The sequence below is a fragment of the Microbacterium oleivorans genome (genome assembly GCF_001691565.1).
Lineage (GTDB): Bacteria > Actinomycetota > Actinomycetes > Actinomycetales > Microbacteriaceae > Microbacterium > Microbacterium oleivorans_B.
Window position 1 is genome coordinate 1,321,974 of sequence record NZ_MAYO01000003.1, and the last position, 113,731, is coordinate 1,435,704.

The following is a 113,731-nucleotide window of genomic DNA, read 5'->3' on the forward strand; positions in this document are numbered from 1 at the left end:
TCGTCGAGGAGTACGACGTCATCGTCGTCCCCGCCGACTCCCCCTATGAGACGCTCGACGACCTCGTGGAAGGCTGGAAGAAGGACCCGAAGGCACTCCCGTGGACAGGCGGCGGCTCGTTCGACCAGCTCGTCGTCACCGACCTCGCCCTCGCTGCGGGGATCGAGCCGGTCGACACCACGTACATCTCTTCCGACGGCGGTGGCGAGGCGATCCAAGCGCTCCTCAACGGCACGGCGAAGGCCGCTGCCGGCGGATACCCCGACAACATCGACCAGATCGAGGCCGGTCGCCTCCGCGCCCTCGCCCTGGTCGCCAAGGAGCCGGTCGACGGCATCGACATCCCGACCGCCGCTGAGCAGGGGTACGACGTCTCGCTCACGAACTGGCGCTCGCTCTCCGCGCCGTCCGGTCTCGAGGACAGTGAGCGCGAGGCGCTCACGCAGCTCGTCCTCGACAGTGTCGCGACCCCCGAGTGGGCCGACGCGATGGACCGCTACTACTGGACCGAACGCATCATCACGGGCGACGAGCTCGACGCGTTCCTGAAGGACGAGGAGACGCGCATCCGCGCCCTGTACGAGGAGATGGGCCTGTGACCTTCCCCGCCAACCCCACCTCGGCATCCGCCGTCGTCGGCCAGCGCCTGCGGCTGGTCTCCGGCCCCGGTGCCGCGGCCCTGCTCAAGGGCCTCACCATGCCGGTGATCCTCGTCGCCTTCGCGACGTACCTCGTCGTCGGCATCGTCACGATGCGGGTCCCCGAGGGCACGGCGTTCCCCGGGCCGCAGTTCTTCCCCGGCATCATCGCGGCCGGCCTCTACATCTTCGCCGCCGTCCTCGCCGTCGGTGCGATCCGCGAGATCCGCGCGACGCCGGATGCGCTCACCGCCGAGATCGAAGCGGCACGCGCCGAGGCTGCGGGTGAGGAGCCCCCGGCGAAGCCCGTCCGCGTCGACATCCGCTCGTTCGCGTGGGTCGTCGTCTCGTTCCTCGCTTTCGCCTTCCTGCTCGAGTTCCTCGGGTGGATCATCGCGGCGGGCCTGCTGTTCTGGTGCGTCGCGAGGGCGTTCGGAGCCACGCGGTGGCTCATGAGCCTCGTCGTCGGGCTCACGCTGAGCTCGCTCGCCTACATCGGTTTCGACATGGCCCTCGGGATGCCCCTCCCGTCCGGCATCCTCGGAGGGTTCTGACATGGACGTCCTGACACTTCTCGGCGAAGGCTTCGCCGGCGCACTCACCCCCGCGAACCTGCTGTGGGTCCTGATCGGATGCCTCCTCGGCACCGCCGTGGGAGTCCTCCCCGGTCTGGGTTCCTCCATGGCCGTCGCACTCCTCCTGCCCGTCACCTTCTCACTCGACCCCACGGCCGCGTTCATCATGTTCGCGGGCGTGTACTTCGGCGGCCTGTTCGGCGATTCGACGATGGGCATCCTGATGAACACGCCGGGACAGGCATCCGCCATCGCCTCGACGTTCGAGGGACACAAGATGGCGCTGAACGGTCGCGCCGCGCAGGCGCTCGCCACCGCCGCCATCGGCGCCTTCATCGGGGGCATGGTCGCCTCGATCGTCGTCGTGTTCGTCGCCCCGGCCCTCGCCGACTTCTCGAGCCGGTTCGGCCCTGCGGAGTTCTTCGCCCTCGCCGTCTTCGCCTTCGCGGCCACCTCGTCGGTCGTCGCCGACAGCGCGATCAAGGGTCTGACGTCGCTGTTCATCGGCCTCGGCATCGCCGTCATCGGCATCGACGGCGTCTCGGGCGCCCCCCGGTTCACGCTCGACTCGCCGAACCTGTTCGACGGCATCTCGCTCGTGACCGTGACGGTCGCCATCCTGGCTCTCGGCGAGGTCATCTACGTCGCCTGCCTCGAACGTCATATGACGAACAAGGCGCTCATCAAGCCCACGGGTCGCCCCTGGCTCAGCCGTCGAGAGCTCAAGGAGGCCGCTCCCGCCTGGCTGCGCGGCACGGCCATCGGCCTGCCGTTCGGCGTGGTCCCGGCGGGCGGGTCGGAGATTCCGACCTTCCTGGCCTACGGCCTCGAGAAGCGCCTCGACAAGCGACGGAAGAACCCCATGTTCGGCAAGGGCGCGATTCGCGGACTGGCCGCGCCCGAGGCCGCCGGCAACTCGACCACCGGCATGGCGATGGGCGCCCTGCTGGCCCTCGGCCTCCCGATCTCGGCGACCGCCGCGATCATGCTCGCCGCCTTCCGGCAGTACGGTCTGCAGCCCGGACCCCTGCTGTTCGACCGCGCTCCCGACCTCGTCTGGGCGCTGCTGGCGAGCTTCTTCATCGCGATGGTCGTGCTCCTCATCCTGAACCTGCCCTTCGCGATGCTGTGGGCGAAGCTCCTGCTGATCCCCCGCCCGTACCTGTACGCCGGCATCACGGTCTTCTGCGGCCTCGGGATCTACGCCACCTCGGGCTCGACCTTCGACCTGGTGATGCTGCTGGGCATCGGTCTGCTCGGGTTCCTCATGCGGGCCCTCGACTTCCCGCTCGCTCCGCTCATCATCGGCATGGTCCTCGGGCCCCTGGCCGAGACGAGCCTGCGGGATGCCGCGATGAGCACCAACGGCGACTTCACCGTCCTCGTGCACGGCCCGATCTCGATCACCCTGTACGCACTGCTGGCGGCCGTCCTCGTGTTCTCGATCCGGAGCAAGATCGTCGCCGGGAAGCGCGCCGAGGCGGAGGACAAGGAGCTCGTCGACGCCTGACCCGAACACGACGAAGGCCCCGGCGCGCGATGCGCCGGGGCCTTCGTCATGGGGTCGTCAGGGCGTCGGCATCCCGCCGTTGACGTTGAGCGTCTCGCCGAGGACGTAGCTCGACTCGGGCGAGGCGAGGAACACGTACGCCGGAGCGAGCTCGGCCGGCTGGCCCATGCGCCCGAGCGGAGTGTCCTCGCCGAACTGCTCGAGCTTCTCGGGCGGCTGACCGTCGGTGACCTGCAGCGGCGTCCAGACGGGTCCCGGGGCGACCGCATTGACGCGGATGCCCTTCGGTGCCAACTGCTGCGCCAGCGCCTTCGTGAAGGCATTGATCGTGGCCTTCGTCGACGCGTAATCGACGAGGGTCTCCGACGGCGAGTAGGCCTGGATGGACGTGGTGTTGATGATCGTCGATCCCGCTGGGAGGTGGGGCACCGCCGCCTTCGTGATCCAGAACATCGCGTCGACGTTCGTGGTGAACGTGTCGTCGAACTGCTGGTCGTCGAGCTCGGTGATGTCCTTGCTGTAGATCTGCTTGCCGCCGTTGTTGACGAGGATGTCCAGGCCGCCGAGGCCCTCGACCGCCTGAGCGACGAGCCCCACGCAGTAGTCCTTGTCCTTCAGGTCGCCCGGCAGGGTGAGGACCTTCGCACCGGCCTCGCGGAGGATGCCGGCGATCCGCTGCGCGTCCTCCTCCTCGTCGGGCAGATACGACAGGGCGACGTCGGCTCCCTCGCGGGCGAAGGCAATCGCCGTCGCGGCGCCGATACCGGAGTCGCCGCCGGTGATGAGCGCCTTGCGTCCGGTCAGCCGGCCGGTGCCCCGGTAGGTGTCCTCACCGAGATCGGCCTGCGGAGCGAGGTCGGCGTCGAGGCCGGGCTCCTTCTGGTGGCCCTTCTGCGGTTCGATCTCCGCGTAGAGCTCCACCGGATTCGTGAACGTGTACTGGTCGCGTGCCATCGTGCTCTCCTTCTTCGTGGTGGTCCGGGGTGGTCGTCAGCGGCCGTCGGCGTCGTCGCCGACCAGCTCGCGGATCGTCAGGGCGGCGCGGATGAGCGCCAGGTGGCTGAGCGCCTGCGGCAGGTTCCCGAGGAAGGCGCCGTCCTCGGCATCGATCATCTCGGCGTACATGCCGACGTCGTTGCCCGCGGCGACGAGCTCGATCATCGCGGCGATGCCCTCGTCGTGGCGTCCGACGCACACGAGCGCGGCCGCGCGCCAGAAGCTGCAGGCCACGAAGGTCGCCTCCTCATCGCGCATGCCCGTGTAACGGAACAGGTGCGGCCCCTCGCCGAGCTCGCCCGTCAGCGCGTCGATCGTGCGCGACATCCGCTCCCCTCGGTCGAAGCCGCTGAGCGAGTGCAGCAGGACGGAGGCGTCGAGGTCGCGGCTGCCCTGCGCCATGACGTACGCACCGCGGGACTCCGACCACCCGTGCTCGTCGACCCAGTCGCGCACCAGCGCTGCCTCGGCCGCCCACCGCTCGCTGCTCCCGGGGATCTGACCGAGCTCCGCGAGTCGGACCGCGTCGTTGAGCGCCTGCCAGCATCCCATCTTGGACGAGGTGTAGTGCCGTTCCTCGGGGAGCTCCCACATGCCGGAATCGGGGTTCCGCCACGAGTCGCACACCTTGTCGGCGTACATCGAGAGCATCCGCCCCGTCTCGACGTCGAGCGCGTTCCCGGCTTCCACATACGCGCGGCAGATCGCGAAGAGGTCGCCGTAGACGCCGAGCTGGACCTGCTCCCGAGCCGGGTTCCCCGTGACGACCGGACCCACGCCGCGCCACCCGGGCACGTCGTACTCCGTGACGTGTCCGTCGAGCTCGCCGTCGAGGGTATACATGACGTGCAGTTCCGGACCGTGGCGGCGGATGGTCCGCAGCAGCCACGAGATCGCGGCATGGGTCTCCTCACGGAGCCCGAAGCCGATGAGCGCGTCGACCGTGTACGCGAGGTCGCGCACCCACGCGAGCCGGTAGTCCCAGTTCTTGCCGCCGGTGAGGTCCTCCGGGAGCGACGTGGTCGCTGCGGCGGCGATCGCGCCGGTCGGGCTGTGGATCAGCATCTTGAGCATGAGCGCACTGCGCTGGACGTCGTTCGCCCAGGGGCCGTCGTACGAGAACTCCCGGGACCACGCGCGCCACGCCTCGATCGTCCGATCGATGCCGCGATCGACGTTGTCGGGGTCGGGGAAGTGGATCGGCTCGTCGTGCGTACCGACGATGATCAGCAGGTGCCGGCTGCCCTGCGACGTCGTGAAGCCGCCCGCGAGTCCCGTCGCGATGCCGTCCGCCGAGGCGGCGGGCTCCGGGCCGTAGTCCCGGCCCGTGACGCCGATCGTCGTCAGTCCGGAACGGAGGATGCTGCGCTCGTTCGCGCGATCATGCCAGGGCGCAGCGGTCTTCAGCGAGGTCCCCGGCTGCACGCGCCACCGGAAGGCGACCTCGCCTTCGACGCCGTCGACACGACGCGCGAGCTCCGCCCACGGAAGCCGCCCGGCGACGCCCGTCACGAGCGCATCGGTCACGGTCGCTTTGCCCGACGCGGTCATGAACGTCGTGACGAGGACGTTCGTGCGCGGCAGGTACCGCCGCCGCACCTGGTACTCCTCCACCGGCTCGAGCTCGATGCAGCCGCCGGCGTCGTCGTCGAGCAGCCGCCCGAAGATCGGCAGGTCGTCGATGCCGGGAATCGGCATCCAGTCGATCTGCCCGCGGAGGCCGACCAGGGCGATCGTGCGCCCGTCGCCGATCGGCGCGTAGCTGCGCAGATCCTGACCGGGGGCGGTGTCGTCGAGGTGAGGCACCGCTCCACTCTCGCCGGGGCGGCGAGGGATCGGATGCCGGTTGACACCCCGCCGCCGATGTGTGACGAAACCGGCGGGTCAGGCTGCGGCCTCGGCGCGCTCGGCGACACCGTCGATCGCGCTGCGGTACTCCTCGAGCATGCGTTCCGCTCCCATGCGGGACCGCGCGGCGAGCGCGGCGGCGCGGTAGTCGGGCCGGCGCGAGATGACCCTCGCCCACGCGGATGCGACCGCCTCCGCATCACGGGGAGTCACGAGCCCGATTCCCGCGACCACCTGAGCCGAATCCCCCACCGCCGTCGTGACCGGGGTGGCCCCGCTCGCGGCGCCCTCGATGAGGCAGAGCGGCGACGCCTCGCCGAAGGCGCTCGTCAGCGCCACGATGTCGGCCGCCCGGTAGACGCGCGGCATGTCGTCCCGGATACCCAGCAGGTGGATGCGGTCGGCGGGCGCCCCCGCCTCCGCGATCGCCGCCACGAGCGCCCGGTTGCCGGCGGTCATCCCCGCGCCGCACATCACGTACTGCGCCCGCGCGTCGCGAGCGGCGTGCACGGCGACCGCGCGCAGGAAGAGCCCCGGATCCTTCATCGCGTCGAAACGGGCCGCGAAGAGGACCACGGGCACGTTCGGCGCGATGCCGAGACGGGTGCGCAGCGGCATCCGTTCGTGCGGTTTCGGACGGTAGCGCGCGAGATCGATGCCGTTGGCGATCACGAACCTGTCGACGGCGGGCGTGAGGAACCGCGAGTAGGCGTCGCTCGTCGATTCGGCGCACGAGATGGTCGAGGTGAGGCGACCGGATGCCGCCAACTCAGCCAGCCAGCGCACCGCGGCGCCCGAGTGCGTCGGGTCCGATCGGTGGAGGCACGCGGCGATGGGTACGTCGGGGAGGAGACCTCGCGCGTCGAGCGCGACCAGGAGGCCGAGCGGTTGCTCTTTCAGCGTCAGGATCGCGTCTGCGCGAGCGACGGCATCCGCGGCCACCTCGAGTTCCGCAGCCGTGAAGCTCTCGGGTGCGGCAGGGACGGCGCCCGCCTCACGGCCGAGATCGGACACCTCGATGCCGGCCTCGCGCAGCCACCGGTACCTCGTGTCGTCCACCATGTGCTGCACCGTGCCCTCACGCCGGGCCCGCGAGGCGACGGAGAGGACGGCGTGCTCGTGCGAACCGTCCACGTGCAGGCCTGTGATCACGTTCGTGTGCAGCACCCGGGCGCCACCGGCGAACAGGCCTTCGTAGAGCGAGAGGATGCGGGGACGACTCATCCCCCCATGCTCGGGCGACGGCGTCAGGGGACGATGAATCCCAGATGACCATCGCGTGAAGATCAACGAGCGGTGGTCACCGCGTTCCACGCCGCGTCGGAGAACACCGTCACCCAGACCGCGAAGACGACGAGGCCGAGCAGCGTCGCGGCGAGCCAGACCCAGAGGGGGGCGAGCCCTCGCCCCGTGCGGCGATGCACGACGACCGAGCGTCCGACGACGTAGACGCCCAGCGTGGCGACGAACGCCAGCGCTGCCCACCCCCAGGCGAACGGCTCATCGACCCCGCGGCGGCGGAGAGCGCGCCGGTCCAGCCACGCGAACACAATGGCGGACGCGACCAGCGCCAGATCGACGGCGAGGAGGAGAGCGACCCCCGCGGTGAGGCCTCCCGACGGCGTGAGTCCCTCGATCCGGGAGAGGGATGCGGCGTCGAAGAACACCCCCGTGTAGAGCGGGAGGACGGACGCGGCGATCGCGAGCCAGATCCAGACCGTGCCCCCGCGCACGCGCGAGGTCCTCGGCGAGGTAGGCGGCTGCGGAGCCGGTGCGGGCGTCGCGGCAGGGGCGGGCGCGGGGTCCTGCGGCGCTACCGTGTCGGTCGCCCAATCGGTGCCGTCCCACCAGCGCAGCTGGCCGGGCTCACCCGGATCCGCGTACCACCCTGCCGGCGCCTGGCGGGTCACGGGGTACCGTGGTGATCGTCGGTCGACACGGCGAGCTCCGCTCCGGCGTGGGCGAGCTCGGCGAGCGCGGCGTCACTGGGCGCGGGCGCGACGCCGGCGATGAGGTCGGTGAGGACGCGGACGCGGCGTCCGTGCGCGATCGCGTCGAGGGCCGACGCACGCACGCAGTGGTCGGTCGCGATCCCGGCGACATCGATCTCGACGACCCCGTGGGCGGTGAGGATGTCGGCCACTGTCCCACCGGCATCCGTCACCCCTTCGAACAGCGAGTAGGCAGGGACCCCCTGCCCTTTCTTCACGTGGTGGGTGACGGCACTCGTGTCGAGGCCCGGGTCGTAGTCGGCGCCGGGAGTGCCGGCTACGCAGTGCACGGGCCAGGAGTCGACGAAATCCGGCGTCGGTGAGAAGTGGCCGCCGTTGTCGCCCTCGCCGTCATGCCAGTCGCGCGAGGCCACGATCACGTCGTAGTCGGCGGCATGCGCGGCCAGATGCGCGGTGATCGCCGCCGCGACCGCGTCACCTCCGTCAACGCCCAGGGCGCCCCCCTCGGTGAAGTCGTTCTGCACATCGACGATGAACAGGGCTCGAGTCATGAGTCGAGAGTACGACGGGCGGGCCCGCGGTGCGCGCAGCCCACACGACTACCCTGACGGAATGGCCTCCCCCGAGCGCACCGCCCCCACGACCGGCAGGATCCTCGCGGCGTTCGGCATCGACGTCGCCCTCGTGGTGATCTTCGCCGCGATCGGACGGGCGAGCCATGACGAGGCGCCGATAGCCGGACTCGCGACGACGGCCGGCCCGTTCGTCGCGGCGCTCGTGGTCGGGTGGATCGCCTCCCTCGCGTGGCGGGCGCCGCGGGCGGTCGTCCGCACCGGCGTCCCCGTCTGGATCGTCACGGCCGCAGGCGGCATGGTCCTCCGCGCTGTGACGGGTCAGGGCGTGCAGCTCGCCTTCGTCATCGTCGCGGCATCCGTCCTGCTGCTCATGCTCGTCGGATGGCGCCTCGTCGCCGCGCTGATCGCACGGCGACGCGCCCGCTGATCAGTCGTCGACGCGCGCGAGCTTCGACGGCCACCAGATCCGCTTGCCGATGTCGTAGGCGAGGGCCGGCACGAGGAGCGAGCGCACGATGAACGTGTCGAGCAGGACGCCGAAGGCGACGATGAAGGCGAGCTGGACCAGGAACAGGATCTGGATGACGCCGAGCGCGGCGAACGTGGCCGCGAGCACCAGTCCGGCCGACGTGATGACCCCGCCCGTCGCGACCAGTCCGCGGAGGATGCCGCGACGCGTCCCGTGGTGGATCGACTCCTCCCGCACGCGAGACATGAGGAAGATGTTGTAGTCGATGCCGAGCGCGACGAGGAAGACGAACCCGTAGAGCGGGACCGCGGGGTCGCCGCCGGGGAACCCGAACACCTCTGTGAAGACGAGCGCGCTGACGCCGAGCGCCGCCGCGAACGACACGATCACGCTGAGGATCAGGAGAACCGGGGCGAGGATCGACCGCAGCAGCAGCATGAGGATGAGCAGCACGACCACGAGGATGACGGGGATGATGACCGTGCGGTCGCGGATCGACGTGTCGTTGGTGTCCAGATCGACGGCGGTCGTCCCGCCCACGACGGCATCGAGCGTCGTCCCGGAGATCGCCGCGCGCAGGTCTCGGACCGTGTCCTCGGCCGCGAGGGAGTCGGCGGCATCCGAGAGGGTCGCGACGAGCATGACGTCGCCGCCGTCGACCGTCGGTGCGGGTGCGGGCGTCCCGGGAGGACCCTGCGCGGTGAGCACCAGCGCACCGCCCTCGACGGCGACATCCGCCTGACCGGAGGGTGCATCGGCGGTCACGATGCCCACCGAGTCGATCCCCGCCTGGTCCGCCACGAGCTCAGCGGCCTCCGCTGCCTCATCCTCGGGCACGATCACGTAGAGCGGGCTTCCCGATCCGGCGGGGAAGTGCTCGGCGAGTACGGCCTGCCCGTCCCGGGCCTGCGAGGCACCGAGGACGAGTTCGCTCGCGGGAACACCGTCGGCCTTCAACTGGGTCACGCCGACGGATGCCGCGAGCAGCACCACCGTGGAGAGGATCCAGACGATCCGCGCGCGGCGCGCGACGAAACGCGCGAGTGTCGCCCACAGGCCGCGGGCGGGCTGCGTGAGGTCGGCGGGGAGCTCGGTCATGCCGGACTTGGGGATGAACGGCCAGAAGGCCGCGCGGCCGACGAGCGCGAGAAGCGCCGGGAGGAAGGTGAGAGCCGAGAGCATCGCGAACGCGATCCCGATCGAGGCGATGGGCCCGAGCGCGCGGTTGCTCGCGAGATCGCTGAGGAGCAGGCAGAGAAGCCCCGCGATGACCGTCCCGCCCGACGCGAGGATCGGTTCGACCGACCCCTTCCAGGCGTCCGTCGCGGCATCCCATCTCCGTCGTCCCGCGCCGATCGCCTCGCGGAACCGGGCGACGTACAGAAGGGCGTAGTCGGTCGCGGCGCCGATCACGAGGATGAAGAGGATGCCTTGCACCTGGCCGTTGAGGACGACGATCTCCGCCTTCGCGAGCCACCACACGCTCAGCAGCGCGACGCACAGGGCGAACACCGAGGTCAGCAGGACGAGGATCGGCAGCAGCGGCGATCGGTAGACGATCACGAGGATGACGAAGACGGCGCCGAGCGCCACGAGCAGCAGGAGGCCGTCGATGCCGGTGAACCCCGTCGCGAGGTCGGCGGTGAACCCCGCCGGTCCCGTCACCCAGGCGCTCAGCCCGTCGCGTGCATCGGCGGCGACGAGGTCCCTGACCTCGCCGACGACGTCGGTCACCTCGCCCGACGCGTCGATCGAGACGACGATCTGCGCCGCTTCACCGTCGTCGGACGGGATCGCGGGAGACACCTCCTGGACGCCCTCGAGGTCGCCGATCCTGTCGGCGACGGCCTGGACGTTCTCCAGCTGCGCGGTGTCGAGCGCGCGGTCCGCGTCGAAGACGACGAGCGCGGGGATCGCATCCCCGCCGAGGAAGTCGCCGAGACGCTCCTGCACCTGAGTCGATTCCGCGCTCTGCGGAAGGAAGCTCGATTGGTCGTTCGTCGAGACCTCGTCGACCTTGCCGAAGTACGGGCCGCCGAGGGAGCCACCGGCGAGCCAGATGACGACGAGGACGAGCGGCAGCGCGACGCGCAGCCAGCGGGAAGGCGTCGATGCGGGAGACATATGTCTAGATTATCTAGATATACGCTTTTTCAGCAATACGATCTTCAGGCGGATCCGACCCGGAGGAAGTACGCGACGAGCGAGAGCGCCGAGGCGAGGAGACCGAGGACCAGTCCGCCAACGGCCAACCCGGTGAGGAGCTTCAGCGCGGGGGGTCGGCGAGTGAACCGCATACGGTCGTGCCAGCCGTGCCGGTACCAGATGTGAGCCGTGTGCTCAGCGTTGACGCGATGGCGATCCTCGTCCGCGATCGGAGCCGAGTTCACCTCGCCGTCGCTGTCGATCCAGCGCACGGTGCGGCCGTCCTCGTCGAGGTATGCCTCTGCGGGAAGCCAGCTGCCGTCGGAGGCCCACACGATGACGGCAGCGACACCGACGGCGACTGCCGCGCCGAATCCGACCCACGTGAAGATCTCGAGAATCGCATCGAGGGCTTGTGTCACCCGTGTGTCCTCTGTTCTGGAGCCACCTAAGGGAATCGAACCCTTGACCTATTCATTACGAGTGAATCGCTCTGCCGTCTGAGCTAAGGTGGCGCGCTTCGCTCGCGCGTTGCACGATCATCGATCCTACAGGGTCCGGAGCCATGCTGCGAACGCGGGCCTCACGGCGCTTCGCATCGGAGGTCTCCCTCGGGCACCGTGTCGTGCTCGAAGTACGCCACGACGGCGTCGTCGATGCACGCGTTCCCCTTGTTGAAGCCCGTGTGCCCCTCCCCCACGCGGGTGAGCAGGATGCCCGAGCTCAGCTGTTCCGCGAGGGCCGCGGACCACTCGTACGGGGTCGCGGGGTCGTTGGTCGTTCCGATCACGAGGATCGGCGCAGCGCCCTCGGCGTGGATCTCGTCGCGGGTTCCCGTCGGCGGATACGGCCACGCGTCGCACAGGCTGACGTCGGAGGACCAGTACGGCGCGAAGGTCGGCGCCTTCTCCGCGACCTCGTCGTTCGCCCGGGTCACGACGTCCGCGGGGTCGGCGGGATAGTCCATGCAGTTGTACGCCGAGAACGCCTCGGTCGAGTTGTCGAGGTACGTCCCGTCGTATCGGTTGTAATACCGGTCGACGAGCTCGAACATCTCGTCCGGATCGCCCTCGAGGACGCCGGTGAGCGCCGATGACAGGACGGGCCAGTTGCCCTCGCTGTAGAGCGCCGAGACGACGCCGGTGACGAGGGAGTCGGCTCCCAGCATCCGACCGTCGCTCGCCGCGAGCGGGCTGGCGTCGACCGCTGCCAGCGCGTCACCCATCTGCTGCCGAGCGTTCGCGACCGTTCCGGTGAACGGACAGTCCGACCCCGTGAGGCAGCGAGCGAGGTAGGCGTCGAACGCCGATTGGAACCCCGCCGCCTGTCGGGCGCCGACGATCGCGCTCGGGATCGAGGGGTCGAGCCCGCCGTCGAGGACGACCCGACCGACGTTCTTCGGGAACAGGTCCGCGTACGTCGCGCCGAGGAACGAGCCGTAGGAGTACCCGAGGTAGGAGAGCTTCTCGTCGCCGAGGACCCCGCGCAGCAGGTCGAGGTCGCGCGCGGCGTTCTGCGTCGTGATGAACGGCAGCAGACCATCGCTGTTGACGTCGCAGGCGCGGGCGAAGGACTCCGCCGACGACTCCTGCTCGGACGTCCGCTCAGGCGTGCCCCGGGGCGCCGAGGGGATGTCGAACAGATACCGGTCCATCGCCGCGGGATCGAAGCATCGGACGGCCGTGGACCGCCCGACGCCCCGCGGGTCGAAGCCGACCACGTCGTAGCTGTCGAGGAGTTCGTTGCCGACGGCGAAGCTCGCCGCCTGCTGCACCATGTCGACACCGCTGGCGCCGGGGCCGCCGGGATTCACGAAGAGCGACCCTGTGGCCTCACCGCTCGAGGCGAGGCGGACGATGACCGACAGCCGGATGTCTTCCCCACCGGCATCCGACCAGTTCTCGGGGGCGGTGATGGACGCGCAGTAGTAGTCGCCGTCGTCGACGCCCCGGCAGCTCTTCCAGTCGACCTTCTGCCCGTAGTAGCGCTCGAAGCCGGCCGGAGCACCCTGGGTGACCGGGGTGCGGTGCGGCGACGGCGCCGGCGCCGGCGCGGACGACGTCGGCGTGCAGCCTGCGACGAGGGCGATGGCGGCGCCCGCGGCCATCACCGCGGCAGCGGCACGGCGCCACACCCCGCGGGTCACTGTGTTCGTCCCGTCGCGACGGTGATCAGCATGCCCTCGAGGGCGAGGGCCGGGGCCGCGTTGCCTTGGAGGTTGGTCCGGGTGAGCGCGATCGCGTCGAGCACCGTCAGTGTGTGCTGCGGCGTCCAGGCTGTCGCGAGCGAATCGATCTCGGCCGTGAGCTCGCGGTTGATGAGTTCGGTGTCGCGGCCGAACTGGCGCATGAGCGTGTCACGGTAGAGCGACTCGAGGTCGGTGAGCACGCGGTCGATCCCGTCGCGGAGGCTCCGCGTCGCTCGACGCTTCTGCTCGTCTTCGAGCGCACTGACCTGGCTTCGGACGGCGGGAGGCACCGCGCTTCCCGGCGAGACGCCGAGGGTCCGCAGCAACGCTTCGCGCTCGCTCTCGTCGCGCTCGGCCGTCAGCGCCTTGGCGTCCTCGGTCGCGGACTGCACGATCGCGGCCGCGATCTCGACCGCATCGCCGACGCCGCGGACACCCAGCACCCCTCGCAGGGTTCGTTCCCGGCGTTCTCGCGACGCGGCATCCGTCGCCAGTCGCTGCGCCATTCCGATGTGACGCTGGGCGAGCCTGGCCGACTGCTCGGCGACGGCCTCGTCGACTCCCGTGCGCTGCACGATGAGTCGCGCGACATCGGCGACATCGGGCTCACGCAGCCGGAGGATCCGCACACGAGAGCGGATCGTGGGCAGAAGATCGGCGTCGCTGGGTGCGCAGAGGATCCAGACCGTCTGCTCGGGGGGTTCTTCGAGAGCCTTCAGCAAGACGTTGCTCGTGCGCTCGACCATGCGGTCGGCGTCCTCCATCACCATGACGCGGTACCTGCCGAGGGACGGCGAGAAGTAGGAGCGCTCGACGAGCGAACGGGCGTCTTTGATCGAGATGATGACGCCCTCGGTGCGGAGGGCCGCCAGATCGGGATGGGTCCGGGCCATGACCTGGCGCATGGCGTTCTCATCGCCGGGTTCGGCGATGAGCGCCGCCGCGAAGGCGTACGCGAGGGTGGAGCGCCCCGATCCGGGCGGACCGGTGATGAGCCACGCGTGCGCCAGTTGCGAGGGGTCGGATGCCGCGGCCCGTAACTGCGCGACGGCCTCGTCCTGGCCCCAGACCTCGCCCCACGGGAGCGCGCCGACGGTGGTGGAGGTCATGCCGTTCAGCCTACGAGGTGACGGCGACGCTCAGGACGAGCGTGTGGACAGACACTCCGCCACTCGCTCGCGGATCGCCTCGGCTATGGCGTCGATCGGTTGCGTCGCGTCGACGACGAGGAAGCGGTCCGGTTCGGCGTCCGCCAGTGCGAGGAACGCGGAGCGGACCCGCTCGTGGAACGCGGTCTTCTCGGCTTCGAGCCGGTCGAAGGGCTTGTCGGCGGCATCCAGCCGCTCCCGCGCGGTCGCCGGGTCGACGTCGAGGAGCACCGTGACGTCGGGCAGAGCACCCTCGGCCGCCCACAGCGACAGGTCGCGGATCTCGCCGCCGTCGAGCACCCGCCCGGCACCCTGGTAGGCGACCGAGCTGTCGAGGTAGCGGTCCTGGATGACCACCTCGCCACGGGCGAGGGCCGGTCGCACGTGCATAGCGACGTGGTGCGCGCGGTCGGCGGCGTACAGGAGCGCCTCGGCGCGCGGGGCGATGTCGCCGCGGTGGTGCAGCACGATGTCGCGGATCAGCACGCCGACCTCGGTTCCGCCGGGTTCGCGCGTGCGGACGACGCTGCGACCCTGCTCACGGAGCCATTGCTCCAGCAGGGCCGCCTGCGTCGTCTTGCCCGAGCCGTCGCCACCCTCGAGGGTGATCCAGAGCCCGGAGGTCACTTCTTCTTCGCCGCCGGCTTGCGCGCGGCGGGCTTGCGGGTGGTGCGCTTGGGCGCCGGACCCTTCGCCCGTTTGTCCGCCAGCATCTGCACGGCGACCTCGAAGGTGATGTCGTCCGCCGTCTGTCCGCGCGGGATCGTGACGTTCGTCGTCCCGTCGGTGACGTAGGCGCCGAAGCGGCCGTCCTTGATGCGGATCGGCTTGCCGCTGACCGGATCGGCCTCGAACTCCTTGAGGGAGGTCGCGGCGCGGTTCGCGTACTTGGGCTGCGAGTAGATCTCGAGGGCCTGCTCGAGCGTGATGTCGAAGATCATGTCCTCGCTCGCGATACTCCGCGAGTCGGTGCCCTTTTTGATGTAGGGACCGTAGGGGCCGTTCTGAGCCGTGATGACGGCACCCGACTCGGGGTCGGTGCCGACTTCCCGGGGCAGCGACAGGAGCTTCAGCGCCGTCTCGAGATCGATGGTCTCGGGCGACATGCTCTTGAACAGGGACGCGCGCTTGGGCTTGGGCGCGACGGCCTTCTTCGCACCGCGCTTGGGCTTGACCTCCTCGGCGGGGGCCTCATGCTCGGGGAGCACCTCTTCGAGGTACGGACCGAAGCGGCCGTCCTTGATGACGACGTCGCGCCCGTTCTCGGGGTTCTGGCCGAGCACCCGATCGCCGCCGACAGGGGCGTCGATGAGCTCGCGCGCCTTCTCGGGGGTGAGCTCGTCGGGCGCGAGGTCCTCGGGGACGTTGATGCGACGCGGTGTCTCGGGGTCGTCGCCGGGCACCTCGAGGTACGGCCCGTAGCGGCCGAACCGGAGCACGGCGACGTCGCCGATCTTCGTCGAGTTGATCTCGCGCGCGTCGATGTCGCCGAGGTTGTCGACGATGTTGCGCAGGCCCACGTGGCCCTCGGAGCCGAAGTAGAACTCGCGCAGCCATGCGGCGCGGTTCTGCTCGCCGCGGGCGATCGCGTCGAGGTCGTCTTCGAGTGCGGCCGTGAAGTCGTAGTCGACGAGGTCGGCGAAGTGCTCCTCGAGGAGGCGCACGATGCTGAACGCGAGCCAGCTGGGCACCAGCGCCTGACCGCGCTTGGACACGTAGCCGCGGTCGAGGATCACGTCGATGATGCTCGCGAAGGTCGAGGGCCGGCCGATGCCGCGCTCCTCGAGCGCCTTGACGAGGGAGGCCTCGGTGTAGCGGGGCTTCGGGCTGGTTGCGTGGCCCTTCGGCTCGACGTCCGTCAGCGTCAGGGCGTCGCCGACGGCGAGCGCAGGGAGGGACTGATCGTCGGTGCGATCGTTGTCGTGACGCTTCTCGTCGCGCCCCTCCTCGTAGGCCTCGAGGAAGCCCTTGAAGGTGTAGACGGTTCCGGACGCCGTGAACGTCGCGGTCTTGCCTGCGGCATCCGCGTCGATCGTGACGGTCGTGGTCTCGTACTTGGCGTCGGCCATCTGGCTGGCGACGGTGCGCTTCCAGATGAGCTCGTACAGGCGCACCTCGTCGCGGTCGAGCCCGGAGGTGACCTCCTTGGGCGTGCGGAAGTGCTCGCCCGAGGGACGGATCGCCTCGTGGGCCTCCTGCGCGTTCTTCGCGTTGTTGCGGTAGCTGCGCGGGTTCGCGGGCACGGCCTTGTCGCCGTAGAGCGCGACCGCCTGCGTGCGCGCGGCGGTGACCGCCTGGGCCGACAGAGCGGTCGAGTCGGTGCGCATATAGGTGATGTAGCCCTTTTCGTAGAGCCGCTGCGCGACGCCCATGGCGTGCTTGGCGCTCATCGAGAGCTTGCGACCGGCCTCCTGCTGGAGGGTCGAGGTCGTGAACGGGGGCTTCGGGCTGCGCGTGCCGGGCTTGGCCTCGACGCTGACGACGGATGCCGTCGCGGACGCTTCGAGCGCTGCGGCCAGCTCGCGGGCCTGATCCTCGGTGAGGACGACGACGGCCTTCTTCAGCGCGCCGGTGTCGTCGAAATCGGTGCCTCGGGCCAGCGGTGCTCCGTCGAGGCGGGCGAGACGGATGGCGAAGGCATCCGATCCCTTCACCGCGGTGGAGTCGACGTCCCAGTACGAGGCGGAGACGAACGCCATGCGCTCGCGCTCACGCTCGACGACCATGCGGGTGGCGGCGGACTGGACGCGTCCGGCGCTCGTCCCCTGGCCGACCTTCCGGCGGGTGACGTCGGAGACGTCCCAGCCATAGAGGCGGTCGAGGATGCGTCGGGTCTCCTGCGCGTCGACGAGGGCGTGATCGAGTTCGCGGGTGTTCTTCACCGCGGCTTGGATGGCGTCCTTCGTGATCTCGTGGAAGACCATCCGCTTGACCGGGACCTTGGGTTTGAGAGTCTCGAGCAGGTGCCACGCGATGGCTTCGCCTTCGCGGTCCTCATCAGTGGCGAGCAGGAGTTCGTCGGCGTTCTTCAGGGCTCGCTTGAGCTCGGTGACCGTCTTCTTGCCGCGGTCGCTCTCCACATAAAGAGGAGTGAAGTCGTTCTCGATGTCGATGGAGTACTTCCCGACGGAGGTCTTCTTCAGATCCGCGGGGATGTCCTTCTTGTCGGCGAGGTCGCGGATGTGTCCGACCGAACTCATGACTTCGTAACCGTCACCTAGGTATCCCTGGATCGAGCGCATCTTCGTCGGAGACTCGACGATGACGAGCTTCTTGCCCTGTGCCACGTGGCGTCCTTTCTTCGTTGCACACCATACACACCGCATTGTCAAGAGTGCGCTGAGAGGGGTGGCCCCGCGCGTGCGCGGGCGCGCGCGTCCCACGCGGCGAAGGCGACCGAGACCTCGACGGTCGCGATCAGCCCGTCGAGCCGGCACGCGGTGAGGGATGCGCCCACGTGCGCCGCGACATCCGCCGCCTGCTCGCACGGCTCTCCGAGCACGAGACCCGATGCGGTGTCGGCTGCGGCGAGGGCTGCGGCGTCGGCAGCGCCGGCCGCACGGGCAGCCGTCGAGGCGGCCGCGCCCGCGGTGACGAAACCCACCGCGAGGGTCGCCGTCACCGCGAGGACACCGACCGTCGTCGCCGTCCCGGCCATCAGCCGTCCTCCGGCGCGGCGAGCGCGCACGACGTCGCCTGCAGATCCGGCAGCGGCAACGGCACCCCGACGCCGGCCGCCAGATCCGCACACACCAGATCTCCCTCTCGTCGGGTCCGCACCGAGGCACCCGAAGCCAGAGCGGATGCCGCGGCCCGCACCCGCTCGACGGGCTCCTCACGCGCCGCGAGGCGTGCAGCCTGCGCCGCTGCGTGCTCCAGACGCACCTGACGCGCACCCACGGAGAGCGCGGATACCGCCAGGACGATGACGAGGACGACGGCGGGGACCGTCACGGCGAACTCCGCCGCGACCGATCCCCGCTCGTCCCGTCTCATGAGACGGTGAGGGCGCGCCGGACCAGGTCGGTGAGGATGCCGCGCACCTCGTCCGAGCGCATGATGATCACCAGCAAACCCGCGAAGGCCACGGCGGCCATCGTGGCGATGGCGTACTCGGCGGTCGCCGCGCCGGACTCGTCGGCGAACAGCGCCGCCGCGCGGCGGCGGGTCAGGGTGGGCAGATCGTGGGTCGTCATGGTTCTCCTCCGTTGGGTTGCGAATGATGGGCACGTCGAGAGCTCACAGGGTGAGCGAGGTCGTGGTGAGCACGGAGAGCAGCATCGGTCCGACGCCGAGCAGCAAGAATGCGGGGAGCGTGCAGACCCCCAGTGGAAGCAGCAGCCGGCCCGAGAGCGTCGCGGCACGGAGTCGCCCCTCGGTGCGCGCCGCCTGACGGCGGGCCGCGGCATCCGCGCGCAGCAACTCGACTGCGGGGGCGCCGGCGGACCGCGACAGGGCGAGCACCGCCTCGGTGTCGGCCGAGGGCGCGAGACCGGACGCGGCCGTCGCCACTTCGACCGCCCGCGGGATGGACACGCCGCCCGAGAGCGCGATCGCGATCACCTCGGCATCGAGTCCCGGGATCTCCTCCCCCGGCTGCGCCCGCGCGACCAGGGCACGCGTCCACCGGTGGGTCACCAGCATGAGGAGTCCTCCCGCGACCAGGCAGACGGCACCGGCGGGGGTGGCGAGCACCGAGAACGGGTCGAACCCGAGGGCGGCGCCGAGGCCCAGCGCCACGAGGGGCAGCCACGCGATCAGACGCGCGGTCGTCTGAGGCTCGGCGAGCGCCGCCCGGACGTCGTCACGGGCCTGGTGCGCGTCGCGGAGCGCCTCGGCGAGTCCGCGCAAGCTCACCGCGAGCGGCGCCCCGACGACCGTCGCGACGCGCCAGGCTATGCCGATCTGCTGCCAGGCGCCCCCGCGCTCGGCGAGAGCAGACTCCGCCGAGCCACCGGCATCCCGGCGCTCGCACACGGCGATCGCGGCCGGATCTCCCCCGTCGGCGAGATGACGCCACGCGGCGTGGGGCGCGATCCCCGCCTGCAGAAGGACGGCGAGGCGCTGCACGACGGCGGCGACCTCCGCCGCGTCCGGCGACGGCGCTCGCACCTTTCGACGCATCACGACAGCTCCTCGATCTCGAGCCGGTCGGCTCTGACGACCGGTCGGGCGAGCCCGACGACGCGGCGCACGCCATCCGATCCGCGCTCCACATGGACGACGGCGCCGATCGCACTGGCCGTCTGCCGCGCAAGGGCACGATCGTCCATACCGGCGAGGGCTCCCAAGGCCTCGAGCCGTGCGGGCACGTCGGCGAGGCCGCTCGCGTGCACTGTCCCCGCTCCGCCGTCGTGTCCTGTGTTCAGAGCGGTGAGGAGCTCACGGATCTCCTCACCGCGGCACTCCCCCACCACCAGGCGGTCGGGACGCATGCGAAGCGCTTCCCGGAGCAGCCGTCCGAGCGGAATGGCACCGACGCCCTCGAGATTGGCCTGGCGCGCCTCGAGACGGACATGGTGAGGGTGGGAGATCCGGAGCTCCGCGACGTCTTCGATGGTGACGATCCGCTCCGAGACGGGTACACGCCCCAGCAGCGCGGCGAGCAACGTCGTCTTGCCTGCGCCTGTCGCACCCGTCACCAGGACGTTGCCGCGCCGGTCGACGAGCCTCTCCAACCGCGAACCGATCGCCGCGTCGAACGCGCCGCGTCGACCGAGGTCGTCGAGGTCCGGCATCCCCGTCGCCGGCAGCCGGATCGAGATCGTGGCCCCCGCGCAGGAGATCGGCGGCAGGACCGCGTGAACTCTGACACCGTGCTCCCACCGGACGTCGGCGCACGGAGTGGCGTCGTCGAGATGGCGCCCACCGAGCGCGATGAGGCCGACCGCGAGGTCACGAACGGCGTGCTCGTCGAGCCCCCAGTCCGGCACGCGCTCGGTTCCTCCTCCGCGATCGACGTAGAGACCGTCGCAGCCGTTGACGAAGACATCCGTGACGTCCGGGTCCGCAAGGTATCGCCGGAGCGGAGCGACCACGGGATGCCCCGGTACCGGTCGAGGCTGCGCGGCGGTGCCGGCACCTCGGCGGGCGACGATGAACGGATGCGGCATGTCGGCGACGCTAGGCGGCGGCATACCCCCACGGGCCCTGACGGCTCACCCACGTGCATGACGACCGCCGGAGCGGGCGTGTGCAGAAGACGGCGGGACCTCACGCCGAGAGAAAGAGGAGGGCGGCACCCAGTGGGGGGAAAGGGTGCCGCCCACGCGATCGCGCATCAGGGGGGATCAGTGCGATCGCGAAGCCGAATCGATGTTCGGGCGATAATGATCTTACGCTCATCCCGGACGCGACCGCGCCCCTGCATCTTGTGAATTCGCCCTCACCCACTATCGGCGGTAGTCGCGCGTCGGCGCCGAAAATTAGAGTGACCGCATCGCCGCACGAGGCCACGACGGCCGGGACGCAAAGGAGCGCCGCATGAGCAGCCAGATCGACCACCTCCTCACCGAGACCCGACGCTTCGCGCCGTCCGCGGAGTTCGCCGAGCAGGCCAACGCGCACGCCGATCTCTACGACGAGGCAACGGCCGACCGTGAGGCGTTCTGGGCCGAGCAGGCGCGCGCGCTCCACTGGGAGAAGCCGTTCACCAAGGCTCTCGACTGGTCGAACCCGCCATTCGCGACCTGGTTCGAGGACGGCGAGCTCAACGTCGCGTACAACTGCCTCGACCGCCACGTGGAGGCGGGTCACGGCGACCGCATCGCCCTCCTGTGGGAGGGTGAACCCGGCGATGAACGTCGCGTCACGTATGCCGAGCTCACCGACGAGGTGAAACGTCTCGCGAACGTCCTGACCGACCTCGGCGTCGAGTCCGGCGACCGCGTCGCGATCTACCTGCCGATGATCCCCGAGGCCGTCGCCTCGATGCTCGCCGTCGCCCGCATCGGCGCGATCCACTCCGTCGTCTTCGGCGGCTTCTCCGCCGACAGCCTGCGCTCCCGCATCGACGACGCCGGCGCGAAGCTCGTCATCACCAGCGACGGCGGCTACCGGAAGGGGAAGATCTCCCCCCTCAAGCCCGCCGTGGACCAGGCACTCGGCGACCGCGGACACGGCCCGCAGGAGACCGTGGAGCACGTCCTCGTCGTCAAGCGCACCGAGAACGAGGTCAGCTGGCAGGAGGAGCGTGACCTCTGGTGGCACGACCTCGTACCCGCGGCATCCGCGGATCACGTCGCGCAGCCCTTCCCCGCGGAGAACCCGCTGTTCATCCTCTACACCTCGGGAACGACGGGGAAGCCGAAGGGCATCCTGCACACGAGCGGCGGGTACCTCGCACAGGCGGCGTTCACGAACAAGGCCGTCCACGATCTCCACCCCGAGACCGATGTCTACTGGTGCACCGCCGACATCGGGTGGATCACGGGGCACACGTACGTCACCTACGGGCCGCTGGCCAACGGTGCGACCCAGGTGATCTACGAGGGCACACCCGACACCCCGCATCCCGGCCGGTGGTGGGAGATCGTCGCCAAGTACGGGGTGACGATCCTCTACACCGCGCCGACCGCCATCCGATCGTTCATGAAGCTCGGCCGCAGCATCCCCGAACAGCACGACCTATCGTCGCTGCGCCTGCTGGGCAGCGTCGGCGAGCCCATCAACCCGGAGGCGTGGATGTGGTACCGCCACGTCATCGGCGGCGATCGCGCACCCATCGTCGACACGTGGTGGCAGACGGAGACGGGCGCGATCATGGTGTCCGCACTGCCCGGCGTGACCGAGACGAAGCCCGGGAGCGCGCAGGTGCCCCTTCCGGGCATCAGCCTCGACGTCGTGGACGACCAGGGTCAGGAGGTCGGCAACGGCAACGGCGGTCTGCTCGTGCTGACGGAGCCGTGGCCGAGCATGTTGCGCGGCATCTGGGGCGACCCCGAGCGCTTCAAGGAGACCTACTGGGACAAGTTCGCCGATCAGGGCTTCTACTTCGCGGGCGACGGCGCACGCCTCGACGAAGAGGGCGACGTCTGGTTCCTCGGCCGCGTCGACGATGTCATGAACGTGTCCGGTCACCGCCTGTCGACGACGGAGATCGAATCGGCCCTCGTCGGTAACGAAGCCGTCGCCGAAGCGGCGGTCGTCGGTGCGTCCGACGAGACGACGGGTCAGGCGGTCGTGGCCTTCTGCGTCATCAAGGAGTCGTACATGAAGGCGAACTCGCTCGACGGGCTCGTCGACAAGCTGCGCGCGTGGGTCGGCGATCAGATCGGCCCGATCGCCCGCCCCCGCGATGTCTACATCGTGACCGAGCTCCCCAAGACCCGCAGCGGCAAGATCATGCGACGCCTGCTCCGCGACGTGGCCGAGGGACGCGAGGTCGGCGACACGACGACCCTCGCCGACACGATGGTCATGTCCACCATCAAGGGTCAGGTGACGCAGAAGAGCTGACCGGGTGCCCCGGCAGCCTCAGGAAAGGGAGAAGACGACCTCTACCTCGACGGGGCTGTCGATGGGCAGCGCCGCCACCCCGACGGCGGAGCGGGCGTGCCGTCCCGCGTCGCCGAAGATCTCGCCGAGCACGGTGCTCGCGCCGTTGATGACCGCGGGGTGTCCGGTGAACTCCGGCACGGATGCCACGAATCCCGTCACCTTCAGGACGCCGGTCAACCGGTCCACGCCTCCGACGGCGTCGGCCGCGGCCGCGACGGCGTTCAGGGCGCACTGGCGAGCGAGCGACGCGGCCTCGTCGGCGGACACGAGCCCCTCGCCGTCGCCGACCTTGCCCGTTGCCGGCATCGTGCCGTCGACCATGGGGAGCTGACCGGAGGTGTAGACGAGATCGCCGTGCACCTTCGCAGGGATGTAAGAGGCCAGCGGTGGGACGACCGAACCCAACTCGATACCGAGCTCGGCCAGCCGTGCGGTGACCGACATCAGCCCTGACCGAACTGTCGCGCGGCGACGGCCGCGGCATCGAGCCCGGCGTTCGCAGAACCCTCGCCGCCCGACGGACGCTTGAAGTAGCCGACGAGACCGCCCTCGGGGCCGGTGACGACCTGCACGAGCTCCCACCCCTGCTTGCCCCAGTTGTTGAGGATCGCGGCGGTGTTGTGGATCAGCAGCGGAGTGGTCATGTACTCCCACGTGGTCATTTCGGGTCTCCCGGAGGTCGTCGCGGCGCGGCCCTGGCGGGCTCGACATAGGGAGCGTCACCGAGGCATCCCCCAGCTATCTCCCTTACGATCAGCCTATGCCCCACTCGAAACGCACGGCCACCGGTGTGCTCGGAGGCCTCATGGGCCTCGTCGGCCTCAGCGCCGTCGCTGGCCTCCTCGTCTCGGCGACCATCACTCCCGCCATCGCGGTGTCCGGGTACGCCGCATCGAGCGCGATCCAGATGTTCGAGGACATGCCGAGCTATCTCAAGATCGAGAAGCTGATGCTCCCGACGACGATCTACGCCAAGAACGACGAGGGCAAGGACGTCAAACTCACCGAGTTCTACGACCAGAACCGCATCCCGGTCACCTTCGATCAGGTCGCACCGGTCATGTACGACGCCATCCTCTCGAGCGAGGACAAGAACTTCTACACCCACGGCGGCATCGACCTGATCGGCACGCTCGGTGCGCTCGCGCGCAACGCGACGTCGAACTCGAATCGCGGCGGGTCGTCGATCACGCAGCAGTACGTGAAGAACGTCCTGCAGCAGGCCTGTGAGGCGAAGGCCACCGATCAGGACCAGGTGTACGCCTGTTACAAGGAGACCACCGCCAACCAGGGCACATCGGGCTATCAGCGCAAGATCCAGGAGATGCGCTACGCGATCCAGCTCGAGAAGAAGTACTCCAAGGACGAGATCCTCATCGGGTACCTCAACATCGCCCACTTCGGCGGCTCGGTCTACGGCATCGGCGCGGCGGCCCGCCACTACTTCGACACGACGCCCGACAAGCTCACCATCGCGCAGGCCGCGGTGATCGCCGGCATGGTGCAGGAGCCGAACACCCTGCGCATCGACAAGCCCGGCGGCTCGGTCACCAACAAGGCGGGCGAGCTCATCAACAGCAAGGACGACGGCTACCGCCTGACCAAGGTTCGGCAGGACTACGTCCTCAACCGCCTGTTCGAAGACAAGAAGATCACCAAGGCAGAGCGGGACGAGGCGATCGAGGCTCCGATCGCTCCCAAGATCACTTCCCGCCCGCAGGGCTGCTCGGTGGCCAAGGGGTCGGAGTTCTTCTGCGCGTACGTCACGTCGATCATCCGGAAGGACGAGGCGTTCGGCAAGACCGAGAACGACCGACTGGCCACGCTGCGCCGCGGGGGTCTCAAGGTTTACACCACCCTGAACACCGGGTTGCAGGAGAAGGCGAACAAGGCGATCTCCGTCGTTCCGGCCAGCGTGAGCTACATGGACCTCGGCGCCTCGGGCGTGCAGGTCGAGGTGGGAACGGGACGCGTCCTCTCCATGGTGCAGAACCGCCCGTGGAGCGACCAGGTCGGCGAGAAGGGCACCACCCAGGTCAACTACAACGTCCCTGTGGCGAACGGCGGCGGCGGCCACTCGGCCGGGTCGACCTACAAGGTCTTCAGCCTCATCAACTGGATGCAGCAGGGCCACTCCGTCAACGAGATCTTGAACGGTCGCATCGGCAAGAAGTCGGTGGAGACCTGCGACGGCAACACTCAGACGGTGTGGACCGGCCCGGGCAAGGCGCCCGACGGCACCAACAAGATCGGCAACTTCGAACGGAATCCCGGATACAGCGGAACCGTGGCTCGCTTCACGAAGGACTCGCTGAACTCCGGCTTCCTGACCATGGCTGAGAAGATCTCGGTCTGCTCCACGAACCGGGTGGCGATGGATCTCGGAGTCACCACGGGCAACGGTGGACCGCTCGACGAGCAGAACCAGCCGTACGACGTGCTCGGCTCACAGGCCGTGGCCCCTGTCGACATGGCCAACGCGTACGCGACGATCGCGTCGAACGGCACCCTCTGCGCGGCGAAAGCCATCGATCGCGTCGTGGACGCGGACGGCAAGGATCAGCCCATCCCCGACACGAAGTGCGAGCGGAAGCTGAGCGAGGATGTGGCTGCCACGGCGGCGTACGTCCTGCAGAGCGTCATGTCCGCCAGCGGAACCGGTAGCGGCGCCCGGACGTTCGACGGCGTTCCCGTCTTCGGGAAGACCGGCATCCACGAGTTCATCCACACGTGGATGATCGGGTCGAGCTCGAAGGTCACGACCGCCGTCTGGGTCGGGAACGTCAACGCGAAGAAGAACAGCAAGGGCGAGTGGGTGAACGAACGCCTCGACGAGCACGTCGTGAGCGGCTACAAGCTCTCGCGCATCCGTAACTCCATCTGGCCCGCCATGCAGCGCGCAGCCAACGCGGAATTCGGCGGCTCCGCGTTCCCGAAGCCCTCCCAGGAGCTGACGAAGCGTTCGTACGCCCAGCTGCCCAACGTGGTCGGCTTGGACGTGGACGCCGCGACGAAGCGCATCGAGGAGGCCGGCTTCAGCGTCACCGTCGGCGACCCGGTGGCCTCGCCCGAGGCCGAGGGCACCGTCGTCGCGCAGAGCCCCGGCGCAGGTCGCGTCGTGTCCGGCACGACGGTCACGATCAGCCCCAGCGACGGCAAGGGAGTCGTGGTTCCCGGCGTGAGCGGAACCCCGCAACAGGCGGCTGCCGCGCTCACCGGGGCCGGGTTCACGAACCTGGAGCAGAGCTGCACCCAGGACGAGGGGGCTCCGCCCGAGGGCGTGGTGACCGGGACGGATCCCGCCGCCGGTCAGACCGTCGGCCGGGACGATGCCATCACGATCCAGTACCAGGCCAAGGACTGCGGCGGAAACGGCGGCGGTCCCGGGAACGGGAACGGGAACGGGAACGGCAACAACGGCGACGGCAACGGCCCGTGAGGCCTGCGTCACGGACCGCCCTCACCGCGTTCGGCGCGGTGGGGGCGGTCGGCGTCTCGGCGCTCGTGTGGGGCATGGGGATCGAGCGCTACCTCTTCACGGTGCGCCGCCACGAGCTCACCGTCCTCCCCGAGGGCAGCCCGTCGCTGACCGTCCTGCACCTGTCGGATGCCCACATGGCCCCGTGGCAGCACCGGAAACAGCGGTGGATCGCCGATCTCGCTGACGCCGTGCAGCCCGACCTCGTCGTCAACACGGGTGACAACCTCGGTCACGATGAGGGGATCCGCGGCATCCGAGCGGCCTTCGAACCCCTGCGCGGAGTGCCCGGCTTCTTCGTCCACGGCTCGAACGACAAGGTCGCCCCCAGTGGGCGGAACCCGCTCAAGTACTTCACCGGGCCGTCCGATCACCCCGTGCGCGGCCGCCGCCTCGACACCGACGCGCTGGACGCCTATCTGAGCGACCTCGGGCAGACAGCCCTCGACAACACGGCGGCGAGTGTCCGTGTCGCCGGCCTGCGCATCGATGCCCTCGGCGTCGACGACGCGCACCGGGAGTGGGACGACCTCGACGCTGCGACCACCGCCTTCGAGACGCTGCCCGACGACGGCGCCCCCCGCCTGCGCCTGGGTGTCACTCACGCGCCGTATCAGCGCGTCCTGAACGCCTTCACGGATGCCGGTTCCGATCTGCTGCTCGCCGGTCACACGCACGGCGGTCAGGTCCGCATCCCGTTCGCGAAGAAGGCGCTCGTCGCCAACTGCGACATCCCGCTCGATCAGGCCCGCGGGCGGAGCCAGTGGACCCACGGCGGGCGGACCGTGCCGCTGAACGTCAGCGCGGGACTCGGCCACTCCATCTACGCCCCCGTCCGCTTCGGGTGCCGGCCCGAGGCATCCGTCCTCGTCCTCCGCGCACGACGCGCCGACGATTCGCCCGTGGGGCGGTCGGCAGGGTAGGCTTGGAGGGTTGCCACGGGGTGTGGCGCAGCTTGGTAGCGCGCGTCGTTCGGGACGACGAGGCCGCAGGTTCAAATCCTGTCACCCCGACCGCAGAGAGGCTCCGCCGGATTCCGGCGGGGCCTTTCGCATCCCTCCTCGGAGGGGCCATCGCACCTTCCACGGAACCGGAGCACCATGACCTCTCCCCGCCTCGTCGCCTTCGATCTCGACGACACGCTCGCGCCCTCGAAGACCGCCATCGATCCGCGCATGGGCGACCTCCTCCTTCGCCTCGCCGAGCGTGTCGAGGTGGCGATCATCTCGGGCGGGCAGCTGCAGCAGTTCCGGACGCAGGTGGTGGAGAAGCTTCCCGAGACGGATGCCGCGACTCTCGCCCGCCTGCACCTGATGCCCACGTGCGGCACGCAGTACTACCGGCTCACCGCCGACGGGATCGACACGGTGTACGCCCTCTCCCTGACCGACGACGAGAAGTCACGGGCGCTGTCCGCCGTGGAGGAAGAGGCGAAGCGCCTCGGCCTCTGGGAGAGCGAGACCTGGGGCCCCATCCTCGAGGACCGCGGTTCCCAGATCACGTTCTCCGCACTCGGCCAGTCCGCTCCCCTGGATGCCAAGACGGCGTGGGATCCCACGGGCGAGAAGAAGAACGCGCTGCGGGACGCCGTGGCAGCCCGCATCCCCGATCTCGAGGTGCGCTCGGGCGGGTCGACGTCGGTGGACATCACGCACCGCGGCATCGACAAGGCCTACGGCATGCGCAAGCTCGCCGAGCAGACCGGCATCGCCCTCGACGACATGCTGTTCGTGGGCGATCGCCTCGACGAGCACGGCAACGACTATCCCGTGCTGGCCATGGGCGTCACCTGTCACGCCGTGGCGGGCTGGGAAGACACCGCCGAGTTCCTCGACGGGCTGATCCCGACCCTCTGAGCCCTCAGCGGAGCCGCTCGCCCGATTCGCGCAGGTAGCACCGCGCGCACATCGATTCGTAGGTGACGCGGTCGGGCGACAGCTCGTCGATCGCGACCTGATCGCCGTCGAAGACGAACCGTCCGCCGACGAGGCGCGCATTGAAGAGAGCTTTGCTGCCGCACCGGCAGATCGTCTTCAGCTCCTCGAGGCTGTGGGCGAGCTCCATGAGGCGAGCGGACCCGGGGAAGGCGCGCGTCTGGAAGTCCGTCCGGATACCGTATGCCAGGACCGGGATGCCGTCGCTCACCGCGATGCGCAGGAGGTCGTCGATCTGCTCAGGGGCGAGGAACTGCGCTTCGTCGACGAGGAGGCAGGCCACGTCGGTCCGCATGTCGGGAACGAGGGCGGCCTCCGCCTCGCGCTGGACGCGGCGGCGGTGCTCGGCGAACACCTCGCGCGCATCGTCGTCGGGGCCGATGAGGAAGTCGACCGTGCGTTCGACGCCGAGGCGGCTCGAGATCTGGTCGGCGCCCTTCGTGTCTATCTCGGGCTTGGCGAGCAGCACGCGTTGGCCGCGTTCCTCGTAGTTGAACGCCGCCTGCAGCAGGGCCGTCGACTTGCCCGAATTCATCGCGCCGTAGCGGAAGTACAGCTTCGCCACGGGCGCGTCTCAGACGTTGATCTGCAGCGCGGCCGCGGTCTTCTGCAGCACCTCGGAGGCCGTCTCGGGAGACGTGTTGAGCGTCTGACCGTACGTGGGGATGAGCGTCTTGAGGGTGGGCTCCCAGCCCGCCAGGCGGTCGGGGAAGCACGTCTTCAGCAGGCCGAGCATGATCGACGCACCCGTCGAGGCCCCCGGAGAGGCGCCCAGCAGGCCGGCGATCGACCCGTCGGCGGAGCTCACGACCTCGGTGCCGAACTGCAGCACGCCGCCTTTCTTCGGGTCCTTCTTCATGACCTGCGCACGCTGGCCGGCCTGCAGCAGCTCCCAGTCCTCGTCGCGCGCGCCCGGCATGAAGTCGCGGAGGGAATCGACCTTCTTGCCGTGGCCCTTCAGCAGTTCGCTGACGAGGTACTTGATGAGGCCCGGGTTGTCGACGGCGACCTTCAGCATCGGCAGGATGTTGCCGGGGCGCACCTGGGCGACGATGTCCGTCATCCGGCCGTTCTTCAGAAACTTCGGGCTGAACGTGGCGAACGGACCGAACAGCAGGGACGCCTCACCGTCGACGACACGCGTGTCGAGGTGCGGGACCGACATGGGGGGCGCACCGACGGACGCCTGCGAGTAGACCTTCGCCTTGTGCTGCGCGACGAGCTCGGGCTTCGAGGTCTTCAGCCACTGGCCGCCGATCGGGAACACGCCGTAGCCCGAGATCTCGGGGATGCCGGAGCGCTGCAGGAGCTTGATGGCCCAGCCGCCCGCACCCACGAAGACGAACCGCGCGCGCACCTTTCCGGGCGTGCGACCGACCGTATGACGGTAGGTGACCTCCCACGTGCCGTCCTTCTGGCGCTTCAGGTTCCGGACCTCGCGGTTGGTCTCGACGTCGACACCGGAAGCGGCGAGGTGCTCGAAGAGCTGGCGCGTGAGCGACCCGAAGTCGACGTCGGTGCCGGCGGGGACGCGGGTGGCTGCGAACGGCTCGCCCTTGCGGCGCTTCTGCATGAGCAGCGGCGCCCACTCGTTGATGACGCGGGAGTCCTCGGAGTACTCGATGCCGGCGAACAGCGGCTGCTCCCTGAGTACCTCGTAGCGCTTCTTGAGGAAGGCGACATCCTTCTCGCCGCGGACGAAGGTCATGTGCGGCGTCGCGTTGATGAAGGTGGACGGCTCATCGAGGACGCCGCGCTCGATGAGCGCGCTCCACAGCTGACGCGACTGCTGGAACTGCTCGTTGATGCCGATCGCCTTGGCCGGGTCGATCTTTCCGTCCGGACCCTCGGGCGTGTAGTTCAGCTCGCAGAGGGCGGCGTGACCCGTACCCGCGTTGTTCCACGCGTTGGAGGACTCCTGGGCGACCTCGGAGAGGCGTTCGAAGACGCCGATCTTCCAGTCCGGTTCGAGCTGCTGCAGGAGGGTGCCGAGCGTGGCGCTCATGATGCCGCCGCCGATGAGCAGGGCGTCGTAGGTGTCCGTCGGACTCACTGCGGCGGGGCCGGCTGCTGCGGCGTTCTCTGCGGCCTGATCGTCTGCTCCGGGATTGTCAGTCACGGTCATCCAGTCTACGTCGCCGCCACGGCGGGAGTCGCCGCCCGCCGCCGGTCGAGGCGGCAGGAAAGCGGGTTCTTTCCCCTGATGAAAGGCGGATGCCGGGTCTCATCACGCGGGGCGGGACCCGGCATCCGTCCTCAGACGCGGGCGGCCAGGTCGGCCGCGACGAGCTCGGCGATCTGGACGGCGTTGAGCGCCGCGCCCTTGCGGAGGTTGTCGTTGCTGATGAAGAGCACGAGCCCCTTGCCCTCGGGCGCGGACTGGTCGGCGCGGATGCGTCCGACGAGGCTCGGGTCAGCTCCGGCGGCAGCGAGCGGCGTGGGGACGTCGGCCAGGGCGACGCCTGCGGCGTCCGCGAGGATCTCACGGGCGCGGTCGGGCGAGATGTCCTGCGCGAACTCCGCGTGGATCGACAGCGAGTGGCCCGTGAAGACCGGAACGCGGACGCACGTGCCGGCGACGCGGAGGCCCGGGAGTTCGAGGATCTTGCGGCTCTCGTTGCGGAGCTTCTTCTCCTCGTCGGTCTCGTTGTCGCCGTCGTCGACGAGGCTGCCCGCGAAGGGGATGACGTTGAAGGCGATCGGCGCGACGTACTTCTGCGGCTCGGGGAAGTCCACCGCGGCACCGTCGTGCACGAGCCCGATGGCGCCGCCCTGGGCGACGACGGACTCGACCTGGCCGAGGAGCTCCTCGGCGCCGGCGAGGCCGGAGCCCGAGACCGCCTGGTACGTGCTGACGGTGAGCCGGACGAGTTCGGCCTCGACATGCAGCGGCTTGAGGACGGGCATCGCGGCCATGGTCGTGCAGTTCGGGTTCGCGATGATGCCCCTGGGGAGATCGTGGATCGCGTGCGGGTTGACCTCGCTGACGACGAGCGGCACCTCGGGGTCCATGCGCCAGGCGCTCGAGTTGTCGATGACGACCGCGCCGGCCTCCGCGAAGCGGGGAGCGTGGGCGCGGGATCCGGTGGCACCCGCCGAGAACAGGGCGATCTGGATGCCGCTGGGGTCCGCCGTCGCGACGTCCTCGACGACAATCTCGCGACCGTCGACCTCGATCGGCGAGCCCGCCGAGCGTGCCGTCGCGAACAGGCGCAGCTCGCGGATCGGGAAAGCGCGGTCGACGAGGATGTCGCGCATCACCGTCCCGACCTGTCCGGTGGCGCCGACGACGGCGACGGAGAATCCCGATTCGGAAAAGACGGTCATGGTGCGGTTCCTCGAGGGTGCGGCGCCGCGCGACGGGACGTCGCGGCAGGGCGCAGGAGAGCGGGTTCCGGCGATTCTACCGGCGCGCCGGGTACCGCGATCCGCATGTGTCGCCGCGGGGCGCTACGCCCAGGCTCGGAGCTTCTCGGGGTTCCGCATCATCCAGACGTCGGTGATCCGCTCGCCGTCGGTCGCGAAGGTCACCACCGCGGCGAGGACACCGTCCATCCGGATCGCGAACCCGAGCCCGTCCCCTGTGACGGCGGGCTCGTATGCCGCGGTCGGCTGCTTCGCTGCGAGTCCGAGGAGGAACCGCGCGACGTGATCTGCACCGCGGACGGGCCGCCGCGCGGCGGACACGATCCCGCCGCCGTCGGAGACCAGGACGACGTCGGGCGCGAGCACCCGGACGAGGGCGTCGAGACTCCCGCTCGCACTCGCGGCGGCGAAGGCCGCGATCAGTTCGTCGTGACGGCCCCGCGGGACGCCGGCGCCCGCGCGGCGCCCGACGTGACGGCGAGCGGATGCCGCCAGTTGCCGGCACGCGTCCGCCGACCTCCCCAGCACCTCGGCGATCTCGGCGAACGGCACCGCGAACGCCTCGTGCAGCACGAAGGCGACGCGCTCGGCGGGGGTGAGAGTCTCCAGCACCAGGAGGAGCGCGGTGGACACCCCTTCCGCCCCGACCACGGCGTCGGCGGGGTCTCCGGTCGACGTGCCGACCGGCACCGGCTCCGGCAACCACTCCCCCACATACGTCTCGTGCCGGACGCGTGCGGATCCCAGGACGTCGAGGCAGATCCGCCCTGTCACCCGCATGAGCCAACCGCCCGGATTCGAGACGGCCGCACGCTCGACATCGCTCAACCGCAGCCATCGCAGAAAGGCCTCCTGCACGGCGTCCTCGGCATCGGCGACCGTTCCGAGCATCCGGTACGCGGCCGCGACGAGGGTGCGCCGGTGGGCGTCGACGTCGCCGACGGGCTGCGTCGCGGCATCCGTCATGGCGATCTCCATCTCCGGCCTCACATTCGCGGAGGCTGCGTCGTCACCACAGTGACACACCTTCGAAAGGGGCGACATGAAGATCGCAGTGGCAGGCGGAACGGGCACGGTCGGAAGACTCGTCGTGCAGCAGGCGCGGGCGGGAGGACACGACGTGGTCGTCGTGTCGCGAGCGGCGGGGGTGGATCTGCGAGACCGGGCGGGTGTCGAACGCGTTCTGGCAGGAGCGGACGCGGTCGTGGACGCGGCGAGCGTCGGGACGACGAGCGCGGCGACCGCGACGGAATTCTTCCAAGCGGCATCCGGCGCCCTGCTCGCCGCCGCCGCGAACGCCGGGGTGGGGCACGTCGTGCTGCTGTCGATCGTCGGGATCGACCGGAATCCCCACGGCTACTACGCCGGCAAGGTCCGCCAGGAGCACCTCTACGAACAGAGTGCGGTGCCATGGAGCATCCTGCGGGCCACGCAGTTCCACGAGTTCGCCGGGCAGGTCGCGGTGCAGGCGCGCCTCGGGCCGCTTCAGCTCGCTCCGCGTGCACGGGTGCAGCCGGTCGCCGCGGCGGAGGTCGCCGCGCAGCTCATCGACCTCGCCGTCGCAGGCGCGCAGGGGCGGGTGCCGGACCTCGCCGGTCCCCGCGAGGAACGCCTGGACCGGATGATCCGGGCCTGGGTGCACCGCGACGGATCGCGGCGGCTCGTCATTCCGGTCAACATCCCGGGCGCTCAGATGCGCGGCATGCGCGACGGCCTCGCCCTGCCGGGACCGGGGGCGACCATCGCCGGGCCGAGCTTCGTCGACTGGCTCCGCACGCAGAGGTGACCCGTCAGCGACCCGTGCCCGCGTGGACGACGGCTTCGGTGTCGCCGTCGAGTCCGTAGGCGGTGTGCACGACACGTGCCGCCTCAGCGAGGTCGTCACCGCGGACGACGACCGAGATGCGGATCTCCGACGTCGAGATCATCTCGATGTTGACGCCCGTCGTCGACAGCGCCTCGAACAGCGTCGCGGAGACGCCCGAGTGGGTGCGCATGCCGGCGCCGACGACCGACAGCTTGCCGATCTGGTCGTCGTGGACGAGCTTGTCGAAGCCGACCGCGGTCTGCTCGACCGACAGCGCGCGGAGCGCCGTCGAGGCCTCGGCCTTGGGGAGCGTGAAGGAGATGTCGGTGCGACCGGTCGCGGCGGCCGACACGTTCTGCACGATCATGTCGACGTTCGCACCGGACTTCGCCACGATCTTGAAGATGTCGGCGGCCTTGCCGGGGACGTCGGGCACACCGACGACGGTGATCTTGGCCTGGCTGAGGTCGGTGGCGACACCGGTGACGATGGGCTCTTCCATCTCTTCTCCCTCTTCGTGGTCGGGGGCGGTCATCCCCGCACCGAGAACATAGGTGCCGACGCCCGAGCTGAAGGTCGAGCGGGCGTGGATCATGACGCCGTGGCGGCGGGCGAACTCGACGGCCCGGATGTACAGCACCTTCGCGCCGTTCGCGGCGAGCTCGAGCATCTCCTCGGACGTGACGGTCGCGAGCTTGCGAGCCTTCGGTACGACACGGGGGTCGGCGGTGAAGATGCCGTCGACATCGCTGTAGATCTCGCAGACGTCGGCGTTCAGCGCAGCGGCGAGCGCGACGGCGGTCGTATCGGAGCCCCCGCGCCCGAGCGTCGTGATGTCTCGCGTGTCGCGGCTGAAACCCTGGAATCCGGCGACGATGACGATGGCCCCCTCGTCGAGCGCCTCGCGGACGCGGACCGGCGTGACGTCCACGATGCGAGCGGCCCCGTGCGAGCTGTCGGTGATCATGCCTGCCTGGCTGCCCGTGAACGACCGCGCCTCGAAGCCCATCGAGTTGATGGCCATGGCGAGCAGCGCCATCGAGATGCGCTCACCGCTGGAGAGGAGCATGTCGAGTTCGCGCGGCGCCGGCAGCGGCGAGACCTGAGAGGCCAGGTCGAGCAGTTCGTCGGTCGTGTCGCCCATCGCGCTCACGGCGACGACGACGTCGTTCCCGGCACGTCGGGCGTCGACGATCCGCTTCGCGACGCGTCGGATGCTCTCGGCGTCGGCGACGGAGGAACCGCCGTACTTCTGGACGATCAGGGCCATGTCGGATACTCCCGGGTGGATGCCGGACGTCGCCGGCGGGCGGTGGCTCACGCCCGGGCACCATCCTACGGAGCGCCTCGTGCCGTCACCGCCATGTGACGCCGACCCTGTGACGGGGGACGCTCATTTAGGCTGGCAGGCATGGGACGACGCCAGTTCTTCACGTCGCTGCAGGCACTCGTCCGCTCCCCCGAGAACTCGACGCCGCACACCGAGATGCTCCCGGTGATCGACGACGCCTTCGCCGTCGGGGTCCTCGACCTCAGCATCCGCATCGGGGAGTCGATGCTCGCCTCGGGAGCTCCCGCGAGCGAGGTCACCCTGACGATCGTGCGCATCGCCGGCGTCTACGGGCTCGACCCCGTCCACGTCGACGTCAGCTACAACTCGATCACCGTCGCGCATCACCGAAGCGGCGCCGACAAGCCGATCACCCTCATGCGCGTCGTCCGCAGCCAGGCCCCTGATCACGCCCGCCTGCAGCGCCTCCAGGCCCTCGTCACCGAGATCCGGGGCGGGATGCCGGTCGACGCCGCCCGCGCGGAGTTCCGCATCGTGCGCCGCACGCCGTTCGCGTACCACCCGCCGGTCATCGTCACGGCTCAGGCGCTTCTCGCCGTCGGGGTCGCGGTCATGTTCGGGGCGAACTGGCTCGTCATCCTGCTCTCCTTCATCGCCGCGGGCGGCGCCGCGATCACGCAGTTCCTCCTCGGTCGGGCGCATGTTCCGTTCTTCTTCAGCCAGGTCGCCGGCGCCTTCGTCCTGACCCTCATCGCCGCCGTCGCTCCGAGTCTCGAGGCGACCGGGTGGCCGGTCGCGCAGGACATCAGACCGACGGTGATCGTCGCGTCGGGGATCGTCCTGATGCTCGCGGGTCTCACGGTGGTCGGCGCCGCGCAGGACGCGATCGACGGCTTCGCACTGACGGCGACGGGCCGCATCCTCGAACTCATGACGCAGACCCTCGGCGTCGTGATCGGCATCCTCGCGGGTCTCGAGACCGCCCGGGTGGTCGGCGCCGGGATGGACGTTCCGAACGACCCGCTGCCCTTCGGGCCGCTGCCGCTGCAGTTCGTGGGCGCGGCGCTCATCGCCGTCTCGGTGACCATCTACAACGGCGCCGGTCTTCGTGTCGTGGCGGTCAGTGTCGGACTCAGCGTCGTCGCCTGGGCGGGGTACACCGCGGCATCCGCCCTCGGTTTCGAGACGGCGGCCGCCAGCGGCGTCGGTGCCTTCGCGGGCAGCCTCGTCGGCATCCTCGCGGCCTATCGGCTGCATGTGCCGTCGGTTGCGATCACGACGGCGGCGATCCTCCCCATGGTTCCCGGTGCAGCCGTCTTCCGAGGGCTTCTCGGTGTCGTGGAGTCCGGGAGCAGCACGGCCCTGCTCCTGGAGGGGTTCACGACCCTCGCGTCGGCTGCCACCATCGGGATCGCTCTCGCCGTCGGCGCCTCGCTCGGGATCTACGTGGGCCAACCCCTGCGGGCCTCGCTCGGGACGGTCATCCGGGCCCGAGCGCGCGAGCGGTCCTGACCCCTCGCCTAGGCTCTGCGCATGAGCTCTGCGAGTGACGCGATCTGGAACCGCGCCGTCGACGACGACGTTCCCGCTACCCTCGCCGGCGACCTCGCCGCCCGGCGAGTGCTGACCTTTCACGGCACGGTCCACAACGGCGGCTTCTGGTACGCCGTCGAGGTGCACGCCGCTGACGAGGACTTCCCTCTCGACGCGGTCGCCGACGGCTACCGCACCCTCGGTCTCGAGCCGACGGCCGAGGCCGTCGACCGGGCCGCGGCCGAATACGAGGAGACCGCCGGAATCGGGGACGACGATGCGTGGGGCGAAGCCGAGGAGCGCGTGAACGACGAGTACCGCCTCGCGGACGAGGACATCCTGGCCGCCGTCGAACGCACGCTCGCTCACGAGCCGGAGCTGTTCGCCCCGACCGAGTGACCTCAGACGGCGCGACGGCCCTCGAACGCACGGCCGAGGGTGACCTCGTCGGCGTACTCCAGGTCGCCGCCGACCGGCAGCCCCGAGGCGAGCCGGGTGACGCTGATCTCGAGCGTCCTGAGGAGGCGGCTGAGATACGTCGCCGTCGCCTCGCCTTCGAGGTTGGGGTTGGTCGCGAGGATGACCTCGGTCACGGTGCCGTCGGCGAGGCGCTGCATGAGCTGCGCGATCCGCAGGTCGTCGGGCCCGATGCCCGCCATGGGGCTGATCGAGCCGCCGAGCACGTGATAGAGCCCCCGGAACTCTCGAGTCCGTTCGATCGCCGAGACGTCTTTCGCGTCTTCGACGACGCAGATGAAGGTGCGATCGCGGCGAGGGTCGCGGCAGATGGAGCACTGGGTCTGCTCGGAGACGTTACCGCAGATCTCGCAGAACCTGACGCGCTCACGGAGCTCCGACAACAGCTGCGCCAGTCGGGACACGTCGAACGACGGGGTCTGCAGGATGTGGAACGCGATGCGCTGGGCCGACTTCGGGCCGATGCCGGGAAGGCGCCCGAACTCGTCGATCAGGTCTTGGACGATGCCGTCGTACATGGGTCAGTTGAACCTCGTGGGAGGGGTGTACGGCTCTTCACGGACGAAGCGCGCACCCAGGAGTTGACGGACGGCGGCCTCGCCCACCCGTTCGATCCCGCCGGGGCGGGGCCCGCGAGCCGGCTCCGGTGCGGGACGCGGCGGAGGCGGGGAATGGACCGGCACCGGGGCGTCGGCATCCACCGGCGGCGGAACATCGTCCTCGTCGTCGTCGGGAGCTTCAGCGGGGAGGACGTCACCCTCGCGTTGGACGGTGAGCGTGCGAACCGGCGCAGGCGCGGCATCCTCCGGCTCGTCGTCCACCGGGAATTGGGCTGACGGACCGCCGTCGTCCGAGGGGATCGGCGCGACCGCCCACTCTGTCACCGGCGCGGCGGCGGCGGGCGCGGACCGCGGGGCCGCCGCGGGACGGGATGCCGCGGCAGGGGCGACGCCGTATCCGCCCTCGGGCGCGTCGGGCTCGGGCGGCACGTCAGGACCGACGCCCCCGGGCGGCGGCGGCGTGGGGTCGGTGTCATGGCGGGTGAGGTACTTCACCCGCACGCCGAGCACCGACAGGATCGCGCTGCGGAGGTCCTCGCTCGGCCCCTTGCCCGCGGACAGCTTCTTGAAGGACTGCACGTCGGAGTGGCTCTGGAAGGACAGCGTCAGGATGTCGCTCTCGGCGTAGGCGACCGGACGCGACGCCGTTGCGATCATCCACGAGGTGCGGCTGATGTCCTCGAGCCGGCGCAGGATCTCGGGCCACGAGTCGCGGATCTGCTCGAAGGTGACCGGGCCGGTCGGGACCGGCGGCTCGGGGGATGCGACGGGCTCAGGCGACGCCGGCTCGGGCGACGCGACGGGTGCCGAGGCGGGAGCCGGTGCCGAGGCCGGAGCCGGAGCCGGAGCCGGAGCCGGAGCCGAGGCTGGCGGAGTCGCCGCGGGGCGGGACGCAGCCGCCGGCGGCGAAGCGGCGGGAGCGGCCACCGGAACGGACGCTGCGGGTGCCCCGGCATCCGTCGCCGCGAGGACGCGCGCGACGAGGAGCTCCAGCTGCAGGCGGGGCGAGGTCGTGCCGGTCATGTCGTCGAGGGCCGTGACCACGAGGTCGGCGATGCGCGAGAGGCGGTCGGTGCCGAAGGCCGCAGCCTGGCGAGCCATGCGCTCGAGCTCGTCGATGGGCACGCCGCGCAGCACGGCGCGGGCGCCCTCGCCGGTCGCGGCGACGATGATGAGGTCGCGCAGGCGCTCGAGCAAGTCGTCGACGAAGCGTCGCGGGTCCTGACCGGTCTGCACGACGCGGTCGACGGCGCCGAACGCGGCCGCGGCGTCGTGCGACGAGAAGGCGTCGACGACCTCGTCGAGCAGCTCGGCGTGCGTGTAGCCGAGGAGCGCGACGGCGCGTTCGTAGCCGACGGCGCCGTCCTCGGACCCGGCGATGAGCTGATCGAGCAGCGAGAGCGTGTCACGGGGCGACCCGCCGCCGGCGCGGACGACGAGGGGCAGCACGCCCGGCTCGACCGAGACGCCCTCGGTGGCGCAGAGCTGCTCGACGTACTCGAGCATCGCGGCCGGCGCGACGAGGCGGAACGGGTAGTGATGGGTGCGCGAGCGGATCGTGCCGATGACCTTCTCGGGCTCGGTCGTCGCGAAGATGAACTTGACGTGCGCGGGCGGCTCCTCGACGAGCTTGAGCAGCGCGTTGAAGCCCTGCGCCGTGACCATGTGGGCCTCGTCGAGGATGAAGATCTTGAACCGGTCGCGGGCGGGCGCGAAGACGGCCCGCTCGCGGAGGTCGCGCGCGTCGTCGACGCCGTTGTGGGATGCCGCGTCGATCTCGACGACGTCGAGGGACCCGCCACCGCCGCGGCTGAGCTCGACGCACGAGTCGCACGTGCCGCACGGGGTGTCGGTCGGACCCTGCGCGCAGTTGAGGCAGCGCGCGAGGATGCGCGCCGACGTCGTCTTGCCGCAGCCGCGGGGGCCGGAGAACAGATAGGCGTGGCCCACGCGGTCGCTGCGAAGCGCCGTCATGAGCGGCTCGGTCACCTGGCTCTGCCCGATCATCTCGCCGAAGGTCTCCGGGCGATAGCGGCGGTACAGAGCGGTGGTCACCACAACAGACTACGGCGTGGCACCGACATCCGATCCGGCGCCCGCCCCTCGACCGCGGCGGCGATCGCGTCGCGGTCGGCACCGGCCGCAAGCATCGCCGCCAGCAGGATGCGGGCCTGCCCCGGGCGCAGCGTCGGCGAGTGCAGCGCACCCGCGGCGGCGAGGTCGGCTCCGCCCCCTCCCCCGCCGTACGACGGGACGAGCAATCCCCGCGGCACGCGGCTCGACACGATGACCGGGATGCCGTCCGCCACCGCATCGCGCACCGCGGCGACGACCGTGGGGGTCGTGTTCCCCGACCCGAGCGCCTCGAGGACGATCCCGTCGGCACCGGCGGCGAGGCTCGCACGCACGTGGATGTCGTCGGCGCCGGGCGGGAGCGCGACGACGTCGACCCGGACCGCGGAGACGTCGCCCGTCGCGTGCGGGGGCGTCGCGGCATCCCGTCGCGCATGACCGAAGGCGTCGGCGCGGTCCGTCGTCAGCTTCGAGAGCCCCCAGGTGGAGAGGATCCGCCCGCCGAAGGCGACCCATACGCCGGGAACGGCGGCGCGGGTCGCCGCCAGCGCGACGCGGATGTTGTCGGGACCGTCCGAGGCCGGGTCGTCGGCGGTGAACTGCGCGCCGGTGAAGACGACGGGGACCCGTGGGTCGCCGACCTGGATCGCCGCGAGCAGCGAAGTCTCCTCGAGGGAGTCCGTCCCGTGCAGGACGAGGACGCCGCGCACGGCGTCGTCGGCGACGGCGACGGCCACCGCGTCGACGATGTGCTGCATATCCGCGAGGGTGAAGGTCGCCGAGTCGGCGGCGAGCGCGTCCACGACCCGGACGTCGTCATCGGGAGCGAGCCCGTGGAGCAGAGCGCCCCCGCCGAGGACGGGAGCGCTCGATCCGTCCGGCGACCGGCGGCTCGCGATGGTGCCGCCGGTCGCGATGACGACCAGGTGCTGTGCGCTCACGCGCCGCCCTCGTCGGTGCGCTGGAGCGCGGCGATCGTTCCGGTCTGCTCGGCCGCCAGCGACCGGATGCGGTCACGCAGCAGGAACCACCCGCCGATGAGCGCCGGCACGATGACGATGAGCGATCCGACGGTGAACGTGCCGATCGGGAAGTCCAGCGCCATGAGGACGATGACCGAGGCGAGGAACACGAGCGTGATCCATCCGGTCCAGGGCGCCCCCGGCATCCGGAACGAGGGGCGCTCCATCACACCGGCGCTCGCCAGCCGCTGCAACTTGATCTGGCAGAGGATGATGACGCCCCAGGCGCTGATGATGCCGAGCGCCGACACGTTCAGGGCGATCTCGAACGCCTGCGACGGCACGACCGCGTTCAGTACGACCCCGAGCAGGGTCACGGCCGCGGTGACCGCGATGCCCATGTAGGGCACGCCGGCGCGGTTCATGCGCATGAGCGGTGCGGGAGCCGAGCCCGTGACGGCCATGGAGTGGAGGATGCGGCCGGTCGAGTACAGCCCCGCGTTCAGCGACGAGACCACGGCGGTGAGGACGACGAGGTTCATGATGACGTCGGCCCCTTCGACGCCGATGGAGCCGAAGAAGGTCACGAAGGGGCTCTCGCCGGACTTGTAGCTCGTGAACGGCATGAGGAGCGTGAACAGCAGCACCGAGCCGACGTAGAAGACCGCGAGGCGGAACACGACGGCGCGGATCGCCTTCGGCATGATCGTGCGCGCGTTCTCGGTCTCGCCCGCGGCCGTGCCGACGAGTTCGATCGACGCGTAGGCGAAGACGACGCCCTGCACGACGATGAGGGCGGGCAGGATGCCGTTGGGGAAGACACCGCCGTTGTCGGCGATCAGGTGGAAGCCGGGAGCGGTCCCGGCGACGGGGGTGCCGGTCACGACGAAGAAGATGCCGACGACGAGGAAGGTCACGAGCGCGGCGACCTTGATGATCGCGAACCAGAACTCGAGCTCGCCGAAGACCTTGACCGACAGCAGGTTCATGGCGAGGACGAGGACCAGTGCGACGAGGGCGAACACCCACTGCGGGATGCCGGCGAGCACCGGCACGTACTGCTTGAAGAAGTTCATGTAGAGCGCGACGGCGGTGACGTCGGCGACCGAGGTCATGGCCCAGTTGAGCCAGTACATCCAGCCGGCGGCGAAGGCCATCTTCTCGCCGTAGAACTCCCGGGCGTAGGAGACGAACGAGCCCGTCGACGGGCGGTGGAGGATCAGCTCGCCGAGCGCGCGCATCACGAGGAAGGCGAAGACGGCGCAGACCGCGTAGACGAGGACGAGAGCGGGGCCCGCCGTCGCCAGCCGCCCGCCGGCCCCCATGAACAGGCCCGTGCCGATCGCACCGCCGATGGCGATCATCTGAATCTGACGCGGCCGGAGGCCCTTGTGGAAGCCCGCGCCTTCGGCCTGCGCGATCGAGGCCGTACGGAGCATCGCGGCATCCGTCTTCGAGGAGGTGGACTCCGTCGTCATGGGTTCTCGCTTTCGTTGCCGCGCGGCATCGTCGCCGCCCGGGATGTGATATCTGCCTTACAGGTTCGGGAACACTGAACACCCGGATTCCGCTCGAGTCAAGTTCCGGTCGCAAAGAAATCGGAAATCTGTCTGATAGGTTTGCGCCGTTCGCCCCTCGAGGAAGAGACCGACATGACGATGACGCGCACCGAACACGATCTGCTCGGCCCCGCAGAGATCCCCGCCGACGCGTACTGGGGTGTGCACACCTCCCGAGCCCGCGACAACTTCCCTGTGACGGGCGTCCCGATCGGCACGTACCCGTTCCTGCTGCGGGGTCTCGCGTTCGTCAAGGAGGCGGCCGCCCTCGCCAACCGGGATCTCGGCCTCTTGGACCCGGCACGCGCCGACGCCATCGCGACGGCCTGCCGCGAGATCCGGGGCGGTGCCCTCGCGGACCAGTTCGTCGTCGACGTGATCCAGGGCGGCGCCGGGACCTCGACGAACATGAACGCGAACGAGGTCATCGCCAACCGCGCCCTCGAGATCCTCGGGCACGCCAAGGGCGAGTACGCCCACCTCCACCCCAACGATCACGTGAACCTCAGCCAGTCGACCAACGACGCCTACCCCACGGCCATCGACGTCGCGCTCGTCGAAGGCGTCGACGGACTGGATGCCGCGATGGGCGTCCTCCACGACGCGTTCGCGGCCAAGGCCGCCGAGTTCGGCGGGTACGTCAAGATCGGGCGCACGCAGTTGCAGGATGCCGTCCCGATGACGCTCGGCCAGGAGTTCGGCGCGTTCGCGGTCATGCTCGACGAGGACCGGCTGCGCCTGCGCGAGTCGGCCCGGCTGCTGCTCGAGGTCAACCTGGGCGCGACCGCCATCGGCACGGGGCTCAATGCGCCGGCCGGCTACGGACCGCTCGCCGTCTCGCACCTCGCCGCGCTCACCGGCCGCTCGTTCACCCCCGCGACCGATCTCGTCGAAGCGACGCAGGACCCGGGCGCCTTCGTGCATCTGTCGGGCATGCTCAAGCGCATCGCCGTCAAGCTCTCGAAGACGTGCAACGACCTGCGGCTGCTGTCGTCGGGTCCGCGCGCGGGCCTCGGCGAGATCACGTTGCCCGCACTCCAAGCCGGATCGAGCATCATGCCAGGGAAGGTGAATCCCGTCATCCCCGAGATGGTGACGCAGGTCGCCTACACGGTGATCGCCGACGACCTCGCCGTCACCCTCGCCGCCGAGGCTGGCCAGCTGCAGCTCAACGCCTTCGAGCCGGTCATCGTCCGCGCCCTCTCGCAGAGCATCGCGCACCTGACCGCCGCGTGCCGCCTGCTCGCCGAGCGGTGCGTCACCGGCATCCAGGCCCGTCCCGATGTGATGGCCGCACGCGTCTCCGACTCGATCGGGCTGGCGACCGCGCTGAACCCGCTCATCGGGTACCGCGCGGCGACCGAGGTCGCCGGCGAGGCGTTGCGCTCGGGTCGCTCGGTTCCCGACGTCGTGCTCGAACGGGGCCTGCTCGACCCGGCCGAGCTCGCGGCGGCGCTCAGTCCCGAGAAGCTGGTCCCTACGGCGTCAGCGGGCTGACGACGCGCTCGACGGCGCCGAGGTGCGCACGCATGGCCTCACGCGCCTCGATCGCCGACCCCAGGCCGATCGCTTCGGCGATGGCGCGGTGCTCGCGGGACGACGGTTCCCGGCGGTGGGCGATGAGGTTGACGACGCCCGACTGGTGGCTGAGGGCGTCGCGGATGTCGCCGACCGCTCGCGCGAACACCGCGTTGCCGGATGCCTCGGCCACGAGCACGTGGAAGCGCGAGTCGAGCTCGACCCACTCGGTCGGGTCGGTTGTGGCATCCATGCGATCGCAGAGGGCGACGAGGTCGGCACGCTGCTGCTCGGTCCGGCGTTCGGCGGCCAGGCCTGCCGCGGGGACCTCGATGTGCGGACGGGCCTCGCTGAGGTCGCGCGGGGAGAATCCGCCGTAGCCGAGGGCGAGCGCCGGCCGATCGGAGGCGACGTAGGTCCCGCTGCCGGTACGGGTACGGGTCAGGCCGAGTGCCTGCAACGAGCGGAGCGCTTCGCGCACGCTCGGACGGCTGACCCCGTACTGCTCGGCGAGCGCGGCCTCGGAGGGCAGCCGGTCCCCCACGCCCAGGCGGCCCGCCACGATGTCCTCGCGGAGACCGTCGAAGACGCCGTCGGCGGCGCGGGCGCCGACGGACGGCGCGCTCATCGAGCTCCCCCGGTCCGCCTCGTCACGCTTGCCATCCGGTCAGCCTAACGGGCGTGCGGCCGGGCCGGTCGAGCCGGGGAACACCGCCCCCGCGCTCGGCGTTGCAACGACCATGTCCCCCGCGCCCGTCGACGTTCTCGTCATCGGTGCCGGGCAGGCGGGCCTCAGTGCCGCGTATCACCTCCGTCGCCGCGGCTTCGTCCCTCTCGGCGACGCGGGCGGCTCCGCGACCTTCGTCGTGCTCGACGCCGAGTCCGAGCCCGGCGGGGCGTGGCAGCACCGCTGGCCGACCCTGCGCATGGGAACGGTGAACGGGATCCACGAACTGCCGGGCTACGCGGTGCCGCCGGCCGATCCGCGCGCCCCCAGCCGGGAGGTGCTGCCGGCCTACTTCGCCGCGTACGAGGACCGGTACGACCTGCGCGTGCGCCGCCCCGTCCGCGTCCGCGCCGTCGCCCGCGCCGATGACGATCCGCGCGGGCCGCTGACCGTCGAGGCGGAGGATGCCGACGGGACGGTCTCGTGGTCGGCACGGTACGTCATCAACGCGACCGGAACGTGGCGGAAGCCGTTCTGGCCCACCTACCCCGGTCAGCGCTCGTTCGCAGGGCGCCAGTTGCATGTGCACGACTACCGGTCCGCCGAGGAGTTCCGCGGTCGGCGCGTCGTCATCGTGGGCGCCGGGGTCTCCGCCGTCCAGCTGCTCGACGAGATCTCGCGGGTGACCGACACGTTCTGGGTGTCGCGCACGGAGCCCCAATGGGACGCGACCGGCTTCGACACCGCCGCCCGCATCCAGGCCATCGCAGGCGTCGAGGAACGCGTGCGCCAGGGGCTCCCGCCCGGCAGCGTCGTCTCGGTCACCGGCGCGCATTGGTCGCCCTGGGCGGAGGCCGCGGAGGACCGCGGCGCACTCGTCTGGCACCCGATGTTCTCCGCCGTCGAAGCGGACGGCGTACGTATGCCGGACGGCACGCTCGAACGCGCGGATGTCATCCTCTGGGCCACCGGTTTCCGCGCCGACATCGCGCACCTCGCGCCGCTGCGGCTGCGCACGACCGCCGGCGGGGTCCGCGTGCGCGACACCCGCGCGATCGACGAGCCGCGCCTGTTCCTGATCGGGTACGGCCCGTCGCAATCCACGGTCGGCGCCAACCGCGCCGGACGCGACGCGGTACGCGTGATCGTCCGCGATCGCGCCGCCGGCTGAGCTCAGACGCGCGCCGTGGCGTCCCCGGCATCGATGGTCGGGATCTGCTGCGTGCGCGTGTCGGGCTCTTCCCGAGCCTCTTCCGCGGCATCCGACGATGTCGTGTCCGCCGTGACGACCGGTACCGTGCCGGTGTGCACGGGAACGGAGGTCGCCGCCGTCGCGTCCGGAACCGAGGCGGACAGGAGTGTGCCGTCCTCGCGGAGCTGCTCGCCGATCTGCTGCAGCGTGGGCCGGCCCGGGATGACGGGGCCCTGGCCCTCGAGCGGCACGGTCACCGTCTCTCCGCCCATGACCGTGTACCCGGCGCCGCGGACCGTGAAGGACACGGCGTCGCCGTCACCGGCGCTGACGGTCATCTCGTCGCGGCGGACGGTGATCCGCAGACGCGTGCCGTGCCAGTGCAGCGTGTACGACAGCGACGGCCAGTCCACCGGTAGACGCGGATCGAAGGTCAGCGCACCGCGGTGGTCCCGCATGCCGCCGAAGCCCGCGACGAGCGCGGTCCAGACACCGCCCGCGGAGGCGACGTGCACGCCGTCCGACGCGTTCTCGTGCAGATCCCCGAGGTCGACGAAGGCCGACTCGCGGAAGTACTCCAGCGCGAGGTCCTGGTAGCCGACCTCCGCCGCCAGGATCGCCTGGACGACGGCGGACAGCGTCGAATCGCCCGTCGTCAGGGCGTCGTAGTACTCGAAGTCGGCGAGCTTCTCGGCGGGCGTGAACTGGTTGCCCTGCAGGAACAACGCCAGCACGACATCGGCCTGCTTGAGCACCTGGTAGCGGTAGATGACGAGCGGGTGGAAGTGCAGCAGCAGGGGGCGCTGCTCCGCCGGGGTGTTCTCGAGATCCCACACCTCACGCTCGAGGAACACGGCATCCTGCGGGTGGATGCCGAGAGCCTCGCTGTAGGGGATGTGCATGGCCTCGCCGGCGCTCTGCCACGCGAGCGGCTCGGCTTCGTCGAGGTCCAGCCGCTCGACCATGGCTCGGTAGGCCTCCGGCTGATCGATGGCCATCTCGCGGACGACGCGCGCCGCGTACCGGAGGTTGTAACGCGCCATGACGTTCGTGAAGAGGTTGTCGTTGACGACCGTCGTGTATTCGTCGGGACCCGTCACCCCGTGGATGTGGAAGCTCTCGGGCTCGCCGGTCTCGGTGAAGCGCCAGAAGCCGAGCGTCGCCCACAGACGCGCCGTCTCGACGAGGATGTCGACGCCCTCGCGGTACAGGAAATCGGTGTCGCCCGTCGCGCGCACGTACTTGCCGAGGGCGAAGGCGATGTCGGCGTTGATGTGGTACTGGGCGGTGCCCGCGGCGTAGTAGGCCGAGGCCTCCTCGCCGTTGATCGTCCGCCAGGGGAACAGGGCGCCCGCCTCGTTCAGCTGCCCCGCGCGCTTGCGAGCCGCGGGGAGCATGAGGTAGCGCATGCGGAGCGCGTTCCGCGCCCAGAGGGGCGTCGTGTACGCGAGGAACGGGAGGACGTAGACCTCGGTGTCCCAGAAGTAGTGGCCGCTGTAGCCGGAACCGGTGACACCCTTCGCGGGCACGCCGAGCGAATCGGCACGGGCGGCCGCCTGGGCGAGCTGGTACAGGCACCAGCGCGTCGCCTGCTGCAGGTCGTCGTGCCCCGCGATGACGACGTCCGAGCGCTCCCAGAACGCCGAGATCCACGCCTCCTGACGGTCGAACAGGTTCTGGATGCCTTCGTGCTCGACCCGGTCGAGGGTGCGCCGGCCGCGCTCGACGAGCTCGCGGGCGGGGACCCCGCGGGACGTGTGGTAGGCGACGGCCTTCGTGATCGTGACGGGCACGCCCTGACGGGCCTGCACCCGGAACACGTTCTTGGCGATGTCCGGCTCGATGAGCACCCGGGAGGAGTACTCGTTCTCGGTCTCGACGAGGTGATCGGCGACGACGGCGACAGTCATGCCGGACTCCGTCACCTTGTACGACAGGGCGGATCGATCACCGTCCTGCCAGTACTCCTCGGGCTGCAGCACACGGCCGTTGAACCCGTCGGCCTTGCGCGGGTCGAACCCCGCCTCGGCCTTCGCGCCGTGCGCGGCGCCGCCGTAGACGTCCTGGCCGTCTTGACGGTTGATCAGCTGGCAGCTGACCGTGACGGGGGCGTCGGCGTTGAGGACGGTCACGGAGATCCGCATGACAGCGACGTGCCGCTCCTCGAACGAGACCAGGCGCTCGTAGTCGATGACGACGTCCTTGCCGCTCGGCGTCATCCAGCGGACGTGACGCGTCTGGACACCGCGACGCATGTCGAGGGCGCGCTCGTACTCGCGGAGGTCGGCGATGTCGAGGGAGAGCGGCTCGTCGTCGACGTAGACGCGCATGACCTTGCTGTCCGGTGCGTTGATGATCGTCTGCCCCACCTCGGCGAACCCGAAGGCGCGCTCGGCGTGCCGAATGGGGAACACCTCGTGGAACCCGTTGAGGAACGTGCCGTGCTCGTGCGCGTGGCGCCCCTCGGGGTGATTGCCCCGCAGACCCAGGTAGCCGTTCCCCTCGGCGAAGATGGTCTCGGTGACGCCGGGATCATCGAGCGAGAACGACGTCTCGACGAGACGCCACGGGTCCACGGGGAAGCGCTGACGATCGATCATGAAGGGTCCATTTCGGGAGACAGGACGAGGAGTGAACGGGCTGCGGGAGCTCTGACGCGTCAGACGAACACGGCGAGGTCGTCGACGACGACGTGAGCCCCGGCCTCGCGCAGGGCGGCTTCCCCTGCGCCGCGGTCGACACCCACCACGAGACCGTACCCGGCGGCGGCGGCCGAGCGCACGCCCGAGTGCGCGTCCTCGACGGCGGCGCTTCGCGCCGGATCGACGCCGAGCATCTCGGCGGCGCGGGCGAAGACGTCGGGGGCGGGCTTGGACTCGAGATGCTCGGTCTCGGCGACGACGCCGTCCATGACGACCGGGAAGCGGTCGATGATGCCGGCGGCGGTGAGAACCTCGCGGGCGTTCTTCGAGCTCGAGACGACCGCGATCGGGATGCCGGCGGACCGGAGCTTCTCGACGAGGGCGAGCGACCCGGGGTAGGCGGCGATACCGTCGGCGCGGAGGACTCGCTCGAAGACGACGTTCTTGCGGTTGCCGATCCCGCACACGGTGTCGGCGGACGGGTCGTCCGCAGGGTCGCCCCACGGGACCTCGACGTCGCGGGAGCGCAGGAGGCTCGCCACGCCGTCGTAGCGCTTCTTTCCGTCGAGGTGCTCGAAGTAGTCGCCCTCGGCGTAGGCCGGTTCGATGCCCCAGGCCGTGAACAGTTCGGTGAACATGCTCTCCCAGGCGTGCATGTGGACCTCGGCGGTGGGCGTCAGCACGCCGTCGAGGTCGAAGAGGACGCCGTCGAAACGGGTGAGGTCGGGGAGGTCGGCCATCGTCACCGGACCAGCGTATCCGTCACGCCGTCGCGATCGCGTGAGCCTGGCGCGCGATCTCGAGCTCCTCGTCGGTGGGGACGACGAGGACGGTGACAGGTGAATCATCGGTCGAGATGACCCGGATGCCGCGCTCGCTCGACGCGTTGCGCTCGGCATCCAGTCGAACTCCCGCGAAGGCGAACGTCTCGAGCGCCGCCGCGCGCACCACGGCGGAGTTCTCGCCCACGCCTGCCGTGAACGAGATGACGTCGGCGCCACCGAGTTGCGCGAGGTAGGCACCGATGTAAGCGCGGAGCCGGTGGATGTAGACGTCGAAGGCGAGCTGCGCGTCGGCATCCCCCTCCCGGCGGCGTGTGTCGATGTCGCGCATGTCCGAGGCGCCGGCGAGGCCGAGCAGGCCGCTCCTCTTGTTCAAGAAGGCGTCCAGATCCCCCGGAGTCATGTCCTCGCGCCGGGCGAGGACGCCGAGGACGGAGGGGTCGATGTCACCGGACCGCGTCCCCATCACGAGGCCTTCGAGCGGCGTCAGCCCCATCGACGTGTCGACCGATTCGCCGCCGCGGATGGCCGTCGCGGAGGCGCCGTTGCCGAGGTGGAGCACGATCTGCGAGAGCTCCGAGACGGGCCTGCCGAGGAAGGCGGCCGCCGCCTCGCTGACGAACTTGTGGCTCGTGCCGTGGAAGCCGTACTTGCGGATGCGATGCTTCTGCGCCGTCTCGCGGTCGATCGCGTACGTGTACGCCGCCGCGGGCATCGTCTGGTGGAAGGCGGTGTCGAAGACGGCGACGTGAGGGACGTCGGCGAAGGCCGCCCGAGCTGCCCGGATGCCCTGGAGCGCGCCCGGGTTGTGCAACGGCGCGAGGGCCGACAGTTCATCGATGTTGATCTCGACGAGGGGCGTGACGAGGGTCGGCTCGAAGAAGCGCGCACCGCCCTGGACCACGCGATGGCCGACGGCGACGGGGCGAGCCTTCTCGAGCGACGGGCCGTGCGCGGCGAAGGCCTCGAGCATGACCGCGAAACCCGCCGTGTGATCGGGGATGGGCCGCTCGATGTGCGAGGTCGCCTTCGTCGCCGCGACCGAGGTCCCCTCCCCTCCGAGGAACACCGTGTGACTGGCCGCACCGGCGGCCTCGCCGATGCGTTCGACGAGACCCGAGGCGAGCGCGCGCTCGGTATCGACGTCGACGAGCTGGTACTTGAACGACGACGAGCCGCTGTTGATGACGAGGACGGGGCTCATGCGCGGGTCTCCGGGGCGACGGCATCCGTCGCGTTCTGTGCCTGGATCGCCGTGATGGCGATCGTGTTGACGATGTCCTCGACGAGGGCACCGCGGGACAGGTCGTTGATGGGCTTGTTGAGTCCCTGCAGGACCGGTCCCATCGCCACGGCGCCCGCCGAGCGCTGCACGGCCTTGTAGGTGTTGTTGCCGGTGTTGAGGTCGGGGAAGACGAAGACGGTCGCTCGACCCGCGACGTCCGATTCCGGCATCTTGGTCGCGGCGACGGCGGCGTCGGTCGCCGCGTCGTATTGGATGGGGCCCTCGACGAGGAGCTTCGGCGCGCGCTCGCGCACGAGCGCGGTCGCCTCGCGGACCTTCTCGACGTCGGCGCCGGAACCGGACTCCCCCGTCGAGTACGAGAGCATCGCGACGCGCGGGGAGATGCCGAACTGGTCCGCTGTCGCCGCGGACGAGACCGCGATGTCGGCCAACTGCGCGGCGGTCGGGTCGGGGATGACGGCGCAGTCGCCGTAGACGAGCACGCGGTCGGCGAGCGCCATGAGGAACACGCTCGAGACGACGTCGACACCCGGCTTCGTCTTGATGATCTCGAAGGCGGGGCGGATCGTGTGCGCCGTCGTGTGCGCGGCGCCCGACACCATGCCGTCGGCGAGCCCCAGATGTACCATCAGCGTGCCGAAGTAGGAGACGTCCGTGACGGTGTCGGCGGCCTGGCGGAAGGTGATCCCCTTGTGGGCACGGAGCCGCTCGTACTCGCGGGCGAACTTGTCGACGTGGACGGCGTCGAACGGGCTGAGCACCTCGGCGCCCTGGATGTCGAGCCCCAGCTCGAGAGCGCGCGCGCGCACCTCGATGGGCTCCCCGAGAATCGTGATGTCGGCGATCCCGCGTGCGAGCGCGGTGGCGGCGGCGCGCAGGATGCGGTCGTCGCTCCCCTCGGGCAGAACGATGCGACGACGCTCGCTCCGGGCGCGCTCGATGAGGCCGTACTGGAACATCAGCGGCGTGACGACGTTCGAGCTCGCAAGGCCGATGCGGCGCAGCAGATCGTCGGTGTCGACGTGCTGGTCGAAGAGCGACAGTGCCGTGTCGTAGCGGCGCTGCGAGTGGGCGGCGAGGCGACCGCGCGCGCTCATGATGCCGCGGACCGTCTCGTACGTGCCCTGATCGGTGGCGAGGATGGGGAGATTCGAGTCGAGACCGTCGATGAGACGCTCGACGTGTTCGGGCAGCTCGAATGGTCCGTAGAGCACGATGCCCGACAGCGAGGGGAACGTGCCGGACGCATTGGCCAGCAGAGCCGCGAGGAGCACCTCGGTGCGGTCGGCTGCCACGGCGAGGATCGCCGCCTCTTCGAGGCGCGGCAGGACGTTGTTCAGCGACATGCCCGCCACGACGACGTGCAGCACCTCTCGTTCGAGGAGGTCCTCGTCGCCCTTCATGAGCGTCGCGTCGAGCGACCGCGCGACGTCGCGGACCGAAGGCGCGACGAGGTAGGCGTCCTCGGGGATCGCCCATACGCCGATGTCCCCCTCGGCCGCCGGGACTCGTCGAACGGCGGCGACGATGTCGTCGAGACGATCCGGATCGGCGCGGTTCACGACGACGGCGAAGATGCCGGCACGCTCGTGCTTGAGCTCCGCCAAGGCGAGGGTGGCGAGGTTTCCCACCTGCTCGGGCGACAGACCCCCGGCATCCGTCGACCGCTCTCCGTCGGCGGGCTGACCCGACAGGACGACGAGGACCGGAGCGCCGAGGTTCGCGGCGATGCGCGCGTTGTAGCCCAGCTCGGCGGGGCTCCCCACGTCGGTGTAGTCGCTGCCGATGATGACGACCGCGTCGCACTGCGCCTCGACGGCCTTGTACCGTTCGACGATGCGGCCGAGGGCGGCCTCCGGATCGGCCCGGACCTCGTCGTAGGTGGCGCCGATGCACTCGTCGTAACCGAGGTCGACGCCGTCGTGGTCCAGGAGCATCTCGAGGACGTAGTCGCGCTCCTCGGTGGAGCGGGCGATCGCTCGGAACACCCCGACGCGCGGCGACCGACGACTCAGGGTGTCGAGGACACCCAGGGCGATCGTCGACTTGCCGGAGTGACCTTCGGCGGACGTGATGTAGATGCTCTGAGCCACACTCCCAGCCTAGGCTCGCGGCCCATGCGCCGGCTGGGTGACGTCCCATCTCGTCGAACGGGCGCCCGGGCAAAGAAAGACTCTCCGCGAACCCGGCAGAGCCTGGTTACCCTTGCTACGTTTCCGTCCTGGGGGAGTTGGCCTGGATGCCGTCTCGCGGAGAGCTGCTGCAAGTCTACCCGACGTCAGCCGTCCCCCTGCGACGCCGGGTTAGCATCGGTGCTGGCGCGCTGCTGCGCCGACCGCGTGAGGGGGACGGATGACCGACGACCAGACGACCATGACGGCGCCGGGAGGTGCGACCTCGGGGCGCGCCGCCGCCCGGGTCGACGCATCCGTGTTCTCGGAGACGACCGCCGCCCTCGTCGAATCGGTCTCGAAGGTCATCGACGGCAAGCCGCACGCCGTGCGTGCTGCGATCGTCTGCCTGCTCGCCGAAGGCCACCTGCTCATCGAGGACGTCCCCGGAGTCGGCAAGACGATGCTCGCACGCGCCCTCGGCAACTCGATCCAGGCGACCGTCCGACGCATCCAGTTCACGCCCGACCTGCTGCCCAGCGACGTGACCGGCGTGAGCGTCTACGACCAGTCCGAGGGCCGGTTCGACTTCAAGCCCGGCGCGATCTTCGCCCACATCGTCATCGCCGACGAGATCAACCGCTCGTCCCCGAAGACGCAGTCCGCGCTCCTCGAGGCGATGGAGGAGCGTCAGGTGACCGTCGACGGCACGAGCCGTCCCCTGCCCGACCCGTTCCTCGTCGTGGCGACGCAGAACCCCCTCGAGATGGAGGGCACGTACGCCCTCCCCGAAGCGCAACGGGACCGGTTCATGATGCGTATCTCGATGGGGTATCCGGATGCCGAGAACGAGGCGCTCATGCTCCGCCAGCGCGACACCGGCAACCCGCTCGATGCCGTTCTGCCGGTCATCACCGCGGAGCGCGTCGCCGCCCTCATCGCCTGGGCTCGGACCGTTCACGTCTCGCCCGCCGTCGAGGAATACGCCGTCGCACTGTCGCGCGCGACGCGCGAACACGGCGATCTGCGCCTCGGGGCCAGCCCGCGCGCCACGTTGCAGCTCATCCGCGCGGCGAAGGTGTGGGCGGCGTTGGAGGGGCGCGAGTACGTCATTCCCGACGACCTCGTGACGCTGCTCGAGCCTGTCTTCGCGCACCGTCTGATCGCCGCCCGCGGCGCGGCGGTCTCGCGCGGACGCGGCGGTGTGGATCTCGTCGCGTCGGCACTCGAGCAGGTCGTCCGCTCGGTGCGGGTCCCCGTCGCCGCTCGCTGAGCGGACGTTTCCCATGACACGGTGGCCGCTCACCCCGCGAGGCACGGGGGCGATCCTGCTCGCTCTTGCGGCGTTCGTCCTGGCCCCCGTGTTCGGTGTGCCGGCGCTCGTCTTCTTCGGCGTGCTGCTCATCGCGGCGGTCGCCTTCTCGTTCGCCTCGCTGTGGCTCGGTCACCGGGCAGACGGGGTCCGGCGATCGTTCGCCCCTCCCGTGGCATCGGTCGGAGCCGAGGTCGACGTGCGCGTGCGCGTCGAGTCGCGCTCGGTCCTGCCGACAACGGTGGGCATCTGGCGCGACCGGCTGCCGCGCGGGGTCGAGGGTGAGCCCGTAGGCGTCTACCCCGGCCTGCGTTCCGGCCTCGTCTCGGGCAGTCATCGCGTCGACATCGCGTACCGCGTGCGCGCCCGGCGTCGAGGCGTGCGCGCCATCGGACCGCTCGTGGTCGAGACCACGGACCCTTTCGGCCTCTCGCGGCGCCGTCAGGAGCTCGGTGGCGCCGTTCCCCTCACGATCGCTCCGGCTGTGGTGCCACTGGACATGCTCGACGATCTCCTCGGGGCGGCGGGCGGAACGATGCAGTCCGTCACCGACAAGCTGGGTCAGGGCGCCGACAACCTCATCCCCCGTGCCTACGCGCCCGGCGACTCGATGCGGCGCATCCACTGGCGGGCGAGCGCCCACCGCGGGGAGCTCATGGTCCGGCAGGAGGAACGCGAGTCGAACCCCGAGGCGGTCATCGTCTTCGATCGCGCCGTCGCGAGATGGAGCACGGATGCACTGCGCTCCCCCGGCGAGGACCTCGACTTCGAGGCCGCTCTGTCGACCGTCGTGTCGGCTGCCGCACGCTTCGCCCGCGAGGGCTACAGCGTCGCGATCATCGACGTCGACGGGACGGAGCTCGTCGATCCGATCGAGGGTGGTGACACCGCGGCACTCGACGCGATGACCACCTCGTTCGCCACCCTGACGGCCCGCCGCGAAGGAGCGCTCACGGACCTCGCCCCGCTCTTCGCCGGCGCGACGCTCGGCCCCGTCGTCGTCGTCACCGGCGAGGTGTACCCCGCGGATGCCGCGTCGCTGGCCCCCATCGTGAGCCACAGCAGCATGCCGATGCTGTTCGCCCTCGCCGGAGCCGGCGATGCCCTTCGCGTCGCTCGCGAGACGGGATGGCACGTGCACCGGCTCGAGCCGGAGGACGAGCTCGAGTCGCTCTGGTCGGGCGTTCCCGGTATGGAAGAAGTCCGCGGACATGTCGGCTGAGGGCATCGGATCCACGCGCCCTCGGCACGACGGGCTCTCTACGACGGCGCTGCTGCTTGCCCTGGTGGCGTCCCTCGTCCCTCTGTTCACCGTGATCGCCGGCGGTGCCTGGGCGGCGCTCGCGTTCGTGCTCGCAGCGATCCTGCTCGGCGCCGGATATCTGCTGCGCCGTGCACGGGTGAGCGCCGTGCTCGTGACCGTCATCCTCGTGGCGCTGTGGACCGCGATCATGACGGCCGTCTTCTTCTCGGACGTCGCCTGGCTGTTCGTCATCCCGTCGGGCGAGGCGTTCGCCCGCGTGCCTCGACTGGTCGAGATCGCGAGCAACGACATCGCGGTGGGTGTCGCTCCGCTCGAGGCGTCGGCGTCGCTGACCTTCCTCATCGTGGGCGCCGTCGGACTCCTCACCGTCGCCCTCGATCATGTCGTCCTGACGGCACGGATGCCGCTGCTCGCCGGGGTCGCGCTGATCGCCGTCTGGCTGATCCCGACCCTCGCCGTGCCGCAGACGGTCGATCTGTGGGCGTTCACGCTCCTCGCCCTCGCGCTCCTGTGGCTGCTGCGTACCGAGACCCGCGGACGCGACCGGACCCGGTCGACCTCCGCGCCGCGCGGAGGGGTCGGCGCCGTCGCGGCCGTGATCGCGGCATCCGCCGTCGTCATCGCCGTCATCGCCGCACCCGCCCTTCCCTCCCCTGCGGCGCCCAGCGGCGGGCTGGGCGGCGGCACGACGATCGACGCGTCCCTCAATCTCGGCGACGACCTGCGTCGTCCCGCCGAGGTGCCGGTCGTGAAGCAGTGGAGCGCGGCCTCCGCCCCGGCCTACCTCCGCGTCGCCACACTGACCGAGCTCGAAGGAGACTCGTGGCAGCCCGACCGGAGCCGCTCGGTGCCGCTCGACGAGTGGGCGCCGGAGGATGCCGCCGCCGAGGGGATCGAGATCGTCGAGGACCGGCGCACGGTCGAGGTGCTCGATCTGTCGTCGGCGCAGCTGCCGGTGCCTGCCGACGCCGTCTCCGTCGACGGGGTGACGGGGATCTGGCGGATCACTCCCGCCAACGGGACGGTCGTCTCCCCCTCGACCGCCGCGCGCCGTCAGCAGTTCGAGGTCGTCAGCCGCACACCCCGCCCCACCCTGGAGCAGGCGCGTGCAGCCGAGGCGCGTGGGGGTCCCGCTCGGGCCCGCGACCTGCCCGCCGACACTCCGCCCGAGATCGCCGCGCTCGCCACCCAGGTGACGGCCGACGCGTCGAACGACTACGACCGGCTCCTCGCGCTCCAGACCTGGTTCCGCGGACCCGACTTCGACTACTCGCTCGACGCGCCGGTCGAGGACGGGTTCGACGGATCGGGGATCGAGGCCGTCTCGACGTTCCTCCAGGTCCGATCGGGGTACTGCGTGCACTTCGCCTCGGCCTTCGCCATCATGGCCCGGACCCTCGACATGCCGTCGCGTGTGGTCGTGGGATTCCTGCCCGGCCTCCCTACCGGCGACGTCGTCGACGACGACCGGGTCTATCAGGCCACGACCGCCCAGCTCCACGCCTGGCCCGAGGTCTTCTTCGACGGCATCGGCTGGGTGCCGTTCGAGCCGACGAAGAGTCTGGGCGCCGCGCAGCGGTTCACGTCCGCGGAGGACACGTCGAATCAGCCCGAGCCGACGCCGACTCCGACCGCTGCAGCCGAGCCGACCCCCACCGCGTCGTCGGCGCCCCGCCCCGAGGAGGACCCGACGGCGGGAACGACTCAGACGACGACGTTCTCGATCCTGCGAGTCCTGCCGGCCCTCGGCATCGCTCTGGGGGCGCTGCTCGTGCTCGCCCTGCCCGCCCTCGTCCGCGGGGCGCTCTCCCGTCGACGCGTGTCGCAGGCTCGCCGCGGCAGCGCCGGCGCCGCCTGGCGTCTCGTTCAGGATGCGGCTATCGATCTCGGCATCCCGGTCCCCGACTCGGAGTCGCCGCGCGCTTTCGGCGAGCGGCTCCGTCGCGACCACGGCGCGCCGCCGGCGGCAGTGGACCGTCTGGTGAACGCGGTGGAACGCTCGAGCTACGCCCTGGCAGGGTCGTTCGGGGACGCGGACGGAACGGAGCTGACGTCGGATGCCGCCGCTGTCCGCGCCGGACTGTTCGCCGCGGTGTCCACGCCGCGGCGCCTCGTCGGCCGACTGCTCCCCCGGTCCCTCGCCATCCGCCCCGGCTCGACCTTCGCCGAGGCGATGCCGCTCGGGCGCTGACATCCGCGACACCGGAACGACGAAGCCCCGCACCTCGAGGTGCGGGGCTTCGTTCTGGCGGAAGCGACAGGATTTGAACCTGCGAGACGAGTTACCCCGCCTACATGGATTCCAGCCATGCTCCTTAGGCCGCTCGGACACGCTTCCAACGGGAGAGCCTACCACGCAGGGTCCGCCCGCCCCGCGCACCGGCCGCGGCATCCGTCCCGCGGAGTTCAGTTCAGCGCTCGGGTGCTCTCGGGGATGACGCCGTCTCGGTACAGGTCGGCGGCGAGGTCCTGATAGGCGGTCAGGGCGACGCGCTGCGTGAGAGGGCCGTACGAGATGCGCGCGACGCCGAGCTTCTCGTACTCCGCCGCGTGGAGGGCGCCCGGTACGCCGATGACGCTGAGGCGGCCGATCCCCTCGACGAGCCGGGCCGCAGTCTCGGCATCGAGCCGGCCGGGGACGAACACGACGTCGGCACCGGCGTCGAGGAAGGCACGGCCGCGCGCGATGGCATCGGTGATCGATTCCTCGATGGGGCGGTCTCCGCCGCGGACGACCGCGTCGGTCCGGGCGTTGAGGGCGAACGGGACGCCCTCCGCCTCAGCGGCGCGGACGGCTGCGGCAACCCTGGCGACGGATTCGTCGAAGGGCCGGAGCCGGTCCTCCATGTTCGCTCCGGCGATACCGACGCCGATCGCCCGGCGCACCGTCTCGGCGGTGTCGTCGTAGCCGTCGTCGAGGTCCGCCGACACGGGGACGTCGCCGGCTGCTGCGACGATGCGGCCGACCATGTCGAGGGTCGTCTCGAGCGGGATGGTGCCGTCGTCGTACCCGAAGGATGCCGCGATCGAATGCCCCGCAGTGGCGATCGCCTGCGTCTCGGGCAGCGCGAGAACGGCCTTGGCGGAGACGACGTCCCACACGTTGACGACGCGGAGGATCTCGGGGGCGGCGTGAAGGTCACGAAGGCGGCGAGCGCGGTCTTCGAGGGAGAGGATGGTCATGCTCCCACCGTGCCACGACGGCCCGGTGGAATGCACCACCGGGCCGCCTGGAGCAGTCGGACGAACCGACCGCTCAGCCCACGTCGCCTCTCCAGGCACCGGTTTCAGCGCCGCGGGATTCGATGAACTCCTTGAACTTCTGCAGGTCCTTCTTCACCGCATGGTCGTCGATCCCGATCGCGGCGCCGACGGTCTCGACGAAGCCCTCGGGCTTCCAGTCGAGCTGCACCGTGACACGCGTCTCGGTGTCGCTCAAGCGGTGGAAGGTCACGACACCGGCGTGATCCTCGTCGACGCTCTTCCAGGCGACGCGCTCGTCGGGATGCTGCTCGGTGATGTGCGCGGTGAACTCCCGCTCCACGCCGCCGATCTTCACGTTCCAGCGATTGGTCGTGTCGTCGATCTGCGTGATCGACTGCACGTAGCTGAGGAAGTGGGGGAAGGACTCGAACTGAGTCCACTGGTTGTACGCGGTCGACACGGGCACGGTGACGTCGACGGTTTCGATGATGCTGGCCACGGTTGTCCTCTCGTCGGAATGTGGGTCCCATCATCGAGCGGACCCGCACCCGGCAGCAGGGGCTTGCGCCTCCCGCGTGGGACCGATAGACGCCGGGTAGGCTCGTGCGCGACTTCGCCATCCCGACGCAAGGAGCCCCCGTGCGCACCTCTGCCCTGCCGATGTCCGTCGCCGCGATCGCGCTCATCCTCGCCCTGGCCGGGTGCACGGGTCAGACCGAACCCGCTCCTGCCGCGTCGTCCGCGATCGGGGCACCGGTCCCCTCGACGACGGAGACGGAGCCGGCGCCGTCACCGACGGCTGCGGACCCGTCCGTCGACACCGCGCCGGAGTGCGAGACCCTCGACCTCTCGGCAGGTACGGCCGCCGGGAGCGATCTGGGGCCCTGCATCCAGGCAACGCTGGTGCGCGATGACACGGGCAGCCTGACCATCGACGGCGACGAGCTGGCGGGCACGGTCGTCTACCGCTACGACCCCGCGTTCGAGTTCCGCGGAGACCTCGAGACCGGGGGCGGCCCCGTCGCGATCAGCTTCGTCGACGGAGTCATGATGCTCGATGACGGCGACGGGCCCGTCGTCGCCGACGTCGATGCATCCGACACCGCGTCTCAGGCCGCCGGCTCCACCGCCGAGGTGTACCGCATCTTCGCCGACCCCGGATTCATCGGCGACCTGGTCGGCGCCGGCGAGAGCTGGACGGTGTCGGATGCCCCGGAGGAGGTCGAGACCGCGGACGGCGGATCGGTCGAGGCCTACCGCATCGAGAGTCCGGCCGCGTACTCGTGGTACGACATCCCGATCGATTCCTACACGCTGTGGATGACCGCCGACGGGCGCCCTGTCGCCACCGAGTCCACGACGGATCTCCTCGGACGCACCTCGACGCTGACGCAGCGTCTCACAGGTTTCGGCGAACCCGTCACGGTCAGTCCGCTGTCGTAGGAGAGCGCAGCGAGTCGAACGGACTCAGCGCGCCGCGAGGGCGGCGAGCGCGTCACCGCTCATGCGCTGCGTCGTCCACTCGTCCATGGCCTCGGCACCGATCGAGCGGTAGAACCCGACCGCCGGGGCGTTCCAGTCCAGCACTGTCCACTCCAGACGCGGATATCCCCGCTCGAGCGCGACGCCGGCAAGCGAAGCGAGGAGCGCAGTGCCGTAGCCGCGGCCGCGATCGGACTCGTCGACGTACAGGTCCTCGAGCCAGATCCCGTGACGGCCGGTCCACGTGGAGAAGGTGAGGAACCAGACGGCGATGGCCCGGACCTCGCCGTCCCGCTCCACGACGTGCGCGAAGGCGTTCGGATCGTCGCCGAACAGCGTCGCGGTGAGATCGGCGACCGTCGTGCGGACGGCATCCGGCTCCTTCTCGTACGCGGCGAGAGCGTGTATCGCGGCGAGGATCCCGGCCTCGTCACCGGGCGCCGCAGCGCGGAGGACCGCGCCGTCGTCGAGCGTGCGGGAGGGGTACGAGGAGGCAGCGGGCATGCCACGAATGTAGCGGGATCGCCGCCGATCCGAGCGGCGCGCTAGTCTCGATCAACCGCCCTTGGAGCAAAGCAGGTTCACTCATGGCCAGACGCGGAGCCAACCAACCCAGCGTCGGTGGATACAACGAGGCCGTCGTGCTGGACCAGATCCGCCGATCGCACGGCTTCAGCCGCGTCGAGCTGGCCGATGCCACCGGGCTGTCGGCGCAGACGGTCTCGAACATCGTGCAGCGGTTGTTGGACGCCGGGATCGTCGAAGAGGCCGGGCGGACGAGTTCAGGGCGCGGCAAGCCGCGCACGACCCTGCGCCTGGTCGGCAGCAGCCGCTACGCCGTGGGAGTGCACCTGGATCCCGGCCTCATCACCGTCGTCCTGCTGTCGATCGACGGCGAGGTCATCGCACGCCACGCTCGCGCCACTCCGTTGACGCAAGACCCCTCCGACACCGTCGAGGTCCTGACGCAGGACATCGAGACCACGCTCGCCGACTCCGGCATCGACCGGAGCCGGATCGTCGGCCTCGGCATCGCGGCACCAGGCCCCATCGACGTCGAGCGCGGCATCGTCATGGACCCGCCCAACCTCTCCGGGTGGGACCGCGTGCCGCTGCGCGACTCGGTGGCGGGTGCCACCGGCCTCCCCGTCCTCCTCGAGAAGGACGTGACGGCGGCTGCGGTGGCGGAGAAATGGATCGCGGCTCCGGGCGGCGAGCAGAACTTCGCATTCCTGTACGTCGGGACCGGCCTCGGTGTCGGGCTCGTGATCGGCGACGAGGTCGTCCGTGGCGGCTCGGGCAACGCCGGCGAGATCGGGCACATCGTCGTCGATCCCGACGGCCTGCCCTGCGCATGCGGGATGCGCGGCTGCATCGCCGTGAGTTGCGCCCCGCTGCCGCTCATCGAGGAAGCGGAGCGGCGGGGCATCATCGACGCCGAGCGCACGGGAGACGATCCGACGGAACTGGATGCGGCGCTGGCACGCCTCGTGCGCCGCGCCGACGACGGCGATGACGCCGCGCAGGCACTGGTCGCGCGGTGCGGCGAGCATATGGCACGCGCACTCGCGGTCGTCTCGAACCTGCTCGACGTCGATCGGATCGTCGTGGGCGGCCCGCTGTGGAGTCGACTCGAACACGCCCTCGCAGAGACGGTGCCGCCGCGACTAGACGAGCTGCGTGCCGCGCGGGGCGTCCACCCGGTGACGGTGTCGGGGACGGCGCTCGGATCCGACGTCGGTGCGATCGGCGCGGCGTGCCTGATCCTGGACGAAGCTCTGACTCCTCGGCCGACGTCGCTGTTGGTGCCGACCGCCTGATGTCATTCGCGTCACGGTCGTGGAGGCCGCTTGACTCCGCTATCTCCACTCATTTGACTTACTGTGTCCGGACACGGAGTGCGGGCGTCATGGTTCGGAGCAAGGGGGCCCCATGAGAGTTCGCATCGCCGTCACATCCATCGCAGCCGCAACAGCCGCGGTCCTCGTTCTGGGCGGGTGCGCACCGGACGAAGGCGACGTGGGCGACACGGTCACCGTCGTCTACTCCAAGACCGACTCGTTCACCGTCCTCGATGACCTCATGAAGACGGCGAAGAAGGAGTTCGAGGCATCGCACAAGGGGATCACCGTCGAGCTGCAGCCGATCACGGCGACGGACGACGACTACAAGACCCGACTCCAGCTCTCGCTGGCCTCCCCCGACACCGCACCGGACGTCTTCTACGAGGACACCTTCGCCGTCCGCAGCGACATCGAGGCGGGCTACCTGTTGAAGCTCGACGACAAGCTCGGCTCGTGGGACGACTGGGAGATGTTCGACGACGCGGGAAGAACCGCGGGCCAGGGTGAGGACGGCAGCACGTACGCGCTGCCCCTGGGCACGGACACCCGCGTCATCTGGTACAACAAGGACGTCCTCGAGAAGGCGGGAATCAGCACGCCCTGGCAGCCCGAGAGCTGGGACGACATCCTCGCGGCCGCGGCGCAGATCAAGAAGAGCGATCCGAACGTGGTGCCCTTCAACATGTACGCGGGCACCGGGACGGGCGAGGGCACCGTCATGCAGAGCTTCTACGAGCTGCTGTACGGCACGGGTGACGGCACGGGACTCTACGACGACGACTCCGGCAAGTGGGTGGTCGGCTCCCAGGGCTTCGTCGACTCGCTGAGCTTCCTCGAGAAGCTCTACGACGAGGGCTACGCGGTCACCCCCGACAAGGCGCTCGACCCGAACGTGTGGCAGGCGGTCTTCGGCGAATGGTTCCCGAGGGGCACCCTCGGTGCGACGGTCGAAGGCTCCTACACGCCGTCGTTCTGGGCTGAGGGCGGCGACTTCGCCTGGCCCGAATACGCCGACACCATGGGGGTCGCCCGCTTCCCGACGCAGGACGGCCAGGAACCCGGCGGCGTCAGCATGTCCGGCGGCTGGACCCTCGCGGCGTCTGCGGAGACCGACGTCCCCGACCTCGCGTTCGAGTTCATGACCACGGTCCTCAACAAGGAGAACGCGCTCTGGTACGCCATCAACAACGCGCAGATCGCGGTTCGGACCGACGTGGCGCAGGAGCCGACCTACCTCGACGCCAATCCGTTCGTGAAGGCGGTGACGGATGCCGTCTCGGTCACCCACTTCCGCCCGGCGAACAGCGACTATCCGCAGGTCTCGGTCGCCGCGCAGGAGGCGACCGAAGCCGTGATCACCGGGCAGAAGTCGCCCGCTGAGGCAGCGGCCGCATACGACGAGGCCGTCCGCAAGATCGTCGGCGACGACGGAGTCGTCACCGGGTGACCGCATGACGACGACCCTCTCGCGGCGTTCCGACCCGGCCGCGTCCGAGCCGCGACGCGCCCGGACGCGGGTGGGGGCGCGCGTCACCCCGGTTCGGGCCCTGCCCGTGCTGCCGGCGATCGGGCTCCTCCTCGTCTTCCTCACCGGTCCCATCGTCTGGGCGATCGGAGGCTCGCTCACCGACCGGGCCCTCACCGGGGTGGGTGCGGCGAAGCCCGAGTACGTCGGGTTCGACAACTTCGCGAGACTGTTCGCCGACCCGGTCCTGCCGCTCTCCGTTCTGCTGACGGTGGTCTTCGTGGTGGGATCGGCGATCGTCGGACAGAACGTGCTCGGCCTCGTCCTGGCGGTGCTCTTCCGGGCCGGAAGCCGCGCCGTGTCGGGCACCGTCGGGGTGATCGTCGTGACCGCGTGGGTGCTCCCCGAGATCGTGGCGGCCTTCGTCGGCTACGCCTTCCTGTCGGCCGACGGGACGCTCAACGGTGTCCTGGCGCTGCTCGGTCTGGACGGCCCGAACTGGCTGTACACGCTGCCGATGGTGGCGATCATCCTGGCGAACACGTGGCGGGGGACGGCGTTCTCCATGCTCATCTATCGCGCCGCCCTCGACGACGTACCGCCGGAGATCACCGAGTCGGCGATGATCGACGGCGCGGGCGCGTGGCAGCGACTGCGGTTCATCACCCTGCCCATGATCTCGGGCACCATCTTCACCAACCTGCTGCTGACCACCCTGCAGACCCTCTCGGTCTTCACCCTCATCTGGGTGATGACCAAGGGCGGACCGGGCGACCTGTCCACCACGCTCCCGGTGTTCGCGTACTCGCAGGCGTTCTCGTTCGGGGACATCGGCTACGGGAACGCGATCGCCATCGTCATGCTTGCCCTGGGAGCCGTGTTCTCGTTCGCGTACGTCGTGTCGCTCCGCCGCCGCGGGGGCCTCTCGTGAGCGTCGCGGCGTCGCAGAGTCGGCCCCGTCGCGGCCTCAGCATCGCCTCCCCGCAACGGCGCGCGACGCGCTTCTGGGCGAACGTCGTGCTCACCGTCATCGGGCTGCTCTTCGCTGCACCGCTCGCCTGGGTCGTTCTCGCCTCGATCGACTCCGCCGCGACGTATCAGGTCGCGTGGCCCGCGGAGCCGACGCTGAACAACTTCGCCGACGTCCTCACACCCGAGCTGACACTGCGCCCGCTCCTGAACAGCCTGTTGCTGTCGACCGGTGCGGCGGCGGTGACCGTGGTGGCGTCCGTCCTCGCCGCCTACCCGCTCTCGCGCTACCGGTCCCGGTTCAACGGCCCGTTCCTCTACTCCGTGCTGTTCGCGAGCTGCCTGCCGATCACGGCGATCATGGTGCCCGTCTACAGCCTCTTCGTGCAGATGCGCCTCATCAATCAGCCCTGGGCGGTCGCCCTGTTCCTCGCGGCGAGCGCGCTGCCGATGGCGCTGTGGATGACGAAGAACTTCATGGACTCGGTGCCCGTCAGCCTCGAAGAGGCCGCGTGGGTCGACGGCGCGAGCGCGATGCGCGCCCTTCTCACCGTCGTCGTGCCACTCATGCGCCCGGCCCTCAGCGTCGTCTTCGTCTTCGTCTTCCTGCAAGCGTGGGGCAACTTCTTCGTCCCGTTCGTGCTCCTGTTGACCCCCGACTGGCAGCCCGCGGCGGTATCCATCTACTCGTTCTTCGGCCAGTACGGCACCGTCGCCTACGGACGCCTGGCCGCCTACTCGCTGCTCTACTCGATCCCCGTTCTCGGCCTCTACCTCATCGTCACCCGCGGCCTCGGGGGCTCCTTCGCCCTCTCAGGTGCCGTCAAAGGCTGACCGCACCGCACCTCTCCCCCGCCGAACCTCTCCCGAAAGACGTTCCCCATGCACCGCAACGATCGACTTGCTCTGCAGCGCATCGACCGGCTCGCCGGCGACCGCCTGCGCCCCGCTCTCTACCGCGAGACCGCGTCGCTGAAAATCACGGCGTGGGAGGTCCCCGGAGAGCCGGTTCCGTTCGCCGAAGCCGTCACGCAGACCTACACCCCGGCACCGGTGGGCACGGCCTGGGGTCGCCCCTGGGGCACGGTCTGGTTCCACGTCACCGGCAGCGTCCCGGCATCCTGGCGCGACGCCCCGGCAACCCGCCCGGAGATCGTGGTCGACCTCGGTTTCGACGGCTCCGGCCCCGGGTTCCAGGCGGAGGCGCTCGTCTTCCGCCCCGACGGGTCGATCGTCAAGGCGATCGAACCCCGCAACACCGCCGTCCCGATCGACGGAGACGAGATCGACCTGTGGATCGAGGCCGCCGGCAACCCCAGCGTCGCCGGAACCTTCACCTTCGCCGCGACCCCGCTCGGCGACCGGGCGACCGCGGGCGACGAGCCGATCTACCGGCTGCGGCGGCTCGAGCTCGGCTTGCTCGATGAGACCGTGTGGGAATTGCAGCAGGACATCTGGACGCTCCGCGGCCTCGTCGACCAGCTCGAGCCGGACCGCACCCGTCACGCGCGCGTGCTCGCCGCCCTCGGGCGCGCCGTCGACGCGGTCGACCCCGACGACGTGGCCGGCACCGCCGCGGCGGGGCGAGCCGAGCTCCGCGCCGTGCTCGAGTCCCCGGCATCCCCGTCCTCGCATCAGCTGACCGCCGTCGGTCATGCCCACATCGATTCCGCATGGCTCTGGCCGGTCCGCGAAACGGTCCGGAAGGTCGCCCGCACGTTCTCGAACGTCCTCGACCTGATGCGCACCGAGGACGACTTCGTGTTCGCTGCGTCGTCGGCGCAGCAGTACGCCTGGATGAAGGAGCACTACCCGGAGCTGTTCGCCCGGATGAAGGATGCCATCGCCGCCGGGCGCTTCGCCCCGGTCGGGGGCATGTGGGTCGAATCCGACACGAACATGCCGGGCTCCGAAGCCCTCGCGCGCCAGTTCGTCGAGGGCAAGCGGTTCTTCCTGGACGAGTTCGGCGTCGAACCGCTCGAGGTGTGGCTCCCCGACTCGTTCGGCTACTCCGCCGCGCTCCCCCAGATCATCCGCGCCGCCGGGTCCCGGTGGTTCCTCACGCAGAAGATCTCGTGGAACGAGACGAACCGAATGCCGCACCACACCTTCCTCTGGGAAGGCATCGACGGCACCCGTGTGTTCACGCACTTCCCTCCGGTCGACACGTACAACTCCGAGCTCTCGGCGTCCGAGCTCGCCCTCGCCGAACGCCAGTTCGCGGAGAAGGCGGATGCCTCGCACTCCCTCGTCCCGTTCGGCTGGGGCGACGGCGGCGGCGGACCGACGCGGGATATGATCGCGGCAGCGCGGCGCACCGCGGATCTGGAAGGGTCGCCGCGCGTGCGCCTCGGATCACCGTCGCAGTTCTTCGGCGACGCCGAGGCGGAGTACGCGGAACCGCCGGTCTGGTCGGGCGAGCTCTATCTCGAATACCACCGGGGGACGTACAGCGCCCAGGCGCGCACGAAGCGGGGCAACCGCCGCAGCGAGCACCTCCTGCGCGCGGCAGAGCTGTGGGCCACCATCGACGCCGTCCGCACGGGAGCAGCGTATCCCGCTGCGCGGCTGCGGTCGCTGTGGCAGACGGTCCTTCTGCACCAGTTCCACGACATCCTTCCGGGCACCTCGATCGCCTGGGTGCATCAGGAGGCCGAGGCGACCTACGCGCGCGTCGCCGGCGAACTGCAGGAGATCATCGACACCGCGGTGCGTTCGCTCGTCGGCGAGGGGGACCACGCGCTGACCGCGAATGCCGCGCCGATACCGCTGGCGGGTGTTCCGGCGCTCGGTGCCACAGCGGCGGCATCCGTGCTCCCGGTCGCGCCGGAACGGGACGGCGACGGGTGGACGTTCCGTCACGAGCGGTTCCACTGGGCGATCGACGCGCGCGGGCTCGTCGTGGGCGCCGTCGACCTCACCACCGGCCGGGAACTCGTCGACCCGGCGTTCCCCGCCGGCGTGCTGCAGATGTTCCGCGACACGCCCCGCGAGTGGGACGCCTGGAACATCGACGTGGAGGACGGCGCCCTCGGGACGACGCTCACCGATGTCGTCGGGATCGTCACGGACGGTCCGGACCTCGTCGTGCACCGTCGGTTCGGCTCCTCGGAGCTCGAGCAGCGGTACCGCGTCGACCCGTTCTCGGGTGCGCTCGAGATCGCCCTCCGCCTCGACTGGCACGAGCGGCAGAAGATGCTGAAGATCGCCTTCCCCCTGCGCGTGCGGGCCGAGCGCACCGAGTCCGAGATCCAGTTCGGTCACGTCTCCCGCCCTGTCCATGCGAACACGACATGGGATGCCGCCAAGTTCGAGACCGTCGCACATCGCTGGATCCGCGTCGTCGAGGGGGACTACGGCGTCGCCGTCGCCAACGACTCGTCCTACGGCCACGACGTGCAGCGCGCGCCGGGATCGGACGGCGGCGCCCGGACCGTCGCCCGCGTGACGCTCGTTCGGGCTCCACTGTTCCCCGACCCCGAAGCAGACCAGGGCACGCACGAGTTCCGGGTCTCCCTCCTCCCCTCCGCCGGCGTCGCCGCGGCGATCGGCGAAGGGCTGCGGTTGAACCTCCCCCCTGTCACCGTGCGGGGGGCGCACGAGATCGCGCCGGTGCTGACACTGGATGACCCGGGCGTGATCGTCGAGGCGGTCAAGCTGGCCGACGACGGTTCCGGTGACGTCATCGTGCGGCTTTACGAGGCGCTCGGATCGTCCCGCACGGCGCAGCTGACGGCAGGGTTCGCGGTGAGGGCGGTGATGCAGACCGATCTGCTCGAGCGGGAGATCGAGGCGACGGCGCTCCGCGAGACGACCGACACGGTCCGCCTCGACCTGTCGCCGTTCCAGCTCGTCACTCTGCGCCTGGCGCGCTGACCCGCATCACTCCAGCCCGCGGACCGGGACCCCGAGCCATTCGCCGAGGTCCCGGATCTCGGCGTGGATCATGTCGCGCTCGTCGTCGTCGATCGGTGCCAGTTCGTGGACCGCGGCGACGACGAGGGTCTCCTTCTTCTTGTCGAGAGCCGCGTCGAGCAGGGCGACGAAGCGGTCGCCCACCAGGATCGGATGGGCGAAATAGCCGTAGACCCGCTGATGTCTGGGCTTGAACTGCTCGAGGACGAAGGTGAAGTCGAACAGCTCCGTCAGCCGTGGCCGATCGAAGAGCATCCGGTCGTACGGGTTGAGGATCGCCGCCCGGCCGCCGGGGTCGTCACCCAGAGCCGCAACGGCCTCGGGATCTACGCGCCAGCGCCACGAGCTCCCCTCGACCTCGGCGTCCTCGCCCGCTGTGCCGACGCCCGACCACGGGGACTTCTGCCGTGCGATGCCGAGCGCCTGCAGACGCCGCCCCGCCAGCGACTCTTCGGCGTCGGTCGGGCTCATCGCGGCATCCGTCTTCCCGTACACGCGATCCGGCAGGTCCCACACGCGCTGCCGTCCGACGCGCCCGCTGATCGCGACGTCACCGAGGTACGACATGAGCTCGAGCATGCGCGGCACCTGGTTCGCGCCGTACCAGCCGCTCTCGTTCTTCGCCTGGACCGCGCTGGTGTCGGGGATCTCCGAGGCCTGCAGCGGGCCGTCCCGATCGAGGCGCCGGAGGATCTCCGACCGGAAGGCGGCGTTCGCCTCGAGGTACGCAGCCGTCGAGGCGCTCAGCCGGCGGTTCGGCATGAGGGCGCGGAGAGCCGGGAGAAGGGATGCCGGGCGGAAGTGCCCGTCGTACTCGAACAGCAGTCGGTCGACCTCGACGGCCTTCGAGAGCTGTCCGGGCTCGTACGCCCACCCGATCCGCGACCAGCAGATCGCCTGCTCGCTGGGAGCGATGACCGCAGTGGGATCGATCTTGATCGCGGCGATCTGCTCGGCCACTTCGACGACGTCGCCCGGCCGGTCGGCGTCGAGCAATTGCGCGCGGACCGCGATGCGGCGGGCCTCGTCCCTGGTGAGCCGGTGCATGGCACGAGGCTAGCGGGGGCGACCGACGCCGATCAGCCCGCGGGCTGGAGTGACGCGTCGACCGTCCGGCGCTCGTCGAAGACGAAGCACTCGCCGTCGAACCCGTCACCGCCGACGTGCTCGAAGTAGCCGAGGATGCCGCCCTCGAGCTGACGTGCGTCGATCCCGTCCTCGCGCAGGACGAGCGCCGCCTTCTCGCACCGGATGCCGCCGGTGCAGAAGCTGACGACGGTCTTGCCGACGAGCTCCTCGCGGTGGGCCGCGGCGGCATCCGGGAACTCGGTGAACTTCTCGATCCGCCAGTCCAGCGCCCCCGAGAACGTGCCGTGGTCGACCTCGAACGCGTTGCGGGTGTCGAGCAGCACGACCTCGCGCCCGTCGTCGTCGACACCGGACGCGAGCCAGCGCCGCAGGGTGGAGGGATCGACGCCGGGAGCGCGACCGGCCTCGGGGCGGATCGCCGGGCGGTCCATCCGGATGATCTCGCGCTTGTGCTTGACGAGCATCTTGCGGAACGGCTGCTCGTCCGACCAGCTCTCCTTGGTCGTCAGCGCCGCGAAGCGCTCTTCTGCGCGGAGCTCGGCGACGAAGCCGCGGACGTCGTCAGCGGGCCCTGCCAGGAAGAGGTTGATCCCCTCCTCGGCGACGAGGATCGTGCCGCGGAGTCCGCGCGCATCCGCCCGCTCCTGCAGCACGGGACGCAGCGACGCGGGGTCGGCGATGCGCGTGAAGAGGTAGGCGGAGATGTTCAGGACGGATGCCACTCCACCAGCGTAAACGGAGGCGGCCTCCGCCCTGTGGCCTCCCCTCCGGGCCTCAGACCGCGAAGGGAGCGGAGGCGTCGTCGAGCGCGGCGACCTCATCGGCCGTGAGCTCGAGCGTCGCCCCGGCGATCAGGCTGTCGACCTGGTCGACCCGCGACGCCGACGCGATCGGGACCGCGCCCTTCGCGCGGAGCCAGCCGAGTGCGGCGGATGCCGACGAGACTCCATGAGCGTCCGCGACCTCGTCGAGGGCGTCGAGGACCGCGAGACCGTCCGCAGTCACGTACTTCGCGGCCGCCCCCGCGCGGGGAGAGGACTGCCCCGCGGTGTCGGTCGAGCGGTACTTGCCGGTCAGGAAGCCGCTCGCGAGGGCGAAGTAGGGCACGACCGTCAGACCGAGCTCCTGCGCGGCGGGGACCACGTCGCGTTCGACGGCGCGGTCGACGAGGTTGTAGGCCGGCTGGGTGGCGATGGGCTCCGCGACGCCCTTCTCGCGAGCGATGCGGATCCACTCACGGGCGTTCTCGGCCGAGAAGTTCGAGATCGCCGGGTAGCGGATGAGTCCGTCGGCCACGAGCGCACCGAACGCCTCGACGGTCTCCTCCAACGGCGTGTTCTCGTCCTCGGCGTGCGCGTAGTAGACGTCGATCGTGTCGACACCGAGTCGCTTCAGCGAGGCCTCGGCGCCGGCGCGGACGTTGCTCGCCGACAGGCCCGGGAAGTCGGGGTGCTTCGACACCTTCGTCGCGACCACGACCCCCTCGGGCTTACGCGACGCGATCCACTCTCCGATGATCGTCTCGCTCTCGCCGCCGGAGTGGCCCGGGACCCATGCGCTGTAGACGTCGGCGGTGTCGATGAAGTCCCCGCCCGCAGCGACGAAGGCGTCGAGGACGGCGAAGGAGGTGTCGCGATCGGCCGTCCATCCGAAGACGTTGCCGCCGAGGGAAAGGGGGAACACATTCAGGTTGCTGGTACCGAGATCAGTCATGACCTCGATCCTGACACGATGACGGATGCCGGGGGCCGGCGCCGACTCAGCGCGAGACGATCTCCTCCGCGTTCGCCTGGATCCAGGTCATGAGGGGCATGACCCGCTCCATCAGCTCGACGCCGAGCGGCGTCAAGGAGTACTCGACGCGCGGAGGGACCTCCGGGTACGAGGTCCGCTCGACGATGCCGTCGGCGGCGAGGGTGCGCAACGTGGTGGCGAGCATCTTCTCGCTGATCCCGTCCACGCTGCGGCGAAGCTCCCCCCAGCGACGGGTCCCGTCGGTGAGCGAGAGGAGCACGAGGATGCCCCACTTGCTCGTCACGTGGTCGAGGACCGTCCGCGAGGGGCAGGCCTCGGTGAAGATTCCCGGCGACTCCTGCTGCATCTCCGCATAACTGACCGCCATGTGAGCAGCTTACCGAAAAGTGGGTACCCATCAGACGGAATGTTTCGACCTCTCGCGCGGGTTCCTCCCGGTGTCGCGCACTTCGCCCGATCATCGAAAGGACTCGCCATGACCATCCTCGTCACCGCCGCCAGCGGCCAGCTCGGCCACCTCGTCGTCGACGCCCTCCTCGCCCGCGGCGCCTCGCCCGACAGCATCGTCGCCGGTGCACGCACGGTGGCGAAGGCCGCCGACCTCGCCGACAGGGGCGTGCGGGTCGTCCCGCTCGACTACAGCGCACCGGAGTCGATCGACGCCGCCCTCGAGGGCGTCGACAGCGTTCTGCTGATCTCGGGATCGGAGCCCGGCAGCCGCCTGGCCGGACACGTCAACGTGATCGACGCCGCGGCCCGCGCGGGCGTGACGAAGCTCGTCTACACCAGCGTGTCGCACGCCGACACCGTCGATCTCGTCCTCGCCCCCGACCACAAGGCGACCGAGGAGGCCATCGCGGCCAGCGGCATCCCGGCGGTCCTGTTGCGCAACAACTGGTACATCGAGAACTACGCGGGCGACCTCGCCGGTGCCGCCCAGAACGGCGTGATCTCGGCCGCCGTCGGTGACGCCGCCGTGTCGGCAGCCGCCCGCGCCGACTACGCCGAGGCGGCTGCGGTCGTCCTGCTCGAGGACGGTCACATCGGCCGGACGTACGAGCTGGCCGGCCCCCGGGCGACCTACGCCGACATCGCTTCCGCGATGGGCGAGGTCCTCGGCCGCGAGGTCGCCTACGTCCCCGCGACGCCGGAGGAGCTGGCGGCGCGCCTGGCCTCGTTCGGACTCGACGAGGGAACGGTCGGCTTCGTCGTGGCGCTCGACGCCGGCATCGCGGGCGGCGCGCTCGACGTGACCGAGACCGACCTCGCCGATCTGATCGGCCGTCCCACCACGCCGTGGGTCGAGGCTCTCCGCGCGGTGGCACCCGCGAACTGAGGGCCCCGGCGGCAGCCGCGGCCGCGGCATCCATATTCACCGGAATGGATGCCGCGGCCGCGGTGTTGTCTTCGGTATGCAGAGTTTCGGAACGCTGTCCTTCGGCCACTACGGCCCCCTCGGCGGGGGTCGCGAACTCACCGCAGGCGACTCGCTGATGCAGGCGATCGACCTCGCGCAGGGGATGGATGAGCTCGGCGTCAACGGCGCCTACTTCCGCGTGCATCACTTCGCCCGGCAGCAGGCCTCGCCCATGCCGCTTCTCGCCGCGATCGCCGCGCGCACCTCGCACATCGAGGTCGGCACGGGCGTCATCGACATGCGGTACGAGAACCCGCTGTACCTCGCCGAAGAGGCCGCGGCGCTCGACCTCATCAGCGACGGCCGGCTCGCACTCGGCGTGAGCCGCGGCTCACCCGAGAGCGTCGTCCGCGGCTACGAGACGTTCGGCTACACCGGGTCCCAGGATCCGCGCGGCGCCGACCTCGCCCGCGAGCACTTCGACCTGTTCCTGCGCGCGATCGACGGCGAGGGTCTCGCCGAAAGCGATCCGCACAGCCCCTTCGGCGGCGGTCAGGGCTTGCAGCGCATCGAACCGCACTCCCCCGGGCTCCGCTCGCGGGTGTGGTGGGGCGCGGGCAACCGCGACTCCGCGGAGTGGGCAGGACGCATGGGTGTCAACCTGATGTCCTCGACTCTCCTCACGTCGGCGGACGGGCGGCCCTTCGACATCCTGCAGGCCGAGCAGATCGACGCGTTCCGCACGTCGTGGCGCGAGGCCGGTCACGCCGGCACGCCGCGGGTCTCCGTCAGTCGCAGTATCTTCCCGATCACGACAGCCGAGGACGCCATGTACTTCGGCGGACGCTCGGACGGTGACCAGATCGGCATCATCGACGGCATGCGGTCGACCTTCGGCAAGACCTACGCCGGCACGCCCGACGAACTCGTCGAGCAGCTGCAGCACGACGCCGCTGTGCGCGAGGCCGACACCCTCATGCTCACCATCCCGAGCCAGCTGGGGGTCGCGTTCAACCTGCGCCTCGTCGAGTCGTTCGCGCGTTACGTGGCACCGTCACTGGGCTGGGTTCCGACGAAGGCGGTGTCGACCGCCTGACGCCGGGCGAGGGGGATCGAGGCTCCCTCATCCGACGAGCGGGCCGCCTTCGCGCCAGTAGCCGAGGAACGAGACCCGGTCCTTCGGCACCTCGAGGCGCCCGGTGACCAGACGCCGGAGCGAGGTGACCGTGCCGGACTCCCGCGCCAGCCAGACGTAGACCTCAGCCTAACCATACGAAGGTGCTCGATCAGGCCTGCCCCCGACCGGCGCACCGCCCGGGCGTAGTGTGGAGGTATGCGTACCCGCGCGGACATCGAGTGCTGGCTGACCGACATGGACGGTGTCCTCGTCCACGAGAACACGCCGATCCCCGGTGCGGCCGAGCTCCTGGAGCAGTGGCGCCACGACGGCACCCCGTTCCTCGTCCTCACCAACAACTCGATCTTCACGCCGCGCGACCTCAGCGCACGGTTGCGCGCGTCCGGGCTCGTGGTGCCCGAGGAGTCGATCTGGACCTCGGCTCTCGCCACCGCGGACTTCCTCGCCTCGCAGAAGCCGGGCGGCACGGCCTTCGTCATCGGTGAAGCGGGTCTCACGACCGCACTCCACGAGGCGGGGTTCATCATGACCGAGACGAGTCCCGACTACGTCGTCGTCGGTGAGACGCGGAACTACTCCTTCGAGGCCATCACGAAAGCCATCCGGTTCATCGGCGCCGGGTCGCGTTTCATCGCCACCAATCCCGACGCCACCGGACCCTCGATCCAGGGCGTCCTCCCGGCGACGGGGGCGATCTCGGCGCTCATCACGAAGGCGACCGGCAAAGAGCCCTACGTCGTCGGCAAGCCCAACCCGATGATGTTCCGATCGGCGCTCAATCGCATCGGCGCGCACTCCGAGAACACCGGCATGATCGGCGACCGCATGGACACCGACGTCGTCGCCGGTATCGAGGCGGGGCTCCACACCGTGCTGGTGCTCACCGGCATCAGCGACGCCACCGAGATCGAACGCTATCCGTTCCGGCCCGACGAGATCCTGGACTCCGTGGCCGACCTCGTCCGCGAAGAACCCCTCGAGAGCGACTCACCGGACGTCAACCCGTCGCTCGGACTCTGAGGAGCCCTCACCTCACCGGCTCGGGGTCACCACCCCATCGAGCCCGGGGCGCCCTTGAACGGCCCCACCACCCGGGACGTGATCCACCCGCCGTAGAACCGACCCGGTTGCGGGGTGACGACCTCTCCCGCGACGGTGCACTCGTCCATCTGCTGCGCGTACACCGCGACGCGATCCGCGAGCTCCCCGTAGCCCGGCTCGGGGGTCGGATAGTTCCACGCCGCGGCCTCGCGCGTCTGACCGCCCCCGTGGACGTCGAGATACCGTGCACCGCCCTTGAACTCGCAGAAGGACGCCCCCTCGCCGCGTGTCAGCGCGCCGGCCACGAAGTCGGCGATCGGCAGGTAGTAGACCGGCGGATGACTCGTCTCGAGGACCCGCAGAGCTCCAGTCGTCGCGACGATGCGCTCGCCGCCGAGGGTGATCGTCACGGTACCGTCGACCGGTTCGACGCGAGGGGGCCGGGGATAGTCCCAGACACTCTCCTGGCCGGGTCCGATCGGTTCGGGAGTGGGATGCCGCATGCCCTCCAGATTAAGGGCGTAATCCCACCTGAGGGCCGTGCCCGGACAGGAGGCATCCCGCGATAATGAAGTCATGACGGCCCGGCGCCCGACGGCCTACAACGCGATCTCCACCTCTTCACGCGTGGAGATCCTCCACCTGCTGCAGACGACCCCGCAGCAGACCGTCGGCGAGCTCGTGGCGGCGACGAAACTGCACCCGAACACCGTCCGCGAGCACCTGCAGCGCCTCATCGAGCGCGGTTTCGTCGCGACCGAGGTCGAGAAGCGGACCGTGCGCGGCCGCCCACGCGTGTTCTACCGCGCCGTCGACGGCGTGAGCGTGTCGAGCCCGGAGCACCGTCGCAAGGTGCAGGCCGCGGTCGAACGCGGCGACCTCATGCGTCGCGTCATGCCCGAGACGGCCGGGTCGCTCACCGGCGAGGAGCAGCATCAGCTCGACGCCCTCGTCGAGCAACTGCTCGACGGCGGGTTCGCGCCGGAGATCGACGAGGATGCGCTCACGATCGACCTCACCCCCTGCGCGCACGCCGCTGATCAGGCGGACCACCGCGACACGCTCTGCGATGTGCACCTCGGCTTGATGAAGGGCGCCCTGAGCGAGGCCGGTGGCCCGCTTGCGGTGGACGGCATGAGGGCGTCGTGCGACCCCCAGCAGTGCGTCATCCAGCTGATGCGTCGACGCCCGGACGCCTGACCGACCGGCTCCCTCCCTCACCCCTGACCAGGTGATTCTTCCGGGCGCCATTTTGCACGGCCCATCCTCGGACGCGCTCCGTCGCCTCGTTCTACCGTGAGAGAACACCCGTGGAAGGACCAAACCCGTGGACTTTCTGGACCCGCTCATCCTGGCGCGCTGGCAGTTCGGACTGACGACGCTGTACCACTACCTGTTCGTTCCCTTGACGCTCGGCATGGCACTCACCGTGGCGATCTTCCAGACGATCTGGCACCGCACCGGCGACGTGAAGTGGCTGCACCTCACCCGCCTGTTCGGCAAGATCTTCCTGATCAACTTCGCCATGGGCGTCGTCACCGGCATCGTGCAGGAGTTCCAGTTCGGCATGAACTGGTCCGACTACTCCCGCTTCGTCGGCGATGTGTTCGGAGCCCCCCTCGCCTTCGAGGGCCTCATGGCCTTCTTCTTCGAGGCGACCTTCATCGGCTTGTGGATCTTCGGATGGGACAAGCTGCCCCGCCGCATCCATCTGCTCACCATCTGGGCGACCGCATTCGGCTCGATCCTGTCGGCCTACTTCATCCTCACCGCGAACGCGTTCATGCAGAACCCGGTCGGATACCAGCTGAACCCCGAGACCGGCCGGGCGGAGCTCAAGAACTTCTTCGAGCTCCTCACCAATCCGGTGGCGCTCGCCGCCTTCCCGCACACGATCTTCGCGGCGTTCATGTTCGCCGCGTCCGTCATCATCGCCGTCGCCGCCTGGCACCTGCGTCGCGGTCAGCACGTCGAGACGATGCGCCCCGCCCTGCGATACGGCATGTGGTTCATGATCATCTCCTTCGCCGGCACCGCGATCAGCGGCGACCAGCTGGGACTCGTCATGGTCGAGACCCAGCCCATGAAGATGGCGGCTGCCGAAGCCCTCTGGAACACCGCGTGCGGGGCCGACGCGTCCTTCTCGATCTTCTCCATCGGCACGCCCGACGGCACCGCCGAGGTCTGGTCGCTCCGCGTGCCCTACCTGCTCTCGTTCCTCTCCACGCACAGCCTCGACGGCTGCGTCGAGGGCCTCAACAACCTGCAGGAGCTCTACACGCAGAAGTTCGGCGCGGGCATCGACTACATGCCCGAGATCTGGGTCACCTACTGGTCGTTCCGCTGGATGATGGGCTTCGGCGGTATCGCGACCCTCATCTCGGTCGCCGGTCTCTGGGTCACGCGGAAGAAGGCCACGCGCCCCGTCGCCGGCTGGATGTGGCGCATCGCGATCTGGTCCGCACCGCTGCCGCTGTTCGGCAGTCTGGTCGGCTGGATCTTCACCGAGATGGGCCGCCAGCCCTGGATCGTCTTCAGTCTCATGCACACCTCCGACGGCGTCTCACCGAACGTCCCCGGGTGGACGGTGCTCATCTCGCTCGTCGCCTTCACCGCGATCTACGCGTCGCTCGCCGTCGTCGAGTTCCGCCTCATCCTGAAGGCCGCGCAGAAGGGGCCCGATCCGCTGCCCGGCCCCGATGACCCCGACCCGCGCGACCTGCCGGTCGACCAGACCCCCTCGACGGTCTACTAGGAGCACGCCATGGATCTCGCCTACCTCTGGTTCTTCATCGTCGGTGTGTTCTTCGTCGGCTACTTCGTGCTCGACGGCTTCGACTTCGGCGTCGGGATGAGCCTGCCGTTCCTCGGCCGCGACGAGGTCTCGCGCCGCCAGGTGATCAACACGATCGGCCCCGTGTGGGACCTCAACGAGACCTGGGTCATCGTCGCCGGCGCCTGCCTGTTCGCCGCGTTCCCGGAGTGGTACGCGACGCTGTTCAGCGGGTTCTACCTGCCGCTGCTGCTCATCCTGCTCGCGCTCATCCTGCGCGGCGTCTCGTTCGAATACCGCCACCAGCGCGAGGGCCTCGCCTGGAAGCGCGGCTTCGACCGGATGATCGTCATCGGCTCGGTCATCCCCGCGCTGCTGTGGGGCGTCGCGTTCGGCAACATCGTGCAGGGCGTCCCGATCGACGCCGACAAGAACGTCACGGGCACCCTCTTCGACCTGCTGAACCCGTATGCCCTGTGCGTCGGGATCACGACGCTTCTTCTCTTCTTCCTCCACGGCGTCTACTTCGTCGGTTTGAAAGCCGACGGCCAGGTGAAGGAGGACGCGCACCGGCTCGCACGCCGCGCCGCCCTCCCGACGATCGTCTTCGCAGCCGCCACCGTCGTCTGGACGACCCTCATCGCGATGGAACGCGACGCCCCGCTGATCGCGGCGGTGATCGGATGCGGCGCGGCCGCCGCGATCGCTCTGCTCGCCTCCGCGGTCGCCAACGTCCGGCGGCGTGACGGCTGGGCTTTCGCGCTCGGTGCCGTCACGATCGTCACCGCGGTCCTCACGCTGTGGTTCGCGCTGTTCCCGTATGTCATGCCGTCCTCGACCGACCCGGCGTTCTCGCTCACGATCGAGAACGCCTCCAGCACCGATTACACGCTGACGGTCATGACGTGGGCGGCGGTCATCTTCCTGCCCGGCATCCTCGCCTACCAGGCGTGGACCTACTGGGTGTTCCGCAAGCGCATCACGCGGGTGCAGATCGAGAAGGCGGATGCCGCGGCTGCTCACTGAGCACGCGGAGGGAACGAGCCATGTCAGACGACGCCACGCCGCGGCAGCCGCCGATCGACCCGCGGCTGTGGCGGTACGCGACGGCATCCCGATCCTTCTTCGTCGTCATCGCGCTCCTTTCCATCCTGCAGACGGCTGCGATCGTCGGGTTCGCCTTCTTCACGACGCGCGCGATCGTCGACGCGATAGCGGGCGAGGATGTCACGGGAACCCTCCTCGCCCTGGCCGGCGTGGTCCTCGCGCGCTCCGTCCTCTCATTCCTGCGTGAGCGGGTCGCGGCGCGGGCCTCCGCCCGCGTCGAGTCGCAGCTCAGGGACGCGGTGCTCGACGCCGTCGCACGGTTGGGCCCCGGCTGGACGGCGACGCGCAGCACCTCGCATCTCGCACTCATCGCAGGTCGGGGACTCGACGCGCTCGAACCCTACGTCGGCCGGTACCTGCCGCAGCTCGTCCAGACCGTGATCGCGACGCCGGTCATCGTCGCCGTGATGTGGTCCGCCGACGCGATCTCAGGACTCACGGTCGTTCTCACCCTCCCCCTCATCCCGATCTTCATGATCCTCATCGGCCTCGCGACCCGCTCCGTGCAGCGACGGCAGTGGGAGACCCTGACGCGGCTCGCGACACGGTTCTCCGAGACCCTTCAGGGGCTGTCGACGCTGACCGTGTTCGGCCGGCAGCGTCGCGCCGCCGACACCATCGAACGCGTGACCGACGACTACCGCCGCGAGACGATGACGGTGCTGCGCGTGTCGTTCCTGTCGGGTTTCGCCCTCGAGTTCCTCGCATCGATCTCGGTCGCGATCGTCGCGGTGGCGATCGGGTTCCGCCTGATCGACGGCTCGCTGACGTTGAGCGTCGGTCTGTTCGTGCTCCTCCTCGCGCCCGACGCGTTCCTGCCGCTGCGTCAGGTCGGCGTGCAGTTCCACGCCTCCAGTGAGGGCGTCGCAGCTACGCAGGATGTCTTCGCCGTTCTCGATGACGTGGCTGCGGCATCCGCCGGGCCCGCGCCGGGCCCCGCACCGACCGGGTCGGACCACGCGCTGCGCGTGGCTGGCGTGAGGGTGCGGGATCTGCCGCCCGTCGACCTCGAGGCACGATCGGGCGAGATCGTCCTGATCGAGGGGCCGAGCGGCGCGGGTAAATCGAGTCTGCTGCACGCACTCCTCGGGTTCGCGCCCGCAACGGGTCGCATCGAGTTCGACGGCGCCGCCGTCTCCTCGCTCGCACCGTCGGCGTGGCTCGCCTGGGCCGGCCAGCGCCCCGGTCTCGCCGCCGGCACCGTCGCGCAGAACATCCGCCTCGGCGACGCCGACATGCCCCTCGAGACCGTTCGAGAAGCCCTCTCCCTCGTGGGTCTCGGCGACCTCGATCCCGACCGGGTGCTCGGCGTGCAGGGGGCGGGACTGTCGGGCGGCCAGGCGCAGCGCGTCGCCGTGGCCCGGGCGGTCGCCCGTCACCTACGCGGTCACGCTCCCGTGCTCGCGCTCGACGAGCCATCCGCAGCCCTCGACGCGACTGCGGAAGGCCACCTCTGGCGATCGCTGCGTCAGGTGGCGGATGCCGGTGCCCTCATCCTCCTGGTCTCGCACCGCGAGAGCGCCCGGGCCATCGCCGACCGGGTTGTGCAACTGTCCGGCGCGGAGGTCACAGCATGACGACCACGCGTGACGTCCTCCGCGACGCGATCCCGACGCCTCGCCGGTTCTGGCACGCACTCGCGTCGGGATTCCTGTCGGAGGCGTCGGCCGTCGCACTGCTCGCCGTCAGCGCGTGGCTCATCGTCCGCGCCTCGGAGCAGCCGCTCGTCATGTACGTCACGATGGCGGTCGTCGGGGTTCGCGCCTTCGCCCTCTCGCGGGCGGTCTTCCGCTACACCGAGCGCCTGGCGAGCCACGACGCCGTCCTGCGGCAGCTCGCCCGCACGCGCACCGATCTCGTGCGGCGACTGCTCCCCCACGCCCCCGCAGGACTCGCCTCGTCGGCGCGCGGTTCCGCCTCGGCCGCACTCGTCGACGACGTCGATGAACTGCAGAACCTCTCTCTCCGCGTGATCCTGCCGCTCGTGTCGTCGGCGACCGTCGCGGTGGGATCGGTCATCCTCGTCGCGCTCGTGTGGTGGCCGGCCGCTCTGACACTCCTGGGGTGCCTCGTCGCGGCCGCACTCGCGTCGCTGGCATGGGGGTGGGCGGCAGGCGCCCGCGCGGAGCGATCGATCGCGCCCCTGCGCGCGCGACTGCGCGACGCGGTCCTCGACCATCTCTCGCGGCTCGACGTCCTCGTCGCCTTCGGTGCGGAGCGCACCTCGCGTGCCGCGGTCCGCGACGCCGATGCCGCGCTCCGCCGCGCCGTCCTTCGCCGGGCGGGCGCGCAGGCCGGCACGGCTGCTCTCGTCTCGCTCGCCGCCGGCGCCGCGACGGTCACCGCGCTCCTGGTCGCTGTTCCGGCAGTCGGGACCGACGGTCTCTCGGGTCCAGCTCTCGGCGTCGCCGTCCTCGTTCCGATGGCGGTGTTCGAGGTGTTCGCTGCCGTCCCCCTCGCCGCGTCCGCCTGGCGGCAGGTGCGGGCCGCGGCATCCCGTGTCGCGGGGGTCGTCCCCGCGTCGGTCCCCGTCGAGATCCCTGCGGTGGGAACGCCGACCGGCGAGGCTCCCTCGCTCGGCGAGGGGCTCAGATTGCGCGGCGTCGCGGTCCGCTGGCCCGGAGCGGGCGAGCCCGCGCTCTCGGACGTGGACCTCGATGTCCGTCCCGGAGAGCGCCTCCACGTCGTCGGAGCGAGCGGTGCCGGCAAGTCGACGCTCGCCCACGCGCTCGTGCGGTTCCTCGCTGTCACCGGCGAGTACACGATCGGTGGCCGTTCGGTCGACGAGATCGCCCCCGACGACCTGCGGCTGACCGTGGGGCTCTGCGAGCAGCATCCGATGCTCTTCGATGAAGACATCCGACAGAACCTGCTGTTCGCGCGCGACACCGCCACCGACATGGAGCTCGAGGCCGTGCTGGAGCGGGTCGGACTGGGCGACTGGCTCCGGGCGCGCGGCGGACTCGGCGCGAGGGTCGGCGAGCGCGGCGCGCTGGTCTCGGGAGGTCAGGCACAGCGCATCTCGCTCGCGCGGGCGCTTCTGCGCGGGTTCCCGGTCCTGATCCTCGACGAGCCGACGGCGGGGGTGGACCCGGCCGCCGCAGACGCACTGCTGGGCGATCTGCTGGGAGCCGTCGACCAGACGCACGCGGTCGTGCTCATCTCGCATGCGGAGGTGCCGGCATCCCTCGTCGATCGCACCGTGCGGGTCGAAGACGGCCGGCTGACGCCTGCCTGACCCCAGCCGGCCGTGGTTCAGGTGGTCGGAGCTTCGCGCTCCGCCGCCGCCGCGATGCGGTTCGCCATCCCCGTGAAGATGAAGCCGTGGAAGGGCAGGACGGCGAACCAGTACAGCCGACCGGCGAGCCCGGTCGGGAAGAAGACAGCCCGCTGGTCGTACCGCGATCCGGACCCCTCGGGCGTCGCGCGCAGCTCGAGCCAGGCGAGCCCGGGCACCTTCATCTCGGCGCGCAGGCGCAGGAGGCGTCCCTCCTCGACGGCCTCGACACGCCAGAAATCGATCGCATCGCCGGCAGCGACCTTGCCGCGGCTGCGACGGCCGCGCTGCAGGCCGACGCCGCCGACGAGGCGATCCATCCAGCCGCGGACGGCCCAGAGGAACGGTGACGAGTACCAGCCGTTCTCGCCGCCGATCCCGACGATGACCCGCCATAGCTGCTCGGGGCTCGCCGACGTCGTCGCGGACTGCTCGTCGGTGAAGACGAGCCGCCCCGCCCACTCGGGGTCGCTCGGCAGCGGGTCGCTCGGAACCGACGAGACCTCGGCGTCCTGCCAGCTCGTCTCCACGGCATCCGCTTCTACCTTGCGGAGCGCGAGTCGTACGGCTTCGCGGTACGGCGTCAATCCGCCTTCGGGACGCGGGAGCAGGTCGTCGACGTCGTGATCATCCATGATGCACTCGTTCTGCAGCGAGGCGATGAGCGGACGGGCGATCGCCCGCGGGACGGGCGTCACGAGGTTCACCCAGTGCGACGCGAGACCGGGAGTGAGCACGGGCAGGGCCGCGATCGCGCGCTGGCGGAGCCCGGCTTCGACGGCGTACCCGTTCATCATCTGGCCGTAGCGCAGCACGTCCGGGCCGCCGATGTCGACCGCCCTGTTGACCTCCGGATCCACGTGGGCCGCGGCGAGCAGATAGTGCAGCACGTCACGGACAGCGATCGGCTGGATGCGGTTGCGCACCCACTTCGGCGCCGGCATGTACGGCAGCACGTCGGTCAGGTGACGCACCATCTCGAACGAGGCCGACCCCGACCCGATGACGACACCGGCCTGGAGGACGAGCGTCGGCGTCCCGCTGTGCAGCAGCGTCTCGCCCACCTCGACCCGCGAACGCAGATGGGGGCTCAGTTGCACGCCCGCCGGGTGGAGCCCGCCGAGGTACACGATCCGACCGACGGATGCCTCGGCCGCGGCATCGGCGACGGTCTCCGCCGCGCGCAGATCCTTGGTCTCGAAGTCGTCGCCGCCGCCCATCGAATGGACCAGGTAGTACAGCACGTCGACGTCGTCGACCGCTCGGGTCACGGCATCCGCGTCCTCGGCAGCACCCTCGACGACCTCGACGTCGCTGCCCCAGACGAAGGCCGCGAGTCGCGCCGGGGTCCGGACGAGGACGCGTACGCGGTACCCCGCCGACAGGAGCCGCGGGACGAGCCGCCCGCCGAGGTACCCGGTGGCTCCGAGGACGAGCGCGCGCGGCGCGGAACCGTCCGGTCGGGGCCGTGCGACGAGGGCCGGTTCGCGACCGGTGGGGGCGGAGAGCTCGCTCATGTCGCCACGATAGACCGGTCCGGCGAGGGGCCGGGTCGGGCGCAACATCGCGGTTTTGTCAAGAGGCTGGTCCCGGCGTGCAGCGGTTCCGGCGACTGCCTACCGTGGAGAGATGGCCAGGTCATCCCGCCCCTCGGTACCCCCGTCCTCCGAAGCACTGACCCGCTCCGCTCCCCCGCCGCGCCTCGACGTCGACGACGTCGTCGTGGTCGACACCAAGCGCGTCCGCACGGCCATCGGCGGCACCGTCGTCGGCAACTTCATGGAGTGGTTCGACTTCGGGATCTACGGCTACCTTGCCGTGACGATCTCGGCCGTGTTCACGGCGGACCTCCCCGAGCCGTGGAATCTGCTGGCCGCGCTCTTCGGCTTCGCGATCTCGTTCCTGGTCCGCCCCCTCGGCGGACTCGTGCTCGGGCCCCTCGGCGACCGCATCGGCCGTCAGAAGGTGCTGTTCTTCACGATGGCGATGATGGCTCTGTCCACCGCGCTCATCGGCGTCCTCCCCACGAGCGCGCAGATCGGTCTGTGGGCGATCGCGCCGCTGTACCTCCTCAAGATGGTCCAGGGCTTCTCGACGGGCGGCGAGTACGCCGGCGCCACGACGTACGTCGCCGAGTTCTCGCCCGACAAGCGCCGCGGCTTCTGGTCGTCGTGGCTCGACCTCGGCTCGTACATCGGATTCGCCGCCGGCGCCGGGGTCGTCGCGATAACGACCGCCATCACCCAGTCGATCTGGGGAGAGACCGCCATGACCGACTTCGGGTGGCGCATCCCGTTCCTCGTCGCGATCCCGCTCGGCATCGTCGCGATCTGGTTCCGTCTCAAGATCCCGGAGACGCCCGCCTATGAGAACGCGGCCGACGAGGAGTCCGAGGTCGATGGCGACCGCGACGACCCGCTCGCCCGCCACGGCATCGGCGGCATCCTCCGTCACCACTGGCGCGAGGTGCTCATCGCCATGGCGATCGTGGCCGCGACGCAGACCGCGGGCTACGCGCTCACGAGCTACATGCCGACGTACCTCGAGACGGAGGTCGGCGTCTCGAACCTGGGCGCGGCGATCGCGACGATCCCGATCCTCATCATCATGTCCGCGTGCCTGCCGCTGATCGGCCTGCTGAGCGACCGGATCGGTCGACGCCCCGTCTACATGATCGCGGTGGGATCGACGCTCGTCCTCATGATCCCCGCGTTCGCCATCATGCAGATCGGACAGGAGTGGGCGGTCTTCATCGCGCTCGCGATGGTCGCCATCCCGGTCGCCTTCTACGCTGCCGTCTCAGCGTCGACGTTGCCCGCACTGTTCCCCACGGCCTCGAGGTTCGGCGCCATGGCCATCGCGTTCAACATCTCGGTGTCGCTATTCGGAGGCACGACGCCGCTGTTCAGCCAAGCGCTCATCAAGGCGACGGGGAACACGTTCATGCCGGCCTTCTACATCATGTTCTTCGCACTCCTGGGCGGCATCGCGCTGCTCTCGATGAAGGAGACCGCGAAGCGTCCGCTCCTCGGATCCGTGCCCACCGTCGAGACGCGCGAAGAGGCGATCGAGGTCGTCGCGCGTCAAGACGAGGACCCGCTCATCGACACGTCGACGATGCCGATCCCGGTGCAGCGGTCAGAGGTGGATCCCGTACGCCCGTGAGCCGGGAGAGGAGGGCAGCGGGCTGAATCCCAACCGGGTGTAGAACGCCATCGCCCCGGTGTTCTCGGCCGAGGCGACGAGATGGAGCCCCGGGACGCCGCGTTCTCTGAGCGTGGCGGACAGGGTCTCGATCAGTCGGCGCCCCGCCCCCCTCCCCTGCGCCTGCGGAAGCAGGTCGATGTGGAGGTGCGCCGGGTGATCGGTCGCATACCGATCGGGCTTCTCGCCGCGCCCGTAGGCGTAGAGCAGCGTGCCGTCCTGACGTGTCACCTCGGCCTCGGGCTTCGGCCAGCGGTTCGCGAACCGCGGCCACCACTGCGTCCGGAACCACTCCTCGAACGCGTCGGTGTCGTCGGTTGCTACTACGTAGCCCACCGGCGTACCGTCTTCGTCCTCGACCACGAAGGCGAGGTCCGGGTGCCGTTCCGCATACGGCAGCGCCCAGATGTGCCCCCAGATCGCGTCGTCCTCGAAGATCCCGGTCGCATCTCCCCCGGCATCCGCGGTCCGCAGGCAGATCTCCGCGAGGGCCGGCTCGTCGCCGGGACGGAAGGGACGGATGCCTCCCGCCCCGGTCATCGGCGGCGTCCGTTCCCGAACACACCGCGGATGACGCTGCCGATGATCGACTGGGTCGTCTTCGACCCGAGGATCTCCTCGAGCGGGGATGCCTGGCGCCGGCGGCTCGTCCGGGTGCCGCCGCCGGTGGTCCGGAGGATCCGCTCGTACTCCCGTTGGGCGTCGCGCTCCGCCTTCTGCTGCGCTTTGTCCGCGGCGGCTTTCTGCTTCGCGTACTCCGCGTCGGCCTTGGCCTTCTCGGCCGCCGCCTTCGCCGCATCCGCCGCGGCGTCCGCGGCGGCCATCTTCGCGCCGAGGATCTCGCGCGCGGACTCCCGATCGACAGGAGTCCCGTACGCGGCCAGGAGCGGCGAGGCGGCCACGACCGCCTGCACGGCAGCGGCGGGCGTCGGGGACATGAGACCCTGCGGCGCGCGCAGGCGCGTCCATGCGACCGGGGTGGGAGCGCCCTTTTCGTTCATCACCGTCACGATCGCCTCACCCGTGCCGAGCTCCTGGAGAACGCGTTCGAGGTCGTAGCCGGAGGTCGGGTACGTGCTCACCGTCGCGCGGAGCGCCTTCGCATCGTCGGGGGTGAAGGCCCGGAGCGCGTGCTGGATGCGCGAACCGAGCTGGCCGAGGACGTCGGCCGGGACGTCCTTCGGCGTCTGCGTCACGAAGAAGACGCCGACACCCTTCGACCGGATGAGCCGCACGGTCTGCACGATGGCGGCGGTGAACGCCTTCGAGGCGTCCCGGAAGAGCAGGTGCGCCTCGTCGAAGAAGAACACGAGCTTGGGCTTGTCGGCATCCCCCACCTCGGGAAGGATCTCGAAGAGCTCCGCCAGCAGGTACATGAGGAACGTCGAGAACAGTTCGGGCTTGTCGGCGATCCCCGGCACCTCGAGGAGCGAGATGACACCCCGCCCGTCGGGGGCCGTCCGCAGGAAGTCGCGCACGTCGAACTCCGGTTCGCCGAAGAAGACGTCCGCGCCGCCGTCGGCGAAGGTGATGAGTTCGCGGAGGATCACGCCCGCTGTCGCGGGCGACAGGCCGCCGAGGTCCTTCAACTCGGGCTTCCCCTCGTCGCTGGTCAGGTAGGTCAGCACCGCCCGCAGGTCCGAGAGGTCGACGAGCGGCAGGCCGTGCTCGTCCGCGTAGTGGAAGACGAGACCGAGGCTCGACTCCTGCGTCTCGTTGAGACCCAGGACACGGCTGAGCAGCAGCGGCCCGAAACCGGTGACGGTGGCGCGAACGGGGACACCGGTGCCGATGCCACCCAGCGCGAAGTACTCCGTGACGGATGCCGCCGGTTCCCACGCCTGCCCGATCGCCTCCGTGCGGGCCAGGAGCTTCGGATTCGACTCCCCCGGCGTGGCGACGCCGGTGAGATCCCCCTTGATGTCGGCGGCGAAGACGGGCACGCCTTTATCCGCGAGCTGCTCCGCGAGTCCCTGCAGGGTGCGGGTCTTGCCGGTGCCGGTCGCCCCCGCGACGAGGCCGTGCCGGTTGGTCATCGCGAGCGGGATGCGGATCTGCGCCTCCCGGACGGGGTCGCCGTTGACGAGCGCGCCGAGGTCGAGCGTCGCCTCATCGAAGGTGTACCCGCGGGCGATGCGTGCGACCTCCGAGTCGTCGAGCGGACCCGCGGAGTCCGCGACGGATGCTTGCGGCGGCTCCGACGGGGCAGCGGGTGGCGCCTCGGCCCGGGCGTCGGCCGGGGCCCTCTCGGCCGGCGCCTTCTCGGCGGACGCCTTCTCGGCCGGCGCCTTCTCGGCGGACGCCTTCGCCGGCGCCTGGTCGGCGGGTGCGGGATCCGTCTTCGACGCCGCGGCACGCGCTGCCGCCAGAGCCGCCTGGGCGCGGGCGAGCTTCAGCTCCGCCGCAGCGGCGGCGGCTTCCGCTTCGAGACGGGCGAGTTCGGCGGCGGCTTCATCGGCGCTCATGCCGTCAGCCTAGCGAGAGGCGGCGCTCGCGTTCCCGGACGACGGGGATCGTGAGCGCGGCGGCGACGAGCAGCGTCGTCGCGACCCCGAGGACCATCGCGCCGAGGGTGTCCGTGAGCCAGTGCGCGTGCACCTGGGTACGACTGAACGCCATGAGCAGAGTCCACGCGATCCCCACCACGGCCACCCAGACTCGCGGGAACAGGATGACCGCGACGGTGGCGATCACGGCAGCGTTGGCCGTGTGGCCCGAGGGGAAGGATCCGTGGTCCGAGATGACGAGGATCTCCTCCGGGCGCACCCGTCCGAACAGGCCCTTCAGCAGTTGGACGAGGAGGGCGCCGACGATGGATGCCGCGAGGAAGAACACCGCACCCCACGGCCGCTTCGCGAGCGCGAGCAGGGCGGCGCCGACGAGCGGGACGACGTAGGTGCCGACGACGCCCGCTCCCAGGATGTTCATGAGGAACGACACGGGACGGATGCCGGGCAGGAACGTCGTGACGTAGGTGTTCCACCACGCATCGAGGTCGATGAGCTCCGAGTCGGTGGATTCGACGGCGATGCCGGTCGCGACGGCGACCACGAGGAGGATCGCGCCGACGATCGCCAAGCGCAGGCCGATGCCGATCTCGTGTTCATGCGTGGGCACTGTCGTCATGGGCTCATCCTGACGGACGCCGTGCAGGAGAAGCTGCCCCTTGCGCCCGGGCGCCGGGGTGCCTCCACGTCACGAGACGCTATGAACGGGGCTCCCCCAGGACCCCCGCAGATGCAGGCGAATACACTCGAAGTGGCGCGCCCGCGCCTCCCCACCCCGACCGACGAGGCCACTCCATGACCCCGAACGATCCTGCCGGAAAGCGGACGAGCGGCAACCCCGCGACGCAGGCACAGCTCAACCTGAGCGTCAAGCAGCAGCGCGAGCAGCAGAAGCAGCAGAAGCTCGCCGAGTACCAGCGCCAGCTCGCGAAGCGTCGCCGGACCAAGGCCACGTGGTGGATCGTCGGTGCGACCGCCGCCATCGTCGTCATCGGGCTCGTCGCAGCCTCGTACTTCCTCACCCCGCGACCTGTCTCGATCGCCCGCGGCGACGGCGACGGCGCCGGCATCAGCGGTGTGCAGACCTTCGAACACACCGCGAACCACGTCGAGGGCGTCGTCGACTACGAGCAGACGCCGCCGGCCGGCGGCGACCACAACGCGGTCTGGCTCAACTGCGGCGTCTACGACCAGCCGGTCCCCAACGAGAACGCGGTCCACGCCCTCGAACACGGCGCCATCTGGATCACGTACGACCCCTCGAAGGTCGACGAGGCCGGGGTCGCCGCGCTCAAGGCGGAACTCCCCCGCGACTACACCGTCCTCTCGCCCTACGAAGGCATGGACACCCCGATCACCGTCAGTGCGTGGAACGCGCAGTTGAAGGTCGACGCGCCCGACGACGAGCGCATCGGCGAGTTCATCAAGGCCTACTGGCGCAACACCAACGGCCCGGAGCCGCTGGCAGCGTGCACGGGCGCTCTGGACGCCCCCGGCAAGCAGTGATGACCGAGACCGGCGGCACCGAGCGGGGCGCCGAGCGCACCCTCCCGCCGTGGTGGGTGGTCCTGCTCGTGGCCCTGGCCGTCGCCGCGGTCGCGTTCGCCATCGGACGCTTCTCGACGTTCGGGATCGCCGGCTCCACGCCCGCCGAGGGTTCGGCCGACGCCGGGTTCGCCCGCGACATGCAGGTGCACCACGCGCAGGCGGTCGACATGGCGATGACGATCTACGCCGAGACCGATGACGAGCACCTGCGCGCCCTGTCGTACGACATCGCGACCGGGCAGTCGTCGCAGCGCGGCGAGATGTTCGACTGGTTGGTCAGGTGGGGACTGCCGCAGTACTCCGATCAGCCGATGGCGTGGATGGCGGCATCCGGGTCGGGGCACGCCCACGGCGTCGCGTCGATCGCGCCGCAGAGTGACGACGAGGTCCGCGCGGCGATGGGCATGGCCTCCGACGAGGAGATGTCGGCCCTGCACGATGCCACCGGCCAGGAGGCGGACTGCATGTTCCTCTCGCTCATGATCCGCCACCACGAGGGCGCGATCCCCATGGCCGACGCCGTCCTCGAGCTCGGTTCCGACGAGCGTGTGAGGGTCTTCGCCGAGAACATGAAGAAGGGCCAGACCTTCGAGATCCAGGCGATGACCTCGATGCAGCAGCGGCTCGGCTGCAGCTGACACGAACGAACACGGAAGAGGGGGATGCCGGTGGCCACCGGCATCCCCCTCTTCGTCGTCCCGGGCGATCAGCCCTTCGTCGCGCCGGCCAGCAGGCCGCGGACGAAGAACCGCTGCAGCGCGAAGAACACGATCAGCGGGACGAGGATCGAGATGAACGTACCCGCCGACTGCAGGAACCACTTGTTGCCCCAGGTCCCCGACAGCGAGTTGAGGGCCTGCGTGATCGGCAGCGCACCCGGCGAGGCGAAGATGGTCGCCACGAGCAGGTCGTTCCACACCCAGAGGAACTGGAAGATGCCGAAGGAGGCGATCGCGGGAGCGGCCAGCGGCAGGATGATCCGGAAGAACACCTGACCGTGACCGGCACCGTCGACGCGGGCGGCCTCGATGATCTCGCCCGGGATCTCGGCGATGAAGTTGTGCAGCATGAACGTCGCCAGCGGCAGCGCGAAGATCGCGTGAGCGATCCAGACGCGAGCGAAGCTGTAGTCCACCTCGTTGAGACCGAAGCCCGGGAAGATCGGCACGTCGTTGATGCTCAGACCGTCCGAGAACAGGCTCAGCAGCGGCACGAGGGCCATCTGCAGCGGCACGATCTGCAGGGCGAAGACGAACACGAACAGTGCGCTGCGTCCCTTGAAGTCGATCCACGCGAACGCGTAGGCCGCGAGGGCCGCCATCACGATCGGGAAGACCGTCGCGGGGATCGTGATCGCCAGCGAGTTGACGAACGCCGAGGCCAGCGTCGTGGACGTGCCGCCCGAGTTCAGCGCCTGCAGGTAGTTGTCGAGCGTGAACGCCGGATCGGTGAACGCCGTCCACCATCCACTCGTCTGCGTGTCGCTGCCGGGGCGGAACGACGTCACGAAGAGGCCGAACGTCGGGATCGTCCAGAAGATCGCGATGACGGCGGCCGCGATCGTGGCGCCCTTCGACGTGAGCTTCTTGTGCGCGATGGCCTCGTTCTTGCGCGTGTCGCGCGCTACCTGGCGCGCGGTGCGGTTGTCGACCGGGGTGGTCGGGGCTGCGACGGTCATCAGCGGATTTCCTTCTGCTTGGCCATCGATCGGGCGTTGTAGATGATCAGCGGCAGGACGAACAGGAACAGCACGACGGCCAGCGCGGACGAGTGTCCGAAGCTCTGGAACCGCTGCTGCTGGTTGACCATCTCGAACCCGAGGACGGTCGTGTCATCGCGACCGCCGGTCATGACGGCGACGATGTCGTAGACCTTCAGCGAGGCGATGGTCACGGTGGTGAGGACGACGATCAGCGACGACCGGATGCCGGGCACCGTGACGTTGCGGAACCGCTGCCAGGCGTTGGTGCCGTCGAGCTCGGCGGCCTCCATCTGTTCGACGGGCACAGCCTTGATCGCGGCCGACAGGATCACCATCGCGAAGCCGGTCTGGGTCCAGATGAAGACGACGAGCAGCATCAACGTGTTGAGGATCGGCTTGATGGCGAGCCACTGGACGGGGTCGCCGCCGAAAGCCGTGACGATCGCGTTGAGGAGACCGATCTGGTCGCCCTGGCGGGCGTCGTACATGAACTTCCAGATGATGCCGGCGCCGACGAACGAGATGGCGACCGGCATGAAGACGAGCACCTTCAGCAGCTTCTCACCGCGTGCGCGGTCGATGAAGACGGCGTACGCGAGACCGATCGCCACCGAGATAGTCGGGGCGAGCAGTGCCCAGAGGATCGTGTTGACGATCGAGGCGGTACCGGTCGGGTTCGTGAAGACCCAGATGTAGTTCTCCAGGCCGACGAACTCGTCGCCCGTCTTGTTGAAGAACGACTTGAAGATCGTGGCGATCGCCGGGTAGACGAGCCCGAGGATGAGCATGATGCTCGCGGGCGCCATGAACAGGACGAGCTGGAACAGGTAGCCGGCGCCCTGCCGGGAGCGGAAGTCCGCGAAGAACAGGAGCGCACCGACGAGCAGGGCGATGGCCACGACGTAGACGACAGCGTTGGCGTACGGACGAAGCAGCAGGAAGGCGAGCACCGGGATCACCAGGCAGGCGACGAGCCGCATGACGAAGTAGCCACGGCCGGGTCGGGGCGCGAACTCGATGAGGACGAGGATGATGCCGACGACGATGCCGAACACCACCAGGATCACGGGGATCTGGATGAGCGGGTTCAGGGCGCCCAGCCACAGGAAGAAGCTGTTGAGTGAGAAGCCGATGGTGATGCGCGACGACTCTTCGCTGGACGCCGTGAAGGCGAGCAGGAAGGCGACGAGGGCGATGAGGACGAAGCCCGCGGCGACGACGATCTTCGTGATCGACCGTCCTCTGGGATCTTGAGCGTGGGTGGTGACGGCAGGTTCGGTGTCGACAGGCCTGTCGACGGTCGTCTGCGACATGCGGGTTCCCTTCTAGGTACGGCGGCGTACCCGTGCGGTACGGACGGGAGAAGCGGGGCCGGGCTTTCGCAGCCCGACCCCGCTCGGCTCAGCCGATCGTCAGGCGACGATCAGTTCTCGTAACCGGCCTGGATGTCGGAGAGCACCGTGTCGGTGTCCTTGCCGTCGATCCAGTCGACCATGCCCTTCCAGAAGGAGCCCTGGCCCACCGTGGCGGGCATCAGGTCGGAGGCGTCGAAGCGGAGGACCGTGGAGTCGTCCTGCAGCGTCGTCATCGCTTCCTTCAGGAACTCGCTCGAGGCGAGGCTGGGGTCGGCCTTCTTGTTGGCGGAGATGACGCCGCCGAGCTTGACGCGGGCGTCAGCGAACTCGGGCGATGCCATGAACTCCAGGACCTTCTGCGTCGACTCGTCGTCCGAGAAGCCTGCGACGAACTCGCCGCCGCCCTCGATCTGGAGCTCGCCCTCGGTGTAGCCGGGCATGATGAACGCGTAGACGTCGCCGTCGGGCGCGACCTCGGGGGTGTTGCCGTCCTTGGTCTTCACGTCGAGGAAGTTCGCCGACAGGAACGACGCCTGGTGGGTGAGGGCGCAGTCGCCGCTCGCCACGGCCGCCGCGACATCGCCGAAGGCGGTCGAGTTGATGCTCTTCACGTCGCCGTAGCCGGCGTTGACGTAGTCGGGGTTCAGGAGGATGTCGCCGACAGCGTCGAAGGCCTTCTTGATCTGCGGGTCGGTGAACTTCACGTCGCCGGCGACCCACTGGTCGTACACGTCAGCGCCGGACTGGCGCAGGACCAGGTCCTCGACCCAGTCGGTGCCCGGCCAGCCGGATGCCGCCTCGGACGAGAAGCCGGCGCACCACGCGGGCTTGCCGGTGGTCTCGACGATCTTGTCGGTGAGCGCGATCATGTCGTCCCACGTCTTCGGCGCCTCGACGCCCCACTCCGCGAACTGCTTCGGCGAGTACCAGACGTACCCCTTCAGGTTCGCGAGCATCGGGGCCGCGTAGAAGGTGTCGTCGAAGGTGCCGTACTTCTTCCAGTCGGGCGACCAGTTCGCGTCCACGGCCTTCTCGACCGCCTCGGGGGCCTTCAGCACCTTGCCGGTGTCGACCAGGGTCTTCAACAGACCCGGCTGCGGGACGACCGCGATGTCGGGGGCGTCGCCACCGGTCACCTTGGTGACGATGTTGCCCTCGAACGACTTGTCGCCGACGTACTCGACGGTGATGCCGGTGTCCTCGGTGAACTTGTCGAAGGACTTGTTCAGGGCGTCTGCCTCGCCGCCCGTGATGCCGCCGGAGATGCGGACGGTCTTCTTGGCCTCTCCGTCGCCGTTTCCGCTGCCGCCCTCTGCGCACCCTGCCAGCATCAGTGCGGCCGCACCCAGAAGCGCAACGGGGGCAAGAAGACGGTGTCGCTGTGACAATGCCATGTACTTCTCCTCTTTCGGGATCATCGTCCGCCCAGAGGAGCCTTGGCCGCATCCTTGGGGAACCGATTCCAGGACAACCTACTGGCGCGACGGGCCCTCGCACAACAGCGAAATATCAAGGTTCTGCAACCATTGTCCCGTCGGCTATGATCCGCATGGGAGCGGTACCACAAAAACGCGATGGAACCGGTTCCCCTCTCAGCATCCCACCGGCTACGCTGGGTGCGCTTTCTGCAGTGACGTCGAGGACCTGGTCGAGGAGGACCGATGAGCACCATCGCCGACGTTGCGCGCGAGGCCGGCGTCTCCAAGGCGACCGCGAGCCGAGCACTGAGCGGCAGCCCGCAGGTGTCCGCCGCCACCCGGCAGCGCGTTCTCGATGTCGCGCTCGAGCTCGGCTACGCGCCGTCGACCAGCGCCGTCAGCCTCGCGACCGGCCGCACCCGGAACATCGGAGTGATCCTCCCCCACGTCGACCGGTGGTTCTTCGCCGAGGTCCTCGAAGGCATTCAAGAGTCGCTCCTCGAGCGCGGATTCGATCTCACCCTCTACGACGCGACGCCGGGCAGCATCGGCCGGGAGCGGGTCTTCACCGAGCTCCTCGCCCGAAAGCGGTTCGACGGCCTGATCGCGGTCGGCCTCGAACCTGCCGTCAACGAGCTGCAATCCCTGCTGTCGCTCGGTCGGCCGGTCGTGAGCGTGATCGGCACCGAAGAAAGCACGAGCCTCGTCGCGCTCGACGACAGCCACGCAGCCGGGCTGGCCACGTCCCACCTCGTCGCCCTCGGGCACCGTCGCATCGCCTTCCTCGGCGGCACGTCTTCGACGCACTGGCCCCACGTCGAGTCGGCCCGGTACGAAGGGTATGAGCGCGTGATGCGGGAGTCCGGTCTCGACGCGTACGTCTCGAGGACTCCTGCCGAGTTGTCGATGCCCGCGGGCTACGAAGCCGCCGTCGACCTGCTGAGCGACTCGTCGCAGCGCCCGACGGCTGTGGTGGGAGCATGCGACGAAGTGGCGATCGGGGCCATCATCGCCGCCCGGCGTCTCGGCCTGCTCGTCCCGTCGGAACTCAGCGTCATCGGCATCGACGATCACGTGAACGCGGAGATGTTCGCACTCACCACGTTGCGGCAGGTCCCGCGCGAGCAGGGCGCGACGGCCGTGGAACTGCTCATGCGCCATCTCGACGATCCGACGCTCGAGCCGATCGCGATCTCCATCCGGCCCCGGCTCGTCGTGCGCAACTCGACCGCCGCGCCGTCGGGAGCGACCCCCGCGGCGGTGCGCGACTCAGGGCTCTCCCGCGTCACGAACGCCTGAGCGCGGTTCGCACCCGCCGTCGTCAACGCCGGAAGGCTCCGGATGCCGCGGCATCCGGAGCCTTCCAGTGAAGGGATTCGCCTTACTTGACGGAAACCGTCGCGCCGGCGGCCTCGAGGGCCTCCTTGGCCTTGTCGGCAGCTTCCTTGTTCGCGCCCTCGAGCACGGCCTTGGGAGCACCGTCGACGACGGCCTTGGCCTCGCCGAGGCCGAGCGAGGTGAGCTCGCGGACGACCTTGATGACCTGGATCTTCTTGTCGCCGGCAGCCTCGAGGATGACGTCGAAGGAGTCCTTCTCCTCAACCTCTTCAGCAGCAGCGCCACCGCCGGCACCGGCAACGGCGACGGGGGCAGCAGCGGTGACGTCGAACTTCTCCTCGAACGCCTTCACGAACTCGCTGAGCTCGACGAGGGTGAGGCCGGCGAACTGCTCGAGCAGCTCCTCGGTGGAAAGCTTCGCCATGATGTATCTCCTAGATAGATGGGGTTTGTGTAAAAGAGCTCGCTCGTCGCTTACGCGGCGTCAGCGGTCTCCAGCTTTTCGCGAAGCGCGTCGATGGTGGCGGCAGCCTTGCCCATCGTCGCCTTCATCATGCCCGCAGCCTTCGCCAGCAGAACCTCACGGCTCTCGAGCGAGGCGTACTTGTTGACCTCGTCGGCAGTGAGGGCGTTGCCCTCGAAGATGCCGCCCTTGATCACCAGAAGCGGGTTGGCCTTGGCGAAGTCACGCAGAGCCTTGGCAGTGGCGACGAAGTCACCGTGCACGAAAGCGACGGCCGAGGGACCCTTGAGGTCCTCGTCCAGAGCCGTGATCCCCGCGCTGTTCGCGGCGATCTTGGTCAGCGTGTTCTTCACCACGGCGTACTGCGCGTCCTGACGGATGTTGTTGCGCAGCTCCTTGAGCTGGGCAACCGTCAGACCGCGGTACTCGGTCAGCAAGACGGCGTTCGAGTTCTCGAAGTTCTTCGTGAGCTCGGCGACCGATGCATCCTTCTGCGCCATGGTCACTCCTTGATGTGTACGAGACGTCCCGCGGCAGCGGAACATCGACCTCGACGGTCGGGCTGCATGAGAAAAGCTCCGGCGCAAGCGCACGGAGCTTTGAGCCCGGTTTCCCGGAAGTCTGTCGTACACCTGCGCGGGCCCCTGCGATGCAGAGCTTCGATCGATGTGCGCGGGCGCACGCCGATGACCGACGGTCTTTGGCTTGTCCCCAGTGTACGTGCCGCAGACGCACCCGCCAAATCCCGGCATCCGTCGCGGCGACCCGGGCTTGCGGGGTTGTCCACATCATGTGCTCGCGACGAGAGCACATGATGTGCACGGTTCACGAGATGTGTCATCGTCCGGAGGACATGATGTGGACGACGGGCGGGCGGCGGCCGGCGCGGTCATGGACGACGGGCGGGCGGCGGCCGGCGCGGTCAGGGGCGGGGTGAGACGTGGAATGCGGCCATCCGCGCCGCGAGCACCTGCGGAGAGTCGAGGTCCGCCCACCCGATGCGCACGAGTCGCTTCTGCGTCACGCCTCGGATCCAATCCTCGCGCTGCTTCTCCCGAAGCAGGATGTCGTCCAGGTGTCGACCGGCACGGAGCGCATCGTCGCGGTATTTGACCGCGCCATCGAACTCGACGAGGACGGCCTCGTCCTCGAGCTCGATGTCGACGCGGTAGTCCGAGCCGGCGGGCCCGCCTACCGGGACCTGCAGGCGGAATCGCGCGAACCCGATCTCAGCCAGCATCCAGCGCGCGATGCTCTCCCCCGTGCTCTCGGCGAGACCGTTCGCGAAGGCGATGACCGCCTCGGCACGTGCCGCTCCTCGAGAACCGCGCTTCCGCCGGCCGATGTCGAGCACGCTCTGACGCCAGCGCTCGCCCACCTCGGGATCGCCGCCGGAGTCGGACGCCACGATGCGCAATGCCGCGTCCGCAGCAGCGACACCGCTGGACGGCGGTAGCACTCGACTCAGATCCCAGACCGTGCGAGCCAACGTCGTGCACGGCACACCGAACCGGTCCGTCATCTCGGACGGGTCGAGCCGGTCCGCGTGTCGGCGTAGCGCCGGACGACTGGTCATCCGATCATCCGCCGGCATGCTCACGTGAACCGCATCGGGCACGTGCCGCGCGAGCGGCAGCCCCCACAACACCGCGGCGGATTGATACGAGAACACGCCCGTCCCGTCTTTACGTTCGCCATCAGCGGCCGCGACCTCGACGAGGTGGCGCGCTTCGGGCCACAGATCATCGAACCGCTCGGCGAGGACGTACCGATTGCGTTGGATCCTCCGCATCCGACCGTCCTTCACGGCGTCCGTGATGTCGCGCGACCGCCACCCGGCGCGTTCCAGAGTCGCGCGATCCAGAACCGACCGGCGCGCTTCGGCGAACGAGATGTGACGTGGCATGCGGCGAGCCTCCACAGGCCGGCTCGGCCGGAGGGGGATCGCGCGCCGAATCGGGGAGGGGGCCGAGTTCCGGGGTGCAGTGGAGGAAGGGGCGAGGTCCACATCATGTCGACCGTTCGAGGACACACGTTCCGCGCCGTTGACGACCTGTGGTGTCGATCGGAGGACATGATGTGGACGGCAGAGCGGATGCCGGGGCCCGCCGCGCGCCCCGACACCCGACGCGTGCCGCGCTCCCGCGCAGGCGAGCGCCCGGGTCAGTGCGAGGAGAAGGCGGCGTCGAAGGCGGCGGCGGACGGCTCGTACGTCGAGAGGCGGCGGACGAAGGCGAGCGCCTCGGGGGCACCGACGAGGCGGTCCATACCGGCGTCCTCCCATTCGACCGAGAGGGGACCGGTGTAGCCGATCGCATTCAGCATGCGGAATGCGTCCTCCCACGGCACGTCGCCGTGCCCGGTGGAGATGAAGTCCCAGCCGCGCCGGGGATCTGCCCAGGCGAGATGCGACGACAACCGGCCGTTGCGCCCGTTGCCGAGGCGCTGCTTCGTGTCCTTGCAGTGGACGTGGATGATGCGGTCGCGGAAGTCCCAGAGGAACGACACCGGATCGAGGTCCTGCCACACCATGTGACTCGGGTCCCAGTTCAGACCGAACGCCTCGCGATGACCGATGGCATCGAGGGCGCGATGGGTGGTCCAGTAGTCGTACGCGATCTCAGACGGGTGCACCTCGTGGGCGAACCGCACACCGACCTCGTCGAACACGTCGAGGATCGGATTCCAGCGGGCGGCGAAGTCCTCGTAGCCGGCGTCGACCATGTCCTGGGATGCCGGCGGGAACATCGCGAGGTACTTCCAGATCGAGGACCCCGTGAAGCCGGTGACGATCTTCACACCGAGCTTCGCGGCCATCCGAGCCGTGTCCTTCATCCCCTCCGCGGCGCGGCGGCGCACTCCCTCGGCGTCGCCGTCTCCCCAGACGCGGTCGGAGAGGATGTCGCGGTGCCGCTGATCGATCGGGTCGTCGCACACCGCCTGGCCCCCGAGGTGGTTGGCGATGGCGTGCACCTGCAGCCCGTTGCGCTCCAGGATCTCCTTCCGGCTGCGGACGTAAGCGGCGTCGTCCCACCGGGACACGTCGAGATGATCACCCCAGGAGGCGATCTCGAGCCCGTCGTAGCCCCACTCCCCCGCGAGGCGCGCGACCTCCTCGAAGGGCAGGTCGGCCCACTGGCCGGTGAACAGGGTGATCGGTCGCGCCATTGCGATTCCTTTCTCGGATGCGGGGGTCCCGCGGTCAGTCGTTCGTCCGCACCCAGCGGCTCTGGTCCGCGGAGCTGCGTTCCACCGCGTCGAGGACGCGCTGCACGTGCAGGCCGTCGGCGAACGACGGACGGGGTGCGGTGCCCTCGGCGATGGCCGTCGTGAAGTCGACGACCTGGTGGGAGAAGCCGTGCTCGTAGCCGAGCATGTGCCCGGTGGGCCACCACGGCGCGAGATACGGGTGGCCGTGCTCGGTGACGAGGACGCGACGGAAACCGAGTTCGGTCTCTGGTGCGGTCGCGTCGTAGAAATCCAATTCGTTGAGCCGCTCGAGGTCGAACGAGAGCGCACCGCGCGTCCCCGACACCTCCACCCGCAGCGCGTTCTTGCGCCCCGTCCGGTACCGGGTCGCCTCGAAAGAGGCGAGCGCACCCGAGCTCAACCGCCCGGTGAAGAGCGCGACGTCGTCGACGGTCACTTTTCCGCGTTCCGCGCTCGCGGTCCCCGAGAGCCCGATGCCGTCCGCCAGAAGCGGACGGTCCTCGACCAGGGTCTCTACGATGCCGGACACGCTGTCGACGGTCTGCCCGGTGATGTACTCCGCGAGGTCGACGGCGTGGGCCCCGATGTCGCCGAGCGATCCCGAGCCCGCCTTCGCTCGGTCGAGGCGCCAGGTCATCGGCGCCTCGGCATCCATCAACCAGTCCTGCAGGTACTCGGCGCGCACCTGGCGGATCTCGCCCAGTCGGCCGGCGGCGACCAGGTCGCGGGCGAACGTCGCCGCCGGGACCCGGCGGTAGGTGAAGCCGACCATGGACCGGATGCCGCGCGCCTCGGCGCGGGCCGCGGCCTGCGTCATCGCCTCGGCCTCGGCGACGGAGTTGGCCAGCGGCTTCTCGCAGAGAACGTGCTTGCCGGCCTCGAGCGCGGCGATCGCGATCTCGGCATGGGTGTCGCCGGGGGTGACGATGTCGACCACGTCCACATCGTCACGGGCGATCGTCGCGCGCCAGTCGGTGGAGGACTCCGCCCAGCCCCATTTGGCCGCCGCCGCCGCCGTCGCCTCGGCGTCGCGACCGGTCACGACGTGCAGAACGGGATCGAGCGGCAGGTCGAAGAACCTCGGCGCGACGCGCCAGCCCTGCGAATGGGCGGCACCCATGAAGCCGTGGCCGATCATCGCGACCCGGAGCCTTGTCGTCATGACGATGTCCTCTCGAAGAAGGTGGGGGCGCCCACGCACCGGGCGCCCCCGTGGTGATCACTCGAAGGCGAGATCGATGTACTGGTCGACGTTCTCCTTCGTGACGACCGGCGCGTCGAGGACGATCCGGTTCGGGATGCCGGGGGTCACGATGTCCCCGAGGGTCTTGCTCTGCGCAATGAGACGGGCCAACGCGACGCCGTCCGCCGCCTGCGTGGAGGGGTAGATGACGGTCGCCTTGAGGACGCTGTCGTCGTCCTTGATCGCTTCCATCGCGGCCTTGCTGCCGGCGCCGCCCATCATGAAGAACTCGTCGCGGCCGGCCGAGGAGACGGCCGCGAGGACGCCGATGCCCTGGTCGTCGTCGTGGTTCCAGATGGCGTCGATCTTCGGGTTGGCCGACAGCAGCTGCGATGCGGCGGACTCGCCGCCGGCAACGGTGAAATCGGCGGCGACGCGGGCGGAGACGTCGAGGCCGCAGTCCTTCAAGGCGTCGGCGAAGCCCTGCGATCGGTCCTGCGTGAGCGGAAGCGAATCGATGCCGGCGATCTCGGCGACCACGGCGTCGGTCTTCCCGTCGAGCTGTTCGCAGATGTAGGTGCCTGCGGACACTCCCATGCCGTAATTGTCGCCGAGGACCGTGGCCCGGGCGGCGAAGGGGCTCGAGAACTCGCGGTCGACGTTGATGACGGGGATGCCGGCGTTCATCGCCGCGATCGCGGCTTCGGTGAGGGCTGCGCCGTCCGTCGGCAGGAGGACGATGGCATCCACCTTGTCGTTGACGAACGTCTCGACGGCGGCGATCTGGGCGATGGGGTCGTTGGTCCCTTCCGCTGTCTTCAGTTCGACGTCATCGAAGCTCGCGGCGGCATCAGCCGCACCCGAGTTGATGGCGCCGAGCCACCCGTGATCGGCTGCGGGGCCGGAGAAGCCGATGGTCACGGTGTCCCCGCTCTCCGCGTTCTCCTCGGTGGTGGTGCCCTGCCTTTCGGCGCCGTTCTCGTCGGCCCCGGTCCCCGTGCAACCGACCAGCAGGCCGATCGAAGCGGCGGCGGCGACGCCGGTCAGGACGAGGCGCGTCCGCGCCGTCATGCGTGAGCGCATGTCTTCCTCCTTGAATGTGATGCAGCTCTGGTGTGAAGCGACCAGCGCACCTCTCGGCGTCGAGAACGCACAGGAGGAGGGTCAGCGCTGACGGGACGAAGATAACAGAACCCAGCCTCTCCGCGTCAACTTTTGTTTTCTACTCGCCATAAGTCTCCCAGCGTGGAAACCGCGCCGAATCGAGGGCCGGCCCGCCGGAACGAAGATGGGTAACGGTGATTTCGCGAAAATCTCCCGTCGCGTCCGAGGATTCCGTCGTGTTATGTTCGCGGCGTGATCAAAGTCGACCATGAATCGTCATTACTCGACGTCCGCGGCGTGACGAAGGCTTTCGCCGGCGTGCGCGCGCTTCGAGGAGTAGACCTCACGGTCCGAGCCGGCGAGGTGCACTGCATCCTCGGTCAGAACGGTGCCGGTAAATCGACGCTCATCAAGACTCTCGCGGGCGTGCATCGCCCCGACGATGGCGAGATCCGCTGGGGCGGGGAGCTCGTCGAGATCGCGGACCCCGACGCCGGGCTCGCCCTGGGCATCGCGACGATGTATCAGGAGCTCGACGTCGTCGACGGCCTCAGCATCGCCGAGAACATCTTCCTCGGCCACGAACTCGCCCGCGCGGGGTTCACGCGACGCAGCGAGGCCGCGGCTCGGACCAGGGACCTCCTGACACGCCTGGGCCATGGCTCGCTCTCGCCGAACCTGGAGGTCGGTCAGCTGAGCGCGGCGAACAAGCAGATCGTGGCGATGGCGCGGGCTCTATCGCACGACGTGAAGTTGATCATCATGGACGAGCCGTCGGCCGTCCTCGACGCCCACGAGGTGCAGAACCTCTTCGGCGTCGTGCGAGAGCTCACCGCCGCGGGCATCGCTGTGGTCTACATCACGCATCGCCTCGAGGAGATCCGGCAGATCGGCGATCGCATCACCGTCCTCAAGGACGGTCGGACGACGGCGACCGGGCTCCCCGTCGCCGGGACCTCCACGGCAGAGCTGATCCACCTCATGACCGGTCGCGAGGTCGCCAACGTCTTCCCCGCCCCGGCCCCCCTCCCCGACGATGCTCCCGTGGTCCTCGACGTCGACGGCCTGTCGCTCCGGGGTGTCTTCGGCGATGTCTCGTTCCGCGTGCGCGCCGGCGAGGTGGTGGGGCTGGCCGGCCTCGTGGGGTCGGGCCGGTCGGAGATCCTCGAGACGGTCTATGGCGCGCGACGCGCCACGTCCGGCTCGGTCTCCGTGTCGGGACGCCCGCTCCGGCGGGGCTCCGTCGTCGACGCGGTCTCCGCCGGCGTCGGACTCTCCCCCGAGGAGCGTAAGAGTCAGGGACTCGTTCTCGATGAATCGATCGCCATGAACGTCACTCTGCCGTCCATCCCGGAGTTCGCCCGCGGCGGCTTCGTGGACTTCCGGGCTGAACGAGCGGCTGCTCGCGCCCAGATCGACGCCCTCGAGCTGCGACCCGCCGACCCCGACCGGCCGGCGCGCACACTCTCCGGCGGGAATCAGCAGAAGATCCTGCTGGCCAGGTGGCTCGTTCACGGCACCCGCGTCCTCCTCCTCGACGAACCCACACGCGGCGTCGATGTCGGCGCCCGAGCCGAGATCTACGCCCTCATCCGACGGCTGGCCGCAGAGGGGAACGCCGTCGTGGTCGTCTCGAGCGAGATCGAAGAAGTGATCGGCCTGTCCGACACCGTTCTCGTCGTCGCGGAGGGCCGGATCCTCTCCACCCTCCCGTCCTCCCAGATCGACGAGCACGGTGTGCTCGACCTCGTCATGAAAGGAACCGCCGCGTGAGCGAGCAGACCACCACGGGAGCGGACACACCGCTGACCCCGACTGAACCCCCGGCGACCACATCGACTCTCGCGGCTGACGCCACCCCGATGTGGCGGCGCATCCTGTCCGGATCGGTGGGACGGAACCTCGGCCTCGTCCTCGCTCTCCTCGTCCTCGTGATCGTGGGCGCTGCGACGGCACCCGATACCTTCCTCGGCCTCTCCAACATCATGGTCATCCTGCGGCAGGCGTCCATCGTGGGCGTCATCAGTATCGGGATGACACTGGTCATCATCGCGGGCGGGATCGACCTGTCCGTCGGTTCCGTCCTGGGGCTCGCCTCCGTCGTCGGAGCGCTCGCGGCCGTGCAGGACCTCGCCGATCAGACCCATTGGATCGTCATGGTCGTCGTCGCGATGGCCGTCGGCGTCTTCGCGGGACTCGTCAACGGAATCGTCATCGCCTACGGCAACGTCGTCGCCTTCATGGCGACACTCGCCATGCTCGTCGGCGCCCGCGGTCTGGCCGAGATCCTGGCCGATCGACGGACCCTGCAGGTCGGCGGTCAGCGAGACTTCATCACGTTCATGAACCTCGACATCCTCGGGGTCGACATGCTGATCTGGATCTTCCTCGTCGTCGCGGTTCTCGGGTGGGTCCTTCTGAACCGGACGACCTTCGGACGGAGGACGGTCGCGATCGGCGGAAACCGCGAGGCGGCGCGCCTGGCCGGTATCAACGTCAAGCGGCACGTGCTCTACCTCTACGCACTGTCGGGGCTGTGTGCGGGGATCGCAGGAGTGATGATCCTCGGCCGCACCACGGCGGGCACCTCCGTCAACGGGCAGCTCTACGAATTGGACGCCATCGCGGCGGTCGTCGTGGGCGGAACGCTGCTGATCGGCGGACGCGGAACGATCACCGGCACCGTCCTGGGCGTCCTGATCTTCCAGACCCTGACGAACGTCTTCATTCAGAACAACCTCACGTCCTCGGTCCAGGCGGTCGCGAAGGGCGTCATCATCGTCGTCGCCGTGCTCCTGCAGCAGCGGTTCGCCCGCCCGTCCGGCCGATCGTCCTGACCCGACGCGATCAGGGGCGTCACATGCAGGGCGGCCCTACGAGCGCGGGGGACAATGGACGCGCGTCGAGCCGTGCGGTCGACGGCAGGACCCGGAAGAAGTGACCCGATGACAGACACCACCACCCTCACCTCCGGCGTCGGCGAGCTCTTCCAGTTGCTGCGGGACGGCGTACCCCGCACCCGCGCCGAACTCGCGAAATCGACGGGGCTGGCGCGCTCGACGATCGCGGCACGTGTCGACGAGCTCATGCGGATGGGACTGGTGACCGCGGTCGCGGACAAGGTGTCGACCGGCGGGCGCCCACCGTCGCAGTTCGCCTTGAACCCCGGCGCGAGGGTGGTCATCGCCGCCGACCTCGGTGCATCGCACGCGACGGTGGCCATCGCTGATCTGGCCGGGACGATCCTCGCGGAGTCCTCGGAGCACATCGACATCGCCGACGGGCCGGATGCCGTGCTGTCATGGCTTCTCGACGGCGCGCGCCGCCTGCTGGCCGAGGTCGGCCGCGACGATTCGTCGGTCGCCGCCGTCGGCATCGGTGTCCCCGGCCCGGTGGAGCATTCCAGTGGACGGCCGTCCACTCCCCCGATCATGCCGGGATGGGACGGATTCGACATTCCCGGGTGGCTGCAGGAGCACATCGCCGTCCCGGTGCTGGTCGACAACGACGTCAACACGATGGCGCTCGGCGAGCGCGCCGTCGCTTGGCCCTCCGTCGACAACCTTCTCTTCGTGAAGATCGCCACCGGGATCGGAGCGGGTCTCATCTCGGACGGCCACCTCCAGCGCGGCGCCCAGGGCGTCGCGGGCGACATCGGACACGTGCACGTGTCGCGGGGAGGGGAGGTCCCCTGCACCTGCGGCAACCGCGGCTGTCTCGAGGCCCTCGCCTCCGGCCCCGCCATCGCCCGGAGCCTGCGCGCGATCGGCGTCGAGGCCCACACCGGCAGCGACGTGGTCGACCTCGTCAAGAGCGGCAACGTCGATGCCATTCAAGCCGTGCGGCAGGCCGGGCGCGACATCGGCGAGGTTCTGACGACGTGCGTCAGCCTGGTCAACCCATCGGTCATCGCCATCGGCGGGTCCATGGCCCGGGTGGGCGAGCACCTCATCGCCGGGGTGCGAGAGGTGGTCTACGCGCGGTCGGCCCCGCTGGCCACGGCGCACCTCTCGATCGTGCAGTCCGCGACCGGGGCCGAGGCCGGTGTGCTGGGGGCCAGCATCCTGGCCGTCGAGCACGCCCTGTCCCGTGACGTCCTCGCTGCGAGCGCCGCGGCGTCGTGACGAGGCGGCAGCGGCGGGTCGGAGCCGGCGTGCGGGAGGGGCGACTTAGGATCGACAGGTGACTCCCGAACTCGCTGCCCGGATCGTCGCGGACTCCCGCGACCGGGTCGCCTGGATGCGGGCTCGCTCCCGCGGGATCACCGCCACGGACGTCGCGTCGCTCACGAGCGAGCGGGCCATCCCGCGGGCTGCCGAGGCCAAGCTCAACGGCTCCGGCTTCAGCGGCAACGCGTACACGGATCACGGTCGGCGCCGCGAACCCGAGATCGCCGCGTGGGTCGCGGCGACCCACGGCATCCTGCCCTCGTCGGCCCTGTTCCACGCCGAGGTCGAGAAGCGGCACCTCGCGACTCCTGACGGGATCATGGTGGATGCCGGGGGCCGCGTCCTCCTCGCTGAGATCAAGACGACCAACAAGACCTGGAAGTCCATCCCCCGCACCTACCTGCGTCAGGTGTGGTGGCAGCAGCACGTCCTGGGCGCCGAGCGCACGCTCGTCGTGTGGGAGGAGCACCAGGACTTCGTTCCCCTCCGCGACGAACCGCGCTGTGCGTGGATCGACCGCGATGATGCCGAGATCGGTCCGCTGGTCCGTCTCGCCACGGCCCTCATCGACGAGCTGTATCACCGCACGACGGGCAACACCCCGCCGCGACGCGAGCAGACCGCACCGGTCAGCCGCCGCGAGCAGCTGCGTGAGCGCGACATCTTCCGCGCTCTCGCCCTCGCAGACTGAGACGCGGACTCGATCCGGGCCGTGCCCGGTGTCATTCGCGCGCCCGTCGACCGATAGTTGACAGGGATCAAACATCGACATATAGTTGACCTCTATCAATTTTTGACGTGCGTCAACCATATGGAGCTGTACATGACCACCACCACTCCGACCCGGCGTCGAGTGCTCGCCCCACTGTCAGGCCTCCTCCTCGGCATGTTCGTCTCGATGATCGCCTCGACCGTCGTGTCGACCTCCCTGCCGGTGATCATCCACGACCTGAACGGCGACCAGAGCGCCTACACCTGGGTCGTCACCGCCACTCTGCTCACCACCGCCATCTCGACCCCCATCTGGGGCAAGCTCGCCGATCTCATGGGTCGCAAGACGCTGTACCAGATCGCCCTCGTCATCTTCGTCCTCGCGACGGCGGCCGCCGGGTTCGCGCAGGACCCCGGCACCCTGATCGCCTTCCGCGCGGCACAGGGCATCGGCGCCGGTGGCCTCGCGGCCCTCAGCCAGGTGCTCATGGCCGACATCATCAGCCCCCGCGAGCGTGGGCGCTACATGGGCCTGTTCGGCGCCGTCATGGCCGTCGCCACCGTCGGCGGACCGCTCCTCGGCGGCGTCATCACCGACGGATTCGGCTGGCGCTGGAACTTCTTCGTCTCGCTCCCGGTCGCCGTCGCGGCGCTCATCATGGTGCAGCGCACGATCCCCGCGTCCGCACCGTCCACCCGTCGGCCGAAGATCGATTACATCGGCATCGTCCTGCTGTCGACCGCCGTCTCGCTCCTGCTCATCTGGGTCACCAGCGCCGGCCGCGACTACGACTGGTGGAGCACCGAGACGATCCTCATGGTCGGCGGCGCCGTCCTGGCCGCGATCCTGTTCGTCATCGTCGAACTCCGCACCTCGGAGCCCCTCGTCCCGCTGACGCTGTTCCGCGACCGCACCTTCACCCTCGCCGTGGTCGCCTCCATCGCGACCGGCATCGCGATGTTCGGCGCATCCGTCTTCCTCGGTCAGTACATGCAGATGGCCCGCGGCGCGACGCCGACGGAAGCCGGCCTCATGACGATCCCGATGATCGCCGGCCTCCTGCTCTCGTCCGTGGGCGTCGGTGCTCTCATCACCCGCTACGGGCACTGGAAGCCGTACCTCGTCGTCGGCAGCGTCCTCCTGACCGCGGGCGCCGCGCTCCTGTCGACGATCCACTACGACACCGACTTCTTCCTCGTCTCGGTCTACATGTTCCTCCTCGGCGCCGGCGTCGGCATGACGATGCAGAACCTCGTCCTGGCCGTCCAGAACAGTGCCAAGCCGAGCGAGATCGGCGTCGCCAGCTCGGGCGTCACGTTCTTCCGCAGCCTCGGCGGCACGATCGGCGTCTCCCTCATGGGCGCCGCCCTCGCGTCGCGCGTCACGGACCTCTTCACCGGTGCGCACGATCGCCTCATCGAGACCCTGACCGCCCTCGGCCCGTCCGGGGCCGCATGGGGTAAGCAGCTCAGCTCGGGCACGCTCCCCCGCGTCTCCGAGATGCCCGAACAGCTCCGGGTCATCGTCGAGGACATCTACGCGCAGGGCATCTCGTCCGCGTTCCTGATCGCCGTGCCGTTCGGCATCCTGAGCATCCTCGCGGTGATCTTCCTGCCGAACCGGTCGCTCAGCACGATGACCACGTCGGAGCGTCGCAACGCCTCGGAGGCGGATCTGGCCACCGTGTCGGTTCCCGCCGGCATGGACAGCATCACCGCGACCGGTGCCGTGTCCGTCACCGACCCGGACGTCGACACCGACGCCGAGGCCGAGGCGACGCCCCGCCGATAACATGGGCGAGATGTCCACGCAGTCCGATCGAGAGGCGCGCACCCTGGCGGTGCGCGCCCTCGAAGGCGAATTCAGCGATCTGATCGCCCTGTTCCGCCGTCGGATCATCGAGAACGCCAACAGCGTCAGCCCCGGCATGCTGCCCGGTGCCTACAAGGTGTTCACGACGATCGCCCGCCACGAGCCGATCACGCAGTCCGCCCTCGCCGAGATGCTCATCCTCGACAAAGGACAGCTGAGCCGCACGGTCCGCGAACTCACCGATCTGGAGCTCATCGAACGCACCCCCGACCCGACCGACGGTCGTTCCAGCCTGCTGACGGCGACCGACCACGGCCGGGAACGGCTCGCGGCGGCCCGCGGACCGCAGGAGGGGGCGCTGCTGGAGGCCCTGCGTGACTGGCGCGTCGAGGACATCGAGAACCTCGCGCACCTGCTGCACGCCCTCGTCGCCGGATCGCGGCCCGACAGCGGCCCCACCGCGTAGGCCGCCGTCGGGCTTCTCGACCCGGTGATGCCGATGTAACACCGCCGAGACAATGACGCGATTGACTGGTCGTCCACCGAGCACCCCCAGCGCCCGCCGTCGAGCGCTGGTGAGAAGGAGCAGCCGATGCGATTCCGGCCGCTGCGATCAGCAGCCCCCACCGCGAGCGAGGTGGTCGAGGTGACCGCCCCTCCCTCGGTCATGCGCGCCGTCGTCTACGACGCGCCCGGCGAAGCGGACGTCCTGCGCGAGGCGCAGGTCCCGGTGCCCGCACCGGCGATGAGCGAACTCCTGGTGCGCGTGGTGGCCGCCGGGGCGAACCCCATCGATGCGAAGACCCGCTCCGGCCGGGGCGTGACGAGCCAGATCCCCGGCTACCCCACCACGCTCGGCTTCGACTTCAGCGGCGTGGTGGTGGGGAGCCCTTACGAGACTCACCCGCTGCAGCCGGGCGATCCGGTCTTCGGCATGGTGCCGTTCCCCCGCTCGGGCGGCGCCTACGCCGAGTACGTGGTCGTCCCCAGCCTGTCGGTCGCCCGCAAGCCGGCGTCGCTCTCGCACGTCGAGGCGGCCGGAGTCCCTCTCGCGGCGCTCACCGCATGGGGGCTCGTCGTCGAGACGGCGCACGCCCACGAGGGGCAGCGCGTGCTCATCCATGCCGGATCCGGCGGCGTAGGGCACTTCGCGGTGCAGCTGGCCGCCTACTTCGGCGCGCATGTCACGGCGACCGGATCCGCGGCGAACCTCGGTTGGCTCCGGGAACTCGGGGCATCCGTCGTCGTGGACTACTCGACGACGCGCTTCGAGGACGTCGTGGGCGAGATGGACGTCGTCATCGATCTCGTCGGCAATGTCCACGACGACACCGGTACCCGCTCGCTGGGAGTCCTGCGACCCGGCGGCCTCTACGTCATGGTCCCGACGGGCGCCTGGTCCGGATACGCGGATGCCGCAGCTGCCGCCGGTGTGCGCGCGACGTCCTACAAGGTCGTCCCGGACGGATCGGTGCTCGCGACGCTCGGGCGCCTGCTCGACTCGCGGTCGATCCAGGTCTTCATCGACCGCGTCTTCGACCTCGCCGACGCTTCCGCAGCCCACCGCGAGATCGAGCGGGGCCACGTCCGCGGCAAGGTCGTGCTCACGGTGGCGGACGCGTGATGCGCCGCATCAGGCTGGTCGTCCGCGGCATCGTCCAGGGCGTGGGGTTCCGCTACTCGATGCAACACGTCGCCCGCGGTGCCGGCGCGACGGGGTGGGTCCGGAACCTCGCGAACGGCTCGGTGGAAGCCGAGGTGCAGGGGGATGCCGCGGCGGTGGAGTCCGTCGTGGACTGGGCCGCGACCGGGCCGCGCGGAGGAGTCGTCGACGACGTCGCGATGACCGAGCTGTCGCCGGTGGACGCCGAGGTGGGATTCGAGATCCGCCGCGACGCGTGAGCGTCAGTCTTCGAGGGGCCGCAGGATGCGGTCGAGGAAGCGGCGCGTACGGTCGTTCTCCGGCGCCGTGAAGATGTCGCGGGGGTGCCCCCGCTCGACGATGACGCCGTCGTCGAAGAACACCACCTCGTCGGCGACCTGGCGCGCGAATTGAAGCTCGTGGGTGACGATGACCATCGTCCATCCCTCGTCGGCGAGCTCCTTCAAAACGAGGAGCACCTCGCCGACCAGCTCCGGGTCGAGCGCGCTCGTCGGCTCGTCGAACAGGAGCAGATCAGGCGCGAGGGCGAGGGCGCGGACGATTCCGACCCGCTGCTGCTGGCCGCCCGAGAGCTCGTGCGGGTACGCGTCGCGTTTCTCGGCGAGTCCCACGCGAGCCAGCAGTCGCTCGGCCTCGGCGATCGCGGCATCCTTCGCGACCCCGCGGGCGTGGACGGGCCCCTCGATCACGTTCTCGAGCACGGTGAGGTGGGGGAAGAGGTTGTTCTGCTGGAAGACCATGGCGGACCGGTCGCGAAGGGCCGCACGCTGCTCCTTCGCCGCCCTGCCCCTGGCGGGCTGCGCGAAGTCATGGCGCTGCCCGTCGGCGAAGGCGACCACGCCGGCGTCGGGCGCCTCGAGCCCGTTCAGGCACCGGAGGACCGTGGTCTTGCCCGACCCGCTGGGACCGATGAGGCAGACGACCTGCCCGGGCGCGACCGAGAAGTCGACGCCGTCGAGGACGACGTTGTCGCCGAACGATTTGCGGAGCCCGGTGACGGACAGGAGGGGTGCGTCAGTGTGCGACACGGCGGTCGAGCCTCCGTTCGATGCGGTCCTGCCCGAACGACAGGACGAGGCAGAAGAGCCAGTAGATGAACGCCGCCTCGATGTAGATGACCAGGAAGTCGAGGCTGAAGGCGGCGATGTTCTGCGCGACGCGGAACATCTCGGCGACGGTGATGGAGGCCACGAGCGACGTGTCCTTCACGAGCGAGATGAAGGTGTTGGACAGCGGCGGGACCGAGACGCGTGCCGCCTGCGGGAGGATGATGCGCCGGAGCGCCGTCGCCCGCGGGAGCCCGACGGTGAACGCCGCTTCCCACTGCCCCTTGGGCACCGAGAGGATCGCTGCGCGGATGACCTCGGCGGCGTATCCGCCCACGTTCAGCGACAGGGCGATGACCGCCGCGAGGTACGCGTCGATCCGCACTCCGATCTGGGGCAGACCGTAGAAGATGACGAAGATCTGCACGAGGAGCGGCGTGCCCCGGATCGCGGAGATGTAGAAGCGGGCGATGCCCGAGAGCAGCCGGTTGCCGGAGATCCGCATCAGAGCTGCGGCGATGGCGAGGACCAGACCGATCGCGAAAGAGATCAGCGCGAGCGGGATCGTCACGGTGATCCCGGCGCTGAACATCGGCCAGAACGAGGTCAGGATCAGGTGCCATGTATCGGTGTCCACCGGCATCCTTTCGCAGAACGGGGAACGGGCCCGGCAGTCGCGTCACCGCGCTCCGCCGAGCCCGTCGGGGCTGGTGTCACTCGGTGACGTCGGCTCCGAAGTACTTGTCGCTGATCTTGGCGAGGGTTCCATCTTCGCGCAGGTCGGCCAGCGCGCCGTCGATCTTCTCGATGAGCGCCTTCTTGTCCTTCGTGGTGACGACCGCGCTCTTGGCGGGGTCGGTCTCGGCCGCGATCTTCAGGCCCGTCGGCCCGTCGGTCTTCTCGTAGTCGAGGAACGTCAGCTTGTCGTTGACGGTCGCCTCGACACGGTCCTGACGCAGGAGCTCGACAGCCTGTGCCCAGCCCTCGATCGGGGTGACGTCGGCGCCGGCCTCCTCGGCGAGCTTGTAGAAGTTGCTCGTCAGGGACTGCGCGGTCTTCTTGCCCTTGAGGTCGGCGAAGCTCGAGATCGAGTCGTCGCCCTCCTTGACCACGACGACGCTCGGCGAGACCGTGTACGGCTCGCTGAAGAGGTACTTCTGCTCCCGCTCGGGGTTGATCGAGACCTGGTTCGCGATGACGTCGACGCGGCCCGCGTCGAGACCGGCGAAGATGCCGTCCCACTGCGTCTCCTGGAACTCGATGTTCAGATCGAGCTTCTTCGCGACGGCTTCGATGATCTCGACGTCGTACCCGACGAGCTTGCCGCTCTCATCGTGGTAGGTGAAGGGACGGTAGGTGCCCTCCGTCGCGACCGTCAGGGTTCCCGCCTTCGCGAGACCGAGGTCGTCGCCGGCGCCCGAGCCGCTCGTGCTCGAGGAGCAGGCGGTCAGAGCCAGCACGGCGCTGAGGGCGAGGGCTCCGAGGGCGGCGATACGGCGACGGGACATGGGTCTCCTTGGTAAGGGTGGCTGAGGGTCGGCACACGGGCGCGGTGGCGCACGAGGCCCCTCAGTACAACACGCATCCGACTGAATGATTCCCGCCGGTGACGGACTGTTTCAGTGCGGGCGCGCCGGAATCCCCGCAGCCAGCTCCGCGAAGACCTCCTCCGCATCCTCGGAACGCGACAGGCCCGCCGCCTGGCCCGCCCACATGGAGATGAGGTCCGCGTCGTTCGGCGCCGCCGCGCGGAACACCGCGGTCAGCCAGTTCTGCGCGGGGAAGGGCGCGACGGCATCCGCCTCCTCGATGGCGCGAACCGCGCGATTCGGGATGCCGCGGGCCAGCCGCCCGCTCATGGCACGAGTGAGGACCGTGTCGGTGTCCGCCGCCGCCCGCAGCGCGGTGCGGTGCGCCTCGGACGCCGCGGACTGCCGGGTGCGGAGGAACGCGCTCCCCACCTGCACGCCCGCCGCGCCGAGCGCGAAGGCCGCCGCGACACCCCGGCGGTCGGCGATCCCGCCGGCGGCGATGACCGGCACATCGACGGCGTCGACCACCTGCGGGACGAGGGCGACGGTGCCGACGAGGGACTCCTCCGCCCGCCGCAGGAAACTCACGCGATGCCCGGCGGCTTCCGCGCCGCTCGCGACGATCGCGTCCACTCCCCCAGCCGCCAGCGCAACGGCCTCGGCGACGGAGGTCGCGGTCCCCACGACGCGGATGCCGCGCCGATGCGCCTCGGCGACGGTCTCGGCCGCCGGCACGCCGAACACGACGCTGAGGGCCGCAGGCGCGGCATCCCACACCGCGTCGAGCTGCTCGTCGAGGGGAGGCAGGAAGGACTCCGGCAGGGGCGGCGGGGCGACCCCGGCGGCGCCGAGGAGCGGGGCGATCGCGGCGCGGGCGCGAGCGAGGTCGGTGTCGCCGGGTTCGACCTCGTCACCCGTGGGAAGCCAGAGGTTCAGCGCGAACGGACGCCCGGTGGCGGCGCGCAGAGCCGCGGCGGTCTCGCGGATGCGTTCACCCGGATACCCGTACAGGCCGAACGATCCGAGACCGCCCGCCTCGCTGATGCTCGCGGTCAGGGGGATGGAGGACATGCCGCCGAAGGGCCCGAGCACGATGGGTGCGTCGATGCCGAACAGTGTCTCGAGGTCGCCGGTCACGCGACGACGCTACCAAGGCGGGAACGACGAAGGGGCCCCACCCGGAGATGGAGCCCCTGCTGTCTGGACGACTCAGACGAGTGCGTTGACGTCCAGCGGGATGCCGGGACCGAACGTGGTCGAGATGGCGCCCTTCTGGATGTAACGGCCCTTCGAGCTCGAGGGCTTCAGACGCACGATCTCTTCGAGAGCGGCGGTGAAGTTCTCGTTGAGCTGCTCGGCCGAGAACGAGGCCTTGCCGACGACGAAGTGCACGTTGGCGTGCTTGTCGACGCGGAACTCGATCTTTCCGCCCTTGATCTCCTCGACGGCCTTGGCCGGGTTGGGGGTCACGGTGCCGGTCTTGGGGTTCGGCATGAGGCCGCGGGGTCCGAGGACCTTTCCGAGGCGACCGACCTGGCCCATGAGCTCGGGGGTCGAGACAGCCGAGTCGAACGCGGTGTAGCCACCGGCGACCTTCTCGATGAGCTCGGCGCCACCGACCTCGTCCGCACCAGCGGCGAGAGCGGCTTCGGCGGCGGGACCGGTCGCGAACACGATGACGCGGGCGGTCTTGCCGGTGCCGTGGGGCAGGATGACCGTGCCGCGGACCATCTGGTCCGCCTTGCGCGGGTCGACGGCGAGCTTCAGCGCGACCTCGACGGTCGAGTCGAACTTCGCCGAACCGGTCTCCTTGGCGAGGGCGACAGCCTGCTCGGAGGAGTAGAACGCGGAGCGGTCGATCTTGGCCGCTGCTGCTTCGTAAGCCTTGGACTTAGCCATTGTTCTGTTCCCCTCAGCTCTCGACCGTGATGCCCATGGAACGGGCGGTGCCGGCGATGATCAGCGAGGCGGCCTCGATGTCGTTGGCGTTCAGGTCGGGCATCTTCGTCTCGGCGATCTGGCGAACCTGATCCTTGGTGAGCTTCGCAACCTTGGTCGTGTGCGGGGTTGCGGAACCCTTCGCGACGCCGGCGGCCTTCTTGATGAGCTCCGCGGCGGGCGGGGTCTTCAGGATGAACGTGAAGCTGCGGTCCTCGTAGACGGTGATCTCGACGGGGATGACGTTGCCGCGCTGCGACTCGGTCGCGGCGTTGTACGCCTTGCAGAACTCCATGATGTTGACGCCATGCTGACCGAGCGCGGGGCCGATCGGCGGCGCCGGGTTGGCTGCACCGGCGTTGATCTGAAGCTTGATCAGGCCGGTCACCTTCTTCTTCGGTGCCATTTCCTCTTCCTTTCACGAGCGAGGCGAATGCCTCGTTCTCCCACGGTCCCGGCGGATCCGGCTCGTGGTGGTGTCCGCGCGCACGACGAAACGGCGCACAAACCACATGAGTCTACCGCATCCGGCATCCCACGGCATGACGAAGGCCCCGCCGGAGCGGGGCCTTCGTGAGTCCTGCGGCGTGTTACTGCTTGGTGACCTGGTCGAACGAGAGCTCGACCGGGGTCTCGCGCTCGAAGAGCGAGACGAGCACCGTGAGCTTGCCGCTCTCGGGCTTGATCTCGGAGATCGACCCGGGGAGGCCCGCGAACGAGCCCTCCTTGATCGTGATCGTCTCGCCGATCTCGAAGTCGACCTCGGTGATGACCGAGCGAGCCTGCGTCGCGGAGCCTTTGGTGGCGGCGGCGCCCTTGGCGGGAGCGACCTCCTTGGCTTCGACGAGCGGCTTCAGCATGTTGAAAGCCTCTTCGAACCGCAACGGCGTCGGGTTGTGGGCGTTGCCCACGAAGCCGGTGACACCGGGGGTGTGACGCACGACCGACCAGGTGTCCTCGTTGAGCTCCATGCGCACGAGCACGTACCCGGGGATCCGGACGCGGTTGACCATCTTGCGCTGGCCGTTCTTGATCTCGACGACGTCCTCCATCGGGACCTCGACCTGGTAGATGTCCTCCTCGACCTCGAGCGT

Annotated in this window: 102 protein-coding genes, 3 tRNA genes, 1 other RNA gene and 1 pseudogene (2 of these 107 only partly in view); 43 read left to right on the forward strand and 64 right to left on the reverse strand. The window is 69.7% G+C overall.

All coding sequences use genetic code 11. The annotated features are described in order from the left end of the window. The 3 genes in view from BBA86_RS09170 to BBA86_RS09180 are tightly spaced (at most 1 nt apart) and all read left to right on the forward strand, a layout consistent with a single transcriptional unit that may run on beyond the window. A protein-coding gene (locus BBA86_RS09170) for a tripartite tricarboxylate transporter substrate binding protein (protein WP_065572244.1) crosses the window boundary here: on the forward strand, positions 1–599 show its 3' portion. Its footprint begins 418 nt before the window's first position; only the last 599 of its 1,017 coding nucleotides appear in the window; its start codon lies off the left edge, out of view; its stop codon occupies positions 597–599. Next, complete coding sequence (locus BBA86_RS09175; RefSeq protein ID WP_065571285.1) at positions 596–1,192, forward strand: tripartite tricarboxylate transporter TctB family protein; 597 nt, start codon at positions 596–598, stop codon at positions 1,190–1,192. Before BBA86_RS09170 ends, BBA86_RS09175 begins: the two co-directional genes overlap by 4 nt. Before the next feature lies 1 nt (position 1,193). Continuing rightward, positions 1,194–2,723 (forward strand): tripartite tricarboxylate transporter permease, encoded by a 1,530-nt coding sequence (locus tag BBA86_RS09180; protein ID WP_065571286.1) that lies wholly within the window; start codon positions 1,194–1,196, stop codon positions 2,721–2,723. A gap of 57 nt (positions 2,724–2,780) precedes the next feature. On the opposite strand, the gene BBA86_RS09185 is transcribed toward BBA86_RS09180, so the two are convergent. The 5 genes from BBA86_RS09185 to BBA86_RS09205 form a co-directional block, all read right to left on the reverse strand. Then, the gene (locus BBA86_RS09185) at positions 2,781–3,677 is read right to left on the reverse strand and encodes a glucose 1-dehydrogenase (protein ID WP_065571287.1); all 897 of its coding nucleotides are present in this window, start codon (positions 3,675–3,677) and stop codon (positions 2,781–2,783) included. 36 nt (positions 3,678–3,713) lie between these two features. Beyond that, the gene (locus BBA86_RS09190; protein ID WP_065571288.1) at positions 3,714–5,525 is read right to left on the reverse strand and encodes a glycoside hydrolase family 15 protein; all 1,812 of its coding nucleotides are present in this window, start codon (positions 5,523–5,525) and stop codon (positions 3,714–3,716) included. A 78-nt stretch (positions 5,526–5,603) separates the two neighbouring features. Beyond that, a complete protein-coding gene (locus BBA86_RS09195; RefSeq protein WP_065571289.1) occupies positions 5,604–6,791 on the reverse strand; it encodes a glycosyltransferase in 1,188 nt (395 codons plus the stop codon). A gap of 62 nt (positions 6,792–6,853) precedes the next feature. Then, entirely contained in the window at positions 6,854–7,477 is a 624-nt protein-coding gene (locus BBA86_RS09200; RefSeq protein ID WP_083199519.1) for a DUF2510 domain-containing protein, read from the reverse strand. Continuing rightward, positions 7,474–8,070 carry an isochorismatase family protein gene (locus tag BBA86_RS09205; RefSeq protein WP_065571291.1) on the reverse strand — a complete coding sequence of 199 codons (597 nt, stop codon included), beginning with the start codon at positions 8,068–8,070 and terminating at the stop codon, positions 7,474–7,476. The genes BBA86_RS09200 and BBA86_RS09205 overlap by 4 nt, the downstream gene beginning before the upstream one ends. Before the next feature lie 61 nt (positions 8,071–8,131). On the opposite strand from BBA86_RS09205, the gene BBA86_RS09210 reads away from it, so the two are divergent. Beyond that, on the forward strand, positions 8,132–8,521 hold the full coding sequence (locus BBA86_RS09210; protein ID WP_065571292.1) for a DUF3054 domain-containing protein: 390 nt from the start codon (positions 8,132–8,134) through the stop codon (positions 8,519–8,521). On the opposite strand, the gene BBA86_RS09215 is transcribed toward BBA86_RS09210, so the two are convergent. The 12 genes from BBA86_RS09215 to BBA86_RS09270 all read right to left on the reverse strand — a co-directional run bounded on the left by BBA86_RS09215 (position 8,522) and on the right by BBA86_RS09270 (position 20,157). Then, positions 8,522–10,687 (reverse strand): MMPL family transporter, encoded by a 2,166-nt coding sequence (locus tag BBA86_RS09215; RefSeq protein ID WP_065571293.1) that lies wholly within the window; start codon positions 10,685–10,687, stop codon positions 8,522–8,524. A gap of 44 nt (positions 10,688–10,731) precedes the next feature. Beyond that, positions 10,732–11,130 carry a hypothetical protein gene (locus BBA86_RS09220; RefSeq protein WP_065571294.1) on the reverse strand — a complete coding sequence of 133 codons (399 nt, stop codon included), beginning with the start codon at positions 11,128–11,130 and terminating at the stop codon, positions 10,732–10,734. Between the two features lie 17 nt (positions 11,131–11,147). Further along, a tRNA-Thr gene (locus BBA86_RS09225) sits at positions 11,148–11,223 on the reverse strand. Positions 11,224–11,291: 68 nt separating this feature from the next. Continuing rightward, complete coding sequence (locus tag BBA86_RS09230; RefSeq protein ID WP_065571295.1) at positions 11,292–12,854, reverse strand: alpha/beta hydrolase; 1,563 nt, start codon at positions 12,852–12,854, stop codon at positions 11,292–11,294. Continuing rightward, positions 12,851–14,005, reverse strand: a complete 1,155-nt coding sequence (locus BBA86_RS09235) for a DNA polymerase III subunit delta' (protein WP_065571296.1) — start codon at positions 14,003–14,005, stop codon at positions 12,851–12,853. The genes BBA86_RS09230 and BBA86_RS09235 overlap by 4 nt, the downstream gene beginning before the upstream one ends. A 30-nt stretch (positions 14,006–14,035) precedes the next feature. After that, positions 14,036–14,671: a dTMP kinase gene (gene tmk / locus BBA86_RS09240; protein WP_065571297.1), complete on the reverse strand. Its 636-nt coding sequence runs from the start codon at positions 14,669–14,671 to the stop codon at positions 14,036–14,038. Beyond that, positions 14,668–17,331, reverse strand: a complete 2,664-nt coding sequence (gene topA, locus BBA86_RS09245) for a type I DNA topoisomerase (RefSeq protein WP_083199520.1) — start codon at positions 17,329–17,331, stop codon at positions 14,668–14,670. The genes tmk and topA overlap by 4 nt, the downstream gene beginning before the upstream one ends. 41 nt (positions 17,332–17,372) lie before the next feature. Continuing rightward, positions 17,373–17,702, reverse strand: coding sequence for an Rv3654c family TadE-like protein (locus tag BBA86_RS09250; protein ID WP_065571299.1), 330 nt, complete (start codon positions 17,700–17,702; stop codon positions 17,373–17,375). Next, complete coding sequence (locus tag BBA86_RS09255; protein WP_223247062.1) at positions 17,702–18,040, reverse strand: TadE family type IV pilus minor pilin; 339 nt, start codon at positions 18,038–18,040, stop codon at positions 17,702–17,704. The genes BBA86_RS09250 and BBA86_RS09255 overlap by 1 nt, the downstream gene beginning before the upstream one ends. Beyond that, positions 18,037–18,240, reverse strand: a complete 204-nt coding sequence (locus tag BBA86_RS09260) for a DUF4244 domain-containing protein (RefSeq protein WP_065571300.1) — start codon at positions 18,238–18,240, stop codon at positions 18,037–18,039. Before BBA86_RS09260 ends, BBA86_RS09255 begins: the two co-directional genes overlap by 4 nt. Before the next feature lie 43 nt (positions 18,241–18,283). Next, complete coding sequence (locus BBA86_RS09265) at positions 18,284–19,168, reverse strand: type II secretion system F family protein (protein ID WP_065571301.1); 885 nt, start codon at positions 19,166–19,168, stop codon at positions 18,284–18,286. Further along, complete coding sequence (locus tag BBA86_RS09270) at positions 19,168–20,157, reverse strand: TadA family conjugal transfer-associated ATPase (protein ID WP_223247063.1); 990 nt, start codon at positions 20,155–20,157, stop codon at positions 19,168–19,170. Before BBA86_RS09270 ends, BBA86_RS09265 begins: the two co-directional genes overlap by 1 nt. 370 nt (positions 20,158–20,527) lie before the next feature. On the opposite strand from BBA86_RS09270, the gene acs reads away from it, so the two are divergent. Then, positions 20,528–22,501 carry an acetate--CoA ligase gene (acs, locus tag BBA86_RS09275; RefSeq protein ID WP_065571302.1) on the forward strand — a complete coding sequence of 658 codons (1,974 nt, stop codon included), beginning with the start codon at positions 20,528–20,530 and terminating at the stop codon, positions 22,499–22,501. Between the two features lie 18 nt (positions 22,502–22,519). Here acs and BBA86_RS09280 read toward each other — a convergent pair whose 3' ends face one another. Beyond that, positions 22,520–22,987: a RidA family protein gene (locus BBA86_RS09280; protein WP_065571303.1), complete on the reverse strand. Its 468-nt coding sequence runs from the start codon at positions 22,985–22,987 to the stop codon at positions 22,520–22,522. Beyond that, the gene (locus BBA86_RS09285; RefSeq protein WP_065571304.1) at positions 22,987–23,205 is read right to left on the reverse strand and encodes a DUF4177 domain-containing protein; all 219 of its coding nucleotides are present in this window, start codon (positions 23,203–23,205) and stop codon (positions 22,987–22,989) included. Before BBA86_RS09285 ends, BBA86_RS09280 begins: the two co-directional genes overlap by 1 nt. 98 nt (positions 23,206–23,303) lie before the next feature. Here BBA86_RS09285 and BBA86_RS09290 point away from each other — a divergent pair, with 98 nt between their 5' ends. From BBA86_RS09290 to BBA86_RS09305, 4 genes are all read left to right on the forward strand, one after another. Further along, on the forward strand, positions 23,304–25,982 hold the full coding sequence (locus BBA86_RS09290; RefSeq protein ID WP_065571305.1) for a transglycosylase domain-containing protein: 2,679 nt from the start codon (positions 23,304–23,306) through the stop codon (positions 25,980–25,982). After that, positions 25,979–26,944 carry a metallophosphoesterase gene (locus BBA86_RS09295; RefSeq protein ID WP_065571306.1) on the forward strand — a complete coding sequence of 322 codons (966 nt, stop codon included), beginning with the start codon at positions 25,979–25,981 and terminating at the stop codon, positions 26,942–26,944. The genes BBA86_RS09290 and BBA86_RS09295 overlap by 4 nt, the downstream gene beginning before the upstream one ends. 16 nt (positions 26,945–26,960) lie before the next feature. After that, positions 26,961–27,034: transfer RNA gene (locus BBA86_RS09300), tRNA-Pro, on the forward strand. 87 nt (positions 27,035–27,121) lie between these two features. Next, a complete protein-coding gene (locus BBA86_RS09305) occupies positions 27,122–27,877 on the forward strand; it encodes an HAD-IIB family hydrolase (protein ID WP_065571307.1) in 756 nt (251 codons plus the stop codon). Positions 27,878–27,881: 4 nt separating this feature from the next. On the opposite strand, the gene BBA86_RS09310 is transcribed toward BBA86_RS09305, so the two are convergent. From BBA86_RS09310 to sigJ, 4 genes are all read right to left on the reverse strand, one after another. Next, positions 27,882–28,520 (reverse strand): thymidine kinase, encoded by a 639-nt coding sequence (locus tag BBA86_RS09310; protein ID WP_065571308.1) that lies wholly within the window; start codon positions 28,518–28,520, stop codon positions 27,882–27,884. A 9-nt stretch (positions 28,521–28,529) separates the two neighbouring features. Then, on the reverse strand, positions 28,530–30,080 hold the full coding sequence (locus tag BBA86_RS09315; protein WP_065571309.1) for a malate:quinone oxidoreductase: 1,551 nt from the start codon (positions 30,078–30,080) through the stop codon (positions 28,530–28,532). Between the two features lie 131 nt (positions 30,081–30,211). Then, positions 30,212–31,282: an aspartate-semialdehyde dehydrogenase gene (locus BBA86_RS09320; RefSeq protein ID WP_065571310.1), complete on the reverse strand. Its 1,071-nt coding sequence runs from the start codon at positions 31,280–31,282 to the stop codon at positions 30,212–30,214. Positions 31,283–31,405: 123 nt separating this feature from the next. Beyond that, positions 31,406–32,311: an RNA polymerase sigma factor SigJ gene (gene sigJ, locus BBA86_RS09325; RefSeq protein ID WP_223247064.1), complete on the reverse strand. Its 906-nt coding sequence runs from the start codon at positions 32,309–32,311 to the stop codon at positions 31,406–31,408. Between the two features lie 52 nt (positions 32,312–32,363). Here sigJ and BBA86_RS09330 point away from each other — a divergent pair, with 52 nt between their 5' ends. After that, positions 32,364–33,107 carry an SDR family oxidoreductase gene (locus BBA86_RS09330; protein ID WP_065571311.1) on the forward strand — a complete coding sequence of 248 codons (744 nt, stop codon included), beginning with the start codon at positions 32,364–32,366 and terminating at the stop codon, positions 33,105–33,107. 4 nt (positions 33,108–33,111) lie between these two features. On the opposite strand, the gene BBA86_RS09335 is transcribed toward BBA86_RS09330, so the two are convergent. Then, positions 33,112–34,398, reverse strand: coding sequence for an aspartate kinase (locus BBA86_RS09335; protein WP_065571312.1), 1,287 nt, complete (start codon positions 34,396–34,398; stop codon positions 33,112–33,114). A 141-nt stretch (positions 34,399–34,539) separates the two neighbouring features. Here BBA86_RS09335 and BBA86_RS09340 point away from each other — a divergent pair, with 141 nt between their 5' ends. Both BBA86_RS09340 and BBA86_RS09345 read left to right on the forward strand, forming a co-directional pair. Further along, positions 34,540–35,931 (forward strand): threonine/serine exporter ThrE family protein, encoded by a 1,392-nt coding sequence (locus BBA86_RS09340; protein ID WP_065571313.1) that lies wholly within the window; start codon positions 34,540–34,542, stop codon positions 35,929–35,931. A gap of 21 nt (positions 35,932–35,952) precedes the next feature. Next, positions 35,953–36,351 (forward strand): hypothetical protein, encoded by a 399-nt coding sequence (locus BBA86_RS09345; protein WP_065571314.1) that lies wholly within the window; start codon positions 35,953–35,955, stop codon positions 36,349–36,351. Between the two features lie 2 nt (positions 36,352–36,353). Here BBA86_RS09345 and recR read toward each other — a convergent pair whose 3' ends face one another. The 4 genes from recR to BBA86_RS09365 are packed head-to-tail and all read right to left on the reverse strand — an operon-like array spanning position 36,354 to position 41,502. Continuing rightward, positions 36,354–36,947, reverse strand: a complete 594-nt coding sequence (gene recR / locus BBA86_RS09350) for a recombination mediator RecR (protein WP_065571315.1) — start codon at positions 36,945–36,947, stop codon at positions 36,354–36,356. Positions 36,948–36,950: 3 nt separating this feature from the next. Next, positions 36,951–39,044: a DNA polymerase III subunit gamma and tau gene (locus tag BBA86_RS09355; RefSeq protein WP_189318446.1), complete on the reverse strand. Its 2,094-nt coding sequence runs from the start codon at positions 39,042–39,044 to the stop codon at positions 36,951–36,953. Further along, a complete protein-coding gene (locus BBA86_RS09360; RefSeq protein ID WP_065571317.1) occupies positions 39,041–40,003 on the reverse strand; it encodes an asparaginase domain-containing protein in 963 nt (320 codons plus the stop codon). Before BBA86_RS09360 ends, BBA86_RS09355 begins: the two co-directional genes overlap by 4 nt. After that, positions 40,000–41,502, reverse strand: a complete 1,503-nt coding sequence (locus tag BBA86_RS09365; RefSeq protein WP_065571318.1) for an amino acid permease — start codon at positions 41,500–41,502, stop codon at positions 40,000–40,002. The genes BBA86_RS09360 and BBA86_RS09365 overlap by 4 nt, the downstream gene beginning before the upstream one ends. A 174-nt stretch (positions 41,503–41,676) precedes the next feature. Between BBA86_RS09365 and BBA86_RS09370 the strand changes: the two genes are divergently transcribed. Continuing rightward, positions 41,677–43,080, forward strand: coding sequence for an aspartate ammonia-lyase (locus tag BBA86_RS09370; protein ID WP_065571319.1), 1,404 nt, complete (start codon positions 41,677–41,679; stop codon positions 43,078–43,080). On the opposite strand, the gene BBA86_RS09375 is transcribed toward BBA86_RS09370, so the two are convergent. Next, positions 43,061–43,729 (reverse strand): FadR/GntR family transcriptional regulator, encoded by a 669-nt coding sequence (locus BBA86_RS09375; protein WP_065571320.1) that lies wholly within the window; start codon positions 43,727–43,729, stop codon positions 43,061–43,063. The genes BBA86_RS09370 and BBA86_RS09375 overlap by 20 nt on opposite strands. 112 nt (positions 43,730–43,841) lie before the next feature. On the opposite strand from BBA86_RS09375, the gene BBA86_RS09380 reads away from it, so the two are divergent. After that, on the forward strand, positions 43,842–44,939 hold the full coding sequence (locus tag BBA86_RS09380) for an NAD(P)-binding domain-containing protein (RefSeq protein ID WP_065571321.1): 1,098 nt from the start codon (positions 43,842–43,844) through the stop codon (positions 44,937–44,939). A 2-nt stretch (positions 44,940–44,941) separates the two neighbouring features. Here BBA86_RS09380 and BBA86_RS09385 read toward each other — a convergent pair whose 3' ends face one another. From BBA86_RS09385 to ffs, 5 genes are all read right to left on the reverse strand, one after another. Then, positions 44,942–47,560 carry a glycoside hydrolase family 65 protein gene (locus BBA86_RS09385; RefSeq protein ID WP_065571322.1) on the reverse strand — a complete coding sequence of 873 codons (2,619 nt, stop codon included), beginning with the start codon at positions 47,558–47,560 and terminating at the stop codon, positions 44,942–44,944. A gap of 59 nt (positions 47,561–47,619) precedes the next feature. Next, positions 47,620–48,342 carry an HAD family hydrolase gene (locus BBA86_RS09390; RefSeq protein WP_065571323.1) on the reverse strand — a complete coding sequence of 241 codons (723 nt, stop codon included), beginning with the start codon at positions 48,340–48,342 and terminating at the stop codon, positions 47,620–47,622. Between the two features lie 22 nt (positions 48,343–48,364). Beyond that, positions 48,365–49,588, reverse strand: coding sequence for an acetate/propionate family kinase (locus tag BBA86_RS09395; protein WP_065571324.1), 1,224 nt, complete (start codon positions 49,586–49,588; stop codon positions 48,365–48,367). Continuing rightward, the gene (gene pta / locus BBA86_RS09400) at positions 49,585–51,723 is read right to left on the reverse strand and encodes a phosphate acetyltransferase (RefSeq protein ID WP_065571325.1); all 2,139 of its coding nucleotides are present in this window, start codon (positions 51,721–51,723) and stop codon (positions 49,585–49,587) included. Before pta ends, BBA86_RS09395 begins: the two co-directional genes overlap by 4 nt. 72 nt (positions 51,724–51,795) lie before the next feature. Beyond that, positions 51,796–51,892, reverse strand: an RNA gene (ffs, locus tag BBA86_RS09405) — signal recognition particle sRNA small type. A 90-nt stretch (positions 51,893–51,982) separates the two neighbouring features. Here ffs and BBA86_RS09410 point away from each other — a divergent pair. Genes BBA86_RS09410 through BBA86_RS09420 form a run of 3 tightly spaced genes read left to right on the forward strand, consistent with a single transcriptional unit; the run spans position 51,983 to position 56,508 of the window. Next, positions 51,983–53,014, forward strand: coding sequence for an AAA family ATPase (locus BBA86_RS09410; protein WP_189318447.1), 1,032 nt, complete (start codon positions 51,983–51,985; stop codon positions 53,012–53,014). Between the two features lie 13 nt (positions 53,015–53,027). Beyond that, positions 53,028–54,275: a DUF58 domain-containing protein gene (locus tag BBA86_RS09415; RefSeq protein WP_065571326.1), complete on the forward strand. Its 1,248-nt coding sequence runs from the start codon at positions 53,028–53,030 to the stop codon at positions 54,273–54,275. Beyond that, entirely contained in the window at positions 54,265–56,508 is a 2,244-nt protein-coding gene (locus BBA86_RS09420; protein ID WP_065571327.1) for a DUF3488 and DUF4129 domain-containing transglutaminase family protein, read from the forward strand. Before BBA86_RS09415 ends, BBA86_RS09420 begins: the two co-directional genes overlap by 11 nt. A 55-nt stretch (positions 56,509–56,563) precedes the next feature. On the opposite strand, the gene BBA86_RS09425 is transcribed toward BBA86_RS09420, so the two are convergent. From BBA86_RS09425 to BBA86_RS09435, 3 genes are all read right to left on the reverse strand, one after another. Further along, positions 56,564–56,655, reverse strand: a tRNA-Ser gene (locus tag BBA86_RS09425). A gap of 68 nt (positions 56,656–56,723) precedes the next feature. Next, entirely contained in the window at positions 56,724–57,500 is a 777-nt protein-coding gene (locus BBA86_RS09430; RefSeq protein ID WP_065571328.1) for an isocitrate lyase/phosphoenolpyruvate mutase family protein, read from the reverse strand. A gap of 73 nt (positions 57,501–57,573) precedes the next feature. Then, the gene (locus tag BBA86_RS09435; RefSeq protein WP_065571329.1) at positions 57,574–58,020 is read right to left on the reverse strand and encodes an SRPBCC family protein; all 447 of its coding nucleotides are present in this window, start codon (positions 58,018–58,020) and stop codon (positions 57,574–57,576) included. 140 nt (positions 58,021–58,160) lie between these two features. On the opposite strand from BBA86_RS09435, the gene BBA86_RS09440 reads away from it, so the two are divergent. Beyond that, complete coding sequence (locus tag BBA86_RS09440; RefSeq protein ID WP_065572249.1) at positions 58,161–58,964, forward strand: hypothetical protein; 804 nt, start codon at positions 58,161–58,163, stop codon at positions 58,962–58,964. 24 nt (positions 58,965–58,988) lie between these two features. Here the strand turns inward: BBA86_RS09440 and BBA86_RS09445 are convergent, their stop codons facing one another. Then, positions 58,989–59,507 carry a GNAT family N-acetyltransferase gene (locus BBA86_RS09445; RefSeq protein WP_065571330.1) on the reverse strand — a complete coding sequence of 173 codons (519 nt, stop codon included), beginning with the start codon at positions 59,505–59,507 and terminating at the stop codon, positions 58,989–58,991. Positions 59,508–59,590: 83 nt separating this feature from the next. Between BBA86_RS09445 and BBA86_RS09450 the strand changes: the two genes are divergently transcribed. The 5 genes from BBA86_RS09450 (at position 59,591) to BBA86_RS09470 (ending at position 67,157) form a co-directional block, all read left to right on the forward strand. After that, positions 59,591–60,823: an ROK family transcriptional regulator gene (locus BBA86_RS09450; RefSeq protein WP_223247065.1), complete on the forward strand. Its 1,233-nt coding sequence runs from the start codon at positions 59,591–59,593 to the stop codon at positions 60,821–60,823. A 112-nt stretch (positions 60,824–60,935) separates the two neighbouring features. Next, entirely contained in the window at positions 60,936–62,294 is a 1,359-nt protein-coding gene (locus BBA86_RS09455; RefSeq protein WP_065571331.1) for an extracellular solute-binding protein, read from the forward strand. A 4-nt stretch (positions 62,295–62,298) separates the two neighbouring features. Continuing rightward, positions 62,299–63,243, forward strand: a complete 945-nt coding sequence (locus BBA86_RS09460; RefSeq protein ID WP_065571332.1) for a carbohydrate ABC transporter permease — start codon at positions 62,299–62,301, stop codon at positions 63,241–63,243. Beyond that, complete coding sequence (locus BBA86_RS09465) at positions 63,240–64,115, forward strand: carbohydrate ABC transporter permease (RefSeq protein ID WP_065571333.1); 876 nt, start codon at positions 63,240–63,242, stop codon at positions 64,113–64,115. The genes BBA86_RS09460 and BBA86_RS09465 overlap by 4 nt, the downstream gene beginning before the upstream one ends. A 48-nt stretch (positions 64,116–64,163) precedes the next feature. Then, the gene (locus tag BBA86_RS09470) at positions 64,164–67,157 is read left to right on the forward strand and encodes an alpha-mannosidase (RefSeq protein WP_065571334.1); all 2,994 of its coding nucleotides are present in this window, start codon (positions 64,164–64,166) and stop codon (positions 67,155–67,157) included. 6 nt (positions 67,158–67,163) lie between these two features. Here the strand turns inward: BBA86_RS09470 and BBA86_RS09475 are convergent, their stop codons facing one another. Genes BBA86_RS09475 through BBA86_RS09490 form a run of 4 tightly spaced genes read right to left on the reverse strand, consistent with a single transcriptional unit; the run spans position 67,164 to position 70,407 of the window. Further along, positions 67,164–68,243, reverse strand: a complete 1,080-nt coding sequence (locus tag BBA86_RS09475) for a DNA glycosylase AlkZ-like family protein (RefSeq protein ID WP_065571335.1) — start codon at positions 68,241–68,243, stop codon at positions 67,164–67,166. 32 nt (positions 68,244–68,275) lie between these two features. Continuing rightward, entirely contained in the window at positions 68,276–69,007 is a 732-nt protein-coding gene (locus BBA86_RS09480) for a sulfurtransferase (RefSeq protein WP_065571336.1), read from the reverse strand. Positions 69,008–69,059: 52 nt separating this feature from the next. Beyond that, complete coding sequence (locus BBA86_RS09485) at positions 69,060–69,998, reverse strand: aldo/keto reductase (protein WP_065571337.1); 939 nt, start codon at positions 69,996–69,998, stop codon at positions 69,060–69,062. Positions 69,999–70,044: 46 nt separating this feature from the next. Further along, positions 70,045–70,407: a winged helix-turn-helix transcriptional regulator gene (locus BBA86_RS09490; RefSeq protein ID WP_065571338.1), complete on the reverse strand. Its 363-nt coding sequence runs from the start codon at positions 70,405–70,407 to the stop codon at positions 70,045–70,047. A gap of 108 nt (positions 70,408–70,515) precedes the next feature. Between BBA86_RS09490 and BBA86_RS09495 the strand changes: the two genes are divergently transcribed. Then, a complete protein-coding gene (locus BBA86_RS09495) occupies positions 70,516–71,376 on the forward strand; it encodes an SDR family oxidoreductase (RefSeq protein WP_065571339.1) in 861 nt (286 codons plus the stop codon). A 76-nt stretch (positions 71,377–71,452) separates the two neighbouring features. After that, complete coding sequence (locus tag BBA86_RS09500) at positions 71,453–72,493, forward strand: LLM class flavin-dependent oxidoreductase (RefSeq protein WP_065571340.1); 1,041 nt, start codon at positions 71,453–71,455, stop codon at positions 72,491–72,493. Between the two features lie 27 nt (positions 72,494–72,520). Here the strand turns inward: BBA86_RS09500 and BBA86_RS14760 are convergent. Then, positions 72,521–72,646, reverse strand: a pseudogene (locus BBA86_RS14760) (SIP domain-containing protein); the annotation flags it as partial. 84 nt (positions 72,647–72,730) lie between these two features. Between BBA86_RS14760 and BBA86_RS09505 the strand changes: the two are divergent. Beyond that, entirely contained in the window at positions 72,731–73,555 is an 825-nt protein-coding gene (locus tag BBA86_RS09505; RefSeq protein WP_065571341.1) for an HAD-IIA family hydrolase, read from the forward strand. A gap of 26 nt (positions 73,556–73,581) precedes the next feature. Here BBA86_RS09505 and BBA86_RS09510 read toward each other — a convergent pair whose 3' ends face one another. After that, positions 73,582–74,079 carry a DUF427 domain-containing protein gene (locus tag BBA86_RS09510; RefSeq protein WP_065571342.1) on the reverse strand — a complete coding sequence of 166 codons (498 nt, stop codon included), beginning with the start codon at positions 74,077–74,079 and terminating at the stop codon, positions 73,582–73,584. Positions 74,080–74,152: 73 nt separating this feature from the next. On the opposite strand from BBA86_RS09510, the gene BBA86_RS09515 reads away from it, so the two are divergent. From BBA86_RS09515 to cydC, 5 genes are all read left to right on the forward strand, one after another. Then, positions 74,153–74,776 (forward strand): helix-turn-helix transcriptional regulator, encoded by a 624-nt coding sequence (locus BBA86_RS09515; protein WP_065571343.1) that lies wholly within the window; start codon positions 74,153–74,155, stop codon positions 74,774–74,776. A gap of 127 nt (positions 74,777–74,903) precedes the next feature. Then, complete coding sequence (locus BBA86_RS09520) at positions 74,904–76,331, forward strand: cytochrome ubiquinol oxidase subunit I (RefSeq protein ID WP_065571344.1); 1,428 nt, start codon at positions 74,904–74,906, stop codon at positions 76,329–76,331. A gap of 9 nt (positions 76,332–76,340) precedes the next feature. Then, positions 76,341–77,375 (forward strand): cytochrome d ubiquinol oxidase subunit II, encoded by a 1,035-nt coding sequence (cydB, locus tag BBA86_RS09525; protein WP_065571345.1) that lies wholly within the window; start codon positions 76,341–76,343, stop codon positions 77,373–77,375. Between the two features lie 20 nt (positions 77,376–77,395). After that, positions 77,396–79,033 (forward strand): thiol reductant ABC exporter subunit CydD, encoded by a 1,638-nt coding sequence (gene cydD, locus BBA86_RS09530; RefSeq protein WP_065571346.1) that lies wholly within the window; start codon positions 77,396–77,398, stop codon positions 79,031–79,033. After that, positions 79,030–80,694 (forward strand): thiol reductant ABC exporter subunit CydC, encoded by a 1,665-nt coding sequence (gene cydC / locus BBA86_RS09535; protein ID WP_065571347.1) that lies wholly within the window; start codon positions 79,030–79,032, stop codon positions 80,692–80,694. Before cydD ends, cydC begins: the two co-directional genes overlap by 4 nt. A 17-nt stretch (positions 80,695–80,711) precedes the next feature. Here cydC and BBA86_RS09540 read toward each other — a convergent pair whose 3' ends face one another. After that, positions 80,712–82,250, reverse strand: a complete 1,539-nt coding sequence (locus BBA86_RS09540; protein WP_065572251.1) for an SDR family oxidoreductase — start codon at positions 82,248–82,250, stop codon at positions 80,712–80,714. Between the two features lie 112 nt (positions 82,251–82,362). Here BBA86_RS09540 and BBA86_RS09545 point away from each other — a divergent pair, with 112 nt between their 5' ends. Beyond that, positions 82,363–83,898, forward strand: a complete 1,536-nt coding sequence (locus BBA86_RS09545) for an MFS transporter (RefSeq protein WP_065571348.1) — start codon at positions 82,363–82,365, stop codon at positions 83,896–83,898. On the opposite strand, the gene BBA86_RS09550 is transcribed toward BBA86_RS09545, so the two are convergent. From BBA86_RS09550 to BBA86_RS09560, 3 genes are read right to left on the reverse strand one after another with little or no spacing between them, the layout of a single operon-like run. Continuing rightward, positions 83,872–84,477 carry a GNAT family N-acetyltransferase gene (locus tag BBA86_RS09550; protein ID WP_065571349.1) on the reverse strand — a complete coding sequence of 202 codons (606 nt, stop codon included), beginning with the start codon at positions 84,475–84,477 and terminating at the stop codon, positions 83,872–83,874. The genes BBA86_RS09545 and BBA86_RS09550 overlap by 27 nt on opposite strands. Beyond that, entirely contained in the window at positions 84,474–86,402 is a 1,929-nt protein-coding gene (locus tag BBA86_RS09555) for a helicase HerA-like domain-containing protein (protein WP_065571350.1), read from the reverse strand. The genes BBA86_RS09550 and BBA86_RS09555 overlap by 4 nt, the downstream gene beginning before the upstream one ends. Before the next feature lie 4 nt (positions 86,403–86,406). Then, the gene (locus BBA86_RS09560) at positions 86,407–87,063 is read right to left on the reverse strand and encodes a phosphatase PAP2 family protein (RefSeq protein ID WP_065571351.1); all 657 of its coding nucleotides are present in this window, start codon (positions 87,061–87,063) and stop codon (positions 86,407–86,409) included. Positions 87,064–87,239: 176 nt separating this feature from the next. On the opposite strand from BBA86_RS09560, the gene BBA86_RS09565 reads away from it, so the two are divergent. Both BBA86_RS09565 and BBA86_RS09570 read left to right on the forward strand, forming a co-directional pair. Further along, positions 87,240–87,950, forward strand: coding sequence for a DUF3105 domain-containing protein (locus BBA86_RS09565; protein ID WP_065571352.1), 711 nt, complete (start codon positions 87,240–87,242; stop codon positions 87,948–87,950). Then, complete coding sequence (locus BBA86_RS09570) at positions 87,947–88,630, forward strand: DUF305 domain-containing protein (RefSeq protein WP_065571353.1); 684 nt, start codon at positions 87,947–87,949, stop codon at positions 88,628–88,630. Before BBA86_RS09565 ends, BBA86_RS09570 begins: the two co-directional genes overlap by 4 nt. Positions 88,631–88,698: 68 nt before the next feature. Here the strand turns inward: BBA86_RS09570 and BBA86_RS09575 are convergent, their stop codons facing one another. From BBA86_RS09575 to BBA86_RS09585, 3 genes are all read right to left on the reverse strand, one after another. Next, the gene (locus tag BBA86_RS09575; RefSeq protein ID WP_065571354.1) at positions 88,699–89,670 is read right to left on the reverse strand and encodes a carbohydrate ABC transporter permease; all 972 of its coding nucleotides are present in this window, start codon (positions 89,668–89,670) and stop codon (positions 88,699–88,701) included. Then, entirely contained in the window at positions 89,670–91,007 is a 1,338-nt protein-coding gene (locus tag BBA86_RS09580; protein ID WP_065571355.1) for a carbohydrate ABC transporter permease, read from the reverse strand. The genes BBA86_RS09575 and BBA86_RS09580 overlap by 1 nt, the downstream gene beginning before the upstream one ends. 110 nt (positions 91,008–91,117) lie before the next feature. Further along, positions 91,118–92,443 (reverse strand): ABC transporter substrate-binding protein, encoded by a 1,326-nt coding sequence (locus BBA86_RS09585; RefSeq protein ID WP_189318448.1) that lies wholly within the window; start codon positions 92,441–92,443, stop codon positions 91,118–91,120. Positions 92,444–92,710: 267 nt separating this feature from the next. Between BBA86_RS09585 and BBA86_RS09590 the strand changes: the two genes are divergently transcribed. After that, the gene (locus BBA86_RS09590; RefSeq protein ID WP_065571357.1) at positions 92,711–93,766 is read left to right on the forward strand and encodes a LacI family DNA-binding transcriptional regulator; all 1,056 of its coding nucleotides are present in this window, start codon (positions 92,711–92,713) and stop codon (positions 93,764–93,766) included. A gap of 82 nt (positions 93,767–93,848) precedes the next feature. On the opposite strand, the gene rplL is transcribed toward BBA86_RS09590, so the two are convergent. From rplL to BBA86_RS09620, 6 genes are all read right to left on the reverse strand, one after another. Continuing rightward, entirely contained in the window at positions 93,849–94,229 is a 381-nt protein-coding gene (gene rplL, locus BBA86_RS09595) for a 50S ribosomal protein L7/L12 (RefSeq protein WP_018186979.1), read from the reverse strand. A gap of 50 nt (positions 94,230–94,279) precedes the next feature. After that, positions 94,280–94,768, reverse strand: a complete 489-nt coding sequence (gene rplJ / locus BBA86_RS09600; protein WP_018186978.1) for a 50S ribosomal protein L10 — start codon at positions 94,766–94,768, stop codon at positions 94,280–94,282. A gap of 422 nt (positions 94,769–95,190) precedes the next feature. Beyond that, the gene (locus tag BBA86_RS09605; protein WP_065571358.1) at positions 95,191–96,174 is read right to left on the reverse strand and encodes a hypothetical protein; all 984 of its coding nucleotides are present in this window, start codon (positions 96,172–96,174) and stop codon (positions 95,191–95,193) included. Between the two features lie 257 nt (positions 96,175–96,431). Then, on the reverse strand, positions 96,432–97,436 hold the full coding sequence (locus tag BBA86_RS09610) for a sugar phosphate isomerase/epimerase family protein (protein ID WP_065571359.1): 1,005 nt from the start codon (positions 97,434–97,436) through the stop codon (positions 96,432–96,434). A 34-nt stretch (positions 97,437–97,470) separates the two neighbouring features. Continuing rightward, positions 97,471–98,616, reverse strand: coding sequence for a Gfo/Idh/MocA family protein (locus BBA86_RS09615; RefSeq protein ID WP_065571360.1), 1,146 nt, complete (start codon positions 98,614–98,616; stop codon positions 97,471–97,473). Positions 98,617–98,697: 81 nt separating this feature from the next. Then, on the reverse strand, positions 98,698–99,744 hold the full coding sequence (locus BBA86_RS09620) for a substrate-binding domain-containing protein (RefSeq protein ID WP_065571361.1): 1,047 nt from the start codon (positions 99,742–99,744) through the stop codon (positions 98,698–98,700). A gap of 318 nt (positions 99,745–100,062) precedes the next feature. On the opposite strand from BBA86_RS09620, the gene BBA86_RS09625 reads away from it, so the two are divergent. The 8 genes from BBA86_RS09625 to BBA86_RS09660 all read left to right on the forward strand — a co-directional run bounded on the left by BBA86_RS09625 (position 100,063) and on the right by BBA86_RS09660 (position 108,360). Then, positions 100,063–101,538, forward strand: coding sequence for a sugar ABC transporter ATP-binding protein (locus BBA86_RS09625; RefSeq protein ID WP_065572252.1), 1,476 nt, complete (start codon positions 100,063–100,065; stop codon positions 101,536–101,538). Continuing rightward, positions 101,535–102,602, forward strand: coding sequence for an ABC transporter permease (locus BBA86_RS09630; protein WP_065571362.1), 1,068 nt, complete (start codon positions 101,535–101,537; stop codon positions 102,600–102,602). Before BBA86_RS09625 ends, BBA86_RS09630 begins: the two co-directional genes overlap by 4 nt. 108 nt (positions 102,603–102,710) lie before the next feature. Continuing rightward, entirely contained in the window at positions 102,711–103,889 is a 1,179-nt protein-coding gene (locus BBA86_RS09635) for an ROK family transcriptional regulator (protein ID WP_065571363.1), read from the forward strand. A gap of 58 nt (positions 103,890–103,947) precedes the next feature. After that, complete coding sequence (locus tag BBA86_RS09640) at positions 103,948–104,625, forward strand: YqaJ viral recombinase family protein (protein WP_065571364.1); 678 nt, start codon at positions 103,948–103,950, stop codon at positions 104,623–104,625. A 132-nt stretch (positions 104,626–104,757) separates the two neighbouring features. Then, positions 104,758–106,437, forward strand: a complete 1,680-nt coding sequence (locus BBA86_RS09645; RefSeq protein WP_065572253.1) for an MDR family MFS transporter — start codon at positions 104,758–104,760, stop codon at positions 106,435–106,437. A gap of 10 nt (positions 106,438–106,447) precedes the next feature. Continuing rightward, positions 106,448–106,924: a MarR family winged helix-turn-helix transcriptional regulator gene (locus BBA86_RS09650; protein WP_411267691.1), complete on the forward strand. Its 477-nt coding sequence runs from the start codon at positions 106,448–106,450 to the stop codon at positions 106,922–106,924. A gap of 126 nt (positions 106,925–107,050) precedes the next feature. After that, a complete protein-coding gene (locus tag BBA86_RS09655; RefSeq protein ID WP_065571366.1) occupies positions 107,051–108,082 on the forward strand; it encodes an NADP-dependent oxidoreductase in 1,032 nt (343 codons plus the stop codon). Further along, positions 108,082–108,360 carry an acylphosphatase gene (locus tag BBA86_RS09660; RefSeq protein WP_065571367.1) on the forward strand — a complete coding sequence of 93 codons (279 nt, stop codon included), beginning with the start codon at positions 108,082–108,084 and terminating at the stop codon, positions 108,358–108,360. Before BBA86_RS09655 ends, BBA86_RS09660 begins: the two co-directional genes overlap by 1 nt. Before the next feature lie 3 nt (positions 108,361–108,363). Here the strand turns inward: BBA86_RS09660 and BBA86_RS09665 are convergent, their stop codons facing one another. The 7 genes from BBA86_RS09665 to nusG all read right to left on the reverse strand — a co-directional run. After that, a complete protein-coding gene (locus BBA86_RS09665; RefSeq protein WP_065571368.1) occupies positions 108,364–109,149 on the reverse strand; it encodes an amino acid ABC transporter ATP-binding protein in 786 nt (261 codons plus the stop codon). Next, a complete protein-coding gene (locus tag BBA86_RS09670; protein ID WP_411267699.1) occupies positions 109,136–109,759 on the reverse strand; it encodes an amino acid ABC transporter permease in 624 nt (207 codons plus the stop codon). The genes BBA86_RS09665 and BBA86_RS09670 overlap by 14 nt, the downstream gene beginning before the upstream one ends. Before the next feature lie 121 nt (positions 109,760–109,880). Continuing rightward, the gene (locus tag BBA86_RS09675; protein WP_065571370.1) at positions 109,881–110,675 is read right to left on the reverse strand and encodes an amino acid ABC transporter substrate-binding protein; all 795 of its coding nucleotides are present in this window, start codon (positions 110,673–110,675) and stop codon (positions 109,881–109,883) included. Between the two features lie 111 nt (positions 110,676–110,786). Then, positions 110,787–111,836 carry an NAD(P)H-dependent flavin oxidoreductase gene (locus tag BBA86_RS09680; protein WP_065571371.1) on the reverse strand — a complete coding sequence of 350 codons (1,050 nt, stop codon included), beginning with the start codon at positions 111,834–111,836 and terminating at the stop codon, positions 110,787–110,789. A 72-nt stretch (positions 111,837–111,908) separates the two neighbouring features. Further along, the gene (gene rplA, locus BBA86_RS09685) at positions 111,909–112,598 is read right to left on the reverse strand and encodes a 50S ribosomal protein L1 (RefSeq protein ID WP_065571372.1); all 690 of its coding nucleotides are present in this window, start codon (positions 112,596–112,598) and stop codon (positions 111,909–111,911) included. A gap of 13 nt (positions 112,599–112,611) precedes the next feature. Beyond that, positions 112,612–113,043 carry a 50S ribosomal protein L11 gene (gene rplK, locus BBA86_RS09690; RefSeq protein WP_018186960.1) on the reverse strand — a complete coding sequence of 144 codons (432 nt, stop codon included), beginning with the start codon at positions 113,041–113,043 and terminating at the stop codon, positions 112,612–112,614. 184 nt (positions 113,044–113,227) lie between these two features. Further along, positions 113,228–113,731 carry the 3' portion of a transcription termination/antitermination protein NusG gene (gene nusG, locus BBA86_RS09695; RefSeq protein ID WP_065572254.1) on the reverse strand. Its footprint extends 504 nt past the window's final position, so only the last 504 of its 1,008 coding nucleotides appear in the window; its start codon lies off the right edge, out of view; the stop codon is at positions 113,228–113,230.

Excerpts from the sequence above, each read along its gene's own strand:
- BBA86_RS09540 (WP_065572251.1), bottom strand. The coding sequence starts at position 82,250 with ATGAGCGAGCTCTCCGCCCCCACCGGTCGCGAACCGGCCCTCGTCGCA.
- BBA86_RS09260 (WP_065571300.1), bottom strand. The coding sequence starts at position 18,240 with ATGACGACCCACGATCTGCCCACCCTGACCCGCCGCCGCGCGGCGGCG.
- BBA86_RS09340 (WP_065571313.1), top strand. The coding sequence starts at position 34,540 with ATGGGACGACGCCAGTTCTTCACGTCGCTGCAGGCACTCGTCCGCTCC.
- BBA86_RS09345 (WP_065571314.1), top strand. The coding sequence starts at position 35,953 with ATGAGCTCTGCGAGTGACGCGATCTGGAACCGCGCCGTCGACGACGAC.
- rplJ (WP_018186978.1), bottom strand. The coding sequence starts at position 94,768 with ATGGCGCAGAAGGATGCATCGGTCGCCGAGCTCACGAAGAACTTCGAG.
- BBA86_RS09565 (WP_065571352.1), top strand. The coding sequence starts at position 87,240 with ATGACCCCGAACGATCCTGCCGGAAAGCGGACGAGCGGCAACCCCGCG.
- BBA86_RS09510 (WP_065571342.1), bottom strand. The coding sequence starts at position 74,079 with ATGCGGCATCCCACTCCCGAACCGATCGGACCCGGCCAGGAGAGTGTC.
- BBA86_RS09365 (WP_065571318.1), bottom strand. The coding sequence starts at position 41,502 with ATGACGACGGAGTCCACCTCCTCGAAGACGGATGCCGCGATGCTCCGT.
- BBA86_RS09250 (WP_065571299.1), bottom strand. The coding sequence starts at position 17,702 with ATGGCCGGGACGGCGACGACGGTCGGTGTCCTCGCGGTGACGGCGACC.
- BBA86_RS09660 (WP_065571367.1), top strand. The coding sequence starts at position 108,082 with ATGCGCCGCATCAGGCTGGTCGTCCGCGGCATCGTCCAGGGCGTGGGG.
- BBA86_RS09255 (WP_223247062.1), bottom strand. The coding sequence starts at position 18,040 with ATGAGACGGGACGAGCGGGGATCGGTCGCGGCGGAGTTCGCCGTGACG.
- BBA86_RS09420 (WP_065571327.1), top strand. The coding sequence starts at position 54,265 with ATGTCGGCTGAGGGCATCGGATCCACGCGCCCTCGGCACGACGGGCTC.
- BBA86_RS09585 (WP_189318448.1), bottom strand. The coding sequence starts at position 92,443 with ATGGCATTGTCACAGCGACACCGTCTTCTTGCCCCCGTTGCGCTTCTG.
- BBA86_RS09675 (WP_065571370.1), bottom strand. The coding sequence starts at position 110,675 with ATGTCCCGTCGCCGTATCGCCGCCCTCGGAGCCCTCGCCCTCAGCGCC.
- BBA86_RS09590 (WP_065571357.1), top strand. The coding sequence starts at position 92,711 with ATGAGCACCATCGCCGACGTTGCGCGCGAGGCCGGCGTCTCCAAGGCG.
- BBA86_RS09270 (WP_223247063.1), bottom strand. The coding sequence starts at position 20,157 with ATGCCGCATCCGTTCATCGTCGCCCGCCGAGGTGCCGGCACCGCCGCG.
- BBA86_RS09180 (WP_065571286.1), top strand. The coding sequence starts at position 1,194 with ATGGACGTCCTGACACTTCTCGGCGAAGGCTTCGCCGGCGCACTCACC.
- BBA86_RS09515 (WP_065571343.1), top strand. The coding sequence starts at position 74,153 with ATGACGGCCCGGCGCCCGACGGCCTACAACGCGATCTCCACCTCTTCA.
- BBA86_RS09495 (WP_065571339.1), top strand. The coding sequence starts at position 70,516 with ATGACCATCCTCGTCACCGCCGCCAGCGGCCAGCTCGGCCACCTCGTC.
- BBA86_RS09670 (WP_411267699.1), bottom strand. The coding sequence starts at position 109,759 with ATGTTCAGCGCCGGGATCACCGTGACGATCCCGCTCGCGCTGATCTCT.
- BBA86_RS09330 (WP_065571311.1), top strand. The coding sequence starts at position 32,364 with ATGAAGATCGCAGTGGCAGGCGGAACGGGCACGGTCGGAAGACTCGTC.
- BBA86_RS09650 (WP_411267691.1), top strand. The coding sequence starts at position 106,448 with ATGTCCACGCAGTCCGATCGAGAGGCGCGCACCCTGGCGGTGCGCGCC.
- acs (WP_065571302.1), top strand. The coding sequence starts at position 20,528 with ATGAGCAGCCAGATCGACCACCTCCTCACCGAGACCCGACGCTTCGCG.
- BBA86_RS09380 (WP_065571321.1), top strand. The coding sequence starts at position 43,842 with ATGTCCCCCGCGCCCGTCGACGTTCTCGTCATCGGTGCCGGGCAGGCG.
- cydD (WP_065571346.1), top strand. The coding sequence starts at position 77,396 with ATGTCAGACGACGCCACGCCGCGGCAGCCGCCGATCGACCCGCGGCTG.
- BBA86_RS09320 (WP_065571310.1), bottom strand. The coding sequence starts at position 31,282 with ATGACCGTCTTTTCCGAATCGGGATTCTCCGTCGCCGTCGTCGGCGCC.
- BBA86_RS09635 (WP_065571363.1), top strand. The coding sequence starts at position 102,711 with ATGACAGACACCACCACCCTCACCTCCGGCGTCGGCGAGCTCTTCCAG.
- BBA86_RS09370 (WP_065571319.1), top strand. The coding sequence starts at position 41,677 with ATGACGATGACGCGCACCGAACACGATCTGCTCGGCCCCGCAGAGATC.
- rplK (WP_018186960.1), bottom strand. The coding sequence starts at position 113,043 with ATGGCACCGAAGAAGAAGGTGACCGGCCTGATCAAGCTTCAGATCAAC.
- BBA86_RS09470 (WP_065571334.1), top strand. The coding sequence starts at position 64,164 with ATGCACCGCAACGATCGACTTGCTCTGCAGCGCATCGACCGGCTCGCC.
- BBA86_RS09500 (WP_065571340.1), top strand. The coding sequence starts at position 71,453 with ATGCAGAGTTTCGGAACGCTGTCCTTCGGCCACTACGGCCCCCTCGGC.
- BBA86_RS09185 (WP_065571287.1), bottom strand. The coding sequence starts at position 3,677 with ATGGCACGCGACCAGTACACGTTCACGAATCCGGTGGAGCTCTACGCG.
- BBA86_RS09395 (WP_065571324.1), bottom strand. The coding sequence starts at position 49,588 with ATGAGCCCCGTCCTCGTCATCAACAGCGGCTCGTCGTCGTTCAAGTAC.
- BBA86_RS09215 (WP_065571293.1), bottom strand. The coding sequence starts at position 10,687 with ATGTCTCCCGCATCGACGCCTTCCCGCTGGCTGCGCGTCGCGCTGCCG.
- BBA86_RS09655 (WP_065571366.1), top strand. The coding sequence starts at position 107,051 with ATGCGATTCCGGCCGCTGCGATCAGCAGCCCCCACCGCGAGCGAGGTG.
- BBA86_RS09280 (WP_065571303.1), bottom strand. The coding sequence starts at position 22,987 with ATGTCGGTCACCGCACGGCTGGCCGAGCTCGGTATCGAGTTGGGTTCG.
- BBA86_RS09610 (WP_065571359.1), bottom strand. The coding sequence starts at position 97,436 with ATGGCGCGACCGATCACCCTGTTCACCGGCCAGTGGGCCGACCTGCCC.
- BBA86_RS09620 (WP_065571361.1), bottom strand. The coding sequence starts at position 99,744 with ATGCGCTCACGCATGACGGCGCGGACGCGCCTCGTCCTGACCGGCGTC.
- BBA86_RS09615 (WP_065571360.1), bottom strand. The coding sequence starts at position 98,616 with ATGATCGGCCACGGCTTCATGGGTGCCGCCCATTCGCAGGGCTGGCGC.
- BBA86_RS09415 (WP_065571326.1), top strand. The coding sequence starts at position 53,028 with ATGACACGGTGGCCGCTCACCCCGCGAGGCACGGGGGCGATCCTGCTC.
- BBA86_RS09285 (WP_065571304.1), bottom strand. The coding sequence starts at position 23,205 with ATGACCACGTGGGAGTACATGACCACTCCGCTGCTGATCCACAACACC.
- BBA86_RS09485 (WP_065571337.1), bottom strand. The coding sequence starts at position 69,998 with ATGACTGATCTCGGTACCAGCAACCTGAATGTGTTCCCCCTTTCCCTC.
- BBA86_RS09430 (WP_065571328.1), bottom strand. The coding sequence starts at position 57,500 with ATGACCATCCTCTCCCTCGAAGACCGCGCTCGCCGCCTTCGTGACCTT.
- rplL (WP_018186979.1), bottom strand. The coding sequence starts at position 94,229 with ATGGCGAAGCTTTCCACCGAGGAGCTGCTCGAGCAGTTCGCCGGCCTC.
- BBA86_RS09335 (WP_065571312.1), bottom strand. The coding sequence starts at position 34,398 with ATGGCCCTGATCGTCCAGAAGTACGGCGGTTCCTCCGTCGCCGACGCC.
- rplA (WP_065571372.1), bottom strand. The coding sequence starts at position 112,598 with ATGGCTAAGTCCAAGGCTTACGAAGCAGCAGCGGCCAAGATCGACCGC.
- BBA86_RS09385 (WP_065571322.1), bottom strand. The coding sequence starts at position 47,560 with ATGATCGATCGTCAGCGCTTCCCCGTGGACCCGTGGCGTCTCGTCGAG.
- BBA86_RS09605 (WP_065571358.1), bottom strand. The coding sequence starts at position 96,174 with ATGCCACGTCACATCTCGTTCGCCGAAGCGCGCCGGTCGGTTCTGGAT.
- BBA86_RS09575 (WP_065571354.1), bottom strand. The coding sequence starts at position 89,670 with ATGACCGTCGCAGCCCCGACCACCCCGGTCGACAACCGCACCGCGCGC.
- BBA86_RS09580 (WP_065571355.1), bottom strand. The coding sequence starts at position 91,007 with ATGTCGCAGACGACCGTCGACAGGCCTGTCGACACCGAACCTGCCGTC.
- BBA86_RS09505 (WP_065571341.1), top strand. The coding sequence starts at position 72,731 with ATGCGTACCCGCGCGGACATCGAGTGCTGGCTGACCGACATGGACGGT.
- BBA86_RS09410 (WP_189318447.1), top strand. The coding sequence starts at position 51,983 with ATGACCGACGACCAGACGACCATGACGGCGCCGGGAGGTGCGACCTCG.
- BBA86_RS09265 (WP_065571301.1), bottom strand. The coding sequence starts at position 19,168 with ATGCGTCGAAAGGTGCGAGCGCCGTCGCCGGACGCGGCGGAGGTCGCC.
- BBA86_RS09450 (WP_223247065.1), top strand. The coding sequence starts at position 59,591 with ATGGCCAGACGCGGAGCCAACCAACCCAGCGTCGGTGGATACAACGAG.
- BBA86_RS09445 (WP_065571330.1), bottom strand. The coding sequence starts at position 59,507 with ATGCCCGCTGCCTCCTCGTACCCCTCCCGCACGCTCGACGACGGCGCG.
- BBA86_RS09205 (WP_065571291.1), bottom strand. The coding sequence starts at position 8,070 with ATGACTCGAGCCCTGTTCATCGTCGATGTGCAGAACGACTTCACCGAG.
- BBA86_RS09560 (WP_065571351.1), bottom strand. The coding sequence starts at position 87,063 with ATGACGACAGTGCCCACGCATGAACACGAGATCGGCATCGGCCTGCGC.
- BBA86_RS09550 (WP_065571349.1), bottom strand. The coding sequence starts at position 84,477 with ATGACCGGGGCGGGAGGCATCCGTCCCTTCCGTCCCGGCGACGAGCCG.
- BBA86_RS09210 (WP_065571292.1), top strand. The coding sequence starts at position 8,132 with ATGGCCTCCCCCGAGCGCACCGCCCCCACGACCGGCAGGATCCTCGCG.
- BBA86_RS09460 (WP_065571332.1), top strand. The coding sequence starts at position 62,299 with ATGACGACGACCCTCTCGCGGCGTTCCGACCCGGCCGCGTCCGAGCCG.
- BBA86_RS09545 (WP_065571348.1), top strand. The coding sequence starts at position 82,363 with ATGGCCAGGTCATCCCGCCCCTCGGTACCCCCGTCCTCCGAAGCACTG.
- BBA86_RS09475 (WP_065571335.1), bottom strand. The coding sequence starts at position 68,243 with ATGCACCGGCTCACCAGGGACGAGGCCCGCCGCATCGCGGTCCGCGCG.
- BBA86_RS09195 (WP_065571289.1), bottom strand. The coding sequence starts at position 6,791 with ATGAGTCGTCCCCGCATCCTCTCGCTCTACGAAGGCCTGTTCGCCGGT.
- BBA86_RS09555 (WP_065571350.1), bottom strand. The coding sequence starts at position 86,402 with ATGAGCGCCGATGAAGCCGCCGCCGAACTCGCCCGTCTCGAAGCGGAA.
- BBA86_RS09645 (WP_065572253.1), top strand. The coding sequence starts at position 104,758 with ATGACCACCACCACTCCGACCCGGCGTCGAGTGCTCGCCCCACTGTCA.
- recR (WP_065571315.1), bottom strand. The coding sequence starts at position 36,947 with ATGTACGACGGCATCGTCCAAGACCTGATCGACGAGTTCGGGCGCCTT.
- BBA86_RS09375 (WP_065571320.1), bottom strand. The coding sequence starts at position 43,729 with ATGAGCGCGCCGTCCGTCGGCGCCCGCGCCGCCGACGGCGTCTTCGAC.
- BBA86_RS09490 (WP_065571338.1), bottom strand. The coding sequence starts at position 70,407 with ATGGCGGTCAGTTATGCGGAGATGCAGCAGGAGTCGCCGGGAATCTTC.
- BBA86_RS09390 (WP_065571323.1), bottom strand. The coding sequence starts at position 48,342 with ATGGCCGACCTCCCCGACCTCACCCGTTTCGACGGCGTCCTCTTCGAC.
- cydB (WP_065571345.1), top strand. The coding sequence starts at position 76,341 with ATGGATCTCGCCTACCTCTGGTTCTTCATCGTCGGTGTGTTCTTCGTC.
- BBA86_RS09235 (WP_065571296.1), bottom strand. The coding sequence starts at position 14,005 with ATGACCTCCACCACCGTCGGCGCGCTCCCGTGGGGCGAGGTCTGGGGC.
- BBA86_RS09305 (WP_065571307.1), top strand. The coding sequence starts at position 27,122 with ATGACCTCTCCCCGCCTCGTCGCCTTCGATCTCGACGACACGCTCGCG.
- BBA86_RS09315 (WP_065571309.1), bottom strand. The coding sequence starts at position 30,080 with ATGACCGTGACTGACAATCCCGGAGCAGACGATCAGGCCGCAGAGAAC.
- BBA86_RS09290 (WP_065571305.1), top strand. The coding sequence starts at position 23,304 with ATGCCCCACTCGAAACGCACGGCCACCGGTGTGCTCGGAGGCCTCATG.
- cydC (WP_065571347.1), top strand. The coding sequence starts at position 79,030 with ATGACGACCACGCGTGACGTCCTCCGCGACGCGATCCCGACGCCTCGC.
- BBA86_RS09455 (WP_065571331.1), top strand. The coding sequence starts at position 60,936 with ATGAGAGTTCGCATCGCCGTCACATCCATCGCAGCCGCAACAGCCGCG.